103 protein-coding genes and 2 pseudogenes (2 of these 105 cut by a window edge) are annotated in these 115,343 nt (G+C 44.7%); 59 read left to right on the top strand and 46 right to left on the bottom strand.

Annotation, left to right across the window (positions count from 1 at the left end; all coding sequences use genetic code 11):
- A protein-coding gene (locus tag ABEF84_RS13555; protein ID WP_034587917.1) for an Rne/Rng family ribonuclease crosses the window boundary here: on the bottom strand, positions 1–577 show its 5' end (the start). Its footprint begins 2,825 nt before the window's first position; only the first 577 of its 3,402 coding nucleotides appear in the window; its start codon is at positions 575–577; the stop codon falls past the left edge of the window.
- A 775-nt stretch (positions 578–1,352) separates the two neighbouring features.
- Here ABEF84_RS13555 and ABEF84_RS13550 point away from each other — a divergent pair.
- The 7 genes from ABEF84_RS13550 to ABEF84_RS13520 all read left to right on the top strand — a co-directional run bounded on the left by ABEF84_RS13550 (position 1,353) and on the right by ABEF84_RS13520 (position 9,358).
- Positions 1,353–2,291, top strand: coding sequence for an RluA family pseudouridine synthase (locus ABEF84_RS13550; RefSeq protein WP_034587919.1), 939 nt, complete (start codon positions 1,353–1,355; stop codon positions 2,289–2,291).
- A gap of 319 nt (positions 2,292–2,610) precedes the next feature.
- Positions 2,611–3,279, top strand: coding sequence for an HAD-IA family hydrolase (locus ABEF84_RS13545; RefSeq protein ID WP_347454673.1), 669 nt, complete (start codon positions 2,611–2,613; stop codon positions 3,277–3,279).
- A gap of 409 nt (positions 3,280–3,688) precedes the next feature.
- Positions 3,689–4,486 carry a 2-keto-4-pentenoate hydratase gene (locus tag ABEF84_RS13540; protein ID WP_034587924.1) on the top strand — a complete coding sequence of 266 codons (798 nt, stop codon included), beginning with the start codon at positions 3,689–3,691 and terminating at the stop codon, positions 4,484–4,486.
- A 22-nt stretch (positions 4,487–4,508) separates the two neighbouring features.
- Positions 4,509–5,405, top strand: coding sequence for an acetaldehyde dehydrogenase (acetylating) (locus ABEF84_RS13535; protein ID WP_034587926.1), 897 nt, complete (start codon positions 4,509–4,511; stop codon positions 5,403–5,405).
- Between the two features lie 11 nt (positions 5,406–5,416).
- A complete protein-coding gene (gene dmpG, locus ABEF84_RS13530; RefSeq protein ID WP_347473695.1) occupies positions 5,417–6,436 on the top strand; it encodes a 4-hydroxy-2-oxovalerate aldolase in 1,020 nt (339 codons plus the stop codon).
- A gap of 493 nt (positions 6,437–6,929) precedes the next feature.
- Positions 6,930–8,216, top strand: a complete 1,287-nt coding sequence (locus ABEF84_RS13525) for an OprD family outer membrane porin (protein WP_034582870.1) — start codon at positions 6,930–6,932, stop codon at positions 8,214–8,216.
- A gap of 281 nt (positions 8,217–8,497) precedes the next feature.
- A complete protein-coding gene (locus ABEF84_RS13520; protein ID WP_347453216.1) occupies positions 8,498–9,358 on the top strand; it encodes an alpha/beta hydrolase in 861 nt (286 codons plus the stop codon).
- Positions 9,359–9,745: 387 nt separating this feature from the next.
- Here the strand turns inward: ABEF84_RS13520 and hcaR are convergent, their stop codons facing one another.
- On the bottom strand, positions 9,746–10,654 hold the full coding sequence (hcaR, locus tag ABEF84_RS13515) for a DNA-binding transcriptional regulator HcaR (protein WP_347454674.1): 909 nt from the start codon (positions 10,652–10,654) through the stop codon (positions 9,746–9,748).
- A gap of 279 nt (positions 10,655–10,933) precedes the next feature.
- On the opposite strand from hcaR, the gene hcaE reads away from it, so the two are divergent.
- The 7 genes from hcaE to ABEF84_RS13480 all read left to right on the top strand — a co-directional run bounded on the left by hcaE (position 10,934) and on the right by ABEF84_RS13480 (position 17,423).
- On the top strand, positions 10,934–12,301 hold the full coding sequence (gene hcaE / locus ABEF84_RS13510; RefSeq protein ID WP_347453214.1) for a 3-phenylpropionate/cinnamic acid dioxygenase subunit alpha: 1,368 nt from the start codon (positions 10,934–10,936) through the stop codon (positions 12,299–12,301).
- On the top strand, positions 12,298–12,816 hold the full coding sequence (gene hcaF, locus ABEF84_RS13505) for a 3-phenylpropionate/cinnamic acid dioxygenase subunit beta (protein WP_004781816.1): 519 nt from the start codon (positions 12,298–12,300) through the stop codon (positions 12,814–12,816). Before hcaE ends, hcaF begins: the two co-directional genes overlap by 4 nt.
- Entirely contained in the window at positions 12,816–13,142 is a 327-nt protein-coding gene (gene hcaC / locus ABEF84_RS13500) for a 3-phenylpropionate/cinnamic acid dioxygenase ferredoxin subunit (protein WP_034582862.1), read from the top strand. Before hcaF ends, hcaC begins: the two co-directional genes overlap by 1 nt.
- A 2-nt stretch (positions 13,143–13,144) precedes the next feature.
- A complete protein-coding gene (hcaB, locus tag ABEF84_RS13495) occupies positions 13,145–13,960 on the top strand; it encodes a 3-phenylpropionate-dihydrodiol/cinnamic acid-dihydrodiol dehydrogenase (protein WP_034582859.1) in 816 nt (271 codons plus the stop codon).
- 66 nt (positions 13,961–14,026) lie between these two features.
- Positions 14,027–14,992: a 3-carboxyethylcatechol 2,3-dioxygenase gene (locus ABEF84_RS13490; RefSeq protein ID WP_034582855.1), complete on the top strand. Its 966-nt coding sequence runs from the start codon at positions 14,027–14,029 to the stop codon at positions 14,990–14,992.
- Positions 14,993–14,998: 6 nt separating this feature from the next.
- Positions 14,999–16,228: a 3-phenylpropionate/cinnamic acid dioxygenase ferredoxin--NAD(+) reductase subunit gene (hcaD, locus tag ABEF84_RS13485; protein WP_034582851.1), complete on the top strand. Its 1,230-nt coding sequence runs from the start codon at positions 14,999–15,001 to the stop codon at positions 16,226–16,228.
- Between the two features lie 286 nt (positions 16,229–16,514).
- On the top strand, positions 16,515–17,423 hold the full coding sequence (locus tag ABEF84_RS13480) for a DMT family transporter (RefSeq protein ID WP_034582849.1): 909 nt from the start codon (positions 16,515–16,517) through the stop codon (positions 17,421–17,423).
- A 51-nt stretch (positions 17,424–17,474) separates the two neighbouring features.
- On the opposite strand, the gene ABEF84_RS13475 is transcribed toward ABEF84_RS13480, so the two are convergent.
- Entirely contained in the window at positions 17,475–17,912 is a 438-nt protein-coding gene (locus ABEF84_RS13475) for a GNAT family N-acetyltransferase (protein WP_034582846.1), read from the bottom strand.
- Between the two features lie 134 nt (positions 17,913–18,046).
- Here ABEF84_RS13475 and ABEF84_RS13470 point away from each other — a divergent pair, with 134 nt between their 5' ends.
- From ABEF84_RS13470 to ABEF84_RS13455, 4 genes are all read left to right on the top strand, one after another.
- On the top strand, positions 18,047–18,985 hold the full coding sequence (locus tag ABEF84_RS13470; protein ID WP_034582843.1) for a cation diffusion facilitator family transporter: 939 nt from the start codon (positions 18,047–18,049) through the stop codon (positions 18,983–18,985).
- A 457-nt stretch (positions 18,986–19,442) separates the two neighbouring features.
- Positions 19,443–21,644: a catalase/peroxidase HPI gene (gene katG / locus ABEF84_RS13465; RefSeq protein ID WP_347454677.1), complete on the top strand. Its 2,202-nt coding sequence runs from the start codon at positions 19,443–19,445 to the stop codon at positions 21,642–21,644.
- Positions 21,645–21,841: 197 nt separating this feature from the next.
- Positions 21,842–23,497: an acyl-CoA dehydrogenase family protein gene (locus tag ABEF84_RS13460; RefSeq protein ID WP_347453211.1), complete on the top strand. Its 1,656-nt coding sequence runs from the start codon at positions 21,842–21,844 to the stop codon at positions 23,495–23,497.
- 168 nt (positions 23,498–23,665) lie between these two features.
- Positions 23,666–23,851: a hypothetical protein gene (locus tag ABEF84_RS13455; protein ID WP_347453210.1), complete on the top strand. Its 186-nt coding sequence runs from the start codon at positions 23,666–23,668 to the stop codon at positions 23,849–23,851.
- A gap of 11 nt (positions 23,852–23,862) precedes the next feature.
- Here ABEF84_RS13455 and ptsP read toward each other — a convergent pair whose 3' ends face one another.
- Together ptsP and ABEF84_RS13445 are read right to left on the bottom strand one after the other, a co-directional pair.
- Complete coding sequence (gene ptsP, locus ABEF84_RS13450; protein ID WP_347453209.1) at positions 23,863–26,157, bottom strand: phosphoenolpyruvate--protein phosphotransferase; 2,295 nt, start codon at positions 26,155–26,157, stop codon at positions 23,863–23,865.
- A 105-nt stretch (positions 26,158–26,262) separates the two neighbouring features.
- Positions 26,263–26,745, bottom strand: coding sequence for an RNA pyrophosphohydrolase (locus ABEF84_RS13445; protein ID WP_034582832.1), 483 nt, complete (start codon positions 26,743–26,745; stop codon positions 26,263–26,265).
- A gap of 180 nt (positions 26,746–26,925) precedes the next feature.
- Here ABEF84_RS13445 and ABEF84_RS13440 point away from each other — a divergent pair, with 180 nt between their 5' ends.
- Both ABEF84_RS13440 and ABEF84_RS13435 read left to right on the top strand, forming a co-directional pair.
- Positions 26,926–27,576 (top strand): HAD family phosphatase, encoded by a 651-nt coding sequence (locus ABEF84_RS13440; protein ID WP_034582828.1) that lies wholly within the window; start codon positions 26,926–26,928, stop codon positions 27,574–27,576.
- A gap of 162 nt (positions 27,577–27,738) precedes the next feature.
- Complete coding sequence (locus ABEF84_RS13435; RefSeq protein WP_034582825.1) at positions 27,739–27,999, top strand: DUF2789 family protein; 261 nt, start codon at positions 27,739–27,741, stop codon at positions 27,997–27,999.
- Positions 28,000–28,124: 125 nt separating this feature from the next.
- On the opposite strand, the gene ABEF84_RS13430 is transcribed toward ABEF84_RS13435, so the two are convergent.
- Both ABEF84_RS13430 and ABEF84_RS13425 read right to left on the bottom strand, forming a co-directional pair.
- Entirely contained in the window at positions 28,125–28,994 is an 870-nt protein-coding gene (locus tag ABEF84_RS13430) for a LysR family transcriptional regulator (protein ID WP_034582823.1), read from the bottom strand.
- A gap of 238 nt (positions 28,995–29,232) precedes the next feature.
- Positions 29,233–29,472 carry a DUF2061 domain-containing protein gene (locus ABEF84_RS13425; protein WP_034582821.1) on the bottom strand — a complete coding sequence of 80 codons (240 nt, stop codon included), beginning with the start codon at positions 29,470–29,472 and terminating at the stop codon, positions 29,233–29,235.
- A gap of 264 nt (positions 29,473–29,736) precedes the next feature.
- On the opposite strand from ABEF84_RS13425, the gene leuC reads away from it, so the two are divergent.
- The 4 genes from leuC to leuB all read left to right on the top strand — a co-directional run bounded on the left by leuC (position 29,737) and on the right by leuB (position 33,611).
- Positions 29,737–31,170 carry a 3-isopropylmalate dehydratase large subunit gene (gene leuC, locus ABEF84_RS13420; RefSeq protein ID WP_034582819.1) on the top strand — a complete coding sequence of 478 codons (1,434 nt, stop codon included), beginning with the start codon at positions 29,737–29,739 and terminating at the stop codon, positions 31,168–31,170.
- Positions 31,171–31,191: 21 nt separating this feature from the next.
- Positions 31,192–31,842, top strand: coding sequence for a 3-isopropylmalate dehydratase small subunit (leuD, locus tag ABEF84_RS13415; protein WP_034582817.1), 651 nt, complete (start codon positions 31,192–31,194; stop codon positions 31,840–31,842).
- 86 nt (positions 31,843–31,928) lie between these two features.
- Positions 31,929–32,492 (top strand): hypothetical protein, encoded by a 564-nt coding sequence (locus tag ABEF84_RS13410; RefSeq protein WP_347453207.1) that lies wholly within the window; start codon positions 31,929–31,931, stop codon positions 32,490–32,492.
- A gap of 39 nt (positions 32,493–32,531) precedes the next feature.
- Positions 32,532–33,611, top strand: coding sequence for a 3-isopropylmalate dehydrogenase (gene leuB / locus ABEF84_RS13405; protein WP_034582814.1), 1,080 nt, complete (start codon positions 32,532–32,534; stop codon positions 33,609–33,611).
- 57 nt (positions 33,612–33,668) lie between these two features.
- On the opposite strand, the gene ABEF84_RS13400 is transcribed toward leuB, so the two are convergent.
- A complete protein-coding gene (locus ABEF84_RS13400; protein ID WP_347454678.1) occupies positions 33,669–34,079 on the bottom strand; it encodes a hypothetical protein in 411 nt (136 codons plus the stop codon).
- Between the two features lie 155 nt (positions 34,080–34,234).
- On the bottom strand, positions 34,235–34,456 hold the full coding sequence (infA, locus tag ABEF84_RS13395) for a translation initiation factor IF-1 (RefSeq protein WP_001284370.1): 222 nt from the start codon (positions 34,454–34,456) through the stop codon (positions 34,235–34,237).
- Between the two features lie 232 nt (positions 34,457–34,688).
- Between infA and ABEF84_RS13390 the strand changes: the two genes are divergently transcribed.
- Entirely contained in the window at positions 34,689–35,696 is a 1,008-nt protein-coding gene (locus ABEF84_RS13390) for an AraC family transcriptional regulator (RefSeq protein ID WP_347454679.1), read from the top strand.
- Positions 35,697–35,783: 87 nt separating this feature from the next.
- Here ABEF84_RS13390 and truA read toward each other — a convergent pair whose 3' ends face one another.
- The 5 genes from truA to asd all read right to left on the bottom strand — a co-directional run bounded on the left by truA (position 35,784) and on the right by asd (position 41,949).
- Positions 35,784–36,581 (bottom strand): tRNA pseudouridine(38-40) synthase TruA, encoded by a 798-nt coding sequence (gene truA, locus ABEF84_RS13385; protein ID WP_034582806.1) that lies wholly within the window; start codon positions 36,579–36,581, stop codon positions 35,784–35,786.
- 18 nt (positions 36,582–36,599) lie between these two features.
- Entirely contained in the window at positions 36,600–37,568 is a 969-nt protein-coding gene (locus ABEF84_RS13380; protein WP_034582872.1) for an asparaginase domain-containing protein, read from the bottom strand.
- A 46-nt stretch (positions 37,569–37,614) separates the two neighbouring features.
- The gene (locus ABEF84_RS13375) at positions 37,615–38,991 is read right to left on the bottom strand and encodes a hypothetical protein (RefSeq protein ID WP_034582804.1); all 1,377 of its coding nucleotides are present in this window, start codon (positions 38,989–38,991) and stop codon (positions 37,615–37,617) included.
- Positions 38,992–39,063: 72 nt separating this feature from the next.
- Entirely contained in the window at positions 39,064–40,707 is a 1,644-nt protein-coding gene (locus tag ABEF84_RS13370; RefSeq protein ID WP_081403442.1) for a FimV family protein, read from the bottom strand.
- Positions 40,708–40,830: 123 nt separating this feature from the next.
- Positions 40,831–41,949 carry an aspartate-semialdehyde dehydrogenase gene (asd, locus tag ABEF84_RS13365; protein WP_034582800.1) on the bottom strand — a complete coding sequence of 373 codons (1,119 nt, stop codon included), beginning with the start codon at positions 41,947–41,949 and terminating at the stop codon, positions 40,831–40,833.
- 187 nt (positions 41,950–42,136) lie between these two features.
- Between asd and ABEF84_RS13360 the strand changes: the two genes are divergently transcribed.
- Positions 42,137–43,252, top strand: coding sequence for an endonuclease/exonuclease/phosphatase family protein (locus ABEF84_RS13360; protein ID WP_034582799.1), 1,116 nt, complete (start codon positions 42,137–42,139; stop codon positions 43,250–43,252).
- A 403-nt stretch (positions 43,253–43,655) separates the two neighbouring features.
- Here ABEF84_RS13360 and ABEF84_RS13355 read toward each other — a convergent pair whose 3' ends face one another.
- From ABEF84_RS13355 to ABEF84_RS13345, 3 genes are all read right to left on the bottom strand, one after another.
- Positions 43,656–44,765, bottom strand: a complete 1,110-nt coding sequence (locus ABEF84_RS13355) for a glycosyltransferase family 4 protein (RefSeq protein ID WP_347454680.1) — start codon at positions 44,763–44,765, stop codon at positions 43,656–43,658.
- Positions 44,766–44,788: 23 nt separating this feature from the next.
- On the bottom strand, positions 44,789–45,724 hold the full coding sequence (gene lpxL / locus ABEF84_RS13350) for an LpxL/LpxP family Kdo(2)-lipid IV(A) lauroyl/palmitoleoyl acyltransferase (RefSeq protein ID WP_034585088.1): 936 nt from the start codon (positions 45,722–45,724) through the stop codon (positions 44,789–44,791).
- A 122-nt stretch (positions 45,725–45,846) separates the two neighbouring features.
- Positions 45,847–47,754, bottom strand: a complete 1,908-nt coding sequence (locus tag ABEF84_RS13345) for an ATP-binding cassette domain-containing protein (protein ID WP_034585090.1) — start codon at positions 47,752–47,754, stop codon at positions 45,847–45,849.
- Between the two features lie 34 nt (positions 47,755–47,788).
- Between ABEF84_RS13345 and ABEF84_RS13340 the strand changes: the two genes are divergently transcribed.
- From ABEF84_RS13340 to ABEF84_RS13280, 13 genes are all read left to right on the top strand, one after another.
- Positions 47,789–48,034: a SlyX family protein gene (locus ABEF84_RS13340; protein ID WP_347453205.1), complete on the top strand. Its 246-nt coding sequence runs from the start codon at positions 47,789–47,791 to the stop codon at positions 48,032–48,034.
- A gap of 181 nt (positions 48,035–48,215) precedes the next feature.
- Positions 48,216–49,214: a hypothetical protein gene (locus ABEF84_RS13335; protein ID WP_347454681.1), complete on the top strand. Its 999-nt coding sequence runs from the start codon at positions 48,216–48,218 to the stop codon at positions 49,212–49,214.
- Positions 49,215–49,233: 19 nt separating this feature from the next.
- Positions 49,234–49,887 (top strand): PIN domain-containing protein, encoded by a 654-nt coding sequence (locus tag ABEF84_RS13330; RefSeq protein ID WP_347453204.1) that lies wholly within the window; start codon positions 49,234–49,236, stop codon positions 49,885–49,887.
- A 112-nt stretch (positions 49,888–49,999) separates the two neighbouring features.
- Positions 50,000–50,449, top strand: coding sequence for an ammonium transporter (locus ABEF84_RS13325; RefSeq protein WP_034585101.1), 450 nt, complete (start codon positions 50,000–50,002; stop codon positions 50,447–50,449).
- A 32-nt stretch (positions 50,450–50,481) separates the two neighbouring features.
- Positions 50,482–53,124: a type I DNA topoisomerase gene (gene topA / locus ABEF84_RS13320; protein ID WP_347453203.1), complete on the top strand. Its 2,643-nt coding sequence runs from the start codon at positions 50,482–50,484 to the stop codon at positions 53,122–53,124.
- A gap of 90 nt (positions 53,125–53,214) precedes the next feature.
- Positions 53,215–53,973, top strand: a complete 759-nt coding sequence (locus tag ABEF84_RS13315) for a hypothetical protein (RefSeq protein WP_347453202.1) — start codon at positions 53,215–53,217, stop codon at positions 53,971–53,973.
- 125 nt (positions 53,974–54,098) lie between these two features.
- The gene (locus ABEF84_RS13310; protein ID WP_034584067.1) at positions 54,099–54,671 is read left to right on the top strand and encodes an HdeD family acid-resistance protein; all 573 of its coding nucleotides are present in this window, start codon (positions 54,099–54,101) and stop codon (positions 54,669–54,671) included.
- Positions 54,672–54,792: 121 nt separating this feature from the next.
- Complete coding sequence (locus tag ABEF84_RS13305) at positions 54,793–55,926, top strand: glycerate kinase (protein WP_347454682.1); 1,134 nt, start codon at positions 54,793–54,795, stop codon at positions 55,924–55,926.
- A gap of 270 nt (positions 55,927–56,196) precedes the next feature.
- Positions 56,197–58,185: an ATP-dependent helicase gene (locus ABEF84_RS13300; protein ID WP_347454683.1), complete on the top strand. Its 1,989-nt coding sequence runs from the start codon at positions 56,197–56,199 to the stop codon at positions 58,183–58,185.
- Between the two features lie 84 nt (positions 58,186–58,269).
- A complete protein-coding gene (locus tag ABEF84_RS13295; protein ID WP_034584075.1) occupies positions 58,270–58,521 on the top strand; it encodes an RNA-binding protein in 252 nt (83 codons plus the stop codon).
- 230 nt (positions 58,522–58,751) lie between these two features.
- Complete coding sequence (locus ABEF84_RS13290) at positions 58,752–59,255, top strand: DUF6586 family protein (protein ID WP_034584077.1); 504 nt, start codon at positions 58,752–58,754, stop codon at positions 59,253–59,255.
- 102 nt (positions 59,256–59,357) lie between these two features.
- A complete protein-coding gene (locus tag ABEF84_RS13285; RefSeq protein ID WP_034584080.1) occupies positions 59,358–59,636 on the top strand; it encodes a hypothetical protein in 279 nt (92 codons plus the stop codon).
- Between the two features lie 103 nt (positions 59,637–59,739).
- Positions 59,740–60,962 (top strand): IS3 family transposase gene (locus ABEF84_RS13280; RefSeq protein ID WP_347452885.1). Its coding sequence is split into 2 segments (ribosomal slippage): positions 59,740–60,076 and positions 60,076–60,962, totalling 1,224 coding nucleotides; the frame shifts between segments, so codons are not numbered across the junction.
- A 56-nt stretch (positions 60,963–61,018) separates the two neighbouring features.
- On the opposite strand, the gene ABEF84_RS13275 is transcribed toward ABEF84_RS13280, so the two are convergent.
- The 4 genes from ABEF84_RS13275 to ABEF84_RS13260 form a co-directional block, all read right to left on the bottom strand.
- On the bottom strand, positions 61,019–62,734 hold the full coding sequence (locus ABEF84_RS13275) for a cation:proton antiporter (RefSeq protein WP_347454684.1): 1,716 nt from the start codon (positions 62,732–62,734) through the stop codon (positions 61,019–61,021).
- Positions 62,735–62,898: 164 nt separating this feature from the next.
- Positions 62,899–63,054, bottom strand: a complete 156-nt coding sequence (rpmG, locus tag ABEF84_RS13270; protein ID WP_001205031.1) for a 50S ribosomal protein L33 — start codon at positions 63,052–63,054, stop codon at positions 62,899–62,901.
- A 16-nt stretch (positions 63,055–63,070) separates the two neighbouring features.
- Entirely contained in the window at positions 63,071–63,307 is a 237-nt protein-coding gene (rpmB, locus tag ABEF84_RS13265; RefSeq protein ID WP_004813275.1) for a 50S ribosomal protein L28, read from the bottom strand.
- Between the two features lie 165 nt (positions 63,308–63,472).
- Entirely contained in the window at positions 63,473–64,921 is a 1,449-nt protein-coding gene (locus ABEF84_RS13260) for a coniferyl aldehyde dehydrogenase (RefSeq protein ID WP_347453200.1), read from the bottom strand.
- Between the two features lie 135 nt (positions 64,922–65,056).
- On the opposite strand from ABEF84_RS13260, the gene ABEF84_RS13255 reads away from it, so the two are divergent.
- The 5 genes from ABEF84_RS13255 to ABEF84_RS13235 all read left to right on the top strand — a co-directional run bounded on the left by ABEF84_RS13255 (position 65,057) and on the right by ABEF84_RS13235 (position 68,742).
- Positions 65,057–65,788 carry a TetR/AcrR family transcriptional regulator gene (locus ABEF84_RS13255; RefSeq protein WP_034584089.1) on the top strand — a complete coding sequence of 244 codons (732 nt, stop codon included), beginning with the start codon at positions 65,057–65,059 and terminating at the stop codon, positions 65,786–65,788.
- A 49-nt stretch (positions 65,789–65,837) separates the two neighbouring features.
- Complete coding sequence (gene purU, locus ABEF84_RS13250; protein ID WP_347453199.1) at positions 65,838–66,704, top strand: formyltetrahydrofolate deformylase; 867 nt, start codon at positions 65,838–65,840, stop codon at positions 66,702–66,704.
- Between the two features lie 208 nt (positions 66,705–66,912).
- Positions 66,913–67,692 (top strand): TonB family protein, encoded by a 780-nt coding sequence (locus tag ABEF84_RS13245; protein ID WP_347454685.1) that lies wholly within the window; start codon positions 66,913–66,915, stop codon positions 67,690–67,692.
- Positions 67,693–67,717: 25 nt separating this feature from the next.
- Positions 67,718–68,338 (top strand): MotA/TolQ/ExbB proton channel family protein, encoded by a 621-nt coding sequence (locus ABEF84_RS13240; protein ID WP_347454686.1) that lies wholly within the window; start codon positions 67,718–67,720, stop codon positions 68,336–68,338.
- Entirely contained in the window at positions 68,338–68,742 is a 405-nt protein-coding gene (locus ABEF84_RS13235; protein ID WP_347454687.1) for a biopolymer transporter ExbD, read from the top strand. The genes ABEF84_RS13240 and ABEF84_RS13235 overlap by 1 nt, the downstream gene beginning before the upstream one ends.
- Positions 68,743–68,799: 57 nt before the next feature.
- Here the strand turns inward: ABEF84_RS13235 and msrA are convergent, their stop codons facing one another.
- The 7 genes from msrA to ABEF84_RS13200 all read right to left on the bottom strand — a co-directional run bounded on the left by msrA (position 68,800) and on the right by ABEF84_RS13200 (position 74,774).
- Complete coding sequence (msrA, locus tag ABEF84_RS13230) at positions 68,800–69,318, bottom strand: peptide-methionine (S)-S-oxide reductase MsrA (RefSeq protein WP_347454688.1); 519 nt, start codon at positions 69,316–69,318, stop codon at positions 68,800–68,802.
- A gap of 92 nt (positions 69,319–69,410) precedes the next feature.
- A complete protein-coding gene (locus ABEF84_RS13225; RefSeq protein ID WP_347454689.1) occupies positions 69,411–69,872 on the bottom strand; it encodes an META domain-containing protein in 462 nt (153 codons plus the stop codon).
- Positions 69,873–69,971: 99 nt separating this feature from the next.
- A complete protein-coding gene (locus tag ABEF84_RS13220; RefSeq protein ID WP_347454961.1) occupies positions 69,972–71,018 on the bottom strand; it encodes a DUF4105 domain-containing protein in 1,047 nt (348 codons plus the stop codon).
- 29 nt (positions 71,019–71,047) lie between these two features.
- Positions 71,048–71,560, bottom strand: a complete 513-nt coding sequence (locus tag ABEF84_RS13215; protein ID WP_034588405.1) for a dihydrofolate reductase — start codon at positions 71,558–71,560, stop codon at positions 71,048–71,050.
- A gap of 272 nt (positions 71,561–71,832) precedes the next feature.
- Positions 71,833–72,675 (bottom strand): thymidylate synthase, encoded by an 843-nt coding sequence (gene thyA / locus ABEF84_RS13210; RefSeq protein ID WP_347454690.1) that lies wholly within the window; start codon positions 72,673–72,675, stop codon positions 71,833–71,835.
- A 197-nt stretch (positions 72,676–72,872) separates the two neighbouring features.
- Positions 72,873–74,177: an IS4 family transposase gene (locus ABEF84_RS13205; RefSeq protein ID WP_347453003.1), complete on the bottom strand. Its 1,305-nt coding sequence runs from the start codon at positions 74,175–74,177 to the stop codon at positions 72,873–72,875.
- A gap of 105 nt (positions 74,178–74,282) precedes the next feature.
- On the bottom strand, positions 74,283–74,774 hold the full coding sequence (locus ABEF84_RS13200; protein WP_034588401.1) for a lipocalin family protein: 492 nt from the start codon (positions 74,772–74,774) through the stop codon (positions 74,283–74,285).
- A 417-nt stretch (positions 74,775–75,191) separates the two neighbouring features.
- Between ABEF84_RS13200 and ABEF84_RS13195 the strand changes: the two genes are divergently transcribed.
- Entirely contained in the window at positions 75,192–75,734 is a 543-nt protein-coding gene (locus tag ABEF84_RS13195; RefSeq protein ID WP_034588400.1) for a hypothetical protein, read from the top strand.
- Between the two features lie 31 nt (positions 75,735–75,765).
- On the opposite strand, the pseudogene ABEF84_RS13190 reads toward ABEF84_RS13195, so the two are convergent.
- The 3 genes and pseudogenes from ABEF84_RS13190 to lgt all read right to left on the bottom strand — a co-directional run bounded on the left by ABEF84_RS13190 (position 75,766) and on the right by lgt (position 77,409).
- A pseudogene (locus ABEF84_RS13190) lies at positions 75,766–76,141 on the bottom strand (hypothetical protein).
- Complete coding sequence (locus ABEF84_RS13185) at positions 76,134–76,505, bottom strand: hypothetical protein (RefSeq protein WP_347454691.1); 372 nt, start codon at positions 76,503–76,505, stop codon at positions 76,134–76,136. The pseudogene ABEF84_RS13190 and the gene ABEF84_RS13185 overlap by 8 nt, the downstream one beginning before the upstream one ends.
- 94 nt (positions 76,506–76,599) lie before the next feature.
- Positions 76,600–77,409: a prolipoprotein diacylglyceryl transferase gene (gene lgt, locus ABEF84_RS13180; RefSeq protein ID WP_034588394.1), complete on the bottom strand. Its 810-nt coding sequence runs from the start codon at positions 77,407–77,409 to the stop codon at positions 76,600–76,602.
- 94 nt (positions 77,410–77,503) lie between these two features.
- Here lgt and ABEF84_RS13175 point away from each other — a divergent pair, with 94 nt between their 5' ends.
- Together ABEF84_RS13175 and ABEF84_RS13170 are read left to right on the top strand one after the other, a co-directional pair.
- Entirely contained in the window at positions 77,504–78,286 is a 783-nt protein-coding gene (locus ABEF84_RS13175; RefSeq protein ID WP_347454692.1) for an NRDE family protein, read from the top strand.
- A gap of 110 nt (positions 78,287–78,396) precedes the next feature.
- Complete coding sequence (locus ABEF84_RS13170) at positions 78,397–79,278, top strand: permease (RefSeq protein WP_347454693.1); 882 nt, start codon at positions 78,397–78,399, stop codon at positions 79,276–79,278.
- A 239-nt stretch (positions 79,279–79,517) separates the two neighbouring features.
- On the opposite strand, the gene rdgB is transcribed toward ABEF84_RS13170, so the two are convergent.
- From rdgB to ABEF84_RS13130, 8 genes are all read right to left on the bottom strand, one after another.
- Positions 79,518–80,144, bottom strand: a complete 627-nt coding sequence (gene rdgB, locus ABEF84_RS13165) for an RdgB/HAM1 family non-canonical purine NTP pyrophosphatase (RefSeq protein ID WP_347454694.1) — start codon at positions 80,142–80,144, stop codon at positions 79,518–79,520.
- A 100-nt stretch (positions 80,145–80,244) separates the two neighbouring features.
- Positions 80,245–80,835: a tetratricopeptide repeat protein gene (locus ABEF84_RS13160; RefSeq protein WP_034584368.1), complete on the bottom strand. Its 591-nt coding sequence runs from the start codon at positions 80,833–80,835 to the stop codon at positions 80,245–80,247.
- Positions 80,832–81,425, bottom strand: a complete 594-nt coding sequence (gene metW / locus ABEF84_RS13155) for a methionine biosynthesis protein MetW (protein ID WP_347454695.1) — start codon at positions 81,423–81,425, stop codon at positions 80,832–80,834. Before metW ends, ABEF84_RS13160 begins: the two co-directional genes overlap by 4 nt.
- Positions 81,425–82,585: a homoserine O-acetyltransferase gene (locus tag ABEF84_RS13150; RefSeq protein ID WP_034584364.1), complete on the bottom strand. Its 1,161-nt coding sequence runs from the start codon at positions 82,583–82,585 to the stop codon at positions 81,425–81,427. Before ABEF84_RS13150 ends, metW begins: the two co-directional genes overlap by 1 nt.
- A 112-nt stretch (positions 82,586–82,697) precedes the next feature.
- Entirely contained in the window at positions 82,698–84,395 is a 1,698-nt protein-coding gene (gene leuA / locus ABEF84_RS13145; protein ID WP_034584361.1) for a 2-isopropylmalate synthase, read from the bottom strand.
- Positions 84,396–84,895: 500 nt separating this feature from the next.
- Complete coding sequence (locus ABEF84_RS13140) at positions 84,896–86,005, bottom strand: alpha-hydroxy acid oxidase (protein ID WP_034584359.1); 1,110 nt, start codon at positions 86,003–86,005, stop codon at positions 84,896–84,898.
- A 36-nt stretch (positions 86,006–86,041) separates the two neighbouring features.
- The gene (locus tag ABEF84_RS13135; protein ID WP_034584358.1) at positions 86,042–86,725 is read right to left on the bottom strand and encodes a Fe2+-dependent dioxygenase; all 684 of its coding nucleotides are present in this window, start codon (positions 86,723–86,725) and stop codon (positions 86,042–86,044) included.
- A 115-nt stretch (positions 86,726–86,840) separates the two neighbouring features.
- Positions 86,841–89,102 (bottom strand): TonB-dependent receptor domain-containing protein, encoded by a 2,262-nt coding sequence (locus tag ABEF84_RS13130; RefSeq protein WP_347454696.1) that lies wholly within the window; start codon positions 89,100–89,102, stop codon positions 86,841–86,843.
- A gap of 494 nt (positions 89,103–89,596) precedes the next feature.
- On the opposite strand from ABEF84_RS13130, the gene tig reads away from it, so the two are divergent.
- From tig to ABEF84_RS13110, 4 genes are all read left to right on the top strand, one after another.
- On the top strand, positions 89,597–90,928 hold the full coding sequence (gene tig, locus ABEF84_RS13125; protein ID WP_034584354.1) for a trigger factor: 1,332 nt from the start codon (positions 89,597–89,599) through the stop codon (positions 90,926–90,928).
- Positions 90,929–91,122: 194 nt separating this feature from the next.
- On the top strand, positions 91,123–91,728 hold the full coding sequence (gene clpP / locus ABEF84_RS13120) for an ATP-dependent Clp endopeptidase proteolytic subunit ClpP (protein ID WP_034584353.1): 606 nt from the start codon (positions 91,123–91,125) through the stop codon (positions 91,726–91,728).
- 29 nt (positions 91,729–91,757) lie between these two features.
- Complete coding sequence (clpX, locus tag ABEF84_RS13115; protein ID WP_034584351.1) at positions 91,758–93,068, top strand: ATP-dependent protease ATP-binding subunit ClpX; 1,311 nt, start codon at positions 91,758–91,760, stop codon at positions 93,066–93,068.
- Positions 93,069–93,238: 170 nt separating this feature from the next.
- Entirely contained in the window at positions 93,239–93,952 is a 714-nt protein-coding gene (locus ABEF84_RS13110) for a DUF2846 domain-containing protein (protein ID WP_347456001.1), read from the top strand.
- 64 nt (positions 93,953–94,016) lie between these two features.
- Here ABEF84_RS13110 and ABEF84_RS13105 read toward each other — a convergent pair whose 3' ends face one another.
- Positions 94,017–95,543, bottom strand: coding sequence for a fumarate hydratase (locus tag ABEF84_RS13105; RefSeq protein ID WP_034586772.1), 1,527 nt, complete (start codon positions 95,541–95,543; stop codon positions 94,017–94,019).
- A 665-nt stretch (positions 95,544–96,208) separates the two neighbouring features.
- Between ABEF84_RS13105 and ABEF84_RS13100 the strand changes: the two are divergent.
- Positions 96,209–96,447 (top strand): annotated as a pseudogene (locus tag ABEF84_RS13100) (DUF2171 domain-containing protein).
- Positions 96,448–96,631: 184 nt separating this feature from the next.
- Here ABEF84_RS13100 and pta read toward each other — a convergent pair.
- From pta to ABEF84_RS13085, 3 genes are all read right to left on the bottom strand, one after another.
- The gene (pta, locus tag ABEF84_RS13095) at positions 96,632–98,773 is read right to left on the bottom strand and encodes a phosphate acetyltransferase (RefSeq protein WP_347456000.1); all 2,142 of its coding nucleotides are present in this window, start codon (positions 98,771–98,773) and stop codon (positions 96,632–96,634) included.
- A gap of 55 nt (positions 98,774–98,828) precedes the next feature.
- The gene (locus ABEF84_RS13090) at positions 98,829–100,052 is read right to left on the bottom strand and encodes an acetate kinase (protein WP_347455999.1); all 1,224 of its coding nucleotides are present in this window, start codon (positions 100,050–100,052) and stop codon (positions 98,829–98,831) included.
- A gap of 451 nt (positions 100,053–100,503) precedes the next feature.
- Positions 100,504–101,769, bottom strand: a complete 1,266-nt coding sequence (locus tag ABEF84_RS13085) for a glutamate-5-semialdehyde dehydrogenase (RefSeq protein WP_347453173.1) — start codon at positions 101,767–101,769, stop codon at positions 100,504–100,506.
- Between the two features lie 326 nt (positions 101,770–102,095).
- Between ABEF84_RS13085 and ABEF84_RS13080 the strand changes: the two genes are divergently transcribed.
- Positions 102,096–103,433 carry an alpha/beta fold hydrolase gene (locus ABEF84_RS13080; RefSeq protein ID WP_034586757.1) on the top strand — a complete coding sequence of 446 codons (1,338 nt, stop codon included), beginning with the start codon at positions 102,096–102,098 and terminating at the stop codon, positions 103,431–103,433.
- 36 nt (positions 103,434–103,469) lie between these two features.
- Here the strand turns inward: ABEF84_RS13080 and ABEF84_RS13075 are convergent, their stop codons facing one another.
- Positions 103,470–104,333, bottom strand: a complete 864-nt coding sequence (locus ABEF84_RS13075) for a class I SAM-dependent methyltransferase (protein ID WP_034586754.1) — start codon at positions 104,331–104,333, stop codon at positions 103,470–103,472.
- Between the two features lie 117 nt (positions 104,334–104,450).
- Positions 104,451–105,473 carry a beta-N-acetylhexosaminidase gene (gene nagZ, locus ABEF84_RS13070; protein ID WP_034586752.1) on the bottom strand — a complete coding sequence of 341 codons (1,023 nt, stop codon included), beginning with the start codon at positions 105,471–105,473 and terminating at the stop codon, positions 104,451–104,453.
- A gap of 200 nt (positions 105,474–105,673) precedes the next feature.
- Between nagZ and ABEF84_RS13065 the strand changes: the two genes are divergently transcribed.
- Entirely contained in the window at positions 105,674–107,863 is a 2,190-nt protein-coding gene (locus tag ABEF84_RS13065) for a carboxy terminal-processing peptidase (RefSeq protein ID WP_347454698.1), read from the top strand.
- Positions 107,864–108,302: 439 nt separating this feature from the next.
- Positions 108,303–110,369: an EAL domain-containing protein gene (locus ABEF84_RS13060; protein ID WP_347464106.1), complete on the top strand. Its 2,067-nt coding sequence runs from the start codon at positions 108,303–108,305 to the stop codon at positions 110,367–110,369.
- A 26-nt stretch (positions 110,370–110,395) separates the two neighbouring features.
- On the opposite strand, the gene ABEF84_RS13055 is transcribed toward ABEF84_RS13060, so the two are convergent.
- Positions 110,396–110,872, bottom strand: coding sequence for a PaaI family thioesterase (locus tag ABEF84_RS13055; protein ID WP_034586747.1), 477 nt, complete (start codon positions 110,870–110,872; stop codon positions 110,396–110,398).
- A gap of 280 nt (positions 110,873–111,152) precedes the next feature.
- Between ABEF84_RS13055 and ABEF84_RS13050 the strand changes: the two genes are divergently transcribed.
- The 4 genes from ABEF84_RS13050 to ABEF84_RS13035 all read left to right on the top strand — a co-directional run.
- Positions 111,153–112,745: a peptide chain release factor 3 gene (locus ABEF84_RS13050; protein WP_034586745.1), complete on the top strand. Its 1,593-nt coding sequence runs from the start codon at positions 111,153–111,155 to the stop codon at positions 112,743–112,745.
- Between the two features lie 90 nt (positions 112,746–112,835).
- A complete protein-coding gene (locus tag ABEF84_RS13045; RefSeq protein WP_347455997.1) occupies positions 112,836–113,669 on the top strand; it encodes a hypothetical protein in 834 nt (277 codons plus the stop codon).
- A gap of 50 nt (positions 113,670–113,719) precedes the next feature.
- Complete coding sequence (locus ABEF84_RS13040; RefSeq protein ID WP_347455996.1) at positions 113,720–114,676, top strand: RsiV family protein; 957 nt, start codon at positions 113,720–113,722, stop codon at positions 114,674–114,676.
- On the top strand, positions 114,673–115,343 hold the 5' portion of the coding sequence (locus ABEF84_RS13035) for a TatD family hydrolase (RefSeq protein WP_034586738.1). Its footprint extends 148 nt past the window's final position; the window shows 671 of its 819 coding nt (coding positions 1–671); its start codon is at positions 114,673–114,675; the stop codon falls past the right edge of the window. Before ABEF84_RS13040 ends, ABEF84_RS13035 begins: the two co-directional genes overlap by 4 nt.

Below are 115,343 nucleotides of genomic sequence, written 5' to 3'. Positions count from 1 at the left end.
GGATTTGCGCCCAAAGGTCTAGCAGATGTTGCAAGTCAAGTTGCAATTCTTCTTGCGTACGGCCAATACCTGCAGTACGTACGATCACGCTCATACCACGTGGTACGTTTAAAGACGCCAGCATTTCTTTCAGTTCTTCACGCACTGAACCGGAAATCTGACGGCTGATACCACCACCTTTCGGGTTGTTTGGCATCAAGACCAGATAACGACCAGCAAGTGAGATGAAAGTAGAAAGAGCAGCACCTTTGTTGCCACGTTCTTCTTTTTCAACCTGAACCAGAAGTTCTGTGCCTTCAGTAATCAGTTCACGGATATTTGAAGTCTGGCGAGGATCTGCCTTGAAATAAGAGCTTGCGATTTCTCGCATTGAAAGGAAGCCTTGGCGGCCTGCACCGTATTCAACGAATACTGCTTCCAAAGAAGGTTCTACGCGAGTGACGTGACCTTTATAGATATTCGATTTTTTTTGTTCACGGGTACGATTTTCTAAATCGAAATCGTAAAGACGCTGACCAGTGACAAGTGCAACGCGAATTTCTTCGGCATGTGTTGCATTAATCAACATACGTTTCATGGGTGTAACACCTTATAGTGATACACACCAAAAAATCGCTATTCACGTAGCGAACATCAAACATCACGGATCAATGGCTCAGATCGCAAATGTTTTGGCATCGTGGTCTGAGTCTTTTATTCCCGGCGTCTATTTTGATATAGATCAGCTTCGGTTTTTTGATTCACGTATTGATGATGGCAATACGGCTTCAATCTTTAAACGATTAAAGTCACCTGAACGCTTCACTGGCGGACGAGCGGTGCATTGGATGTGAGTAACTTTCACTGTCACATTGCTCGAAGAGCATCTCTTCTTTGTAGATAGAGTGTCTTGATACGGAATTATCGTCGTATCTTTACAAACTGTGCAGATCCAATGCATCAGACGCTGTAGCCTGAAGTCGTTTTCCAGGGTGCGACTAATCTGATGTGTATCAGTTTACGTTTAAAAGCCAACAAAGTTGGCAGCATATTTTTTCCGGCAAACTGATTTATGTACCCGAGGTACAATTAAACGCAACAGTTTGCTTTTTTGCCGATATAATAAGCCTTCGGCGTCGGCATAATTCTTTTGGGACCTTCCCGTATTATGTGAGGCTTTAATTGAATGATCATGCACAGAATTAGACCTGGCAGTCACTCACTTTCACTCACAAACGATGGTTTCCGTGCGCTGACTATATCAAACCTTGCATCATCTGCCTATGGGCTAAGCTTATGTTTCTTGTGTAAAGCATAGCCTAAGTGATCAATATTTAATCAATTTCAATCAATTTTTAGGTCATAGTAACTGTATGAATTCTACGCAACAATGGCAAAACGTCACGTGGTTTGAGGTGGATGAACACCAAGACGGACAGCGAATCGATAATTTCCTGTTTAGTCGTCTGAAAGGTGTACCCAAAAGCCGCATCTATCGTTTGATCCGTGAAGGCCAGGTTCGCGTTAACAAAAAACGGATTAAGGCAGAAACCAAACTGAATATTGGTGACCAGATTCGTGTTGCCCCCATCCGTTATGAACAAAAAGATGAGTCTGCTGCGCCAGTGTCTGACAAAGTGGCACAAGGCCTTTTGGCGCGTGTGGTGTATGAAGATGAAGGTTTGATGGTGGTGAATAAGCCATCGGGAATTGCCGTTCATGGTGGTAGCGGTGTGGCTTATGGTCTGATCGAAGGCCTGCGTGCAGCAACTGGTAAAAAATATCTGGAGTTGATTCACCGCATTGACCGTGATACTTCCGGTCTGGTGATGATCTCGAAAAAGCGTAGTACCTTAAAAACGCTACAAGATATGCTACGTGAACACAAAATCCGTAAAACCTATGCTGCCATTGTCAAAGGTCAGGTGACGCTGGACAAGCAACTGATTGATGCACCTTTACACCGTTACGAATTGTCTAATGGTGAACGTCGTGTCCGTGTCTCTAAAGAAGGCAAAGAGTCTAAAACCCAGTGGAATGTGGCAGAGCGGTTTATGCATGCGACACTGGTGTATGCCTCTCCGCTGTCTGGTCGTACCCACCAGATTCGTGTGCATGGTTTGAGTATTGGTCACCCGTTAGTTGGGGATGAAAAATACGGTCACCAGACTGAATACAATGGACCGAAACCACGTCGTTTGTGTCTGCATGCAATGCGTCTGGAAATTCCGGGTTATCCAGTGATTGAAGCACCATTGCCGGAAGATATGCAGAGTCTGGTGGCGCAGTTAAGAGCGCAGAAGCCGGATTAAAAAACTCTCTCCTTGAGTCGCACTGCTGTGCAAGTCTCCTCTCAGGAGAGGAAAAGTTGCGGTAGTAAATGATATCTGCATTTGAAATGCGTGAAAGGCGACAGGGATGTCGCCGTTACGCTGTGGTATAGGGATGTACCATCAGCGTAACAAAGGATTTTTTGCTACTTTTCATCCTTGAAAAGTAGATAATACCTATGCAGAAACAGCTGCTCACTGACGTTAATTGTGGTAGTGAATTAAGTTAACTCACCTCTCCTAAACCCTCTCCTAGAAGAAGAGGGCTTACAGACACTGAATCAAATACTAGGAACCTTATATGAATTCACCTATAAAACTGGTCATTTTTGATTGGGATGGCACTTTATTTGATTCAGTGGGTCAGATCGTGTCGAGCCTACAGTTTGCTGCGCAGCAGTTTCAGCAACCGCTGACCGATGCAGATGCGAAGAGCATTATCGGGCTGGGTCTGCCTGAAGTGGCACAGCGTTTGTTTCCAACTGTGCCAGAATTACATGCGGATATTCTGCAAGCCTATTCAGAACACTATGTGGCAAACTCGGTGAATGATGCCTGGTTCGATGGCGTGTCAGACATGCTATATAGCTTAAAAGGTGAAGGGATTAAGCTGGCGGTGGCAACGGGGAAAAGCCGTAAAGGTTTAGACCGAGTGCTAAAGCAGACAAATAGTTTAGAGCTATTTCATGCCACCCGTGCAGCCAGTGAAACCCGTTCCAAACCGCATCCACTAATGCTGGAAGAAATTCTGGCTGAAACTGGAGTAAATGCGCATGAAGCGATTATGGTGGGGGATACCTCTTATGACCTGGAAATGGCCATGAATATTGCCATGCCAAGTGTTGGTGTGGCTTATGGCGTGCATACGCCAGAGACTTTGGCGCAGTTTAATCCGCTGTCGATTGTGAATGATGTCAGCAGTTTGCATGAGTTTTTATTGGCTAAAGTCCAATGGAAGGAAGCGATTTAATCTGGTATTCTGCTTTTCATTAAGAAACAGGTATTCTAGTAACCGGGAATGCCTGTAACTGGGTTAAATTCGTGCTTTTAGTCTCATCTTTTAGTCTAATGCTGCAAACTTGACCAAATTAAACCAAGAATATTGTTGATGATTTCACTCGGAATTTTTCTGGAGAAAATAAATAAATCACTGTTTTTATTCAATTAATATAATAAATATTTATAGTTAATAGCTATAGCAAAAAATAAAATAACTATTGGCATTCGTTTCCTAATTTTCCCATTCTTAGACTGTTTATTTTTATGCTCTTTTCAGGATAGGTCTATTTCCCAAATTGCAGATGCTCGTATCGCGGTTTGTTGAGGTCTATTTCTGGATTTCAGCATAAGCCTCATTTTTGCAGTTTAAGGAAACATTGATGTCGAATTCTGCTGTTGTTGAATCAGTTGCACAAGCATTACGTAGCGCTGAATTATCAAAAACTGCGATCGCACCGATCCGTCCACAACTTGGTGGTGAAAGTGCTGACGTGGATATCGCATACGCCGTTCAGGAAGTAAATACAGAGCGTGCATTGTCTGAAGGTCGCCGTTTGGTCGGTCGTAAAATCGGTTTGACATCTAAAGTTGTTCAAGCGCAACTCGGTGTAGACCAACCTGACTTCGGTATGTTATTTGCCGATATGGCCTATGGTGATGGTGAAGCGATTCCTGCAGGTCTATTGATTCAACCGAAAGTTGAAGCAGAAATTGCATTGGTGATCAAAGAAGACTTAACCAAAGCAAAACACACGTATGCAGACATTATCAGTGCAACTGATTATGCATTGCCTGCGGTAGAAGTGGTCGATAGCCGTATCGAAAACTGGAAAATCAGCTTGATCGATACTGTGGCTGATAATGCATCTTCTGCTGCATTCGTTCTGGGCTCTAAGCCTGTCAAACTGAAAAACCTTGATCTTGTGAACTGCAAGATGGTCATGACACGTGGCGACGAAGTGGTTTCTCAAGGCGTGGGTAAAGCATGTCTGGCAAACCCATTAAACGCTGCTGTGTGGCTGGCAGACGAAATGGTACGTCGTGGCCGTCCATTGCTGAAAGGCGACATCATCCTGACTGGTGCTTTGGGTCCAATGGTTGTCGCACAACCAGGCGACGAATTTAAAGTTGAAATTGAAGGCTTCGGTTCTGTAACAGCTGCTTTTGCTGCTGAATAAGGGAATATAAGAGAGTACATTCATGAAAAAGATTAAATGTGCATTGATCGGTCCAGGTAACATTGGTACTGACTTGCTTTATAAACTGCAACGTAGCGAATGGTTAGAACCAGTATGGATGGTGGGTATTGACCCAACTTCTGAAGGTCTGGCGCGTGCAGCGAAAATGGGCCTAAAAACCACTGCTGAAGGTGTAGATGGTCTGCTTCCTCACGTAGTTGAAGATGACATCAAAATCGCATTTGATGCAACTTCCGCTTATGTACACGCTGAAAACAGCCGTAAGCTGAACGAGCTTGGCGTGTTAATGATCGACTTGACTCCAGCTGCAATCGGTCCTTACTGCGTACCGCCAGTGAACCTTGAAGCATTGCTTGAACAAGGCGAAGTGCCAAACGTAAACATGGTGACTTGTGGTGGTCAGGCAACAATTCCTATGGTTGCAGCAATTTCTCGCGTTCAGCCTGTGAACTATGGCGAAATCATCGCGACTGTATCGACTAAGTCTGTAGGTCCAGGTACGCGTAAAAATATCGATGAATTCACTCGTACGACTGCAGGTGCGATTGAGAAAGTCGGCGGTGCGAAACAAGGTAAAGCGATCATCATCATTAACCCGGCTGAGCCACCACTGATGATGCGTGACACTGTTCACTGTCTAGTAGAAGGTGAGCCAGATCAGGCAGCGATCACTGAATCTGTATACGCGATGATCAAAGAAGTTCAAAAATACGTACCAGGTTACAAGCTGGTCAATGGTCCAGTATTTGATGGCAACCGCGTATCGATCTTCCTTGAAGTTGAAGGTCTGGGTGACTTCCTGCCGAAATATGCAGGTAACCTCGACATTATGACTGCAGCAGCTGCACGTACCGCAGAAATGTTTGCAGAACGTGTTTTAAATGCAGTTGAAGCTTAAGGAGCACCTTCATGTCTAAGATTATTATTAATGATATGACTTTACGTGATGGTATGCATCCAATGCGCCATCAAACTACACCTGAGCAAATGGTTGCAATCGCAACTGCTTTGGATGATGCCGGTGTGCCTTTAATTGAGGTCACTCACGGTGACGGTCTTGGCGGTAACTCTGTGAACTATGGTTTCGCAGCAGCGACTGACGAAGAATATTTAAAAGCGGTGATTCCAAACCTTAAACAAGCCAAAGTGTCTGCACTTTTACTTCCTGGTATTGGTACTGTTGATCACCTGAAAATGGCACATGATGTAGGTGTAGCAACCATCCGTGTTGCGACTCACTCTACTGAAGCGGATGTTTCTGAACAACATATTACTGCTGCTCGTAAACTGGGTATGGACACTGTGGGCTTTCTGATGATGGCGCACATGGCTTCTCCAGAAAAACTGCTTGAAGAAGCACAAAAAATGGTGTCTTACGGCGCTAACTGTATCTATGTGACTGACTCTGCAGGTTATATGCTGCCTCAAGACGTAACTGACCGTGTTGGTATCTTGCGTGGCAACCTAGGTTCAGACATCGAAATCGGTTTCCACGGTCACCATAACTTAGGTATGGGTGTTGCCAACTCTGTTGCTGCAGTTCAAGCCGGTGCAACACGTGTTGACTTGGCATCTGCTGGCCTGGGGGCTGGTGCAGGTAACACTCCACTTGAGTTGTTTGTGGCAGTTGCAAACCGTATGCAAATCGAAACTGGCGTGGACCTGTTCAAAGTTCAAGACGTTGCAGAAGATCTGATCATCCCAATGATAACTCACCAGATCCGTGCGGACCGTGATGCAGCAACTTTAGGTTATGCTGGTGTTTACTCTTCATTCCTGCTATTTGCTAAACGTGCTGAAGCAAAATATGGCGTATCTGCTCGTGAAATTCTGCTTGAGCTTGGTCGTCGTGGCACCGTTGGTGGTCAGGAAGATATGATTGAAGACTTGGCACTAACTATGGCAAAAGCTAAAGAGCTGCAAGCTTAATAGTTAAAAGCTAAGTTTAAAAAAGCGTCCGAAAGGGCGCTTTTTTTTATGCTTTAAATTTAAAAATATTTAAACAACAAAATAAGAGCTCAAGTTATTTATTGCACATTTATGCTGTTAAAAATAAATATTTGAATTGCACAATAAATCTCCTGTATTAAATACTTATAATATTTTTTATAAATACAAATTATAGTTTTTTAGTATCATAGAAAGTCTTAAACATGAAAACGATTAAAAATTGGTATTTTGATGAAGAAATTGCATTTTTATAAAGAATTTGAAATACAGAACAAAGGGTTATTTTCGTTAATCAGTCAAATCTGAAAAAATCTCTAAGATTTCAAAAATATTAAAAAAATGAAAAAAATATCTCTTTAAATTTAGAAGCTTAATTTGTACAAAAATCGTAATACTGTGGTCGGATTTTAAAGCAAGTCATTGTTTAGCATGATGCTGCCATCACTTCTTATGTTGGTTAAGGACAAAGAAAATGCGTCGTCATAATTTATGGATAGCAATCATTGCTGCAACAGCGACTTTAGGAACAACAGCTGCTCAGGCTGATTTGATTGACGACAGTAATGTTCAGCTGAAATTACGTAATTTCTATTTAGATCGTCAAATTGATCAATCAGACAAAACTAAAACTCAGGACTTTGGTAGCTGGTCACAAGGTGTAACTTTAGACGCTAAATCGGGTTATGCAGATATCGGTCCGGTGAAGGTAGGCGTAGATGTACTGGTTCAACATGCAGTACGTTTAAGTGGTGATCGTGGTGATGATGATTACATTCTGCCATTTGAAAATGGTAAACAGGCACGTGACTTCGGTCGAGTAGGCGCTACGTTAAAAGCGAAAGTTTCTGAAACTGAACTGCGTGTTGGTGAAATTCTACCGGCTACACCAGTCGTGCACTTTGACCCGTCACGTCAACTGCTAACCACTTATAATGGTGTTTGGTTAGAATCTAAAGATATTGATAAAACTAAAATCACATTGGGTTATCTGGATAGTATTAATGCCCGTTATGAAAATCAGGCACATGATTTTAAATTATGGCCAAATGCTTTAAATACAGAAACCAAACAGCTTAAATCTGGTGATAGCGATGGTATGTATGTCGCAGGTATTGATTACCAAGCTACACCTGAGTTGGGCTTAAGCTACTTTTATGGTGATGTGACCAATATCTACCGTCAAAACTATCTTGGTGTGGCATACAATAAAAAGTTAGATGACAGCAACAAGATTGCGACTCATGTGCGTTATTTTGATAACCGCGAGTCAGGTGATGCCCTGTACGGAGATATCGATAGCCAAGCACTTTCATTAAAAGGTGCGTGGACACACGGTAATCATACTGTAGATGCTGGCTATCAACAGATGTTTGGTGAGCATGGAGATCAGGCTCCGTTTTTCCCAACTTTATCGGGTTGGGTTCCACAGCCTTATTTAGCCAACTGGTCTGTAGCAAGCTTTATCCGTCAGGATGAAAAATCTTGGAGCTTGGGCTATACCTATGACTTTAAGGATGTAGGTGCGCCGGGTCTGACTGCAACTGTACGTCATTATGATGGCTGGAATATCAAAAATGGTAATGGTACACGTGGCAAAGAAGACGAGAACAACCTGATCGTAAATTATGTGGTACCTGAAGGTAAGCTGAAAGGTTTAGGCTTCCAGTACATGTTTATCGATGTGGATTATCGCAATGTACCGGGTTTTGCGGATTTACAAGAACATCGTGTTGCAACAACCTATACCTATAAATTCTAAAATTTAGAATGCGAAAAAGGCGGGGCGTAAGCTCCGCTCTTTTTTGTTGTATTTTTGCTGTCTAAATCCTGAGTTTTTATAAGGTTTTATTTGTTAAATATTCATATAAAACAATAATTTAAATTATAAGTTTTTTATAGTATGCAATCGTAATTTTGTATCAGTTGACTCGCCCTGAGCGGTTAATATAAGGGCGTAAAAAGTTATTTTTTAATGAGTCAACTTGACGTCGACCTCTGAATAGATGGACACGCAAGCTAAAGACTGTACGAGGAATCAACATGAGTACTGTTCAAATCCCTGATTATAAAACAGATCCATTCTTTGGCTTAGAAGATAAATGGATTGAAACTGCAGAAGGTGAGTTGACTCACTACCACGAAGTGGGCGAGGGTACACCTATTCTATTCCTGCACGGTTCTGGTACTGGCGTATCTGCTGCTGCAAACTGGTGGTTAAACCTGCCTTCAATCGGTGAGCAAGCGCGTTGTATCGCGATTGATACCATCGGTTATGGTCAAACTGTTGTTGCACCTGGCACCAAATACGGTATCCGTGCTTGGGTTGACCATGCAGTGCGTACGCTGGACGCACTGGGTATCGAGAAAACCTGGTTAGTGGGTAACTCACTGGGTGGCTGGTTAGCATTCCAGATGGCACTGGATTATCCTGAACGTGTTCTGGGTATTGTGTCTATGGGTACTGGTGGTGCAAAACAGACTGCGGCACTGAAAGCACACGCAAACCCTGTTCTGACTGAAGAAGGCATCAAGAAAACCCTGTCTATGTTCGTGGTGAACAAAGACCTGATCACTGATGAGTTGGTAAAAGTACGTTTTGACTCTGCGAAAAACGATTATGCTTCTGACCGTCTGATGGACGTAGTTGGCGCACGTGACCGTGACCGTTTCGAATTCCCACTCGACTTCGAAAAAATGAAAGACATCACTGTACCTGTACTGCTGATCCACGGTACTCAGGACGTGGTCATTCCGGTTTCTCGTACATGGGATATCCTGAACATCGTACCAAATGCTGATGCACACATTTTCAGCCAATGTGGTCACTGGTCTCAGGTTGAGAAAGCAGAAGAATTCAACACTGTGATCAAAGATTACCTGGCGGCTCGCGGCGTAAAATAAGTCGTATCTCGTCTAAAAAGGATGGCTTCGGTCATCCTTTTTTTATATCTAAAAGATGTCATTCCGGAGGTAAAATGCGGACGATTTTCATTCAATCCTGATTTAGATTTAAACCTAATTTACACAATATTTTTAGCGTCTAAATCCTTTATTTCAGTCCAAAAAACCGTATTAGACTTAAGTTGTAAATGGTAGGGGTATTTGGGTGATAATTGATCAATTTTGTCAGATTAATAGTTTTTTTTGATGTCGCGATTGCTGCGAGAAGCATGGCAGATAGGAAATCCGAGTAAATATTTGTGATTAAAAAATGATCAATTAAATCATGAAAAATAAAAAACGCGCTTCTGAATGGTTCAGAAAGCGCGCTGGTCTTCGCCTAAAGGCTTAGGCCTGTTCGTTGCGGTTAATATCCAGATAGAACACACGTGTCAGTAATTCAAGGAATTTTTGTACACCGACAGACTTGCTGTCTTTGCGGTAACTGACATAAAGGTCCAGATAAGGCAGCTCTACATCCAAAGGTCGAATAACGGTGTTATTCATGGTCAGTGGTACGATATAGCCTGGCAGGATGGTACAACCCAAACCAATGCCGATCGAGTTGATGTTAAACAGAATATTGTCTGCTTTTTGCACAATATTGAATTCGATGCCATGGGCTTTGGCAAAGTCGAGGATAGCATTGTGCAGGGTTAGCGACTGTTCTGCAGAAGGAATAATAAAATCAATGCCATTCAGCGCTTTTACCGGAATACGGTCATATTTCGCCAGCGGATGATCTTTAGGTAGAATGAAAATCAGCGGTTCGCGCAGCACAAACTGGCTTTCGATCTCATCGCTATTGAAGTTATGACGGGTAAAGGTCAGATCCAGCTCACCTTTTTTCAGTAATTTCATCTGCTCAGTGTTGTTTAAGCTGAGTAGCTCAATTTTCAGATCCGGATTCTGGACACGCAGATTTGGCAGTACATAAGGGAAAATCTTCATTTCTGCCACAGGTACAAAGCCGATCCGCAGCATCTGCTGCTTGGCCTGAGAGACCTGACGGGCCATGGCAATGGCTTTATCCGCTTGTGCCAGCGTTAGACGTGCCTGCTCAAGGAAAACGGCACCTTCTTCGGTGAGTTCAACTTTACGTTTGGTGCGGTGCAGCAGTTTTACACCGACATCTTCTTCCAAATCCTTGATTTGCTGACTGAGAGAAGGTTGCGCCGTATAAAGTTTGAGAGCCGCCTTACTGAAGTTCAATTCTTCAGCAACGGTAATAAAGTAACGAAGATGTCGTAATTCCATATAACTAGCCCGCCGAGTAATCCAAAAAATGTATTACTATAATTTTCTTGCAGTATAGTCTATAAACAACTATATGGTGAAGATTATTTTGATATTCAGAAAGTAAATGTATGTGTCGTGAAAAAAGTGCTTAAATAGAAAATAGTGCAGCCCAAATAATTGATGAAATCTATTAGTTAAAACAAAAAAAATATTTCCTCAAATCCCCTCAAAAATCCATCATCGTTGAAAAGTTGAGTCTATTACTTTGTGCCACGATTGGTCACAGGAGAGCTTTTCATGAGTGGAAAAATTGATGTGCGCGAAATCGACGCTTTAGTCGATGCACAAAATGGACGTATCACGCCATCTATCTATACAGATCCTGACATTTACGAATTAGAACTTGAACGTGTCTTCGGTCGTACATGGTTATTCCTTTGCCATGAAAGCCAAATTCCTAAGGCCGGTGACTTCTTCAACACCTATATGGGCGAAGATCCAATCATCGTGGCTCGTCAAAAAGACGGCTCAATCAAAGCATTCTTAAACCAATGCCGTCACCGCTCTATGCGTGTGAGCTTCGCAGACTGTGGTAATACCCGTGCATTCACTTGCCCATACCACGGCTGGTCTTACGGTATTGACGGTTCTCTGAAAGACATTCCGCTTGAAGATCGTGCTTACCCACATGGTGCATGTAAAGAGCAATGGGGTCTGGTAGAAGTTAACCGTGTTAAATCTTATAAAGGCCTGATCTTCGGATGCTGGGATGAAACGACTCCAGATCTAGAAGAATACATGGGCGATATCGCTTGGTACTTGGACGGTGTTCTTGATCGTCGTCCTGGCGGTACAGTGATCGTCGGTGGTGTACACAAATGGGAAATCGACTGTAACTGGAAATTCGCAGCTGAACAGTTCGCATCTGACCAATATCACGCATTGTTCTCTCACGCATCTGCGATTCAAGTTCTTGGTGCAAAACCAGACGACGAATCATCTAAGAAATTAGGTGCTGCACAAACTGCTCGTCCAGTTTGGGAAACTGCAAAAGACGCAATCCAATACGGTTCACGCGGTCATGGTTCAGGCTTCTTTTTCACTGAAAAACCAGATGCAAACGTATGGGTAGACGGTGAAGTAGCGAACTACTTCCGTGAAACTTACGAAGAAGTGAAAGAACGTTTAGGTGAAATCCGTGCACTGCGTCTTGCTGGTCACAACACCATGTTCCCAACACTGTCTTGGTTGAACGGTACTGCAACACTTCGTGTATGGCACCCACGTGGTCCTAACAAAACTGAAGTTTGGGCATTTTGTATCTGTGATGCGGACGCACCAGAAGACGTTCAAGCAGCATTTGAACGTTCTGCAACACGTGCTTTCGGTCCTGCTGGTTTCCTGGAGCAAGATGACTCTGAGAACTGGATCGAAATCCAAAAAGTATTACGTGGTTACAAAGCTCGCCAAAACCGTTTGATCATGGAAATGGGTAAAGGCAACGAGAAAGTACGTGAAGATGGTATCCCTGGTATCACCAACTACATTTTCTCTGAGACTGCAGCACGTGGTATGTACCGCCGTTGGGCAGACCTGCTGATTCATGAAAAATGGGAAGACGTTGAAAAAGCGGCTGACGAATATGAGAAGGAGCTTATGAAATGAGTCAAATCAGCTTAGAACTTCATCACCAAATTAGTCAGTTCCTGTATCAAGAAGCCAAGCTTCTTGATGACTGGAAATTCCGTGAATGGTTAGACACGCTGGCTGAAGATATTTCTTACACCCTGCGTACTACACCAAACGCTCAAACCCGTGACCGTCGTCGTTCAGTTGAACCACCTACAACTTGGGTATTCAACGATACGAAAGATCTTTTGGAACGTCGTGTTGCACGTCTGGAAACTGGTATGGCTTGGGCTGAAGAGCCTCCATCACGTACTACTCACATGGTGAGCAACGTGATTGTTGAGCCAACTGAAGTGGAAGGCGAATACGATGTGTACGTGACATATCTTCTGTACCGTACTCAAAAAGAGAAAGACGTTACGATTTACTGTGGTAAACGTCATGACAAGATCCGCAAAGTTGAAGGCGGTCTGGGCTTCCAGATCTTCAACCGTAAGATCACCCTTGACCAAGTTACCTATAACTCACATAACCTGAGTGTGTTCTTCTAATGAATAAGATTTTTGTTTGCCAAGTTGACGAATTGGACGAAGGCGAAGCGTTGAAAGTGGACTGCGGTGTAAACGGTATCGATGCACTGGCAGTATTCAACAACGGTGGTGAATTCTTTGCAATGAACGACCGCTGCTCACACGGTAATGCTTCTATGTCTGAAGGCTACCTGGAAGACGATGGTACAGTGGAATGCCCACTTCATTCGGCTCGCTTCTGCTTGAAAACCGGTCAGGCACTTTGCTTACCAGCAACTGACCCAATTCAAACATTCCCAGTTGTAGTTGAAGACGGCGCATTATATGTAGAGATGGCAGGAGAGTAATCATGGGTTGGCTACAAGGCGAAGTTGCACTGATCACAGGTGGTGGTTCAGGTCTCGGTTGGGCACTGGTAGAACGTTTCCTGGAAGAGGGTGCACAAGTGGCCGTTCTTCAGCGTTCACAGTCTAAAGTCGATGCACTGAAAGCACATTTCGGTGACCGCGTGCTTGCGATTGCCGGTGATGTGGCCAACTATGAAGACAACGTCCGTGCTGTCCAAGCTACTGTAGAGCGTTACGGTAAACTCGACTGTTTCGTAGGTAATGCCGGTATCTGGGATCACTATGCAGATATCGTCAATACTTCTGGTGAGCAGCTGGAAAAAGCCTTTGATGAGATTATGGGCATCAATACCAAATCTCTGATCCTAGGCGCGAAAGCTGCACTGGATGCATTGATCGCTTCTGAAGGTTCTATCATATTTACTTTGTCTAATTCGGCACTGTACTCCGCTGGCGGAGGCCCTGTATACACTGCATCTAAGCATGCGGGTGTGGGCATTATGAAAGAATTGGCCTACGAGCTTGCGCCTAAAGTACGAGTGAATGCGGTTGCTCCGTCAGGTATGAATGTGAATATCAAAGGTGCTGCGTCACTGGGCCAGGAAAATCTTGGCCTGCTGGATGCACGTGATCCTGAGAAAATCGCACGTGGCATGCCACTGAACTTCTTACCTGAACCTGAAGACATGACTGGTTCCTACGTGCTCTTGGCATCTCGTCAAAATAACCGTCCGCTGACTGGCGTTCTGATCAATGCAGAATGTGGTCTGGGAATTCGTGGTTTACGTCAACCACGTGCAGGTTTCTTTGACGAATAAAAATCTAGTCTGAAATGGACTTTTCGGCAGCCTGTTCTTGGCTGCCTTCCTTTTAAGGAGTCTCTCATGGCCGTTAAACTCATTTGTGCTTCGCACAGTCCTTTAATGGAATTTGCTTCACCACAGGAAAAGCGTAAAGAACAAGTTGTTCGTGACGCCTTTGCCAAACTGGCGGCTGAAGTAAAAGCTTACGACCCAACCCTGATCATTACTTTTGGTCCTGACCATTTCAATGGCTTCTTCTATGACCTGATGCCAAGCTTCTGTGTGGGAATCCGCGCCAAAGCTGCAGGGGACTGGGACTACGGTAAAGACAATGACCACATTGATGTACCAGAAGACAAAGCACTGGCTTTGGTTCGCCGTGTACTCGATGAAGGTGTGGACGTTGCATATTCTTATCGCATGCAAGCCGACCATGGTGTGACTCAGCCATTGCACTTCCTGTGCGACGGCAAACTTGATCGTTATCCAACGATCCCAGTTTTCATTAATGGTGCTGCAGCACCAATGCCGACCACCAAGCGTACCATCGCTTTAGGTCGTGCTGTAGGCCAGTTCATTAAATCTCTGAACCTTGAAAATGAGCGTGTACTTGTCCTGGGTACAGGCGGTCTTTCTCATGATCCACCAACACCACAAATGGGTTCTGTACCACCAGAAGTGGAAGAATTCCTGATTGCGGGTCGTAACCCGACTTCTGAAGCACGTAACGCGCGTCAGTCCAAAATCATCGCAGTGGGCCAAAAACTGGCAGCAGGGGATACTTCTGTTGCAGTACCACTAAACCGTGACTGGGATATCGCATTGCTTGAAAAATTCAAGAATGCCGATTTCGCTGCACTGGAAGCGATGACTGAGGCTGAAATTCGCCGTGACGGTGGTCGTGGTGGTCAGGAAGTTCGTTCGTGGATGGCTGCTTTTGCTGCTTTAAGCGAAATGGGCGAATACGAAATGACAACGCACTGTTATGAAGATATCAGTGAATGGATTGCGGGCTTCGGCATCGTATCTGCAGAGTTAAAAGGTTAATTTCAAATGAGCAACATCGAAACCATCGTAATTGTAGGTGCTGGCCAGGCAGGTGCAAGCGCGATTTTAGAACTTCGTGGCAACAAGTATGAAGGCAAGATCATCCTGATTGGTGATGAAAAACATCTGCCTTATGAACGTCCACCACTGTCAAAAGACGTGATTCTAAAACCTGAAGAAACCAAGATTGAAATCCTGTCAGAAGAAAAACTGGCGGAACTTGGTGTGGAAACCATCCGTGGCAATGGCGTGAAAAAAATCAACGCCGAAGCACATACGGTTGAACTTCAAAATGGTGACGTTGTTGCTTATGACAAGCTGTTGCTTGCCACAGGTGGTGCAGCACGTCGTCTGCCAAACTTCGATGCGCTGGGCAAACACGTTTACACCCTGCGTAACCTGGAAGATTCACAAGCGCTGGTGCCAGTACTGCAACCAGGTCAACGTATCATCTTAATCGGTGGTGGCGTGATTGGTCTTGAGCTGGCTTCATCTGCACGTTACAAAGAATGTGAAGTGACTGTGATCGAAATGGGTCCGATGGTCATGGGTCGTTGTTCTCCACGTGTTCTAAGCGAGTTCCTGTTGGAACAGCAACGTTTGGCAGGCATTGATATCCGCCTGAGCACCAAAATTGCGGGTTGTGCGCTGGACGGTGAAGAAGTTGTGGTGACTCTTGAGGGTGGCGAAGAGCTGCGTGGCGATGCGGTGATTTACGGTATCGGTATCGTGCCAAATGCGCAACTAGCGGTAGAAGCTGGTCTGGATGTGGATTTCGCGATTAAAGTGAACGAAAACTGCCAGACTTCAAATGCAGACATCTATGCGGCTGGTGACGTAGCAACTCAGCTTCGCGCAGATGGTGAATTCCGTCGTGTTGAAACTTGGGAAAATGCCAACCTGCAAGCAGGTATCTTTGCGCGTCACGTGATGGGCGTTGAGCATCCGACACCTAACCCAGCATGGTTCTGGACAGATCAGCTCGACATCAACTACCAGTTCGTAGGTGATATGGCTGCTGCTGAATGGCAGGTTCGTGGTGAAATCAATCCGGAATTGCGTGCTGAATCATCATTTGTGCTGTTCGGTGTAACTGATGGCGTGATCGTTGGCGGTATTACCGTAAATGCTGCCAAAGAAATGCGTCACCTGAAAAAACTGATCAGCAAGCAAGCAGCTTTTGAAGCAGATAAATATTTAGATCTTAGCCAGGATCTTCGTAAACTTGTGAAATAATCTCAGTTTACAAAAGGGCAGACCTTAGGCAACTTGGGTCTGCTTTTTTATGTCTGTTAGATTGTGCTGTCATGACCTCACATTCCATTGGGATTTGAAATGGCTTTGTGTCGGTTTGGCTTACTTTTCAAAGATGAAAAGTAACAAAAATCTTTTGCTAAACTGAGGATATATCCCTATATCCCAGTTTAGCGGCGGCATCCTTGCCGCCATCAGTATTGTTGATTGTGGATTTGAGCGAGAAGTCAGTTCAATTCTTTCTGATTAAAATTTAATTGAGTCCTTTATGAATTCAAATTCATCTCCCATGCTGGTGACGGCAAGTATTTATGCCTTGCTGGTGCTGATCTGGGCGGCAACGCCACTGGCGATTGTCTGGAGTATTGCCGAAGTGCATCCAATGTGGGTGCTGATCATCCGTTACTTCGGTGCTTCGGTGCTGGCACTGGCGATTCTTATTGCGATGCGCAATCCTTTGCCTTTTGACCGCACTTCCATGAAGAGTTATGTGGCCGGGAGTTTGAACCTGATCGGTGCGCAGCTATTCATCTATCTGGCGGCGAACTATTTAACCTCAGGCTTAATGGCGCTAATCTTTGGTTTCTCACCGCTGGTTGCCGGTCTGATTGGGCATGTCATTCTGAAAACCAACCGTTTGATCTGGCTACAATGGGTGGGTATGTTTGTAGCAGTCGCAGGTTTGAGCTTTGTATTTGCCGACTCAGCCGAAAGTAAAATTAATCCATGGGGCGTGGTGCTGATGTTTATCAGCATGGTGTCCTATATCAGCTCAATCTTCTGGGTGAAAAAGATCAATGCGCCCTTGAAACCGATGTCACAAGCAACGGGTTCTTTGATCGTTTCTTCATTGGGATCTTTGTTGATCATTCCATTTATCTGGCAATCCTTCCCAACCCAAATGCCAAGTATGCAGGCGCTATTTGGTTTTGGCTTTACCATGATCCTGTCTTCTATCGTAGCGATGCTGTGCTATTTCTGGCTGATTCGCCGTCTGGCGGCTTCGACAGTGTCTTTAAGTAATGTAATGACTCCAATCATTGCCCTGATTCTTGGTGCAACCTTGAATAATGAAATCATCAGCAGTCATGCCTTTGCCGGTATTGCCGTGGTGATGTTAGGGATTGTGATGTACTTTTGGAAAGAATGGCGCGAACAGTATTTTTCTAAAGTTTAAGTAGTACCGAATCATTGAACTTATCTCTAAAAGGAAGCTACGGCTTCCTTTTTATTTTTTTAGTCTCAGATGCAGAATCGGGTAAGGATTGCCCACGCTATCCGTTTCGGAACGGCTGACCACTTTGAAACCATGTTTCAGATAAAAAGTCACAGCATTAGGATTCTGTTCATTGACATCGACTTCGGTCACGCCCAGCTCAAGCGCATGTTGCAATAACTGACTGCCAATGCCTTGCCGGAATGCAGCGGGAGAGATAAACAGCATTTCTAATTTATGGCCGGCAATGCCTATAAAACCCAGAATCTGCTGCTGATGTTCCACATGAAACAGTTGCACCTGATCAAAATAGCCAAACTCGATGATCTGCTGGCGAATCTGCAGGATCTGTTCTTCCGTTAGGAAATGATGGGTCGCACGCACAGACTGTTCCCACAGTTCGAGCAGGGCAGCATGCTGGTCAGCAGAAGTTGAAACAATTTCAGGCATGAGGATTCCGATTAAAAATGAGAACAACAAAACAATAAACAATTTATGCCAGCAGTTTATTAAGATGCAAAGAGATAAAATGAAAAATCAAATAGATCATCTATTTGGGAACAAAAAAATTAGGACAAATCTGAATGTCGTCTGAATCCAATAAAATCGTGGTCTATGCTGCACTAGCTGGGAATTTGGCGATTGCTCTGGTCAAGTTTATTGCAGCTTATATCACCAACAGTTCTGCCATGCTTAGTGAGGCGATTCACTCAGTGGTGGATACGCTAAATGAAATCCTGCTGCTCTATGGCATGAAAAAAGCTGATCAACGACCGGATGCCAAACATCCTTTTGGTTATGGACGTGAGCTGTATTTCTGGGCCTTTATTGTGGCTTTGATGGTATTTGCTCTGGGTGCCATTGTCTCAATTTATCAGGGTATCCTGCATATTCTTCATCCTGAAGAAATGCAGGACCCGATGATCAACTATATCGTGCTTGGTATTGCGATCCTGTGTGAAGGATTTTCCTGGACTGTGGCCTTAAAAACCTTCCGCAAAATGAAAGGGAAAATGGGGTATTTTGAGGCCTTCCGCCGCAGTAAGGATCCCACCACCTTTACCGTATTATTTGAAGACACTGCGGCTTTAATCGGTCTGATGATTGCTCTGGTCGGTATTTTCCTGGCGCATCAGCTGAATATTCCAGAGCTGGATGGTGCAGCTTCGATTCTGATTGGGGTAGTGCTGGCGGTGTCGGCATGGCTATTGGCACGTGAAACCAAAGGCCTGCTCCTTGGTGAAACTGCTGACCCGAAACTGCGGGAAAATGTACTGCTGATTGCCCAGGAAGATATCGCGGTATTTAGTGCCAATGGGGTGCTGACTGAACAGATCGGGGCACATCAGGTGATTGCCTCTTTAAGTCTGGAGTTTATGGATAATCTGACTTCAGATGAAATTGAAGCCTGTGTCAACCGGATCGAAGCGCAGATCAAGCAGATTCATCCAGAAATTATTACTCTGTTTGTCAAACCGCAAACCCAGAAAGTCTGGCTGGAACGAACCCATGGGCGGGTATAAAGGAAGGGAATTCTTAGTCATCTGCTGATCTCATCCGAACATTTTTAAATAGGCGCTGCGGCGTCTATTTTTATGCTCACCTATCAATCACAACGATCTGGATTAAATTTATTTACTAAAATCGATAATCAAATAGATTTTGTTAACATTTGCTAGCTTCGTATTACGACTGTAAATCTGTGTTGAATGAAATCCTGATCTAGAACTTTAGTCGAATGTTATTTGCCTCTGTCAAAACAAGCGGATTCTCGCGAAACTGCATGTTCTCTGCTATTTCCCCGAAAATACAGCCGAAAATACATAACTAATGAATTTACAGGCAATTAGATAGAAGAATTCGATTGTTTCCATTCGTAAAACTCGTTTGGGCAGTCCTCAAAAACGGGTTATGTTGAATCACATAAGCGGTTTAAACGGTTCAGATCAAACAGACTTTTTGAAGTCTAGGAGCTACAAAATGACACAAGATTCGCAAGTATCCGGCTGCCCATTTCACCAAAAGCAAAGAGCAGAAGGGGCACTCACCAACGCAGCCAGCAGTAAAAATACCGACTGGTGGCCAAATGCGCTTAACTTGGACATCCTTTCCCAACACGATTCTAAAACCAATCCATTCGATCCTAACTTTAACTATAAAGAAGCTTTTAAATCTCTCGACCTTGAAGCGGTCAAACAGGACCTGCGTGAATTGATCAACAGCAGCCAGGACTGGTGGCCATCTGATTATGGTAGCTATATTGGCATGTTCGTGCGTACAGCATGGCACTTGGCAGGTTCTTACCGTAAGCAGGACGGTCGTGGTGGTGCCAATACCGGTAACCAACGTTTTGCACCATTGAACAGCTGGCCTGATAACGTCAACACGGACAAGGGCCGCCGTCTGTTATGGCCGATCAAGAAAAAATACGGCAACAAGATTTCCTGGGGTGACCTGATCATCCTGGCAGGTACTGTCGCTTATGAAGAAGCTGGCCTGAAAACCTTCGGTTTTGGCGGTGGCCGTGAAGATATCTGGCACCCGGAAAAAGATGTGTACTGGGGTGATGAACGTGAATGGCTAGCGCCGACCAAAAACCGTTATGGCAGCGATGAAGACCGCTCGACGCTGTCTAATCCACTCGCTGCAGTGCAAATGGGTCTGATCTACGTCAATCCAGAAGGTGTAGATGGTGTTCAGGATCCATTACGTACTGCTCAGGACATGCGTGTCACGTTTGACCGTATGGGTATGAATGACGAAGAAACTGTTGCTTTGACTGCTGGTGGTCACACCGTTGGTAAGGCACACGGTAATGGTAAAGCGGAATTGCTCGGTGCTGACGTTGAAAGTGCTGATGTTGAATTCCAGGGCTTAGGCTGGCATAACCCTGAAGGTACTGGTAATGGTGCAAATACCATGGTCAGTGGTCTGGAAGGGGCCTGGACAACGCATCCAACCAAATGGGATAACGAATTCTTCTACCTGTTATTTACCTATGACTGGGAAAAAACAGTCAGCCCAGCGGGGGGTAAACAATGGGAACCAGTCAACATCAAGGAAGAAGACAAACCAGTTGATGCGCACAACCCGAATGTACGTCGTAATCCAATGATGACAGATGCCGACATGGCACTGAAAGTCGATCCGGAATACCGTAAGATTGCTGAACGTTTCTGGCGTGATCCAGAATACTTCTCTGAAGTGTTCGCACGTGCATGGTTCAAGCTGACGCATCGTGACATGGGACCTAAATCCCGTTACCTCGGTCCAGACGTACCGGCTGAAGACCTGATCTGGCAAGATCCAATTTCTAAAGTGAATTACACCCTGTCAGAAACTGAAATTGAAGAGCTGAAAGCGAAATTGTTGAACAGTGGTTTAGCGCCAGTTGAACTGATCAATACCGCTTGGGACAGCGCACGTACTTTCCGTAGTTCAGACTACCGTGGTGGTGCTAACGGTGCCCGTATCCGTTTGACTCCGCAACGTGAATGGATCGGTAACGAACCTGAACGTCTGAACAAAGTCTTGAGCAAACTTGAAGAAATTCAGGCTGGTCTTGAGAAGAAAGTCAGCATTGCCGACCTGATCGTTTTGGGTGGTGCTGCAGCAGTGGAACAAGCAGCTAAAGCCGCAGGTGTGGACATCAAGGTTCCATTTACCCCAGGCCGCGGTGATGCTACTCAGGAACAGACGGATGTTTACTCATTTGAAGACCTGTTACCGAAATACGATGGTTTCCGTAACTGGGTCAAAGACGAGTATGCAGTTAAACCTGAAGAGTTGTTACTGGATCGCGCACAACTGTTAGGTCTGACTGCACCTGAAATGACAGCGCTGATCGGTGGTATGCGTGTACTGGGTACTAATTATGCTGGCGCACCAGAAGGCGTATTCACAGACAACGTCGGCGTTCTGTCTAATGACTTCTTCGTGAACCTGACTGACATGAACTTCAAGTGGAATCCAGTTGGCGAAAACAAATATGAAATTGTTGAACGTCGTACTGGCGAGAAGAAATGGACAGCAACTCGTGTAGACTTGGTGTTCGGGTCTAACTCGATTCTTCGTGCTTATGCAGAAGTCTATGCACAGGATGACAATAAAGAAAAATTTGTACGTGACTTTGTTAAAGCATGGACCAAAGTGATGGATGCAGACCGTTTTGATGTGAAGTAATCATTTCGACACACTGAAAAGAAAAACCGGCTTTAAGGCCGGTTTTTTATTGCTTTAAATTTGGAAAATGATTTGGTAATGAAATACCCAGTCACGGAATAGGGGTGGATTTACTGAAATCAAAAATTCTATGCCTTTCTTTTTCTTTATACTGATTCAAAAATCGCAAAATAAAAATGAATATTAAGGAAGCAAAGATGAACACATGGACGACCCATCAGATCAGCAACCAGTTTGATGAAAAGCAGGACTATAACCTGTTTGCCACTGACACCATTTTGCAGGAAATTCTGCAGCGCTATGGCAGTTCAGATCAGGCTATTTTGACTGAAATGGGGCAGGTGGTCGGTTCATCGCAATATTATGAATATGCAGATCTGGCAAACCGACATCCCCCAATCCTGCATGCCTTTGATGCTCGCGGTCGCCGTCGGGATTATCTTGAATTTCATCCAGCCTGGCATCAGTGGATGCGTCTAAACCGCCAGTTTGATGCACATGCCCATCCATTTAACCATCTGGAATCGACTTCCAAATGGGTCGACTGGGCAGCACGTTTTTACCTGAGCGGGCAGGTGGAATGTGGCAGCCTGTGCCCAACCTCAATGACCCTTGGCAGTATTCCCTTAATCCAGCGTGAACCTGAACTCTGGGCCAAGATCGGAGATAAACTGCTTTCCACTGAATATGACGAACGTGACCTGCCAATCAGTCAGAAAAAATCGATCTGGCTGGGTATGGGGATGACAGAAAAGCAGGGTGGTTCTGATGTCCGCGCCAATGAAACCATTGCTGTACCAATTGGCGAATCAGGCCGCGGACAGGCTTATCTGCTTACCGGACATAAATGGTTCTTCTCCGCCCCGATGTGTGATGCGCATCTGGTGGTGGCAAAAACTGAACAGGATGGACTGGCCTGTTTCTTTGTCCCACGTTGGTGTGAAGATGGCAGCAAGAATGCGATTCATGTACAGCGACTCAAAGATAAAGTCGGCAACCGTAGCAATTCCAGTTCCGAAGTTGAATTTCAGGAAGCTTGGGGCATCATGATCGGCGAAGCCGGGAGGGGCATTCCGACTATTATTGAAATGGCGAATTACACCCGTCTGACCTGCTCAGTCGGCAGTACTGCGATGTTGCGGCAGGCACTGGTGCAATGTCTGGCCTATACCCGCCAGCGTAAAGCCTTTGGCAAGCATCTGGCTGAACAGCCTTTAATGCAGGCGGTATTGGTTGATCTGGCACTGGAAGCTGAAGCCGCAATGCAACTCAGTTTTCATTTAGCGCATTGCTATGAAAATGACGACGCTCTGTCCCTGGCCTGGAAACGCATCATGACCCCGGCTTCCAAGTTCTGGATCTGTAAGCGCGCTGTCGAGTTGACTGGAGAAACCATGGAAGTCTTTGGTGGCAATGGTTATGTGGATAATGGCATCATGGCGCGGATCTTCCGTGAGGCACCAGTCAATACGATTTGGGAAGGTTCAGGCAATGTCATGTGTCTGGATGTCATACGTGCGATTGGTCGTGAACCGGAATCGATTGAAGTGCTGTTCCAGGATCTAGCAGCCACTGCTATGCAGGATGAAACACTTAAAGAAGAACTACAAGAACTGTTTAAACTGTTTCAGCAATCAGCGGATAATTTGCAGTTTATCGGACGCAGTCTGGTTAGTCGTTTAACTATTTTAGCTCAAGGTGTATTGTTGAAACGTAATGCGCCTGAGTTTATTTCAAATGCTTTTATCCAGACTCGTTATAGTGAGTTTCATGGCCGGGTGGTGGGTATGATCAGTCCTAAACAGGTGGATATTGAGCGAATCCTGGAACGGGCATTAGCAAAAAACCAATAACCATTTCAATTTAGATTAGAGAAGGGAAGAGCAGCGTGAATTTAAAGGCAGCATTCCCTTTTCTTATCTCTTAAAACAAATATTCAAAAGCCGCTTGAAATTTACCCTAAACAGTACAATATATGCACAGCATCTTCCTGATGCTGAGTAACTTGAAAAGGTAGGAATATGGCAAAGAAAAAGCAGCTGCAACAGGTTGTACCGCATAACTTTGTGGCCAAACATATGCATGAGGTCAACAGAAGCCAAGTTTTTGTAGACCGCAAGAAAGACGCCAAACGCGGCTACAGCAAACATAAGAAAGGGAGATACTCAAATGATTATCTCCCTTTTTGTTTATGGCAGTTTTGCTAAGTTTTCAGCTTTTAAGTCACCAGACGTGACGCACCTTTGACCATATCCGCCAGTCCATGCTTGCGGAAATAATGTTCCAGCCAACTTTTCACCATCAGCGGATTATCCAGCTTCAGTACATGTTCCAATAAGTCCTGTGCATCGGTCATCGGCACATGACAAATCGTTTTACGTACCCGCAGAATATTACTTGAGCTCATTGACAGGGTATTAAAGCCCATCGCCATCAACAGCACAGCTGACAGCGGATCTCCCGCCATTTCCCCACAGATGCTGACCGGCTTTTCATTGCGATGACAGTCTGCGACCAGACGAGTCAAGGCACGCAAGACTGCCGGATGCAGATGCGAATAGACGTTGGCGACACGCGGATTATTCCGATCCACGGCCAGTAAATACTGGGTCAAGTCATTGGAACCGACCGAGAAGAAATCGACAAATTCCGAAAATTCATCAATCTGATGCAGCACACTTGGCACTTCCACCATGATGCCGATTTTTGGCTTGGTGATCTTGACCTGTTCTTCTTCCTGCACCGCGATCCAGTCACGTTCCAGTAAATACAGTGCTTCCTCAACCTCACTGACACTGGTCACCATTGGCAGTAGAATATGCAGGTTATTCAGGCCAATACTGGCTTTAAGCATGGCGCGAATCTGTGAAGAGAAAATTTCAGGATGATCCAATGTAAAACGGATACCACGCCAGCCGAGTGCCGAGTTTTCTTCTTCGATTGAGAAATATGGCAGATCTTTGTCCGCACCGATATCCAAGGTACGCATCACCACTGGCTTGTTGGCAAAGTGGCTCAGCTGTTGACGGTAAATCGAACGCTGTTCTTCCTCGCCGGGGAAGCGGTCACGCAACATAAATGGAATTTCAGAACGGTACAGGCCGACACCTTTGGCACCACGCTGCACACCACGTACCACATCAATCATCAGACCGGTATTCACGAACAGGCGAACAGCAACACCATCCGGGGTAATCGCATCTTTGGTTTCGTATTGGCGCAGGTCTTTGGCGATCTGTTCTTCTTCTTTCTGAATCTCTTTATAGCGGGTACGCAAACGCCGTGGCGGATTGATAAACACACGGCCCTGATGTGCATCGACAATCATTTCGACGTCATCAAGAGTGTTAATTGGTAGTTCAGTGACACCGACTACGGTTGGAATACCGAGTGCGCGTGCCACAATCACCATATGCGAGTTCATGGCACCTTCGGTGGTGACAATTGCTGCAATTTTGTCGACCGGCAATTCCACCAATGCTGCAGTTGAGATTTCCTCACCAATCAGGATGCTTTCATCGGTCAGCTCACGATGACTTTCATCAGCTTCCTGTAACTTGGCCAGAATACGCCGGCCGAGGTCTTTCAGATCGGATACCCGTTCACGCAGGTATTCATCTTCCATCTGCGCGAACTGGGCCACATGGTTTTCGATGACAATGCGGACTGCACCTTGGGCCCAGTGACCTTCACGGATTAGTTCCTTGATTTCAGCGGGCAGGGCATTTTCATCCAGCATACGCAAGAACACGCTAAACAGGGCACGTTCCTCAGCCATCAAGGCATCTTGCATCTTGTCATCTAAGGACTGGATTTCCTCGCGGACTGCAGTGAGGGCATTGTCGAGCAAGGCCAGCTCTTCACTGATGTCATCTGCTTCACGGTCTGGCACGGCAGACAGATCTGCTGGCGGATAGAGAATCACGGCACGGCCAATGGCAATTCCGCCAGAACCAGAAACGCCCTGGAAGGTCTTGTAAGCAGGTAAATTGCTTGGCTTACGGAAGACGTCAATATTTCCCACCGCATGGGCATGAGCAATTACGCCAGACAACTGCGCGCACAGTGTCACTAGGAAAGATTCTGCTGCTTCAGAGAAATCTTGAGATTCCTTGTTCTGAACTACCAGCACGCCCATCACCTTACGGCGGTACATTACTGGCACGCCAAGGAAGGAGTTATAAATTTCCTCACCGGTTTCCGGCAGGTATATAAAGCGTTCATGCTTCGGCGCATTGTCGAGGTTAACGATTTCTTCACGCTGACCGACCAGACCCACTAGACCTTCACCGGTTTGTAGTGAAACATGGCCCACTGCTTCCGGTTTCAGACCTTTAGATGCCATCAGCAGATAACGCTGGTTGCGTTCATCCAGCAGATAAATGGAGCAGACATCGACATGCATCGCTTCAGCCACCTGGTTGACCATGATGTCGAGCGATTCGTGCAAACTGGTAGACGCATTGATTTCCTGCACAATGCGTCTTAAGGTTTCCAGTTGCATATTCGACATTCGCGCTGCTCCTTATTTGTAGGTATAAGTTCCGGTATCTGCTTTATTTATAACAATAACTGCCCAAAAAATCTGCATTAATCTTCAGATTTTTAGGCACTTCTTTTAACTTTCTTCCTGAGGTAACTGCTGGCACAGTTCCACCATGGCTTTGCGGTACACATCGCGTTTAAAATTCACGACCTGACCGAGCGGATACCAGTAACTTACCCACTGCCATTGGTCAAACTCGGGCGGATCAGACAGATTTAACTGAATATGATGCGCTGACGCCGTCAATTTGAGTAAAAACCACTTCTGTTTTTGACCGATACATACGGGATTGGATTCCGTACGGATGTACCGGTGCGGCAAACGATAACGCAGCCAGCCTTTGGTTTGCGCTACAATCTGGACGTGTTCGGGCAATAAGCCGACTTCTTCCCTTAGCTCACGGTAGAGCGCCTGCTCAGGGGTTTCGCCATGTTGGATACCTCCTTGTGGAAATTGCCATGCATTGTGACCAATGCGCTTTGCCCATAAAACTTGTCCAGCATCGTTTGCCAAGATGATCCCGACATTCGGTCGGAAACCTTCGGAGTCGATCATTTGGCACCTAAATCTTGTGTATTTATGCCTTTGCTATCGGGGATTTTTATTTCTTTATCCAACTCGAAAAAAGCAAAGTTTAAAAATGTTAAAATTGATATGATCTTAACGAATTTCTATCGACTAGCGGAGATAGATTTACAATTTTTTTCTTAAATTTCAGTTTTTACGAGTATTTTCATGAAATTGGCGCTATTTGATCTCGATCACACCCTGTTAAACACCGATTCGGATCATTCCTGGGGGGAATTTTTGGTCAATGAAGGCCTGGTTGACCCGGTTCATCACCGCGCCATGAACGACAAGTTTTATGAAGACTATAAAAAGGGCCAACTGGACCCGTATGCTTATAATGAATTTGTGTTTGAATTTTTAACTAAACATGACAATGATTATTTGACTAAACTTCATCAACTGTTCATGAAAAAAGTCATACGTCCACAAATGCGTCCGGAAGGTTTCAAGGCGATTGAACGTCATCGTGAAGCTGGACATGAACTGGTGGGGATCACCGCAACTTCAGACTTTATTACGGCGCCGATTTTCCGTGAGTTTGGCATTACTGAAATTATTGCCACCAATGCCGAGATCGTGGATGGTAAATATACCGGTAAGGTGATTAACACCGCCTGCTATCAGAAAGGCAAACTGGAGCGTCTGGAACAATGGCTGGAAGGCCGTAACGTGACTGAATCCTGGGCCTATTCAGATTCGATCAATGACCGCTTTCTGCTGGAATATGCTGATCATGCTATTGCGGTCAATCCAGACGATCGACTGGAAGCGTTGGCCAAAGAGCAGGGTTGGGAAATTCAGGACTGGTCGATTTAATCGATCAGGCTGGCTAAAATTGTGAAGCACAACTCCGGTTGTGCTTTTTTATGTGCGCTGGATCAATTGGCAAAGTAAAGTATTGTCACAGAATCTTGCAGCGCTTCGTGCTAAGCTCAATCTGAATAATATGAGAATAAGGGAAACTCAGAGGTAGTTGAAATGAATAAAGTAAGACCACGTATGACGCATTTGTTCGAACAGTTGGGTTTAGATGCCAGCGAACAGGGTATTGCCAAATTTATTGAAGAGCATCAGCTGCATAAGGACTTTAACTTGATGGATGCGCCGTACTGGAGTGATGCACAGCGTCAGTTCCTTGCGGAAAAAATAGCGTCAGATGGCGAATGGGCCATCGTGGTAGATCAGCTGAATGAATCCCTGCATGAGGATGCAACCCGAGATGCGCAAGCTTCTCTTTAATTAGACCTCTGCACATGATAAAAAAAGCCAGTCAGATGACTGGCTTTTTTTATCGCTTGAACATGGCTGTTCAACATATTCCTGGCTAGGTCATTTACAGGATCTAGGGTGGATATATGAATGACTTAGAATTTAGGTTGTTGCATCAATTCAACCAGTGCCTGTGCCGCTTTAGATTGCGTACGGCCTGGATGCCACACCATGCCGAGCTGACGGTTCATTTCCAGATGCAGGTCCAGTTCCTGCAAGTCGTGATTGACTAGTGTTTTTGGCAGTACTGACCAGCCCAAGCCAATCGATACCAGCATACGAATAGATTCCAGCGGATTGTTGCTCATGGTGGTTTTTGGCTTGATGCCCTGTTTCTCAAATTCGGCCATAGTGATCTGGGTGGTATAAGTCTGCGCCGATGGTAACAAGCTTGGATAATTCACCAGATCTTCGAGTTTTAAATTTTTTTGCTGCGCCAGCGGATGGAAGGGCGCAACCACAAACACCAGCGGATCATTCCAGATGGTGACATAATTCAGGCGTTCATCGCCATGCGGTGGAAGGGTTAAGAAAGCAAGTTCCAGATCGCCAGCAATCACCTGTTCATGCGCCTGTTCGGAATCCACAAAGTGTACATCTAAAGTGACATCCGGATATTGCTGCACGTACTGACGTAAATAAGAAGGAAGATGATGCAAGCCAATATGGTGACTGGTACCAATTTTCAGTTTGCCCTGAATCTGGCCCTGTTCATGACTCAAGGTGTGGTGGATATCGCCCAGTTCATTCAGCCAGTTTTTTACTTTAGGCAACAGTGAATGGGCTGCATGAGTCGCCTGCACACCACGGCCTGCGGATTCAAACAGCTTGACCCCGAAATATTCTTCAAGACTATGGATGCGCTTGGTCACTGCTGGCTGGGTAATAAAAAGCTGATCTGCCGCCAGAGAAATTGATCCTGTTTCCATGACTTTTACAAAGGCTTCAAAGGCTGCGAGATTCATCTTAATCACCTATAAAGAATTTTTATGCGTATATCTATTGTTGTAATATTTTAAGAATAAATCAAAGGGAAAGTTGTATCTATTGCTGTAAAATCCGACATTCATATGGCGAAGTGAGATAATTGGTTAAAAAATAAAAATAGTATGAATAAATAGGAAGCGATAAGGGTTGGATATTTATCAATAAAAAAGCCACCGGGGTACGGTGGCCAAACGAGGAATATCGACAGAAAAGAATTTAAGCGGTGATTTCCTCGTTATTGTCCTGTTCAGCTTTGCCTTCCCAGATTTTTTCGTGGAAGAAGAAAGCCACAGCCTGTACAGTGGGTTCAAGCAGGCTTAATGCTGCTGCCATTGCAAGGCTTCTAGTCACCAAATAGCCCACAATCATGGCAACGCTAATGTGCATAATGTAGTAGCTCAAGGTTTTCTTGAACATGCGCTGGTTATCAACAACGAATTTCTGAACATGTGCCATATCAATATTCCTCTAAAAAATTAATGACGTTTGTTGTATGAGGAAATAATAATAATTCTCATTTAATTTGTAAAAGCGAATATTTTGAAAAAAATGATCGAAAAATTAGATTAAATAAAAAGCAATATCTGCCTGTTTAAACTATGGTTTAAGGAATTCCAAAAAGTTTATTAACTAATAAAAATGATAAATTAGATTTATGTGAACGCAGCGATATAATCAAATGAGAGATAGAATTTACCCAGTCCAGTGGAGTACATCGACATGGCAGGCGAGACCCAAACACCAAAAACATTATACGATAAGTTATGGGATGACCATTTAGTGAAACAACGTGATGATGGTTCATCATTGTTGTATATCGACCGTCATTTATTACATGAAGTTACCTCTCCACAGGCATTTGAAGGTTTGCAACTGGCTGGCCGTAAACCATGGCGTTTAAGCGCAAACGTGGCAACCCCAGACCATAACGTTCCAACCTCTAAAAAAGAGCGTGAACAGGGCGTTGCCGGTATCGAAGATGATACTTCACGTATCCAGGTACAAACTTTGGATGACAACTGTAAAACCTTTGATGTGGTGCAGTTTGACATCAATGACGTACGTCAAGGTATTGCGCACGTGGTTGGCCCAGAGCAAGGTTTGACTTTGCCAGGTATGACTGTGGTATGTGGTGACTCACATACCGCAACTCACGGTGCATTTGGCTGTTTGGCACACGGGATTGGTACTTCTGAAGTAGAACACGTGTTAGCGACACAGTGTTTGGTTCAGAAGAAAATGAAAAACATGCTGGTTCGCGTCGATGGCAAGTTAGGCAAAGGTGTCACTCCGAAAGACGTAGTATTGGCAATCATCGGTAAAATCGGTACTGCAGGCGGTACAGGTCACGCGATTGAATTTGGCGGCCAGGTGTTTCGTGATATGTCCATCGAAGGCCGTATGACGGTGTGTAATATGGCGATTGAAGCTGGTGCTCGTGTCGGTATGGTGGCTGTTGATGAAAAAACGATTGAATACGTGAAAGGCCGTCCATATGCACCGAAAGGTGAGCAATGGGATCAGGCAGTCGCGTATTGGAATACTTTGCATTCTGACGAAGGTGCGCACTTTGATACCGTTGTGGTATTGCAAGGCGAAGAGATCGAGCCACAAGTGTCTTGGGGTACTTCTCCAGAGATGGTGATTCCGGTATCTCAAGCAGTTCCTACTTTGGAACAGGCGAAAGATGACGTACAGCGTAAAGACTGGACTCGTGCTTATCAGTACATGGGCTTAGAAGCGGGACAATCTTTGGCGGACATCAAGTTAGACCGCGTATTTATCGGTTCCTGTACCAACTCACGTATTGAAGATATTCGTGCCGCAGCTGAAGTTGCCAAAGGCAAAAAAGTGGCTCCAAGTATCAAACAGGCGATGGTGGTTCCAGGCTCTGGTTTGGTCAAAGCGCAAGCAGAAGCAGAAGGTCTGGACAAGATCCTGATCGAAGCGGGCTTTGAATGGCGCGAACCAGGTTGCTCTATGTGCTTGGCAATGAATGCTGACAAATTGCAGCCAGGTGAACACTGTGCTTCAACTTCGAACCGCAACTTCGAAGGTCGTCAGGGTAATGGCGGTCGTACTCACTTGGTCAGCCCAGCAATGGCAGCGGCAGCAGCGATAGCCGGTCACTTCGTTGACGTACGTTCATTCTAATCGGCTAATAGGAGCAAAGACATGAAAGCTTATACCGTTGAACAGGGTATCGTTGCACCATTAGACCGTGCCAATGTGGATACCGACTTAATCATTCCAAAACAGTTCCTGAAATCGATCAAACGTACCGGTTTCGGTGAGAACCTGTTTGATGAATTGCGTTACCTGGACGAAGGCTATCCTGGTCAGGACAACTCGAAACGTCCGATCAATCCGGATTTCGTCTTGAACCAGCCACGTTACCAAGGCGCGACAGTATTGTTGTCACGCGCGAACTTCGGTTGTGGTTCAAGCCGTGAACACGCGCCATGGGCATTGAATGAATACGGTTTCCGTACTGTGATTGCACCAAGCTATGCAGACATTTTCTTCAATAATAGTTTCAAAAACGGCATGTTGCCAGTGATCTTGTCTGAAGAAATCGTCGACCAGTTATTCAAGGAATGTGCGGCAACTGAAGGTTATCAGTTAACGATTGACCTTGAAGCACAGGAAGTGCGTACGCCGTCTGGCGAAAGCTTCAAGTTTGAAGTGGATCCATTCCGTAAGCACTGCTTGTTAAATGGTCTGGATGATATTGGTTTGACTTTGCAGGATGCGGATGCAATTCGTGCCTATGAAGAAAAAACCAAAGCGGTTCGTCCTTGGGTGTTCGCAGAAATTCGCGGCTAAATCCAGTTAAAATGTCATAGCGAGAAAGTCTAACCCTTGCTAATATCGTGAAATTATGGATATTTCGATTGGGTTAGACATTCAGCATGGCCAGCTATTGGAAACAGTTATTTGCATTAAGTGCTGTATCGATGTTGATGACCGCGTGTCAGACCATTGATACGATGCAGCTAAAAAGGCTGACAGAATCAGCTGCAACAGGATCAGATGCGCTGATCTATTGCTCTGGCACACAGGATTGCAACTTCGAGCGTCTTGATGATGTTGCGATTATGGATGCAGCAAACCGACGTATAGATAGCCATGCCATGCGCCTGAAGCTGGTACGCTTGCAAAGTGAAAGTTTGGCTGATCCTAATCCGATCTATTTGTCGGTACCGCCGGGTCAACATGAACTGGTGGTACGTTTTTATCCGATTAGCCCGGAAAAAGCGGAAGTCCTGCATGTATTCCAGGAATTTAAGGCGCAGCATAAATACACCTTCAAGATGTATCGTCAGCGCTCCACCCGCAATACCAGTTTATTGCAGGCTTCTGCACCTGACCCGCTTTGCGTAGACCTGATGCAGGACACCAAAACAATTCGACGTTTCTGCAGACCTTACAATGTTGAAACCGGCATTGCTGAGTTTGTAGAACAAAAAATTTAACCCAGTCAGTGAATGCTGACCCTATAAATGGAAAATCTCATGTCTAAACAAATTTTGATTTTAGCTGGTGACGGCATTGGTCCTGAAATTGTGAAAGCAGCAGAGCAAGTGCTGACTCGCGTAAATGAAAAATTTAATTTAGATCTAAGCTGGGAACACGGTCTGTTAGGTGGTGCTGCAATTGATGCACACGGTTCACCTTATCCAGATGTAACTTCTGAACAGGCGAAAAAAGCCGATGCGATTCTGCTCGGTGCAGTGGGTGGTCCTAAATGGGATACCATTGAACGCTCGATCCGTCCAGAACGCGGTCTGCTCAAACTGCGTAGTGAACTGAACCTTTTCGCTAATTTGCGTCCAGCCATCCTGTATCCACAACTTGCGGATGCATCTAGCCTAAAACCAGAAATCGTTTCTGGTCTGGATATCCTGATCGTTCGTGAATTGACTGGCGGTATCTATTTCGGTCAACCACGCGGTATCCGTGAACTGGAAAATGGTGAAAAACAAGGTTTCAACACTGACGTTTACTCAGAATCTGAAATCAAACGTATTGCCAAAGTCGCATTCGAACTTGCTGGCCTGCGTGGTGGCAAAGTATGTTCAGTAGACAAGGCCAACGTACTTGAAGTCACTGAACTTTGGAAACAAACCGTGACTGCACTGAAAGAAGCGCAATACCCAGACATCAACCTGTCTCACATGTATGTCGACAATGCGGCCATGCAACTGGTACGTGCGCCTAAACAGTTTGACGTGATCGTGACTTCTAACCTGTTCGGTGACATCCTGTCTGACGAAGCCGCAATGCTAACCGGTTCTATCGGTATGCTGCCATCTGCATCTCTGGATGAAAATGGTAAAGGTATGTACGAGCCATGTCATGGTTCTGCACCAGATATCGCAGGTCAAAACCTGGCAAACCCACTGGCAACAATTCTGTCTGTTGCCATGATGCTGCGTTACACTTTCCGTGAAGAAGCTGCTGCGAAAGCGATTGAAGATGCAGTCGGTAATGTACTGGATCAAGGTCTGCGTACTGCGGACATCATGTCTGAAGGCATGAACAAAGTAGGTACAGTGGAAATGGGCCAGGCAGTGGTTGCTGCATTGGGCTAATTCTCTAGATCAACAAAAAACGCAGTCAAGGCTGCGTTTTTTTATGCCTGTAATTGATTAGCAGGTTCGTCCAGTCGAGCTGACCGACTGAGCAATATTGTCTTTCAGTTCAAATACGATCTTGCATTGCAAATTCACATCATAACCTTGTGATGGGCTATGCGTGACTGGAATTGGGACAGTTCCGGTACCTGCCACTGGGTGCTGTGCTACAGACAGGGGTATAGTTACAGGACGTTGTACAATATAAACCAGTTGCTGGGCAAAAAGTTCAGGTTCATAGACCTGCTGATAGCCCAGTTTGCTTAAATCCAGATTGGCATAAATGGTTTCACTGGATTGTCCAATAAACTGCTTTAAATAAGCCTCACGTTCGGCTTGAGAAAGGGTGGGAGTAGTTGCGCAGGCAGTCAGCAGAAGAAGCATGCCTGGCAGGAAAAGCGTGTTGAGGCGAAATGCAGACCACATATTCTGACTCCTACAAAGAACGCCATGCTTTTATTGTAGAGGCAGAAATATGTTCTTATTGTTGTAATTTGACATATGGTTACAGCATTGCTGTATAAACCAAATAGAGACAAAAAAAGCCACCGACTGGGTGGCTTTTTTGCTTGCGCTAAAACTTAGCGTGCACGGTAAGTGATACGACCCTTAGTCAAATCATAAGGAGTCATTTCCACTTTAACACTGTCGCCAGTCAAAATGCGGATATAGTGTTTACGCATTTTACCTGAGATGTGTGCAATCACTTCGTGACCGTTTTCTAAACGTACACGGAACATAGTGTTAGGAAGCGTCTCGGTGACAACGCCTTCGAACTCGATGAGTTCCTCTTTATTGGCCATAGCCTACCTAAAAGAATAAATTAAGAAAGGCGCAAATTATAGTCAATTTTTTTCTAAAACACAAGCTATATAAGGCGTCAGACTGACCAGATACACAGAAAAAATGCGAAGCATCAGTACAAATATTTTCATGAAAAAAGTGCCTAAGCATGTTGTCAGTTTGGTCAATCGCAGTTAATCTAAAAAATGTCTTTTTGAGTATAAATGAAGCACATACAAGGAAGGTTTTTGAGTGGGTCAGCTAACAGATGCATCGGTTGTACTGCGTTTAGGTTACCAGGCGATACGTCGTGCAGGTTTACCAACCGAGGAATTGCTTGCTAAAGCAGGAGTCGCCTTAAACCAGGTCGAAGCCAATGACCGTACCCCGTTAAGTGCGCAGTATGCGTTCTGGGTCGCGGCAGAAGAAGTCAGTAAGGACCCGGATATCGGGCTACACTTAGGCGAACACTTGCCACTATATCGTGGTCAGGTGATTGAACATCTGTTCATTTCATCGGAAAATTTCGGTGAGGGGTTAAAGCGTGCCTTGGCTTATCAGCGCCTGATCAGTGATGCCTTCCATGCTCAGCTGGTCATTGAAGATGACCGCTGTTATCTCACCAATGGTGAGCAGCCGTATGCAGAGAATATTGTCAATCGTCACTTTACCGAGTGTGCAATGTCAGGAGTATTACGCTTCTTTAAATTCATTACTGAAGGCCGTTTTGAACCGATCTATATCGATTTCAACTTCTCTAAAGGTGCGGCCGATGATGAATACTTCCGAGTCTATGGCTGTCCAGTCAGTTTAGGACAAAAAGAAACCCGTCTGTATTTCGACCCAAGCATTTTGGATTATCCATTGTGGCAGGCGGAGCCTGAATTGTTGCAATTGCATGAACAACTGGCTATAGAAAAACTGCAAGAGCTGGCACGTTATGACCTGGTTGGCGAAGTACGCCGTGCGATTGGTTCAACCCTGGAAAGTGGTGAAACTACATTGGAAACGGTGGCAGCACAGCTGAATATCACACCACGCCGTCTGCGTACTCAGCTCAGTGAAGCCAATACCAGCTTCCAGCAGATTCTTTCAGACTATCGCTGCCGTCTGGCAAAACGCTTATTAGCAGGAACCAATGAGAGTGTGGAACGGATTGTCTATCTGACCGGTTTCTCTGAACCAAGTACCTTCTATCGTGCTTTTAAACGCTGGACCAATGAAACGCCAGTGGAGTATAGAAAGCGGAAGCAGCGCTGAATCCCTCCTAACCTTCCTTTGAAAAAAGGAGGAAGTTCCCCTCCTTGCAGGAGGGTCTAGGGGAGGTGAATAAAAAAGGGAATGAATTTATTCCGGCATATTTAACCAGTGCGGTCCTAAGGGTACTTTTGGCAATTTAAACTGCTTAGGATAATGCGCCTGAATGAAATACAGGCCATCGGGTGGGGCGGTGATTCCTGCTGCTTTACGGTCTTCTGCAGCAAAAATCTCGTCAATATGGTCAATCTCATACATGCCCTGACCAATCTCCAGCAGACAGCCCATGATGTTACGTACCATGTGATGCAGGAAGCCATCGGCCTGAATATCCAGAACCAGATAATTGCCATGACGGATCAGGCGACAATGGTGTACATGACGCACTGGCTGATTGGACTGACAGGCTGCGGCACGGAAGCTTTCAAAGTTATGGGTGCCCTCAAACTTGCTCGCTGCCTGAATCATCTTGTCGACATCTAGCTCATAGTAGATATGCGTCACCTGCTTATGCAGCAGGGCAGAACGGACGGGATGGTTATATACCACATAGCGATAGCGGCGAGCATTAGCTTTGAAGCGAGCATGGAAATCCATGTCCATTTCCTGAATCCATTGGATAGAAATGTCTTTGGGCAACTGGCTATTGCAACCACGCAGCCAGCCATATTCGGAACGGATTGCTTCGGTATCGAAATGCGCGACCATATTGGTGGCATGGACACCGGCATCGGTACGACCGGCACCATGCAGGATGATCGGCTCATTGGCAACTTTAGACAGTACTTTCTCAATGGTTTCCTGTACGCTTGCGACGCCGGGCTGCTGGGTTTGCCAACCTCTGTAGTGTGCTCCACTAAACTCAATACCGACCGCAAAACGCTGCATACTAACCTCAAGATTCAACTAATCGTACCAATGACGGTGCCATTGTTCTATGCTGTCGTATTGTAAATACATTTTTAGTGCTTTTGCATAAAGATCGGCATGACCATAGCCATCATTGAGCAAAATCTTGGAGTTTTGTACCCAGTCGGCAATGGCATAACGCTGATCTGTAGCCCCAAAAGGTACCTGAGTCGTCAGCACCAGTGCACAACCCACTGCATAAAACTGATCAAAAAGTTGGACGATTTCCGGATTTACAGCAAGGTTGCCTGTGCCGAAGCCTTGCAGAATCAGAAAATGCGGTGGTGCTGCTAATAATTGTTTGAGGTTATACCATTGTTGCTCCAGCTCAATCGGCTGCATCATGAGGCTGATACAGTTAAATTGTGCAGCTTTAGTTAAATCCTGTGCCTGTACAGTATATGCTTCAGGTTGAGGTGGTATTTTCACAGAGGCATCTACACCAGCAAAAGCTTTTAGCTCAGTGGTATGTTGTTTTAAGGCCGTTCTGCCATGTACCAGTTCCAGGTTAAAGGCCAGATAAACACCTTTTTCGACCTGAAGTGCTGAATCTAGGGCAAAGCACAGGTTTTCTAAAGCATCACTAAATTCCCGTGGTTTGTTGCCAGTAGCATTTAATAGAGGATATTGGCTACCTGTCAGTACCACATGGGCAGACTGTCCCAGAAAATGTGCCAGTACTGCACTGGCATAACTCATAGTATCTGTGCCATGGATAATGACAAAGCGCTGGTAACCCTTCGTTTGTAGTTGCTGAATCTGCTGAATTAAAGCTAGCCAGTCTTGTGCTGTGCAGGCACTACTGTCCTTGATTGCTGGTGCACAGAAGCATTCCACCGGATGAATATCTTGCTGTAAAAGTTCTTTTAATTTTGAAAAAAATAATTCGGCAGGCATGGGGGCGAGTGGATCGCCAACGCATCCAAAGGTTCCGCCCATATAGATCAGTGCAATGTTTTTCATCATAAAAAAAGCAGCCAAACGTGACTGCTTTAGTGTAAAACGAATTTGCTTAGGAAGCGATTTGATTCAGTAACTGATCGACTTGGGTACGTTGCTGAGGGGTGTAATCCACTTCTTTTTCTGCCAGGATTTCACGGGCAGCATCGTAAGCGCCTAATTGAATATACTGCTGGGCCAGATCAAGATTCAGTACGATCTCATCAACTTCGCTTAATTCGGGGAAAGATTGAACCAGCGGATCATCCTGGTTGGCTGAAGCAGTTGGAGCAGAAGGAATATCAAAGCTGATTGCAGAACTTGCTGGTTTTTCTGGCGCTGTATCCAGTTTGAATTCTGGTGTTGCAATTTCAGCCGGTGTCGTTGCTGATTCTGCTGTAGTTAAACTTGATAAATCAAACGCTGGAGCAGCAGAGGCTGCTTCTGGAGTTTGTGTGGCGATATTACTATCAATAGTAAAGGAGAAATCAAGTGGTTCAACTGCTTCAGATACTGGAGCTGGTTCAGCCTGTTCTGTAGTTCCCAGATCAAGATTAAACTCCATTGCCGGTGCAGCAGGTTCAACTTCAGTTTTTTCTGCTGTATCCAGATCAAAGCTAAAGTCTAGTGTTGGAGCTGTTGGTTCAGGTGCTGCAACAGGAGCAGGCTCTGATGCTGCTGGAGTTTCAGAAAAATTAAACTCTAAACCTGTTGATGCAGGCTGTTCTTCTTTTGCTTCCTTGGTAGATGAAGTCAGCGTTGGCTCAAAATTAAATTCCAGTGGCTGGATTTCATTTTGAACTGGGGCTGGTTCAACAACTGGTTTTTGCGTTTGGCTTTCTAGCTGAAGTTCATCGAAACTTAAGTCACTGCTTGGTGTATGAGTAGGTGATAGTTCTTCAAATGCTGTAGTATTGCTCGCTGGCGGAACTTCAGTAGAAGGAGTAGTTGAGCTTGGTTGAGCACTCGGGAAATCAATGACATCATCTTTAAGTGTAAGCGATTTTTCAAACGCTTCTTTTTTTGCTTCAGCCTGAGCAAGGATTTCATCTAGGCCCAATGAGCGAACATGATTGAGCAACTGGGAAATCGCAAACTCATCTTTTTGCTGGATATGAATATCAAGGAGCAATAAATAGAGTTCATGCTGACGATTATCTTTTTTAAGCGCCTGGTTGATTTGTGCTTCTGCCGCAAAGAAATTTGCTTCAGAGATCAGGCGCTCAATTTTCTTGCGTAGATCTGCAGAGAGTGGAACCACTTCCTGTGGTTTTGGCGCGACTTCTTCAACCACGCGGGTTTTCGGCGGAGTAGTACGTGCTGAACTTGCAGTTTTTTTGCTTTTTGCCGCAGTTGCTTTGGGTTTATCTGACCCTTGAGCATCCTGACGTTTTTTGACCACCAGCAAAACGACGATCAAAAGAATTAATGGAATCACATAAATCAGCATGTTAATACCCCTTGGAGATAGAGTGCTCCATATATCCACTCATCCCTGTAAATCAATTTCTGTAACGACTAGTTAATTGGCTTTTTTCGCTGCCTGATGTGCTTTGAGCTGTTGTTGCAGCTGGGCCAGGCGAGCATTTAATAATTGAATTTTCTGATCCTTTTGATTGAGTGCCAATTCTAATTCAGTTACGTTTCTCTGTAATTTAACGGTTTTTTCCCGAGCTGTCATAACTTTTAATGACAATTCTTTCGAAGTTTTACGGTCAACTGTGTTCTGATTAGCAGAAAGCTGTGTAGATTCTTTCTGGTTCTCAGCAATCAGGCTCATTTCGGCTTGATTGAGGCGATATTTAGTCGGACCCTTTGGTTTAGCTTGGGCCTGCGCAAGTTCTGCTGCATTCACTTTTACAGGCTGTTTTTGTGCTAGTGTAGTATCCAGATTCAATGCTGCACCTCGACGCAAACGGTTGGCATCACCCCCAATAAAGGCATGTTCATTATTTTTCTTGATTTGCTGCATCACTTCGCCAACGCCACGATTTTGTTGCTGGGCGATGCGTGCCGCAATTTTCCAAAGTGACTCATTCGATTGCACCACATAAGTGGCTTTTGCTGTAGAAGGGCTGGCTACAGGGCGTGGAGTCGCTGGTTTTGCCTGATGCATAGGCGTTTCAGCCTGCGCAGGTTTTGTAGATAGCATCTCTTGCTTGGCCGCTGCCAGTTGCTCTTGATACTTCTTCACCAGCGGATCACTAGATTGGCTTTGCGGCGCAACAGCGAGTTGAGTTGCTGCTGGTTTTGTAGTAGTACTTTGAGCAGTTGGTGCCGGTATCTCAGCTTTAGTTGGCGTCGCTGTAGGAGCTTGTGTTTCAGTAACTGTTTTCGGGGCAGCTTGTGCAGTAGCTGCAGTCTCAGCTTGTGCCATCATTTTATCTGCTGGTTTAACCGGTAGAGATGGTGCTACTGAGACTTGAGGTGCTGGAGTTACTGGTGCTGCTACAAAAGCTGCTGTCGGGGCAGGTTGAGCTACAGACAGCGGTGCTACAGTTGTTGGTGCTTTTTGCGGACTTATGTTAAGCGGTTTTTCAGCAGTGACGGGTGCTGCAGTAATTTTTTGTGGGATTGAACTTAGAGACAGTGGCGGTGGTGACTGACGTTGCACAGCCAATGGTTTCTCTACGGTCTTGCTATTATTTGAAACTTGATATTGGGTACTGACAGGTAGATTCAGATCAATTTCTTTTTCATTCACTACGACAACTGGGGTTAATGGACGCTCATTCGCGCCTAGAGCAGCTTTCAGTAGATCAGTTTTAGGTCTGAGAGAAGTTTTAACATGCTGTAAGCGTGCAGCATTACCTTGTTTGATCTTAACTACAAAATTGAGGTCACGATCGGTAATAGGTCGGGAGGAGGTGATGGTAATCACACCAGTCCCATTACTGCTACGACGGGTGAAAAAGTTCAGGTGTCCCGGTGGCTGATGGGTCGTCCCCATCGACAGTAAATCTTCAGGTGTGGCTAGGCTGACTTCAATCGGTATATTGATGTCTGCCTGACGGAAATTGATTTCCGCATAGAGGAGTTCCCCAGGGGCCGATTGAACCTGAACGGGCTCAACCGTGATTGCAAAAGCAGGCTGTGCAATCATGATCGCTAAAATCGTAATTTTAAATTTGTTATATACAGTCATCTTAATTCTAGGCTCAGGCATCGTTCATATTAGGCCAATATGAATCGATGAGGATGTCTATGTTTGTTTAACTATTTTCATGATACTGACACAAAAAAGCCGATCAATAAAGATCGGCTTTTAGTTTGACTACAAGATGCTTAATTAAGCATTTTTGTAATCAATCAGGATGCGTAACATACGACGTAGTGGTTCAGCTGCACCCCAAAGTAATTGGTCCCCAACAGTGAATGCACCCAGGTATTCTTTACCCATGTTCATTTTACGTAGACGACCAACTGGAACAGTCAAAGTACCAGTCACTGCAACAGGAGTCAGGTCAGTCATGGATGCTTCGCGGGTATTTGGTACCACTTTCGCCCATTGGCTAGACTGACGGATCATATCTTCGATTTCATTCAATGGTACGTCACGTTTCAGTTTTAGAGTGATTGCCTGAGAGTGGCAGCGCATAGCACCGATACGTACACAGTGGCCATCAATCGGAACAATCTGAGAATTACCTAAGATCTTGTTGGTTTCAACCTGACCTTTCCATTCTTCTTTAGACTGACCGCTTTCTAATTGCTTGTCGATATAAGGGATCAGCGAGCCAGCGAGTGGTACACCAAAGTGTTCAGAAGGGAAGCCTTCTCCACGTTGCAGCGCAGCGATTTTAGAATCGATTTCCAGAATTGGAGATTTAGGGTCATCCAGTAGGTCTTTGGTGTTGTTATACAGGTAGCCCATGCCAGTGATCAGCTCACGCATGTTCTGTGCACCGGCACCAGACGCTGCCTGATAAGTCATGGAAGTCGCCCATTCCACCAGATTATTCTGGAACAATGAACCCAGACCCATCAGCATCAGGGAAACAGTACAGTTACCACCCACGAAAGTTTTGGTGCCTTTTACCAGCCCGTCTTTGATCACGTTCAGGTTGACTGGATCCAGCACGATGATCGCTTCATCGTCCATACGTAGGGTAGATGCAGCATCAATCCAGTAGCCATCCCAGCCTTCAGCTTTCAGTTTAGGGAAAACTGCAGTGGTATAGTCACCACCTTGGCAGGTAATAATGACATCCATTTGCTTCAGACTGTTAATGTCTGTTGCATCCATAAGTGCTGGGGCAGTCTTTCCACCAAACGCAGGTGCTTTGCCACCCGCATTACTGGTAGAGAAATAGAATGGCTCAAAATGAGCAAAATCATTCTCTTCAACCATACGTTGCATAAGGACGGAACCAACCATCCCGCGCCAACCGACCAGACCTACTTTCATGTCACTTTGCCTCGGTGCGTTAAAAAATTAAAGGGGGTTCGAGTGTACCAAAAAGGCAATCAACTGCAATAGCTACACAATCGAAACATCAATATTATTGAGCGAAATATCTTGTTTATGATACATAAAAAATTGATAACGATGATTTTCTTTCAGAAAAAATAATGACATAGCAAAGAGCCACTTTATGATTTTGTTTATTCAGCTATTGGCAGTACTGGTCATCTGGCTCAGTTTCTGGTCCCTGATTCCCCGTGATGAATGGTGGATTCGCGGCGCCGATTTTCCCAGACTGCAAATTCTGATGATCGGATTTATAGCGCTGGCTCTATATATTTTCTGGGAACATCCCTGGACCATTGTTGACCAGATTATTTTTGTTGGACTACTAGCTGCACAGGCTTATCAGCTGAAGATGGTGCTACCTTATACCTTTATCTGGAAGAAACAGGTCAAGCATGTCCGAAAAGAACAACTGGATTCGAATAGACAAATATCCTTGTTAGTTTCCAATGTGCTGATGACCAACCAGAAATACCATCTGCTGATTGATCAAGTCCAGAAATTGCAACCAGATCTGCTACTGACCCTAGAAACCAACAAAGAATGGCAAAAACAACTGTCAGTTATTGAGCCGGATTATCCTTATAGGGTCGCTGTACCGCTCGAAAACCTGTACGGGATGCATTTATATAGCAAGCTGAAACTCAGCAACACCGAAATCAAGTTTATCCTCAGTGATGAAATTCCTTCGATTCATACCACGGTGACGTTACGTTCAGGACATTCGGTGCAGCTGTACTGTCTGCACCCCAAGCCACCGAGTCCGACGGAAGCTGAAGACTCCAAGCTACGTGATGCTGAACTACTGATGGTAGGGGATCAGATCAAGGATCTGGATGAAAGCTGTATCGTCATGGGTGACTTGAATGATGTGGCCTGGTCACGGACCACACGTTTGTTTCAGCGCATCAGTGGCTTGCTCGATCCCCGAGTTGGGCGGCGCTATGTGAATACCTTTCATGCCGATTATCCGTTCTTCCGCTGGTCGCTCGACCATGTGTTTCATAGCACCGATTTCGCCTTAGTACACATGGAACGTCTCCCACATGTTGGCTCTGATCATTTTCCAGTTTATGTGGTACTGCAAACTGGACGTGTCTTTGACCAGGTGCAGGAGGAACTTGAGCAGACGGATGCAGATGAACAGGAGGCCCAGGAAGCAATACAGGAAGGTATTGAAAAGGCAGAAAAAGAAGAAAAGATCGTGACCGATGAACTGGCTCAAGCTTATAAAAAATAGCTCAAAATTGTGATGGATTTATCGGAAAAGTGTACGAAATTGCTTACGTAGATTGCGGTTGATAGCGAATATTCATGCTTGGGAATTTTCAGTATTCTGATCACATCAGCACAGGGAGTCGAGAAGGGAATTTCTCATAAGGAAGACGAAGCTGAATGAAGACATCATGGACATGATGATGACAGGGAAATCACAATAAGAGCAAGAATAACAACATTGAAAGCACAACCTCATTAGCCCGGGTTTTACAGGATGTAGAACCCGGGTTATATATTTTATGCAGCAATGAAATTTAATTTATATTTAACTGATAATTAAAATAAATTATCTAATAATTATGAGTTTTGTGAGGCTTTAGGCTTCTCATGTATAGGGAAGCCCTCTGGGTTTATATAGGAACAGTTCATTTAGCCTGTTGGGCAACTTGTTGATATAGGTCCAATGTCTGATTACACATATCTTCCAGACTGAACATGGTTACAGGTGCAACTTCTTGTGGTGAGTCGATATGCGTTTGTACAGTTTTATATAGGCTTTCCTGATCATCGACTTTAATCAAGCCTTGTGGATACAGATGTGACAGGATTTCTGCGACACCACCACGGTTCCAGCCGATTACGGGTGTGCCGACTGAAAGAGCCTCAAGGGCAGTCCGTCCAAAGGTTTCAGCTTGGTTCGACAAAGACAGAACCACATCACTGAAAGCCAGCCATTCCCGGATGTCAGAACGGTGGCCGACAAAAGTGATATGTTCACGTAAACCTTTATTCTGAATGGTTTCTTCCAGCTCTTTCAGATAGGTGGCTTTTTTCGGATCTGCACCACCAACTACGACGGCATGCGCCTGCGGATATTTAGCAAGCAATTTTTCAATCAAGTTAATCAGGGTTTCATGGCCTTTTAGCCGGGTAATACGCCCAGGCAAGCAAATCAGGAATTTGTTTTCCAGTTCAGGAAAATCTTTAAAGGACTGGTTGATCCACTGGGCAGAAGGCTGGTAGCCATGCGGAAAAGCCTGCGGGTCAATGCCGCGGTAAATACGCATAATATCTTGTGGGGGACAGTTTTTATAATTATCCGTAATGTATTTCACCACACTGTCGGAAACGGCAATGACTTTTTCTGCCTGAGTCATGATCTGGCTATAACGGTTAATCGAATAGAAACCATGCACCGTACTAATCAGATGGGGACGTTTGTGTGCTGGTATGCCTTTGAGGGCGAAATGGGTCAGCCAGGCAGGTACACGGGAACGTACATGCACAATGTCTGGCTGATGTTGTTCGATCAGTCGACGTAGTGGACGAATCTGCCAAAGACTGGATAATGCTTTTTTATGGATCGGCAAAGTTAAATGGGTCGAACCTTCAGCTTCCAGCTGAGCCACCAGTCGGCCTCCATTGGAGATAACTAGCGACTCATGTCCAGCAGCCACCAGTGCCCGGGCAATTTCTAGTGTTCCACGTTCCACACCACCGCTATTCAGTTCAGGCAAAAGCTGCATCACTTTCATGTTTATTTCCTTGTGTTTGTGGATCAGTAAATAGATTCATAACCCTCTGGGCGGGTCTTAAAGCGGCGGTGGAACCACATATATTGGGTTGGTGCGATTCGTAATTGACGCTCAATAATCTGATTCACGCGAGTTGCATCATCCAGTTCATCTTCGCTTGGCAGGTTTTCCACAGGTGGCTCAATCAACACATGGTATTTCGGATCTTTGATATCCCCATGACGGTAGAAATACAGTGGAATCGCAGCGGCTTTGGTCATTTTCAGTAAACGACGGTGTGCAGTTACCGTCGCAGCCGGAACACCAAAGAAGGGCGCCATGATCCCTTGCTTGAGACCAAAATCCTGATCCGGACTGTACCAGATCGCATGCCCATTTTTTAGGTTACGCACCAGACCACGCATATCATCATGATCAATTTGATTTGCATAAATCGTGGCACGGCAGCGATAAATCAGCATATCTAGTAGGGGATTATTCTGCGGACGATAGACCACGTCTGGTTCAAAATATTGTGAACAGAGATAACCACCAGCATCTAATAGGGTGGAGTGCGTTCCAAGCAATAAAACACCTTTACCCTCAGCTTGTGCTTGCTGGATATATTGTAAACCTTCAATCGTGACACGACCTTTAAACCATTTTGGGGTGTACCAGGCATTCAGGGTTTCAAAAATCCCCGTCATCTGATCAATAAACACCTGACGGGCATTTTCCTGAACCTCCTGTTCAGACCATTCCGGAAAGCAGACTTCCAGATTACGTACAGTAGTTTTACGACGGGATTTTAAATATTTAAAACACAGGTTACCGATGATCTGTGCCAGTCGGTACTGGATTGCCCACGGTAAAATAGCCAGAATCATCAGGAATACAATGCCAATCCAGATACCCCAATACTGTGGAGACAGGAAAGACCATTGAAATTCACCGGGTTGGTAATCTGGCTTTTTACTCATAATATGCTGTTTAAACCTAAAGATAGCTGCAGTGTAGCAGAAGACGATTTTGAAATAAAAAAGCGAAAATAAAAAAGCACCTGTACGGATACAGATGCTTAAGTAGAGGGCGGTTGAAAAAACTAACCGGTGGTCATATTTTCCAGCTCATCCCAGCGCTCCAGTTTTTCCAGTAATAGCTCTTCAATTTCAGCCAGACGCTGGGACGCTTTGGTTGCTGCATCAGCATCAGTGACAAACCATGAACCATCCGCCAGTTTATCAGAAAGTTTAGCCTGTTCATTTTCCAGCGCTTCGATTTCTGCAGGCAGCTGTTCCAGTTCACGTTGATCTTTGTAGCTGAGTTTTTTCTTTGGTGTTGCTGGCGCGGGTGCAGCAGCGGCTTCCGCTTTGGCTTGGGCTTTTTTCACCGCTGCTTTCTGGTCGACGACGGTCTGATCGGGGCGTTGCAATAGATAATCCTGATAGCCGCCTACATATTCATCAATATGGCCTTTACCGTCAAAGACCCAAGTTGAAGTCACCACATTGTCCATAAAGGCACGGTCATGCGAGATCAGCAGCAGGGTGCCTTTGTATTCAGACAGCATTTCTTCGAGCAGCTCAAGGGTCACCATATCCAGATCGTTGGTCGGTTCGTCCATCACGATCAGATTCGATGGTTTCAGCAACAGTTTTGCCAGCAGGATACGGTTACGTTCACCACCCGATAAAGCCTTAACCGGGGTACGGGCACGCTCTGGCGAGAACAGGAAGTCCTGTAAATAGCTATAGATGTGACGACGCTGACCGTTAATATCAACATGGTCTGAACCTTCAGCCACGTTATCTTTCACGGATTTTTCCAGATCAAGCACATTGCGTAGCTGGTCAAAGTAGGCAATTTCTAATTGGGTACCGGTTTTTACCTTGCCACCATGCTCGATTTCTCCCAGAATGGCTTTAATCAGTGTAGTTTTACCCACACCATTATCGCCAACTAGACCGATACGATCGCCACGCATCACCAGTGCAGAGAAATCTTTAATGATAGGCGGATTGTCACCAAACTTGACACTGAGATGTTCAATTTCAAACACTAATTTACCGGAACGCTGTGCTTCCTGAGTGGCCATGCTGACTTTGCCTTGCTGGAAGCGACGGGCTTTGGATTCTTCACGCAGCGCTTTTAACGCGCGGACACGGCCTTCATTACGGGTACGACGTGCCTTGATGCCTTGGCGAATCCAGGCTTCTTCTTCAGCCAGTTTCTTGTCAAACAAGGCATTCTGCTTTTCTTCTGCTTCCATCTGCTGCTGTTTCAGTTTCAGATAGCGTGAATAGTTGCCTTCATAACTACGCAGAATACCGCGATCGAGTTCCACGATACGGGTGGCGATGCTATCCACAAAGGCACGGTCATGCGAAATAAATAGCAGGGTCAGGTTATTTTGGTCGAGCAGAAATTTTTCCAGCCATTCGATACTTTCCACATCCAGATGGTTGGTTGGTTCATCCAGCAGCAGTACATCTGGCTGGCTGAGCAGGGCACGTGCCAATAACACACGACGCTTACGACCACCGGATAAATCAGCCAGATCCGCTTCTGGATCCAGTCCCATTTTACTGAGGATAGAATTCACTTTGGTTTCTAAAGCCCAGCCATCCAGTTGGTCCATTTGATGTTGCAAATGTCCCATGCGGTCACAGGCTTCCATATCACCGAGTACACAGGCATCACTCGCGGCATGGTAATCTCGAAGTACCTGAGCGGCCTCACCGGCACCTTCTGCGACAATGTCCGCCACTTTGCCCGAATCCATCGGCACATCTTGGGCTAACATTGAGATTGTGATGCCATTTTGTAAAGAAACTTCACCGCTGTCAGGGAGGAGACTTCCTTCGATCAATTTAAGTAGGGTAGACTTACCTTCACCATTACGGCCAATTAAACACACTCGTTCACCGCGTTCCAAACTGAAGTTTGCGCCGTCGAGCAGTGCGGGGCCGCCAAATGCAAGGTGGACATCCCGTAGGGTAATATATGCCATAATGGTTTCCTGGAATCCTAGATGAGGACTTAAAATGACTAAACAACAAAATCGAAATGATCAGGCGTCATTTTCCGCACCCATTGAAGATTTGCAAGTCCGAATTGCATTTTTGGATGATTTAGTTGAACAGCTCAACCAGCAAGTATCTAGGCAGAACCTGGAAATTGCAGATCTTCATAAGCAGATGAAGCTGCTGTATCAACGCATCGAAGAGGCAGATTTGTCTGAAGGGATTGCGGCATTCGACCCGGTTGAAAATCGTCCACCTCATTATTAATGAAAGACTTAGTTTGCTGAAAACCCTCCTCGTGAGGGTTTTCGCTTTTATAGGACATAATTTAGTCAATTCGGCAAGATGCATCCGATGAAGCCGCGTACATTTAAAATTATTTGACCTTTAGGATTCATGCTAATCTAATAGCGTTCTCTCCCGTTTTTGACTTCAGATTGTTTTTCCCATGTCTCCGAAAGTTGTTTTACTCGACCTTGAAAATAATTTCCCGACAGCCAGTCTGTTGCGAGATATCACCAAGCATTTTTCTACCCTGTATCTGTTCAGTTGTGCCGGTAAGTTTGAATTTGAACTGACCGATCTGACCGAGTTTGCAGAATGGATTGCCACCGGGCAAATCGTGATTCTGGATACGCCAAAGGCAGAGCAGCGTGAATATGAATATGCGGTGGTAGTGGGCCAGTTGATGGCGCTGCTGGAAGATGGAACGCATGTTGAACTGATTTCAGCCATGGACAGCAGTGAAATGCTGATGCAGATGCTGATCGGTTCCAATATCAGTTGCAGTCTGATTCAGGTACAGGCCGAAGCAGAATCTGAAAATAAGCCAGCGAGCAAATTCAAGCTGCCAAGTATCGAAACCATTCAGAAAAAACCGGCTTTGCAGTTAGTGAAAAAATACTGTGATGCCTTGGCGAAAATGACAGGCAAACCAACCACGCTGGAAACCCTGAAAAATTCGATGATGAATATCTTGCAGGTGGTGCCGGAAAAGGCGCAGCATCTGGTGGGTATGCTGATTAATCTCAAGATCGTCAAGCGTTATGAAGATCAGATTGCCTTCCGTAAAAAAATCCTTAAACAGTGGTCGCAACTGGATCTCAACGCTGGTAAAAATACACCAGGTGATCTGAGTCAGGCGATTGCAGAGCTGAGTTTTAACCAGCCTGAAACTGAGGAAGAGCAGAAACCAACAGTTCAGTCAGCACAGCAAGCCTTGTTCCGCAATTTTTCCCGGATTGATCATGTGCAGTTGGAAGTGGCACGTAAGTTACGTGAACTGCAGGCGGACAAGCCAAAAGACATTTATGAATTGCGTGATCTGCTGGAAGAGCTGTTCCCGAAATCCGATGTACGTCTGCTGCTCAAGGAACTGATTGAAAAAGGTTATATTTATTGGAATGGCCACGAAGTGTTATATAGTCATGAAATGTCTTTGAATTAGAAGAATTTCATGAGGGGCTATGAAGAAAATTTTATTACTGGATATTGAGAACGTACATAAAAACGGTGAGGAAATCAGTCAGTATCTACAGCAGTATGCCAAAATTTATATTGCTTATGCCAATCCTCAGATCAAGTTCAACTTGGATGAACTGAATGCTTTGGCCCCATTTGTGGTTGAAAAGCGTTTAAAACTATTAAAAATGCCAAAAAGTGGACCGAACTCAGCCGATTTCGGTCTTTCTTTTTTGGCGGGTCAATTGTCAATCAAAGAACAGAAGAAAAAGGCTTTTTTTGATGTCATGTCGAATGACCGTTCGATGGAATATATTGTCGATTTGCTGAGCTTAAATGGTTTTCAGGCCCGAGTGGTGAAGCAGAAAAAAGTGGAAGTTGCTACGACTGAGCCGGCTTTATCTGCAGTAAATGAACCAGTCCAAAACCTCCAGCCTTTTACCTTGAAATATTGTGAAAATTTACTCAAAGCTAATTTTAGCCGGCCAGCGAAAGTCGATTCATTGCTGAATTCGATTAAGGCGAGTCTGAAGCTAGAAGATCAGGAAGCCAGCATTGTGATCGAAAGTATGCGCCGCTCCAAAATCATCCAGATTGAAAATAAGAAAGTGATTTATGAAAATAATTTGATCGAAAAGTACCTTAAAATTTCCGCCTAATATTCTGCTGTTTTTACTTGAGCTGATCGGCATTTACTTGAATTTATAAGCGGACACTTGCCTTTTATATTGTGCTTATGCAACTCTAATAATAGAACATAAAGGTTGAGCTATGGAAAATACAGGAATCTGGGTCGCCGTCGTTATCATCGTATTTGTACTGGGGTCTATTTTTGGTCTGCGTGTCAGTCCGCGAGAAAAGGCTTTGGGCATCATGCGTGAGAAAGCACGTAAGATGGGGCTGCATCCACGTCTGGTGGCTGCGCCTGACTGGACCAAAGTGCCGATGGCAACGGAAAAACGTGCCAGCATGGTGGCCTATTACAGTGTGCTGATTCCAGAAGCTCGTCTGCCATTGATGCGTGCCTGTGTGGTCGAACAGAAATTGCAGGTTGTCGAAGGGGATGAGAAATTTAAAGATTTTCCCATTGCATTAAAGGGCATTTATGCTATTGATATGCAGGCAAACTGTGTTGGACTGTATTGGGATGAAGAATCTGACTTAAAAGCAACCCAGCTCGACGACATCAAGGCACTTTTACACACCTTGGCTGAACTTTAATTTTTTAGAATATACAGGATTAACGGTTAATTATGGCGAATGCTCCTCGGTCCACATCAAAAAGCAGCACAGCGAAGTCTTCTGAGGCTGGAAGTAAGCGTGCCTTGGTGATTGTGGAGTCGCCTGCAAAAGCGAAAACAATCAACAAATATCTCGGTCCGAATTACATCGTGAAATCATCGGTGGGTCACGTCCGTGACTTGCCGACAGGTGGTTCTGCTAAAACGGCCGAGAAAAAGCCAGCGACGCGAACCAAGCTGACTGAAGCGGAAAAAGCGGAAAAATCACAGCAGGCGTTGATTAACCGTATGGGCGTCGACCCGGAACATGGCTGGAAAGCCAAATACGAAGTGCTTCCGGGCAAAGAAAACGTTGTTTCTGAACTGAAAAAACTGGCATCGCAGGTCGATGAAGTCTACCTGGCAACGGATTTGGACCGTGAAGGGGAAGCAATTGCCTGGCACTTAAAAGAAGTGATTGGCGGCGATGATTCACGTTACCAGCGTGTAGTCTTTAACGAAATTACCAAAAATGCCATTCAGGAAGCGTTCAAGCATCCAACCCGTCTGGATACCAACAAGGTCAACGCGCAGCAGGCACGCCGCTTCCTGGACCGTGTTGTTGGCTTCATGATCTCGCCATTGCTGTGGGAAAAAATTGCGCGTGGTCTGTCTGCTGGTCGTGTGCAGTCGGTTGCAGTGAAACTGGTAGTGGAACGTGAACGTGAAATCCGCAAGTTTATTCCTGAAGAATACTGGCAGGTGTTTGCTGATACCAAAGCCAAAAAAGATGATATTCGCTTAGAAGCGGTTAAGCAGAATGGCAAGACTTTAAAACTGCACAACAAAGCGGAAACGGATGCTTTACTGGATGTGCTGAAAGCTGCGGAATATAAAGTCATCAGCCGTGAGGACAAACCCACTAAGGTCAATCCAAGCGCGCCGTATATCACTTCGACTCTGCAACAAGCCGCAAGTACGCGTCTTGGTTTCTCGGTGAAGAAAACCATGATGCTGGCACAGCGTCTGTATGAAGCAGGTTTCATTACCTATATGCGTACCGACTCGACCTTCCTGAGCGATGATGCAGTCAATATGGTGCGTGGCCATATTGAAATGGAATATGGCGAGAAATATTTACCAGCCAAGCCTAACCGTTATGGCAATAAGGCCGGTGCACAGGAAGCCCACGAAGCGATACGTCCGTCTAATGTGGCATTGAAAGGGGATAGCCTACAGGGTGTAGAACGTGATGCACAGCGTCTGTATGACCTGATCTGGCGCCAGTTTGTGGCCTGTCAGATGACACCAGCAGAATACCTGTCATCCACTATTCTGGTCGATGCCAATGGTGTTGAGCTGAAAGCCAAAGGCCGTATCCTGGTATTTGATGGCTTTACTAAAGTTCGTGGCCAAAACAAATCTGATGATGATGTGCTGTTGCCTGCGGTAAAAGTCGGTGAAGTACTGAAACTGGAAAAACTGGATCCATCTCAGCACTTCACTAAACCACCGGCTCGTTTTACTGAAGCATCATTAGTGAAAGAACTCGAGAAAAAGGGTATTGGTCGTCCTTCGACTTATGCTGCCATTATCTCAACCATTCAGGATCGTGGTTATGTAAAACTGGAAAACCGTCGTCTCTTTGCTGAGAAGATGGGCGAGATCGTCACAGATCGTCTCGATGAAAGCTTTAATAACCTGATGAATTATGACTTTACCGCCGATCTTGAAGGCCAGCTGGATAAAGTGGCAGATGGTGAGCGTAACTGGAAAGAGCTGCTGGACAGCTTCTACGGTGATTTCAAACATCGTCTGACTACGGCACAGGGTGAGAACGGCATGCGCCGTAACCAGCCGGTAGAAGTCGATGCAGTGCACTGTAAAGAATGTGACCGCCCAATGCAGATCCGTACCGGCACCACCGGGGTGTTCTTGGGCTGTTCAGGCTATAACCTGCCACCAAAAGAACGCTGTAAAGGGACACTGAACCTGACTCCGGTAGAGTCATTGGCAGCATTGTCAGATGATGATGCCGCTGAAACTGCTGACCTGATGTCGAAAAAACGTTGTCCAGTTTGCGGAACTGCTATGGACAGCTATGTGATTGATGGTGGCCGTAAACTGCATATCTGTGGGAATAACCCGGACTGTGCCGGTTATGAGCTGGAAGAAGGCGAGTTCAAGATTAAGGGTTACGATGGTCCAACCATTCCATGTGATAAATGTGATGGGGAAATGCAGCTGAAAACTGGCCGTTTTGGTCCATACTTTGCCTGCACCAGCTGTGACAATACCCGTAAAGTCTTGAAAAATGGTCAGCCTGCGCCTCCGCGTGTGGATCCAATCAGGATGGAACACCTGCGCTCAACCAAGCATGATGATTACTTTGTCCTGCGTGATGGTGCTGCCGGTCTATTCTTGGCAGCCAGTAAGTTCCCGAAAGTACGTGAAACCCGTGCGCCGAAAGTTGCTGAATTGCGTACTGTAGCCGATCAGCTGGATCCAAAATATCAGTTCCTGTTACAGGCGCCAGATACTGATCCAGATGGAAACCCGACTTTGGTGAAATTCAGCCGTAAGAACCAGGCACAATATATCGGTTCGGAAACGTCTGAAGGTAAGCAAACCAAATGGTCCATGATCTATAAAGATGGAAAATGGGTGGAAGCCTAAGTTTTAAAATCAAAAAATGTCGACTCCGGTCGGCATTTTTTATGGATAATACAAATGAATAAAAACAACAAGTCAAGTTGATCTGAACGTATGTGGAAAAAAATCCGAATCCTGATTCTGCTGCTGATTTTATTTGTAGTCGCCGTGAATGCTTATCGGGATCAAAATCAGGACTGGTCCAAACCGGTCTTTGTGCTCTTGCATCCAATTAATGCCGATGGTTCAGCAATAACCCAGCAATATATCCAGCAGCTGTCTGCTGAAGACTTGAATGGGGCACGAGAATACTTGGAAAAAGCAGCACAGCAATACCGTGGACAGCCGACCTATTTTTATTTCAATCTTGGCCGTGAACTAAAACAATTACCACCGAAAGTGCCGGAGCAGGCTTCGATTTTAGATACTATTTTCTGGAGTCTAAAATTCCGCTTCTATGCCTGGCAACAGCAGCAAAGTTCAGACCCATCAGCCAATGTCACGTTATACCTAAATTATTACGATCCAGCCCGGAACAAGGTGTTGAAGCATTCCACGGCTTTGCAAAAAGGCCGGATTGGTTCGGTCAATCTGTTTGCATCGAAAAAACAGACTGAACAGAACAAGATTGTGCTGGTGCATGAATTGCTGCATGCCTTTGGTGCCAGTGATAAATATGATTTGAGTACAGGACAGCCGATCTATCCAGCAGGTTATGCTTTCCCGAATCAGCAGCCTTTATTTCCACAAGCCAAAGCCGAGTTAATGGCCGGCTATATCCCAACTTCACAAACCAGCAGCAAAATGCCAGAGTCTTTAAATCAGACTCTGATTAATGAAATCACGGCGATTGAGCTGGGCTGGAAACGCTAATGTGGATAACACTGAATTTATCCACAGTTTTTAAACTTCTTGTGGATAAATTAAGCGAATATCTCACAAATTTATCTATCATTTAGATGCATAATCAAAGTCATAACCAATAACTTGAGAACAATATGAAGACTGTTGGAAATGATTTAGTTCGTCATCAATTGCATGAAAATCGCAAGTGGTATCTAGGTTTGGGTACTTTGCTAGTGCTGTTTGGTATTGTGCTATTGGCATCCTTACCATTTGCCACACTGTCAGTGGTATTCCTGTTTGGTGTGCTGATGATGATTGGGGGCATGGTTCACCTGATTGCAGGAATTAAAATCTTTGATGGGGCATTCCGTTGGTTGTGGCTACTATTCGGGATTTTATATTTTGTCGCGGGTTATTATGCCTTTGGTACTCCAGTCAAAACTGCGATTGTGCTGACTAATCTGTTGGCGATTGTCCTGATCATTGCAGGTGTAATTCGTGTCTTAAATGCTTTTATCTTTAAAGCGTTTCGTGGTTGGGGCTGGACCTTGTTCTCCGGCATTCTGACCTTAGCTACTGGAATCATCATTTTGCTGTCACCAGATGCGCCGTTCTGGGTATTGGGTGCCTTCCTGGCGATCGATATATTATTTCAGGGCATCAATTATCTAAGCTTGGCTTCCTATATCAAACATCGTGTGCCAAAAAGTTCAGCAGATATTTAAAGAATCATTGTAAGAAAGAGCACAAATCGGCGCTCTTTTTTATTGGTATGTTTTGCTTTACCTGTAAGATGGAAAAGCATTTATAAGTGATGAAAACCATATAAAGCGGTCACACTACTTGATGAAAACTTTTGTTCTAGCTCCAGATTCCTTTAAAGAAAGTATGACTGCTGAGCAGGCTTGTCAGGCTATGCAACGTGGTATTTTGCAGGTTTTTCCTGATGCGCGTTGTATTGCTGTGCCTATGGCGGATGGTGGTGAAGGAACCGTATATGCCTTGTTACACTCATTAGAAGGGCAGCGTATTGCCTGTACCGTTACTGGTCCTTTAGCAAGCCAGCAGGTTGAAACTTATTTTGCTGTAGTCGATCAGGGGCAAACTGCTGTCATTGAAATGGCCAAAGCCAACGGTATTCATCTGCTGGAAAGTTCCCACCGTAATCCAATGCTGACCTCAACTTTTGGTACGGGTGAGATGATCAAGCAAGCACTGGATCTTGGTGTAAAGAAAATCATTATTGGACTTGGTGGCAGTGTCACTAATGATGGTGGTGCCGGGATGGCGCAGGCACTGGGTGTGCAGTTTTTCAATGCTGTAGGTGAGCAGATCCAGGTTTGTGGTGGCAACCTGGATCAGGTTGAGCGAATTGATTTTTCAAACTTGGATCATCGTTTAAAAAATACGGAAATTCTGATTGCTTCAGATGTAAATAATCTGCTGTGTGGACCGAATGGGGCTTCGGTCATCTTTGGGCCACAGAAGGGAGCAACGCCGGACATGGTGCAGCAGCTGGATAGAAATCTCAGTCATTTTGCTGATCGGGTAGAAACTGGTTTAGGTATTTCCAAAAGAAATATTCCGGGTGCGGGTGCAGCCGGTGGTTTGAGTTTTGGCCTGATGGCTTTTGCTGAAGCTAAGCTGCAATCCGGTGTGGAATTAATTATTCAACAAAGCCGGTTGGCCGAAAAAATCGCGCAGGCAGATGTTGTGCTAACTGGTGAAGGTAAGATTGATTACCAAACAGCTTTAGGAAAAACCCCGTTTGGCGTAGCTCAGGTCGCCCAGCAATTGAATAAACCGGTAATTGCGTTCGCAGGTTTGGTCGGTGAAGGGGTTGAGTCACTGTATGAGAGTGGATTTAGTCAAATTATCGGGATTAATCCTCCGGATTTTTTATTGGAAGAAGTATTAAAAAATGCGGAAACCAATTTAGAAAAAGCGGTTGCTCAAACTGTTCAAAACATTCAGGAATAGGGTGTTTGAGTAAGATGGTCATTGCTGCAAAAGCTTTATAAAAAGACAAATATAAACGCGTAAGCAGATTTTACTTTTCAAGGATGAGAAACACTACTTCGCAAGCTAACAAAAATCCTTTACTGGATTGAGGGTATATCCCTATACCACAATCCAGCGGACGGCATCCATGCTGCCTGGCTGGATTCAAATGGTTTCTAGAATATTGATGATACGTTTTCTAGGGACAGCTCTGTTAAACTACACCTATCCACAAAAAGATGAGTGACCATGAGTTTAGCCGCCCTGATTGATGAACTGAATCCCCAACAAAAGCAAGCTGCGACGACGGATGCCAAGCATAGTCTGGTGTTAGCTGGGGCGGGCTGTGGTAAGACCAAAACTATCGTGGCACGTGCAGCTTATCTGATTGATCAAGGTGTACCTGCAAATCAGATCCAGATTTTGACTTTTACCCGACGTGCCGCGAGTGAAATTGTAGCGCGTGTGGAACTGGCACTCGGTGAACAGGCCAAAGGCTTGCGAGCATCAACCTTCCATACTTTTTGTATGTATCTGCTGCGTCGTATTCCCAAAGCATTTGGATTAGAGCAGTTTTCTATTATCGATCGTGATGATCAGCTGATGATGTTCCGCCTGATCCGTGGTCGCGATGACAAGAAAAATCCGAATTATTTGCCGAAGCCACAGGAACTCTGTGATTTATATTCTTTTGCACGTAATACCCGGCAGAAACTGAGTCTGGCTTTGGAAAAACAGATGCCGGAATATCTGGCGCTGAAAGACCAGATTGCCGACATCATGAAGGAATATGAAGCCCGTAAAAAGGCACGTAGCTTTCTAGATTATGACGATATTCTGGCAGTGGTCGCGGCTGCACTGGCCCAGTCTGAAGGGCTGGTGGAATATGTGTCCTCAATTTGTCGCCACATGCTGGTCGATGAAATGCAGGATACCAATCCGCTGCAATGGGCATTGCTGGAACCGCTGAAAGAACATATCAGCCTGTTCTGTGTCGGGGATGATGCCCAATCCATTTATGGTTTTCGTGGTGCAGACTTTGAAAATATTCACCATTTCAAGGAGCGGGTTCCAGACGCACAAATCTTTAAGCTAGAAAAAAATTACCGTTCAACTCAGGAAATTCTGGATCTATCCAACTGGCTACTGGATCAGTCCGAAATCAAATATGACAAAAGACTAGATGCGCATCGCGGCGAAGGCATCAAACCGAAGATGCATATTTTCCCGAACGAGTTTGATGAAGCCAAATGGATCGCGATTGATATTAAAGAACGCCATTACCTGAACGGGAATAAATGGTCGGATCATATGGTGCTGGTGCGTTCCAGTTTTGCTGCGCGGCATATTGAAGCGGCCTGTATTGCAGCCAATGTGCCTTATCGGTTTATTGGTGGCATGAAACTACTGGAAACTGCGCATGTAAAGGATCTACTTAGTCTGCTGCGAGTCGTGGCCAATCCGCTGGATGATATTGCCTGGATGCGTTTTTTGACCCTATGGAATGGTGTCGGTGATGTCGGGGCTAGCAAGTTATCCCAACAGCTGCTGGCTGAACCAGAGATGGAAAAAATTGCCGATAAGCTGGAAAAATTTGGCAAGATTCCATTGGAAACCATTCTGATCATGAAACAGATGGCCGTGCTGAAAACTGAAGTTCAGGCCTGTGTGACGCTAGCGATTCAAGCGATTGAAAACCAGCTGGCAGAAAACTATAAAAAAGACTGGAACCGTCGTCAGGGCGATTTTGAACTGGTCAAACAGCTGGCTTCCAAGCATGCACAGGTCAGTGAATTTCTGGAAGAGTATGTACTTGATCCAGTCTCCATTTCCGAAATTGAGCGTCAGTCAGATATCGATGTCGTTACCCTCATCACGATTCACTCGGCTAAAGGTACAGAGCAGAAGGTCTGCTATGTGGCGAATGTCACCCCGGGACAATATCCACATGCGCGTGCGCAAGGCAGCTTCGATGATGTCGAGGAAGAGCGCCGGGTGCTGTATGTAGCATTGACCCGTGCGCAGGATGAGTTAATCCTGACCAAACATAATCTAAATCATTGGGCGCGTGAAACCGTGGATGAGCAGGGACGTAAGGTAGAAAGTTATTTTATGAATGACCTGACCCGCAATTTGTGTACGATGGAAACCCATTACAAGACCCGGCAGCAGACGGTAAAAAGTGCCCTGATCGAGCGCCAGTCGATTAATTTAGATTTTGGCATTGATCTCGATTAAACTAGGATCAGTGTTATTACATGCAAAAAGTAGAGTAGGCGAGTGCTTTTTGATATTTCCTGCCTATCTTCTTAAGGTTATCAGATGAAAATTTTAGTTCGTAACTTGGAACGTACCGTGACCGAAGCCGAGTTACTGGAATTGTTTAAACAATACGGTACTGTAGAGTCTTGTGACTTGGTGCTGGATGCAGAAACCGGTAAATCCAAAGGTTTTGCCTTTGTGGAAATGCCGAATGGTCGTGAAGCAGTCAAAGCGATTAAAGGTTTAAATACCTTGCGCTTACATGGCACAGGTATTCGCGTCAAAGCAGCGGAAGACAAACCAAAAGCTTAAAATCAAAAGGGGAGCAAATGATGCTCCTTTTTTTATAAAAATAATTTTTAAGTCTGAATATTCATCCAAGAAAATCATTTTCCCAGATCAAAACAAATGAGTTTCATGAGCGAGTTTTGTTTTTATATTCCTTGAAAAGCGCAATAAATAAAATAAATTGCATTGTAAAAATCATGATCTGGTTTTAAGTTATAAAAGCCAAAATTTGTTTTAACTCTTAGGAAAATTCCATGACTCGTGTTGCTCGCTATCATGCGGACCGTACCAATCAGAAACTTTATTTCGCCCGCCTCGCTTGCCAGCAGGCAGAGCAAACCGATCATGTGCAACAGGCCCAAGCCCATCGTGAAGCCGCGGTATTTCACCTGCATGGCGCAGTGCTGGCGTTCTTGCAGGAACTGGTGCGTTACTACCGACTCAATGACCTGACCCCAACTTTAAAATCCATTGAAGAGCTGATGGCGGCTAAAGGGCAGGTGTCTCCAGAAGTCACCGTGATGCAGCAGCTGTCAAAAAACGGTTTTATTGCTGAACTGAAACGTGCCTACCGTTCATGCCAGTACGCACCGGAGCCAAGCGTACCAGAACCAGAAGATGAAACATCTTCCAAACTGATCATCAAAGTGACCCAAACCCCACAAGCCTGGTTGCCAGATACCAAAATCCTGCGTGAATGGCATCGTGACTTGACCCAGCTAATTGATGGCTTCAGGAATGAAATGGTTGAATTTTAATCCGACCAAATGACTTGAAATTGTCAGCATCATCCCTATATCCATAACAATAAGCAATGCAAAGTGTTTCTGCTTTGCCACCATGTTGAACATGGAGGACATATGTCTATAGAACAATTGAAAGAACTATTTGGTAATCAAGAAGCGATTTTAGAACTCGTTCAACTTGAAAGTGGTGAGTTAGCATTACGCAATGCAGGCTCTGAAAAACAACCATTGGTCACTATCCAGTTTAATGACGAAGTCAAAGCACTTCTTGGTGATCAAACACCTTTGGTTGCTCAACAGATGATTCAGGTGGCTTTATTTGGTCTGCTCGAAAAACAGGTCAATGAATGGCAAGCTGAAATTGTGGATGAAAAACCAAAATATTTAAGCTGATTTCCTATCACAATTACAAAAAAAGCGCACTGAGAAGTGCGCTTTTTTGATTTTGAATCGTGTCCCGTCCTGAAATAAGTTTACACCTTAAGAGACTTATTTTATGGAACATAAACGAGAACAACGAGTTAAACGTACACAACGTGACTATAGCTTTGCCTTTAAAATGATGGTGGTACATGAAGTAGAAAAAGGGCAAATTACTTATAAGCAAGCTCAGGCAAAATATGGTATTCAAGGAAGATCAACTGTGCTGGTATGGTTACGCAAGCACGGACAACAGGACTGGACTTCGAATATGCCGACTTCTTCTAAACGCCAATTGACACCCCAACAACGAATCCGCCAATTAGAAAAGCAGTTAGCCGCAGAAAAGCTTAAAACTGAATTTATTCAGGATGTGATTTATCACATTGATAAAGAATGTGGGACTGATCTTGGAAAAAAGTATACCGAGCACGTTTCAAAGATTGGCAAAGCCAAAGAAGACTAAGTGTTTCACGTTATTGTCAGTGGTTGGGAATCACCCGACAAGCTTATTATCAAGCAGAAAAACGTGCTCAAATGACTGCACAAGCAACTGAACAAATACTTGAGTTGGTTATGGAATATCGCTGTCTCATGCCAAGTATCGGAACACGTAAGCTGTATTGGCTTATTAAAGGCAAATTGTTGCAACGTGGTTTAAAGTGTGGACGGGATCAGTTATTTAAAATATTGAAAGAAAATAACTTATTGATTCGCCCTAAGCGTCGCTATACAAAAACTACGGATAGCAAGCATTGGATGAAGAAGCATCCAAATTTATTAAAGGATTATGCAGCAGTGCAAGCCAATGAAGTCTTTGTTAGTGATATTACCTATGTTGAGAGTGCTGAAGGTGTGCATTATTTATCCTTGGTGACAGATGCTTATACCCGACAGATTAAAGGTTATAAGTTATCGAATGATATGCGTGCGGAGAATGTTGTGCAGGCTCTACATATGGCGATGCAGCAAGCGACAGATCGAGCGACTAGGATGATTCATCATTCAGATAGAGGTGCTCAATATTGCTCTGAGCTATATCAATCGGCATTGCGCCATTATGGGATATGTCCTTCCATGACAGATGGCAAGGACTGTTATCAGAATGCATTAGCAGAGCGAATTAATGGAATATTAAAGCAGGAGTTTTTAACCACGCGATGTCAAACCATGAAGGAGTTAGATCACTTAATTGCGGAATCTATCATGATTTACAATTGTTATAGACCGCATTTAAGTTTAAATATGAACACCCCGAATCAGATGTATGAGCAAACAAAAACCGAGCTAATTGCTTAACTCGGTTTGAAGTGGAATACTGTCAATCTATTTCAGGACAAGACATCGATAGAAATTTAGTGTCCATTTTCGTGCTGATGCGCAATCTGGATCTGATGCAGGATATGACGGCTCATGTTTTTCGCCATCTCTTCCTTTGCATAGTACACCGCACCAATGTTGTCGCGACGGATGACTTCGGCTTCTTCCTTGCTTTCGGCACAGACCAGAATCTGAATCGCAGGGTTTAAGGTTTTGGCAATATCAACAATCTTATGAATGTCGATAATGTCCATCGGCGAGATCACCAGCAGACGTGCATGCTGGATATGAGCTTGAATCAGCACGCTCGGTTCAGTCGCGACACCCGATACCGCCGCGATACCTTTTTCACGCAGCTTTTCTACGATCTCACGGTTTTCTTCGGCAATCACGACCTTGATGTTTTGTTCCATCAGTGACAGGGTGATACGACGTCCCACTTCACCATGACCCACAATCACCACCTGATCACGCAGGTAGTCCTGTGACACTTCATCTGGCAGCATCGCCAATGGGTCACCACTACGCTCCAGCAAACGCGCCAGAGAGGAGCGCTCACGAATCCAATTTTGTACCGGTTCTACCGCTGAGAAGATAAACGAGTTCAGGGTAATCGAAATCAGTGCGCCTGCCAGAATCAGGTTTTGTCCTTCCAGGGACAGTAAATTCAGCGATACACCGAGTGCTGCTAGAATGAAAGAGAATTCACCGATTTGTGCTAGTGATGCACCGACGGTTAAAGCTGTATTGATCGGATAGCGGAAGAACAGTACCAGTGCCATTGCCGCAATGGTTTTACCAATCATGATGATGGCAATGACTGCGAGTACATGCAGCGGCTGTTCAATCATGATGCGCGGATCAAACAGCATACCGACCGAAACGAAGAACAGGATCGAGAAGATCTCGCGTAGCGGCAAAGTTTCCTCTTCCGCCCGGTGACTGAAATCTGATTCTTTGACCACCATCCCGGCAAAGAAAGCCCCCAGTGCCATGGATACGCCAAAGACTTTATAAGCACCAAAAGCAATTGAAACCGCAGCGGCTACCACCGTCAGGGTAAACAGCTCGCGCGAACCGAGACGCGCCACCACTTGCATGATCATCGGAACCAGACGTTTACCGATAATCAGCATAAAGGCGATAAAGCCAGCCACTTTCAGTAGAGTAATCCCTAGGGTTGCCCAGATATTCTCATCAGAATGGCCTTCCAGTACCTGCCCCCCAAGCAGAACAGCAGTTGCAGGTAACAGCACCAGCGCCAAGACCATGACCAGATCTTCAACCAGCAGCCAGCCAACGGCAATTTTCCCGTTGATCGAATCTAGCAGACCACGGTCACCTAAGGCTTTAAGCAAGACTACGGTACTCGCACAGGACAGACTCAGGCCAAAGATCAGCGCTGTGCCAAAGCTCCAGCCCCACAGCATCGATACACCGATGCCGAGCAGGGTTGCTACCGCAATCTGTAAAACCGCGCCTGGCAGGGCAATACGGCGCACCTGCATCAGGTCATGCAGAGAGAAGTGCATCCCGACACCAAACATCAGGAACATGACGCCTAATTCTGCCAACTGGTTGGCGAGCTGGATATCACCGACTACCCCGGGCGTGTTTGGACTGATCAGGATCCCGGCAATCAGGTAACCGATCAGTGGGGGAAAGCGCAGGCGTGCGGCGATATAGCCAAATGCCAGTGCCAGCCCAAAGCCTACAGCCAGTAATATGATGAGATCTACGTCATGCGGCACTAAACGCTCCTTAGAGTAAAAATTAGTAAAATTTATGAAATTTCAGTTTTTTATGGGAAATAAGCACAAAAAGTGCCAAAACATGCAGAAAGTTTATCAAGCTGTAGAAAAAAAGTGCAAAAAAAAACGACCTGAACAGGCCGTTTTTTTTCAGAAAGCTAAAATTATTTGATTTTAGCTTCTTTGAAGATCACGTGTTGACGGATTTTTGGATCAAATTTTTTGATTTCCATTTTTTCCGGCATAGTACGTTTGTTCTTAGTAGTGGTATAGAAATAACCTGTACCAGCTGAAGAAACTAAGCGAATCTTATCACGCATTGTCCTGACTCCTTACTTAGATCTTTTGACCTTGAGCACGTAGGTCAGCTACAACCTTCTCGATGCCCAATTTGTCGATAATACGCATACCTTTAGTAGTAAGACGAAGACGTACGAAACGTTTTTCGCTTTCTAACCAGAAGCGGTGTTGGTGCAGGTTCGGCTCGAACCGGCGCTTAGTTTTGTTGTTGGCGTGTGAGACGTTGTTACCAACGACTGGACGCTTGCCGGTAACTTGGCAAACCTTAGACATGGTGTAACTCCATTGATTTAGCCAACAGCAAATCTGTTTGGCCAGTCAAAAATAAACGGATTGAATTCATTCAAGGGGCGTTTTATACCAAAAATGCGCTTAAAAGACAAGCGATTTTGTCTAAAACGAGGCATGAGCCTGTGCAATAGCTCATGCCTTGATCATTTATCGAAGAAGAGTCTTCGAAATCAGTTTATGAATCGGCTTATTAAACGGTGGGAGAATGTATTTCAAGCTATACAGCTTAGGATTCGACATTACAGACCGTTCATGCGACAAACTGAAGAAGCCCTCTGGTCCATGATATTTACCCATTCCGGAGGCGCCAACGCCGCCAAATGGCAGGTCATCCTGCGCAACATGGGTCAATACCGTGTTCTGACCAAAGTGACCCGAATGGGTACGCTGTGCGACATAATCGGCACGCGCCTGATCAAAGTCGAAATAGTATAATGCAAGTGGACGCGGACGGCTATTAATAAAGTCGATAACGTCGTCAATTTGATCATATTCCATGATCGGCAACAGCGGACCGAAGATTTCATTCTTCATCACATCCATGTCTGGGGTGACATTGGTTAGAATCGTCGGTGCAATTTTGCGTAGATCCGCTGGCCTTTCATTACGCGGATTGATCTCGATCACCTGTGCACCACGCACACGGGCATCTTCTAAATAACCTTGCAGGCGGTTGTACTGCTTGTCATTAATGATAGAAGTGTAGTCTTGATTGTGGGTGATGTCCGGGTACATACTTTCCACGCAGGCCTTGAAGTGATCAATAAACTCTGCGGTCTTGCCACGCGGCAGGAACATATAGTCTGGTGCTACACAGGTCTGTCCGGCATTCCAGAGCTTACCCACAGCCACACGCTGCGCTACATCTTTCAGGTCAATAGAAGGGTGAACTAGAACAGGTGACTTGCCGCCGAGTTCCAGAATCACTGGGACCAGATTTTCTGCAGCTGTAGCCATGACAGTTTTACCGACTGCAGTTGAACCAGTGAAAATCAGCTTGTCAAAAGCCAGTCGGCAGAACGCATCCGATACCCGACCGCCACCATTGATCACAGCCACCAGTTCTTTCGGGAAAGCTTCGGCTAGTGCTTTTTCCAATACTTCACCAAAAGCGGCTGATGAACTGGAAATCTTGATCATGGCATGGTTACCGGCTGCTAAAGCACAGATCAGCGGCCCAATCGACAGTAATAAAGGATAGTTCCAGGGTGCAATGATACCGACCACGCCCAAAGGCTGGTACTGTACCCAAGCTTTGGCTGGCTGGTGAATAATGCTGACATGGCGTTTGGATGGTTTCATCCACGTAGTCAGGTTCTTGCTGTAATACTTGATATGTTCTAAACAGGTCAGCAGCTCACCAATTTTGGTTTCCCCGATGGAGCGGTTGCCATAGTCCTGATTAATTGCTTCAGCAAATTGATCTTGATACTTAACTAAGATACGCTTAAGTCGAGCTAAACGATCGATACGTTCCTTTGCAGTCGGCAATGGGTAACGTAAGTAGGCATGTTTTTGTAAGGCCAAAATGTCATTAAGGCATTGGCTATCAAAAAAATGTGGTGTCATTGATGTCGTTTTTGTATGACTGTTCATGCCGCACTACCATTTTTAAGAAAATCGATGCATCATTTTTAGAGTAAATACTCTAATTAGTCAAGTTACTTTGTGTACTCGTCCGTCAGCCTGCTGCTGGCGTGAGCGTTATACGAACTGAATGGTTATTTTAGGATGTCCCAAACCAAAACGTTGAAAACGAAAGAACGTATTTTGCAGATCAGTTTGCAGTTGTTTAACGAGCGTGGCGAACGTTCAGTGACAACTAACCATATTGCTGCTGAGCTGGGTATGAGCCCGGGTAACCTGTACTATCATTTCCGTAATAAGAATGAAATTATCAAGGAGCTGATGGAGCAGTACCAGAAGGAAACGCTGGAAATGCTGGCGCTGCCTGAAGACCGTCCACTTGATGCCAATGACAAGATTCATTATTTCCAGGTGTTGAGCAGCCAACTCTGGGCTTACCGCTTCCTGCACCGTGATGTCTACCATCTGGTGGAAAACAATGAAGACTTTCACAAGATGTATCCACGCTTTGCTGGTGAGGTAATGAAACAGGGGCAGAAGATCTACAAGGCCTTCGTGAATGCCGGCCTGATGGAAATGACCGATTCCGAAATTGAAGCGCTGATCATCAACCTATGGATCGTACTGACCAACTGGACCAACTTCCTGTATATGTCTGGCCACATTACCGATTCCAACCATCTGGAAGAAAAATGGGTATGGCAGGCATTGCGTCAGATGGTATTCCTAGAAGGTGCCTATCTGCGTGGCGAAAGCCGTCAGACTTATGAAAGCCTGTTGAACTCCTTTGGTTCATCCGAACTGTTTGCCAGCCTGTCATCTGCTAAAGATCGGGAAACTGAACAAACTATTCAGAATAATTCAGAAACGCGCTAGAATACTCGGCTTACTTTTTTAATTTACCTGATTAGTGACATATACCAACATGAATATGACGACTGCTAACACCGCGCGTTTATTGATTACTTGTGAAGACAAGCCAGGCATCGTGCAGGCTGTGTCTAGCTTCTTGTATCATCAGGGTGCCAACATTACAGCCCTTGATCAATACGCGACAGAAGCGCAGGGCGGGCGTTACTTCATGCGTGTAGAGTTTGAACTGGACAACCTGCAAAGCCGTAAAGAAAGCCTGCTACAGACTTTCTCTGCCAATGTCGCAGAACGCTATGACATGAAATGGCGTCTGGCACTGGTGAGTGATGTGAAAAAAGTCGGTATTCTGGTGTCTAAAGTGGATCACGCTCTGCTGGAGCTGTTATGGCGTCATGCCCGTGGTGCACTGCCATGTGAAATTACCAAAGTGGTTTCAAACCATGACACCCTGCGTGAATCGGTAGAAAACTTCGGTATTCCGTTTGAAGTTGTGCCGGTGAATAAGGAAAATAAACGCGAGGCTTATGCCAAAATTGACGAGCTGATGCAGGGCAATGATCTGCTGGTATTGGCGCGTTATATGCAGATTCTGGATGAAGAATTTGTATCGAAATGGGAAATGAAAATTATCAACATTCACCATTCCTTCCTGCCAGCGTTCGTTGGGGCCAATCCATATAAACAGGCTTATGACAAAGGCGTGAAACTGATTGGTGCAACTGCACACTATGTCACTGCAGATCTGGACCAAGGTCCAATCATCGAGCAGGACGTGGAACGCGTGAGCCATGACTTTACTGTAGACCAGTTACGTGAACTGGGTCAGGACGTGGAACGTAATGTGCTGGCACGTGCGGTGAAATGGCATCTGGAAGACCGTATCATTGTTGATGGCAATAAAACTGTGGTGTTCCAATAACACTTGCATTGCAATTCAAAAAAGGCATACTTTAAGTATGCCTTTTTTATTTGAGTAGATTTCATCAGCTTATAAAAAAAGTTGGAGAAAGTTTGGGATTGTTATTGCAAATGAAAACCCTTCTCATTTATTATTGGCGTACTTTAATTGTGCTAACCGATGAGTTTGATTGGTTGTTTCGCATCATCTCCTCAAGGTAAAAGATTTAATGAGCCAAGTTGCTTCTCCTAAGATGCCTACTCCTCCCAACCAGATGAAAAAGAAAGTCGCAACTGTGATGGCGGCGGTACTGGTCGGGCACGTTGGCCTGTTGTGGGCGGTCAGCCAGATGAAAGCACCTGAACTCAAACCTGTAGACAAGGAACCTTTGAAGGTGCGTTTTGTCAAACTGCAGGAAGCACCGAAACCATTACCTCCGAAGCCAAAACCACCTGAGCCGAAGAAAGAGCTACTAAAACCGAAAGAAGTGAAGGTTGTCGACAAACCGTTACCACCGCCACCGAAAAAGGTTGAAAAAATCCAGCCAGTGAAAAAGGCGGAAGCACCGAAAGTGGTTGCTCCACCTCCAGTTGAAACCAAACCAACACCGCCAGCTCCGGTTACACCTGCTGTGGTGACTGAAAAGGTGGTACCAAAACCTGCACCAGCGCCTGTTGCACCGCCGGCACCGGTCACTCCACCGGCACCGCCTGCGCCTCCAGCGCCGAAGAGTGTGTCTTTGGGCGGTGGTGTCAGCTGGTTGCGTGCGCCAAAAGTTTCTATGACCGCAGGCGAGTTAAAAGATTCCTGCTCACTGGTGGTGGATATTTCGGCGAATGAACAAGGTAAGGTGGTTTCAGCGACTGTACGTAATTCCAGCTGTAGTCCTTCGATTAACCGTAAGGTCGAGTCAGCAGTACGTCGTGCACAGTTAACCAAATATGTTGAAAATGGTGTTGCTTATCCAACGCGCGTCCAGCAACCCTTTGACTTCCAGATTACCAGATAACGGCTAACCCATTAGGAGTTCGAGTATGAACTTTTCAGTTTATTGGCAACATGCTGATGCAGTCAGTAAAACACTGTATTTTGTGTTGCTGGCAATGTCGATTGCGACATGGACTATTTTCGTACTGCGCTTGCTCGGTACACGTCAACTCAAGCAATTGGCTTATGTTCAGTTGTCTGCAGCGCTTGATAAATTGAAAGTAAAAATGGCTCCTCTGGGCTTTGAACAGCGTAAGGCTGTAGCTGAACAGGCTTTACTGCGTCAAATTGCAGCAGAGAAAGCCAATGCTGAAAAAGGCGTTTCCGTTCTGGGTACCATAGCATCTATCGCGCCTTTCGTGGGTCTGTTCGGTACAGTATGGGGCATCTTCCATGCGCTGGTTGCCGTGGGTAAGAGCGGTCAGGCAGGTCTGGCTCAAGTGGCGACACCAGTCGGTGAGGCACTGATCATGACCGGTTTAGGTCTGGCAGTGGCGATTCCTGCAGTATTGGCTTATAACATTGCCGTACGTTTCAACCGTACTTTAAGCAATGAACTGCAAGATCATGCGCATAGCCTGCTGATCGATACTATGCTGCAACAGGAATCTGCCAAGAAAGCAGATACCAAAGTGGCTCAAGAGAATTTAGTTGGAGGTCAAGCTTAATGGCTTTTCAATTGGGTGAAGACAACGATACAGGCATGAATGAGATGAACCTCATTCCCCTGATCGACATTATGTTGGTATTGATGATCATCTTTCTGGTGACAGCGACCGTTGCGAACCCATCAATTCCATTAACCTTGCCACAAACCACAGCAGAAATTATTGATCTGCCGCCTGAAAATGTCACCATCAGCATTAATGCTGCCGGTGATGTGGCATGGAATGGCAAGGTTGTTTCGCTGGATGAGCTGGAAACCCGTTTCAATCAGGCAGGTCAGGCACAGCGTCAGCCAACCATTGTTCTTAAGGCAGACAAAGCATCCCGTTATGACACCGTTGCTCAGGTGATGTCACGCGCGAGTGGAGCCGGACTCACAGATATTGCCTTTGCAACCGATAACTGATTTTCCAGAATCAAAAAAAGCGACCTAAGTGGTCGCTTTTTTTTATTGCCGCTGACTTTATTTCAGCAGATCGACAAACTTCGAACGCAGCTTGTTGAGTTTTGGTGGAATGGCAAAGTTACAGTAGCCTTGAGTTGGGTTCTTGGCAAAGAAATTCTGATGATAGTCTTCTGCCGGATAGAAGGTTGGGGCAGGGCTGAGTTCTGTTACGACATTTACGCCGTCAACTTTCAGTGCATCAATGACTTCTTGGGCTTGCTGTTGTTGTTCCTCGTTAAAGTAATAAATTACCGAACGGTATTGAGTGCCGACATCATTACCTTGACGGTTTAGGGTTGTAGGGTCATGAGTGGCAAAGAACACATCCAGCAATTGCTTGAAGCTGATCTGGCTATTATCAAAATCAATCAGGATCACTTCGGCATGGTTGGTATTACCATCACACACTTGTTCATAGCTTGGGTTTTCGATATGCCCACCAGCATAGCCGCTCACGACTTTCTCCACACCGCGAATTTGCAGGAATACCGCTTCGGTACACCAAAAGCATCCTCCACCGAAAAGTGCTTGTTGCATGATCTTGTCCTTTTTCAAATATCTATTTCTATTCTACGCTCTAAATACTGAATAAAAAAAAGCCTGTATAAACAGGCTCTTTTGAAAATAGTTTAGCGAGGCTGTGCTGCACTGGTCAGCTGAATGACCGGATTGCCATAGCTATCTAGTAGTTTCAGGGTTTTACCGAAGACCTGGTAATGAGTCACTTTTGTAAGCGCTTCATTAAATTTTTGATCCAGATCATCGTTATTCATACAAGCCATTTTGGTGCCTGCCATCTGGCTTAAAGTCAGGGTATCTTTACCAGCCGTATAACTGCCCATAATGCGGTTACAGCCATCAGCGCCCGTTACACGTTGGGTTGCTGCATCAAACTGCAGGCTTGGGATATTACGTGCAGTAGGTACAGTCTTGATTTCTTCACTGCCAATGTGGGTGACGATCCAGGTGCGGTTTTGCAGCTGTTGCAAGTTTTCAACAGCCTGAGAAGAGGTCTGGTCTGGTGTAGTTTGGCAGCCGGTAAAAACCAGTGCTGAAGCTAACATAGCAATAGCGGTCACTTTCTTTAACATTGGACTTACTCTTTTTCTTTGATACATCACTGTATATAAACAAAAAAATTCAATAGATACCAATACAATTTGTATCTTTTGCTTTACTTGAAAGTGCTCTTATTCTGTTTGCGCTGTCGGCAAGCCTTCGCGGATTAAAGCGGAATATTGTTCGCTGCTGACCTGAACAAATTCTTTGACACGTGGATTGACATGCGCCTTGGCATACCAGGTGCGTAAGTCCCAGTTCTGATCCAGCGCCTGCAGGTCATACATATAATTTGGTAGATAACCGGAAGCAAATAGGCGGTAATCGGTTGGCAATGGTTTTTGTGAAACTGCTTGGACCATGTCAAATACCAGTGTGGTGCAGTTACTAGTCAGGGTGTTGTACCACTTCGGCTGTTGTGCCAGATCATCGGCTTTGGCTAGGTATTCCTTAAACAGTGCCTGGGCTTGTGCCTGTGGCATGTTCACTGGAAAGAAATAGACCTGCTCACCACGGGTATTAGTGCGGGTATAGATAATGTCGCGTTCATCAGCAGCGACCAGACTCAGTTCATACTTGCGGAAAAAGCCACCAATTGCTGAGAACTCCTCATTTTTTTCCTTACGGATTTCAATGGAAAAAGTCAGCGGTTTTTGATCAGCAAAATCAAAACTCACCAAAGTATGTGCGATGTGCGGACCCATCCAGTAGGACGTGATGACATTCACACCAGTAATTTTATTCAGGTCATAACTACGGCTTTCCCAGCGTTCGACATAACTGCCGTCCGGTCGCCAGTTAAAGTTGCGCACATTATGTAGAGTAACCAGATCACCTTGCTGCTCATAACTGAGAATACGGGAAACTTCAGGATTCCAGTCCCGGTCCTGACGGGCATCCAGACTGAAATACCAGAGCAGGCTAAACAGGAAAGCTAAAATATAGAGAATAGTATCTGCGCCACGCGAAATCAGATGACGGCTAAAATAGATGCCTAAAGCCCCGCAGGCGAGAAGCAGCCATAGCGTAATCAGCACATAACTGCCAATCACTCCCAAAGGCTGCTGCACCCAGATTGCCAGGCACAGCCACAAGCTGGAACCAAGAACAAACAGGGTAAATACTGCATTCAGTAACCAGAACAGCCGGTGGGGTGCAGGATTTCCCTGTGCAGGCATCATTGAATCTTCAAGTTAAAATTATTCTTTTATTTTCTATACGTTGCGAACTCAAAAACAATCCCGGTTTTGTCGTCGGTGTGTGACTCGGAAGAAACTTTTTTAAACTCAGCCGGAATTTCAGGATAGTAGGCATCACCTTGAACATCCAGCTCGACATGAGTTAGTTCCAGGCGGTCAGCAATATCCATGGTCTGTTTGAAGATTTCACCACCCCCGATGACAAAAATGCTGTCTGGTTTTTCAGAGGCTTTGACATCGGCAACCGCTTGGGCTAGGGCTTCTTCAATGCTGTGTGCAACACGCGTGCCTGCAAAATTCCAGTTGGGATCACGAGTGATCACCCAGTTCACGCGTTTAGGCAAGGCACGGCCCATAGATTCCAACGTTTTACGGCCCATGACCACTACACCGCCTTGGGTAATTTCCTTGAAATGTTTCAGGTCGGCAGAAATATGCCAAGGTAGGTCATTGCCCTTACCGATACAGCGTTGCTGATCCATAGCCACCACGTGAACCACTTCTAAATCTTGAAATGCCATAGCTTAAATCCTTGTCTACACCTGGATTTCCTGTATCTGTTACAGCACAGGAAAGGGAATAGCCAAAATATCTGAAATGCTGAGGCTTAGGCAACAGTCAGAGCACAATTTTTTAAATAAAGAATGAGATGCTTTAAGAAAAGAACAAAAATGATCAGAAGGTAGAAATGAAATTAATGAATAGTGGAAGTGTAAGAAAAAGGGAATTTGATGAAATAGGATTTGGAAGTTATAACGGATGCGATGACTCGATCCGTTACATATTTGAATACTTAAACTGCGACAGGTGCTTTAATGCCGGGATGTGATTCATAGCCAACGATTTCGATATCTTCAAATTTAAAGTCGAAAATGTCTTTGATTTCAGGATTAAGTTTGAGCTGGCACAGGCCCATTGGTTCACGGCTGAGTTGCAGTTTCGCCTGTTCAAAATGGTTGGCATACAGGTGGGTATCGCCACCAGTCCAGACAAAATCACCAACGTCCAAATTACAAACCTGCGCGATCATATGGGTCAGCAGGGCATAGCTGGCAATATTAAATGGTACGCCAAGGAATACGTCAGCACTACGCTGATACAGCTGACAAGAAAGTTTGCCGTTATGCACAAAGAACTGGAACAGGGTATGGCAAGGCGGTAGAGCAACTTGCCCAGCTTCATTTGGGTTCCAGCCCGATACGATCAGGCGGCGTGAATTTGGATTGGTCTTGATCTCATTGATCAGCCATTTGATCTGGTCAAAACCGTCCTGATTGTAGCTGCCATCTTCTTTTTTTGTTGCGCCAAAATTACGCCATTGGTGACCATACACAGGACCAAGCTCACCTTCCGGACGGCCAAAACGTGCAGTCTGTTCTGCAGTGGCCCATTCATCCCAAATGGTAACTTTATTATCTTGTAAATATTTGACGTTGGTATCGCCTTTTAGGAACCACAACAACTCAATCACGATGGAACGAAAGTGAACTTTTTTAGTGGTCAGTAAAGGAAAACCTTTAGAAAGATCAAAGCGCATCTGATGACCAAATACTGAACGTGTACCCGTACCAGTACGGTCGCCCTTATCACCGCCGTTGTTGAGGATATGTTGTAAAAGGTCAAGATATTGGCGCATAGGTTTCTCTTAAAATCTGTTGAATATTGCCTCTCAAATGAATGGCAAAAATGTCCCTGTCTTATCTCCATTCTGGGGAGATATGCAGGATCAGTAATTTGAAAAATCGCTTAGAATAGCATTTTTACCATAATTCAGCATCAGCAGACACTCTTTTCATCTAATAAAAAACACCCATTTAGGGTAATGCCAGTCAGTTAAGAGATTGACTGGCATTTTTTTGGGTATTTCTGTGGTTTCCCTTTCACAACTCGTGGGTAGTTTCTACTTCTTTTTTTCGGTAAAACATACCTTTTAGATTTTTCCATTAAACTTTCTAGATGTTTAGGCAAATTGCCTGCGGAAGCCAAAGAATCAAACTTCAATAGGTTAAGGATAGCAATAGAGGTAATATGAAAGCTCATTCTCAAAGGACTGACTTTTGCACGTTGAGCCATATATTTCATTTGTCTTCTTAGAATATTATAGGCAATAAAGACTCCCCATAACTCTTGATAAATCAAGGTAGGTTGTTTACTCCTTAAATGCTTCCCTTCCTGTAAGTTACTCTTGATTTCTCGGTAACACATTTCTATTTCCCAACGCTGGGCATAGAGTTTTGCTAAAGCTAATAATGGATATCTCTTTGAATCTATTAGTGAAGTGATATAACGTCTAATCTTACCTGCCTGCTCAACCTCAATGAGACGTGCTTCCCAATAATCTCCTAAGGCTGGATTAAGTTTTTTAGCTCTTGTTGATATCGGCATTCTAATATGAAAGTCATGTTGCGAATTACGCTCCACAATCTCATACCGTAAATTATCTTTTGCACGCATAAGCCAATGACTTTCTTCTGCACGTTTTTGCCACCCGATGAGAAAATCTGCAGAGAAATAGGCTCGATCAAATAGGGTAATACTGTGTGAACAAGGAGATAATTGGCTTGCCAGTGTGAGTTCACCTTGATCCATACTGCCTATTTGAGCATCTATAATTTCATGGGTCGCGGTATTTACTAAGCAGGTTGCTCTCACTTGTGGATAAGGAGCATCAGCAGTTTTTCCTTTAGATGAACCAAAGTGTGCAAAATTCTCATCTGTATAAGGCATAGACCAAACAACACCATCAACAGCGCACACACTCAGACCGTGAAAGTTTGAGTATTGCTGCTGAGATTCTTCAAACCAGGCTTGGCTAAGTAAAGAAAATAGCGCATTTAAAGGTTCTGATCCTAAACGTTGTCGTGCTTGTACTACTGCGCTAGGAACACAATATTCTGTTGTACCAAATACAAGTTTTAGTTGTTCTACGACATATCCGATAGGTTGATTTCGAAATAAAGCGAGTCCAATGACAAGCCATACCACATGTTCAGCGGGTAACTTCCTTCTTCTAATTGATGCCTTACCTGTTTGATTCAGACTTTCCTCAATCCAGTTGAAATCAATAAATTCACTAAAATGGCTAAGTGAAGGTAAAGAATGTTGAAGGGTGCAATCTAAATTTTCAGATAAAGTCATAAAAAAAAATGAGCGTATTTACATACACTCATTTTTACTACATTTTACTAATATTTGCTTAACTGACTGGCATTACCCATTTAGGGTGCTTTTTTACAGACCTTTTTAGGCGGTTGGTTTGCCGGTATGTACTGTATCAATCAGATCCGACAGGTCATAACCCAGTGATTGTGCATAAGCCAGATATTCTCGTTTGGTCGCTTCATCAATGGTTGGAGTGCGGTGCAATAACCATAAATATTTCATATTTGGTTCACCCACTAGAGCAGTCTGATAGCCAGCATCCAGTTTCAGTACCCAATAATCCCCTTTGGTAAATGGTACCCAACGCAAACCTTCTGGCAGAAAGCTGACTTCTAGCTTGCCATTGGCTGCATCAACAATGGTCGCTTCACCAATCGATTCATCTAGCTTGCCGTCAGCATCCAGACAACGGTTTTGGACACGAACTGTACCATCTTCATTCAAGCTATAAGCTGCTGAAATATCAGTACTATCTTCAGGCTGGTGTTTCATTGGGAGACGGGCAATTTCATACCAGATGCCCAGATATTTGGCGAGATCAAAATTGGAAACGGTCGGAATATCATGACTCATTCTTTTTCTCCATTTTATGTCAGTCAATGAATTGGTGTCCCACAGTCTAAACAGTTCAATCGCACTGCAATGCTGTAATCCTGTAGTGAAATGTTGTGTTTATTTTCAAATAGATATGATTTGGTAGAGCCTGTGCAGGAAATTTTAATTAGAGATGATTTGAGTTAAATCCATAAATTTTATTTTGCTGAATTGAGATAACTATTAATTTATTTTTCACAAAAACTTAATAATTTAATTTTTTGTAAACAAATGAGGTAAAATAATTACATAAAAAATAAGTGTTTAAATTTGACTGGTTAAATATTGATAAATTTATTTACATTTAGAACGTGAAAAATAACATTAATAGGGCTAGTATTTGGGCCTCTTGAAAGATATGAACGCCTGCAAACGGCGAGGAGTACCTGGTCTAATATGATTTATGATCATCAAGCGAATATGAGTGCAGTTCATGCTCCTGTTCAAGCGAATGTCATAATTCGTTCTCAATCGGGACAAAATGCTAAACGTCAGTCCCAGCGCAACACATCTGCTTCAGCCCGTAAAAATCAATCTGAATCTTACAAGAACTTTGGTTCTAAAGGTCAGCGTATTGATATCGAAAAATTTACTAGCTATCTGCAAGGTATTACCCGTAATACTAGTACCAAGATGTGCGCACGCAGTATCCGGATTGGCCTGCAATCTTCAGGCGCGAAAATCGTTAATCACCCTGTCGCAGCAGCGGACTGGGGTACGACACTGCAACAGTTAGGTTATCGTAAAATTAACCTGTCATTTGACCGTCCGAAAAAAGGTGATATCTATATCATCGACCGGACTTCAGAGCACAAGTATGGGCACATTGCAGCCTACTCAGGTACAGCTTGGGTGTCTGACTTCAGACAGACCGGCTACGCAGTCTATCGTAGCCCGAATGTGAAATACACTTACTACCGTCTGGATTCTTATCTATAAGCGGTACGTCAATCGAACTCTGCGAAAGGTTTTAGTCCTCGAAGCGTTTCGCACGGTTTGCATAAATGGACACAATAAACAGTCCAAGCATACTAAAGCCCACACATTGAACCCCTAAGGCAATTTTGTGCTGCTGCGGCAGCACGCCAATCAGGGTGATCAGGGCAATCAGTGGAATAAACAGATTCAGTCGGGTGAAGCCTTCCTTATAAGAATTCTGCTTTGGAAGTTTTAATGCGACCGTATGCAGCACATGACTGAGCATGCCGATTGCCAGACTGATTCCCACATAAATTCTACCCAGCTCGGAAAAAGTCGAAGGCAGAATAAATGATTGCACAGGTGGCAATGCAGACTATCAGTTTGATCTGCCGCGTGCAGCGTTCCGAATACCAGAAATCAAGCATGCGTATTTTTGTGCATTAATGACAATGGTGAAAACAGGCAGATCGACAGTGCCATAAAGCCAATGCCTTGTGCACCGCTTAGTAGAATCTCACCACCTTTCATATTCATAAAAATCAGCGCCAGTAACAGGGCAATTGGAATCCAGATGAGCAGTCGATAGGCCAGCCCAGTAGGATTTTTCACAAAATGAATTTTGCAGTAGCGGCAGATCAGGAAAATAATTCCGGTGCCGGCAAACATCAGAATTGAATCCAGCGGCAAAGGTTCCATCCAGTACAGGCCTGCGGTGACTGCTGCAATCACGATAAAAATCAGAAATTTTTTCAGGACAGAAATTTGCGGATTAAACCAGTATTCAAGCATGACAACCGGGAATTAGGATAAGAGATAAGCTGCACTTTAGCATATTTCAGAAATAAAAAAGCGAGGCAAATGCCTCGCAATAATTTCAGCTGATTTAGCTGTTTTTCTGTGGACCCCAGTCATAAATTTTCTTCTGGTAGGCATACCACATCATCCAGATACCAATCAGGATCATTGGCAGGCTGAGGAATTGGCCCTTACTCATCCAGGCAATAAATAGTTGACCATTGTCCGGTTCACGGAAAAATTCCACCACGAAACGTGCCAAACCATAGCCGATCAGGAACAAGGCAGACACGGCCATACGCGGGCGTGGCTTGGAACTGAACCACCATAGCACGATAAACAGGATCAGACCTTCACACAGTGCCTGATACAGTTGGGATGGGTGACGTACCAGTTGCAGCGGATCGGTTGGGAAAATCATGCCGAAAGCAAAGTTTGGATCAGTCACCTGACGGCCATACAACTCGCCGCCGATAAAGTTACCAATACGGCCGAACATCAGACCGGTGGGTACACATGGCGCGATAAAGTCCAAGGTTTGGAACCAGGTCATCTTGTATTTCTTGCACCAAAGCAGCATTGCCAGGATCACACCGAGGAAACCGCCGTGGAAGCTCATACCACCAGTCCAGATTTTAAAGAGCCAGATCGGATCGGCCAGAAACTGGGAAAAACCATAGAACAGTACGTAGCCAACACGACCACCCAGAATCACCCCAAGAGCACCATAGAAAATCAGATCTGAGACCATATCCGGTGTCCAGCCACGCTGTTTGGAACGATAAGTGGCGAGTCCCCAAGCAAATAAAAATGCCATCAGATACATTAGTCCATACCAGTGGACCTGCAAAGGCCCGAGCGAAATCGCTACGGGATCAATATTGGGATAGGTGAGCATGCATCTTCCTTTGTCATTCTGTTTTGTCCTGATTTTAGCCTAAACTCCGGAAAAATGTTGTACATTCAATGTGTAAAGATCTAGAGCAGCAAATATGTGTATTGTCGCCTTGGCCTGGCGTGTATTGGATAACACGCCTTTATGTCTGATTTCCAATCGGGACGAATTCTATCAGCGTCCCACAGCAGCCTTACATGAATGGGAGAATAGTCCAATTATTGCAGGACAAGATTTGCAGTCTGGCGGTACCTGGATGGGTATCACTCCATCAGGAAGATGGGCAGTGATTACCAATTTCCGTGATGGCAATGACAAGAATAATTATCCGACTTCACGTGGGCATATCATTCAGAATTTTCTGGAATCGGATCTAACACCGATCCGTTTTGCCCGGGAACTGGAAAAGAAACAGTGTGACTATGCCGGCTTTAACCTGTTTGTGGGTGATCGTGAGCAGGCGGTGTATATGAGTAACCGGGGCGAGGCACCGCAGGTGCTGGCACATGGTGTGTATGTAGTTTCCAATGGCTTGCTGACGGAACACTGGGAAAAGACCCGGCATCTGCGCAAGCGCTTTACCCAAGAATTCTTGCCGATGCTGCAGCATCCAGATACACCTGAATCCGATCTATATTACGCTGTCTGGGATATTCTGGAGGATGAACGAAAGATTATTCCAGAGCTCTTACCTAAGACCGGGATTACGCCGGAAATGGAACAGTTACTGTCTTCGACCTTTATTCAAAGTCCGGTCTATGGCACACGCTGTTCCAATTTTCTGAGAATGAAAACCGATGAATGGCAGTGGCTAGAAAAATCCCAGCAGGGGGGAACAGTAGGACAGATTGTCAAAAAAGTTATTCCAATCACTGCATAAGCAGTATTGGTGATGAGATTTATAAAAAGATCAGTTTAAACATCAAGTTCGTAGCATAGGCAGGTATGCTAGGATGAAGCCTATCGATTACCATTGAATCTATTTTCCCTATGGCACTGCTCCTACCATTAATTTCATTTTTGATTGGATTCTGGGGCGTCCAAAATTTAAAGCCAGTTCGTCCATTCATGGCGGCTTTGTTAGCCCGCCTGCTGATTCCCCTGATTGTGATTTACAACATGGTGTTCTATAAGCAGGGCAGTCTGTGGCTAATTGGCTTTAGTATTTTTAGTTCGATCTTCCTGTTTGGACTGTTCTATCTTTTTTCCAAAGATAAATTGCGGGCATTATGTTTTAGTTATCTCAATGGAGTCTGGCTCGGTTTTCCTTTTGCCTTAGCTGTATTTGGTCCTGAAGCTTTAAATATCATAGTGGCTCTCTATATCGGTGGTTCTTTATTTGGAAATGTGAGCGCCGTAGTGGCTGTCAGTCCTGATAAGCAGGATCCCAAATTTATTATTAAAAATATGCTGAAATCTCCACCGGTGATTGCGCTCACTGTTGCAGCGATTTTGTCATTTTGGGATTTCACTGCTTATGAATCGCATCCGATGATTCAATGGGGTTATGCTGCGAATAAGTTTCTGGTGACTTTCGCTGGCATGTGCATTTTGGGGATGTGGTTGAGTAAAGTTCGGATTCAGCTCAGTGATTTAAAACGCAGCTTAATATTGATCAGCGGTCGTTTTGTTATTGCTCTTGGTTTAGCAGCTGGAGCTTATTTCTTGTTACCAATTCCGCATCAAGTCCTGACGTATGCAGTAATGATGATGTATTTCCTGCTTCCACCCGCAGCTAATATTGTGGCCTTGGAAACCCATTATCAGGGGACGGGTTATTCTGCAAAATATATCGCATCAGGAACGCTTGCCAGTGCGATATTGATTGGGGTGTATGGGACGGTGGTGCATGTGGTGGTGCCGGGATTATAAATTAAAAAGTTCTCTCTCCCTCTGGGAGAGAGTTAGAGAGAGGGTATAAAAGTTTTTGAAAGTCCCTCTTTTACAAAGGGGGATTCTTGATAAGAGATAAATTTAAATCCCTCCCGACTCTCTTTAATAAAGGGAGGAGTTTTTCTCTCTTTCCTATGGGAGATGAGCAGCATCATGAGGGTTGTTTTTATAATGACCTCCCTCTTAAAAGGAGGGAAGACTCCTTTTACAAATTAGATTTATTTTTCCAAACTCGCTTTAAACAGCTGCATCGCCTGACCACGGTGACTGATTTTATTCTTCTCTTCCTTGCTCATTTCAGCACTCGCAATACCCAGTTCAGGTAACCAGAACAATGGGTCATAACCAAAACCATTTTCACCGCGTGGTGCTTCCAGAATTTCACCTTTCCAGATGCCCTGGAAAATTTGTGGCAATGGATCTTCTGCATGTTGTACCAGTACCAGTACACACACGAACATACCCTCAATCGCTTCGCCGTCTTTGCGGAGTGGTTTTAGGTCAGCCAGTAATTTTTCATTGTTCGCAGCATCATTGCCATGTTCACCTGCATAACGTGCTGAATAGATGCCCGGTGCACCACCAAGAACAGGCACGCAGATACCAGAGTCATCTGCAATCGCTGGTTTGCCAGAAATCTTAGAGGCATGACGTGCTTTGATAATGGCATTTTCAACAAAGCTCAAACCATCCTCAACGGCATCTTCAATATTTAGTTTGCCTTGAGGAACCACTTCAACCGGTAATTTTAGCTCGGCAAACATCTTTTCAAACTCGGCAATTTTGCCCTTGTTGTTACTTGCTAGTACCAGTGTGCCTTGGGATAGCCAGTCAGTTGAAGCCATATCAATTACTCTGAATTTAAAAAACGGGCTTATTTTAACAACCCCTAGACCCAAACAGCCAATAAAAAAGCACCCGAAGGTGCCTTTTAATAAATTCAGTTTATTGTGCCTGAATCCATTTATCTGCACGGTCACGCGCCTGACGGATCTGTTCTTGAGTTAAGTTGGCTGCTAGAGCAGTTTTCTTACCCTCAGAAAGCGTAATCACTTTATTGTCCAGCATGCCATCACGGGTAGAGAGTTCATACCACTGGTAAGCACCCATATAGTTTTTCTTCTTCTCTTCCATCATCGCCAGGTTAAAGCTGGCACGGTTGTCGCCACGGCTGGCTGCCTTCTCAAAATATTGGCGTGCTAAAGCTTCATCTTTCTTGGTGCCAATACCATCTGCCAGCATACGTCCCACATTCAGCTGAGCCACTGCCAGGCCCTGGTCTGCAGCTGCTTTGTACCAGGCAAATGCCTGTTTTTCATCTTTCTGAATGTCTTTGCCATACTGGTAACGGGTCGCCAGATAGAACTGTGCAGCAGGCTGACCTGCTTTGGCAGACTTAATCAGACTGTTAATGTCCATCACGGAATACTGTGCGGCCTGACTTGCCACAGAAGGAGCTGGAGCAACATAATCTGCATGGGTTTGAATACTAAAAAGTCCAGCCAGTAGCGTCGTACTTAGTAATAATTTTTTCATAGAGCGCTCACTCGATAAATTGCGACTTCACCAAACAGATTAGGGAGGTGCTTGCTGAGCATACTGCCTTGTTGATCCCCATTTACAGCGAGTCGATTAATAATTTTGATGTTATTTTCCGCGCAAAGTGCTTCAAAGTCACGGAAGGTACAGAGGTGAATGTTCGGCGTGTTATACCACATATACGGCAACGCTTCCGAAACAGGCATTTTTCCTTTGAGTGCCAGGAAAGAACGGGTCTTCCAATGGGCAAAGTTTGGGAAAGTAATAATCGCCTGTTTACCCACCCGCACCATATCACGCAATAAAACGTCAGGTGCATCTACAGCTTGCAAAGCCTGTGCCATGACAACATAGTCAAAAGACTGGTCTGCAAAACGACTTAATCCCAGATTTAAGTCCTGCTGAATAATATTTAACCCGCGACTGATCGCAATTGCAATCTTTTCCTGATCAATTTCTAGCCCATATGCACGAATATTGTGCTTTTTGCTCATATGAGCCAGCAATTCACCATCACCACAACCTAAGTCAAGGACGCGTGAACCCGGTTTAATCCAACGTTCAGCAAGTTGTTGATCAATGCGCATTACACAGCCTCCTTCGGTGTTGATTTTAATAGTTCTTCACCACCCAGGAAGGCACGCAGTGACTTCACATATAGCGGAATAGGGAACAGGAAGGAGTCATGGCCCTGCTCAGCATCAATATCTACGTAGCTGACAGGCTTATGATTAGTAATGAGGGCATCCACGATTTCAACAGAACGTGAAGGTGAGAAACGCCAGTCAGTTGTGAAAGAGACTACCAGGAATTTACATTTGGTTTGGGCCATCGCTTTTACCAGTGACTGCTGATATTCACGTGATGGATCAAAGTAATCCAATGCCTTTGTCATGATCAGGTAGGTATTGGCATCGAAATTACGGCTAAATTGCTCGCCTTGATAGCGCAAATAGCTTTCCACCTGGAATTCCACATCGAAACCATACATAAATTTGCCGGACTTCAGGTCACGACCAAATTTCTGTTTCATGGCTTCTTCAGACAGGTAGGTAATATGACCGACCATACGCGCCAGAATCAGACCACGTTTTGGATAGCTGTCATGTTCTAAGTAACGGCCATGATAGAAATCCGGATCAGACAGAATGGACTGACGAGCCACTTCGTTAAAGGCAATATTCTGTGCAGACAGTTTCGGCGCACTGGCAATAATCACGCATTTTTGCAGACGGTCTGGATAATCCACTGACCATTGCAGCGCCTGCATGCCACCGAGTGAACCTCCGACAATGGCATACCAGATATCAATACCAAGACGATCAGATAGCATTGCCTGTGTTTTGACCCAGTCGCGTACTGTCACTAATGGAAAGTCTGGACCATAGGGGCGATTGTCATTTTCAGGGTTGGGTGAAGTTGGGCCAGTTGAGCCGTGACAGCCCCCAATATTATTGATCGCGACAACAAAGAACTTGGACGTATCAATGGCTTTACCCGGGCCAATACAGGAATCCCACCAGCCGGGTTTGCGGTCATCTTCGTGATGATAGCCGGCCGCATGGTGATGGCCTGACAAGGCATGGCAAATCAAAATGGCATTGGACTTATCTGCATTCAGTTCGCCATAAGTTTCTACCATCAGTTCGAAACGGGGGAGGATGCGTCCGCATTCAAGCTCTAGCGGCTCTTCAAATTGGAACTTTTGTGGGGTTACAAGGCCCACGGAGTCTGCAGGAAAAGACACGGGAATAATTCGCCTTAAATCTTTAGTATGAATAATAAAAGGATACCACTTGCGGGTATCCTTCTAAAGTCATTTTCGTACTATGGATGATTGTAAATTTTGATGCCGGGGTTTAGACGGCAGCAGCAATCACCTGTTCAGTGCTCAACACACCTTGCTCAATCAGACGGTTGGTGCATGCGATGATCGCTTCGATTGAAGAGGTCACGATATTGTCATGCACACCTGCACCGAAAGCAGATTTACCTGTACCTTTCACTTGAAGTTCCACCAATGCCAAGGCTTTAGCATGTGCACCGGCACTGACACTGCGTTCTTCGTAGTTCACTACGTCGATTGGCAATTGCAATGCATCCATGATTGCAGAGATTGGACCATTACCTTCACCACGCAAGTGCTGGGTTTCGCCATTCACTTCGATATCCAGTTCAACCACTTGTCTGCCATTTTCATCAGCTAACTTGTAGTTTTTCGCAGAGTAATGTGCATCTTTCGCTGCAACATAAGTTTCTTTGAACAATTTCCAGATTTCAGTTGCACTGATTTCAGTACCGTCTTCATCAGTACGTTTCTGTACCACTTGCGAGAATTCGATTTGCAAGCGACGTGGCAAGATCACATTATAGTTAGATTCCAACAAGTAGGCGATACCACCTTTACCAGACTGTGAATTCACGCGAATTACTGCGTCATAGTCGCGACCCAAGTCTTTTGGATCGATTGGCAAGTATGGCATATCCCAGATTTCTTCGTCTTTCTGGAACTCGAAACCTTTTTTGATCGCATCCTGATGCGAGCCTGAGAAAGCGGTGAACACCAAGTCACCTGCATATGGGTGGCGAGGGTGGACTGGCAAGCCTGTGCATTCTTCAACGGTGGCAATGATTTCGTTGATATTCGAGAAATCCAAGTTTGGTGCCACACCTTGGGTGTACATGTTCAAGGCAATCGCTGCCACGTCCACGTTACCAGTACGTTCACCATTACCGAATACACAACCTTCAACACGGTCAGCACCAGCCATGATTGCCAATTCAGATGCTGCGATACCACAACCACGGTCGTTATGGCAGTGTACAGAGATAATCACACCATCACGACGCTTGATGTTGCGGTGCATCCATTCCACCTGATCCGCGTAAACGTTTGGTGTAGACACTTCGACAGTCGCTGGCAAGTTCAAGATCACTTTATTGTCTGGAGATGCTTCCCAGATTTCAGTTACAGCATCACAAACGTCTTTTGCCACTTCCAATTCAGTTGCGGTGAAGCATTCTGGTGAATATTGGAATACCCATTCAGTTTCAGGACGAGTTGCTGCATATTCTTTTACTTTTTGTGCAGCATTGATTGCTAATTGTTTGGCACCTTCAACGTCCACATTCAATACTTTTTTACGGAATGTTGGAGAGTTAGAGTTATAGATGTGCACGATTGCGCGTTTTGCACCTTCTAACGCTTCGAATGTACGTTGAATCAAGTGGTCACGTGCTTGTACCAAAACTTCGATATACACGTCATCAGGAATATGACCTTCTTCGATCAACTTACGGGTAAAGTCGAAGTCGATTTGAGATGCAGACGGGAAACCGATTTCAATGTGTTTGAAACCGATTTTCACCAACATCTGGAACATTTTGAACTTCTGCTCGATGTTCATTGGCTCAAAGATCGCCTGGTTACCATCACGCAGGTCAGTACTCATCCAGATCGGCGCTTTAGTGATTTCATTGTTCGGCCATTGACGGTCTGGTAAGTCCACACGTTGATACATGCGACGGTATTTTTTACTTGGATCAGCCAACATCATGAGAGAGCTCCTTAAAGTAGCCTGGCATACCCTCTTGATTGAAGCGGTTGCTGGGTCTACATATAGATTTTGTCTATAAATCATTTACTGGCAGGTGAGGGTAACTTCGATCAATCCTTGGCTTTTAAGTCTTGATCATCGGGATCGACCGATGCACCTGTCTATACTTAAATTCTAGTCCAGAATACGTGAAAAGTTTTTGCTTTTTCTATGGATTTTAGTCTTATCTTTAAAAAGATTTTCTTATATTGATTTAAATTAGAAAATAATTTCTTTCAACTGCATATATGGTGTTTAATTTTCCTTGGATTATCCAATATAGCTAAATTTTTTCTTTTATATATTAGTGTTGCAATCCATATTTCACAATAACAGTTTTTCTCGGTTCAAACAGGACATAAGAAGGGTTAACCCAGATAAGTGAATAAGTTAAATTCCAAACATCTTCTTAGGTTTAGGCTACTATAAAAAACTATAAATAAAGGGCTGAATAAAATGAATCATTCCATCCCGCTAAATAGGCACTCCGGTTGAATATCCTTGATAGTTGCTGTGCCCATCAATGCCATGGTGATTTCAAATTCTTCTTTTAAAATTTTAATCACATGCGCTACGCCCAGTGCACCTGCCGTTGCCAGACCATAAATATAAGGACGGCCAATCAGCACTGCAGAAGCGCCTAAAGCAATGGCTTTGAATACATCCGAGCCACGACGGATGCCACCGTCATAAAGTAGTGGAAAATCCGTAGGCACCACCTTTTTAATCAGCTGCAAAGCAAGCAGTGGGGAAATGCAGGTGTCCAGCACACGACCGCCATGATTGGAAATAATTAGGCCTTTTACACCATGTTGAATCGCTAGCTGGGCATCGTGTGGATGCACAATCCCTTTCAGAATCACAGGTAAGTGAGTCTGCTGGACAATCCAGGCAATATCGTCCCAGGTTGGCGCAATTTTCATCAGACCATGAAAAACCGGATGATCACTCTCTTTTAATTCGGGCAGGGGAATATGCGTTGGCGTATGTGGATGTTGCATGCCTTCCGGTAAATGGAAAAAGGTACGACGTTCCCGGTCACGAATACCGGTATGTGGTGAATCTACCGTAATCACCAGCGCTGTATAATGGTGTGCTTCAGCCATTTTTACCAAGGCTAAAGATTTTTCCCGATCACCTTGCCAGTACAGCTGGAACCATTTGAGTGGATTGTCCTGTTTTAGTGCCCGCATATCGGTATTGGTGAAAGTACTGAGAATGATATTGCTGCCCATGACTTCTGCGGCAAGGGCAGAGGCGGCTTCGGCTTCAGGGTGAAACTGCTGCTGGTGTCCAATCGGTGCCAGGAAAATCGGATGCGGAAATTTCTGTCCGCAAATTTCAATTTCAGTGTTGCCTTGGGTTAGATCTTTCAGCATACGCGGCAGAAGCTGAATATTCTGAAACTGCTGTAAATTATCCCGGACACTGACTTCATCCATGGAGCCGCCTTGCAGATAATCCCAGACCATACTGGACAGATGTTTCTCTGCTTCAATTTCATAGTCTGCAATAGTTTGCAGATGGGCTGGAATCTGGTTCAGGGGCGGCAGGATATTTTTTTCAGTCATAGATGGCTCAGCTTTTATAAATGATCAGTGCGTAATTTAAATCTCAGCCCATTTGCGGATCAGGTTATGGTACAGACTGGTGAGTTTCACCACTTCTGCATGCGTGTCACCGAGTTCTATTCTAAGATTCTGAATGCTCTGATCCAGATTAAACAGCATATATCGATTGGCATCATCACGAATCATGCTTTGCAGCCAGAAAAATGAAGCAATCCGGCATCCCTTTGTTACAGGTGTTACTTCATGCACGCTGGTCGAAGGATAGAGAATCATATCTCCTGCGGGCAGCTTGACTTCATGATAGCCATAAGTGTCTTCAACCACGAGTTCACCACCTTCATATTCTTCCGGTTCGCTTAGAAAAATGGTACAGGATAAATCGGTACGGATACGTTGATTAGTGCCTTGAATCCAGCGGATGGCATTATCGACATGAAAACCGAAAGTTTCGCCATTTTCATAGCGATTAAAATAAGGTGGCAAAATTTGTAGTGGAAGGGCAGCAGAAGTAAATAAGGGATTTTGCCCTAATGCTGCCAGAATAATGTCACCTAAATGTTGGGTTAAAGGGTGATCTTCTTGGAGCTGCTGGTTCTGTTTTACATTTGCGGAAAGTGATCCTGTGGTTTTCTTGCCATCGATCCATTCGACTTTCGCCATTTCATTGCGAAAATACTGAACCTGTTCTTTGCTTAGTACATTTGGAATATGGTGAATCACAGCAAGACCTTCCAGAAATATAATGAATTTTTATAATGACAGCATATACAAAAATAGCCTCTATGCAGAGGCTATTTTAGATAAATCCCTTATTAATATAAGGGATTTGTTTTACTTAGTATTTAAAGTTCAGAGAAAGGACTGCGTTACGGCCTTCTGCCTCAGTTGCATAGTGCGATGCATAAGCTTTAGTGAAATAACGTTCATCGGTCAGGTTGTTGACATTCAGTTGTAAATCAACATTTTTGTTCACGTTATAACGTGCCATAGCATCGTAGCGGACATAGCCTGGTACATATTTAGTATTAGCTGCATCACCATAGACTTTATCCATTGCCACTGCACCTGCACCAATTGTGAAAGCTGGTGTTAAGTCATAAGTTGTCCAAAGTGTTGCTGAGTTTTTCGCAACGTTTTGAACCTGGTTACCATCATTCGTACCAGCACCATCATCGACAATTTCGCTGTCTAGATAAGTATAACCTGCAGATACAGCCCATTTATCTGTGATATTACCATTTGCTCCTAGTTCAAGGCCGTCTACACGTGTTTCACCGATATTACGTGTAAAACCATCGGTATCAGCCGCACGGGTATTGGTTTTTTTAGTACGGAAAATAGCCGCGGTCAGATTTAATCTATCATCAAATAAATCCCACTTAGTGCCCAGTTCCATAGTACGAACTTCCTCAGGTTTAAGGTTGTTCATAGCTTGAGCTTGTTCTTCAGTTGTATTACGTCCAGGTACAGAAATTCCTTCTGAACCATCAGCAGCATCTACGCCTACTGGATTGGCGGAAGTTGCATAGCTTGCATAGATAGAACCATTCGGAAGTGGTTTATAAGTTACGCCCGCTTGGTAGTTAAAGAAGTCACTGTCACTCGCATACTTAGTATTTGAGGCGTGAATCGTTTGTTCGGTTTCAAACTTATCCCAACGTACACCTAAGTCTAGTAACCACTGTGGATTTAATTCAATATTATCTAATAGATAGATACCAGTGCTTTCTGTTTCTGTTGTACTTGCTTTTGGTGAGGCGGCGATTGAGCCTAACCAAGGATCTCTTGAATTAGGTTGGTAGGCATTGGTACACCAGAAGTTAGAAGTGGAGCCAGTAAGGCCTGAACAACCCTTAGAAGCACTTATGTTTGGTGTGCCATTTGGAAGTGTGGTCGTTGTTACGCCGAGATCGGTTAGATTATAGCTACCTTTATCAGACTCTTGACGAGAATACTCCACACCTGTGTTAAAGCTGTGTTTTAAAGCACCTGTATTAAACTTACCGGCTAAAGATAATTGATCACTAAATGTATCTGTGTCCGTAATACGTGTATTTGCACGACGAACCACTTGGCCATTGACGATATTTAGTTTTGAGTCATCTGGTTGTGTCCAGACATAGTCATTCTTAGATTTGCCATACACAGCAGTATTGCTGATGGTGAGATCATCAGTTAAATCATGCTCTAACTTTAATGTCCCAATTTGATTTTCCTGTTTTTGGAAATCACGATCTTCCCAACCATAATAAATGCCTTGTTTGGCGTTGAGTGGTTTGCCAGTAGCTGTTTGAGTAGCTGAATCCCAGTAAGGCACACCAGAATCAGGTGTATCGTCAGATTTTAAATAGTAATAGCTTAAAGTCGCACGGGTAGGGGTATCCAGGCCAAAAGTAATACTTGGCGCAATACCTGCACGTGAATATTCAGCACCGTCTTTTTGGCCGGCTTTTTCATTATGGTGACCCATTAATGCCACACGTGCTGCGATGCCATTACCAAAGTCTTTGTTACCATCTAAGGTAATACGTTGGTAATTATCTGTACCGCCTGCAACAGAACCTTCTAAAGAGTCACCTGCTTTAGCCACTTTAGAAATCATGTTGATGCTGCCGCCAGTCGTACCAGCACCACCCATGGCAGATGCGGAACCTTTAGTTACTTCAACCTGTTCTACTGCAAACATTTCACGGTTTTGTGAAGTCGCGCTACGCACGCCATCGACATACATCGAGCTTTCAGAGTTATAGCCACGAATAAACGGACGGTCACCATTCGGGTTGCCACCTTCACCAGCACCGAGGGTAATACCTGGGACATTACGCAAAGCATCAGCCAGTGTAGTGACCTGAGTATCTTCAATCAGCTGTTTGGAAATGACGGATACCGATTTAGGCGTATCCAATAAAGGTGCAACAAATTTCTTATTGGCTGAATTGTCTACTTTTAAGCTTGGTTCTTTTTCAGCAGCAACTTCTTGATGGATCGTTTCAAGTTGAATAACTTGCTCTTCCGCAACAGCGTTCACTGCGATCATAGAAAGAGAGGAGGCGATCGCAGAAGAAACGATTTTTTTACGTGACTTGATGAATGACATGTTAAACCCGAAGGATGCTTATTTGTGTATGCAAATAATAATGATTCTTATTTAAATTAAGAACTCTTTTTTCATAGCAAATAACTATCAATGATTTGAATTTAAATGGTTTAATAGATTAAAAACAGTGGTTTTCTTAATTTAAGTTTTTGTTTTTAATATAGATCTGATTATTGGATTGATATTGGTTTTTTTATTGGGAATTTATCCATTTTATTTCTGAAACCGAAAAGCAACGAAATCTTCTTAAAAACTCTATAAATGTTGTCATGGCTTTTCATCATGTCAGCTTTATTTGAAGAATTTTTAGCCTGAATTAAAATAATTTGGCTAAAAATCCGATTTGAACCAAAAAGGGCAGACTTTTAAGAAAAATTGCTATTTAAAGCAGCAAAAACGCGGTTTATGACGTTGTGTTTTGTATATCTGGAAATGTTGTCATATAATGTGGCACATTTTTATAAACCTGTTATTACCAAAATATAGAGGAAGCCATGCAAGTAACTTCTGAAGCGGTTTCGGGCGTTGCCCGTCGTTTAAACGTATCTGTACCGACGAGCCGTATTAATGAGCAATTTGAAGCTCGCTTGAAACGCACAGCTAAGACTGCGAAAATCAACGGCTTCCGTCCAGGTAAAGTGCCTCTAAACGTAATTCGTCGTGAATACGGTGCTGGTATCTACCAAGAAGTTGTGAACGACATCATCCGTGACACAGTTTTCGAAGCAATCCAACAAGAGAAAATCAACGCTGTTGGTATGCCAAACATCGAAAAAACTGAAATGAAAGATGATGCTTTAGTTTATGAAGCAACTGTAGAAGTTTACCCAGAAGTTGAAGTGAAATTCGACGGTCTGGAAATCGAACGCAACGCTGCTGAAGTAAACGACAAAGACGTTGAGAAGATGATTGAAAATCTTCAAAAACAACGTGCTTCTTGGGTTGAAACTAAAGGCATGGCGAAAAAAGACATGCAAGTCACTTTCGACTTTGAAGGTTCTATCGACGGCGAAAAATTCGAAGGCGGTTCAGCTCAAGACTTTAAACTAGTACTTGGTTCTGGTCGTATGATCCCTGGCTTCGAAGATGGCATCATCGGTATGAAGAAAGGCGAAGAGAAAGTTATCGACGTAACTTTCCCAGAAGATTACCAAGCTGAAAACCTGGCTGGTAAACAAGCTCAATTCAAAATCACTGTGAAGCTTGTTGAAAAACAAAAACTTCCAGAAGTTGATGCTGAATTCCTGCAAATCTTCGGTATCTCTGAAGAAGACGGCGTTGAAAAACTGAAAGCTGACGTTCGCAAAAACATGGAACGTGAAGTGAAAAACGGTCTTCGCAATCAAGTGAAAGCAGCAACTTTCGATGCGCTTGTAGCAGCGAACGAAGTTGAAATTCCAGCAGCTATGCTGACTCAAGAAATTGACCGTCAACGTCAACAAATGATCCAGCAGTTCACTCAACAGTTCGGTGCTCAAGGTGCGAAAGCATTTGATTCAAGCATGCTTCCAGATGAGCTGTTCAAAGAACAAGCTGAAAAATCTGTGAAACTTGGCGTACTGGTAAGCAAAGTACTTGCTGATGCGAAAATCGAAGTAGATCAAGCACGTGTAGAAGCTTATATCGAAGACATGGCTTCTTCTTACGAAGATCCAAATGAAGTGATTGAATACTTCAAAAATGACAAGCAACAACGTGCTCAAATCGAAGCTGTTGTTCTTGAAGACCAAGTTGTTGATCACATCCTAGCTGCTGCTAAAGTGACTGACAAACAGGTTAGCTATGAAGACCTATTGAAAGCTCAGCAAGCTCGCCAGCAAGGCTAAGTTCAGCTGAACTGAAAAAGGCGCTTTATGCGCCTTTTTTTAATACTTTAGCTTTCATTGACCTAATCAGTTTTTCACAAAACTAATGCAAAAAATATCATGGAATTTGTGGCGAATATTTTGCAATTTAGCCAATTATCCCTCATATTGTAATTATGGGTTAAGTCACAAAAAATTTAGGAATAAATAAACGTATGTATGTTCCAGCGATTGAAAACGCTTTAGTTCCAGTGGTGGTAGAACAGTCATCTCGTGGTGAACGTTCTTTTGATATTTATTCACGTCTTTTACGTGAGCGGGTAATTTTCTTATCTGGTGAAGTTGAAGATCACATGGCCAACCTGATCGTTGCGCAAATGCTGTTCTTGGAAGCGGAGAATCCTGACAAGGATATCCACCTCTACATTAACTCACCAGGTGGTTCGGTGACTGCGGGTATGGCAATTTACGATACCATGCAATTCATCAAACCGGATGTTGTGACTTACTGTATGGGTCAGGCAGCATCAATGGGTGCATTCCTGCTGAACGCGGGCGCGAAAGGCAAACGTTATTGTCTTGAGAATGCTCGTGTCATGATTCACCAGCCATTGGGCGGTTTTAAAGGCCAAGCCTCTGATATCGAAATCCATGCTCGTGAAATTCTGTTCATCAAGGAACGCTTAAACCGTTTGATGGCAGAACATAGTGGTCAGGACTTTGAAAAAGTCGCACGTGATACTGACCGTGATAACTTCATGACTGCTCAGCAAGCGAAAGAATATGGTCTCGTGGACGAAGTTCTCACGAAACGTCCATAAGTGTTAAAGATTGAGATATTGGAGAGACTATGTCCGAACATACTCAAGGACAAAAGCATTGTTCATTCTGCGGTAAAACGCAGTCTGAAGTCGGCAAACTGATTGCTGGCGAAGACGCCTACATTTGTAATGAATGTGTGGACGTATGCTTGGATTTGGTTCAAACCAGTCAGCAGGTCGAATCTGGTGATTGGGCGAATCGTCCTTTGCCGAAACCGCATGAAATCCGTGCGGCGCTGGATCAATATGTAATTGGTCAGGACGTAGCGAAAAAGACCCTGTCTGTTGCGGTATATAACCATTACAAGCGTCTGAAAGTGCAGACCAATGGTAAAAAACCGGATGATAGCGTTGAAATTGCCAAAAGTAATATTTTGCTGGTCGGTCCAACTGGTTCGGGTAAAACCCTACTGGCACAGACCCTTGCACGTTTGCTCGATGTACCATTTGCCATGGCAGATGCCACCACATTAACCGAAGCCGGTTATGTCGGTGAAGATGTGGAAAACATCGTACAGAAGCTGCTGCAAAAAGCTGACTACGATGTTGAGAAGGCGCAGAAGGGCATTATCTATATCGATGAAATCGACAAGATTACCCGTAAGTCTGAAAACCCATCCATCACCCGTGACGTATCGGGTGAGGGTGTACAGCAAGCCTTGCTGAAGATGATTGAAGGCACGGTTGCTTCTATTCCACCACAAGGTGGCCGTAAGCATCCGCAGCAAGAATTTATCCAGATTGATACCTCAAACATCCTGTTTATCTGTGGCGGTGCGTTCTCAGGTCTTGAGAAAATCGTGCAGCAGCGTCAGGAAAAAGGCGGTATTGGCTTTACTGCTGAAGTCCGTAACAAAGACGAAAGCAAGAAGCTGTCTGAACTGTTCCGTCAGGTAGAAGCAACTGACTTAGTGAAATTTGGTCTGATTCCAGAATTCATTGGTCGTTTGCCAGTCATTGCAACACTGGATGAACTGGATGAAGACGCATTGATGCAGATTCTGACCGAACCGAAGAATGCCTTGACCCGTCAGTACCAGCATCTGTTCGAGATGGAAGATGTAGACCTGGTATTTGAAGAATCTGCTTTACGTGCCGTGGCGAAAAAAGCGCTGGAACGTAATACGGGTGCACGTGGTCTGCGTTCGATTCTGGAAAATGCGTTGCTGGAAACCATGTATGACCTGCCAAGCCGTAAAGATGTCGGTACGGTAGTGATTACGGAAGCCGTGATTAATGGTGAAGCAGCACCGACTTTCCTGCCGGAACGTCAGCCAACTGAGGAACAGGCTGCGACACCCAAGGTCGACCTGAAAGTGGTGAATAGCAAGTCTGCTTAACTGCTATTCGTCAGAAACGTGCGAAAATGAACGGTTTTCGCACGTTTTTTTATTTGCAAAAAATAAACCCGATGTTACTCTCATCCCTTAGGACGTGGATGCCTGATTAATAAGATGAAGATTGGATTAAATACCTGCATAAAATAATAAAGACGCAGTGAGGGAAAAGCATGCGTGGAGCTGCACTTGTACTCATCAGTTGTATGACCTTGATGGGCTGTCATTCAAAGCACGCTGTTCAGGAACAGCAACTCACATCAACACTGAAAAATATCGATCTGAGCGAAGAACCTGGTTTTATAGAGCAGCATCGAGTGGGTATGTTTACCATTGGTGGTTGGGTCAATCAAAAACTGGGTCAACGTTTTACACCAGTGAAGCCACAACATGAACAGGCAGCGGTGGTCTATTTATACCGTCCGGATTCGAAATGGAACCGTCAGGAAATTGTGGCCGCCAGCCTGTTTATTAATCAGGAACGCATTCCAAGCCTGCTGCATAACCATTATTACTGGCTTGAATTGCCACCGGGTAGCTATCGTCTGAGTACCAGTCGTCCACTCGGTGCAATGCATTTCCAGAAGCCGAAATATTTAGATTTCACCGTAGAGGAAGGGCAGTCGTATTTTATTAAATATGATGAGGAAAATATTTCCACACGCCGTACCCAGACCGGCCCATTGATGTTGATGCCTGAAAATATTGGTCTGAATGAAATTGCCTATACCCAGTTGAAATCTGATAGTTATAACTTTGTCGCAGAAGATCAGAATACTGGAAAAATACGTAAAAAAGCCCAGAAAATTAAAGCCGTGGAATATGATCCTTCCGAGGATGTACAGCTGACCACGCCATTTAAATTGTGGAATCCTTTGACCTGGTAACCATTGATTTAACATTAGGCAAAAAAAAAGCACCCTGAATGGGTGCTTTTTTATGAAGCTCAAATTAGCCTGCAGCAGCGTCAACTACTGGAATCTTGCCAATTTTTGCTTGCCAGATTTTCGGCGCAGTTGCGTGTACAGAAGTACCATTCACGTCAACAGCAACAGAAACAGGCATGTCTTTTACAACAAATTTATAGATTGCTTCCATACCTAAGTCTTCAAAAGCAACCACTTCAGCTTCGCGGATCGCTTTGGATACCAGATAAGCAGCACCACCAACCGCCATCAGGTAAGTCGCTTGGTTGTCTTTGATTGCTTCAACCGCAGCAGGACCACGGTCTGCTTTCCCGATCATGCCGTAAAGACCAGTTGTTTCCAGAATCTGGCGAGTGAATTTGTCCATACGAGTCGCAGTTGTCGGACCAGCAGGACCAACCACTTCATCACCAACTGGATCGACAGGACCTACGTAGTAGATGAATTTGCCTTTCAGATCTACAGGCAGCTCTTCACCACGGTTCAGCATGTCGACCATACGTTTGTGCGCAGCGTCACGGCCAGTGTAAATAGTACCGTTCAGAAGCAGTGTGTCACCTGGTTTCCAAGAGTTCATTTCTTCTTGAGTGATGTTGTCTAGGTCAACACGTTTAGAAGAGGATGAATCCCAAGTTACAGCAGGGTAGTCTTCAAGGCTTGGTGCTTGAATGTGTGCAACGCCTGAACCATCCAGTGTGAAGTGTGCGTGACGAGTTGCAGCACAGTTAGGAATCATACCGACTGGTTTACCAGCAGCGTGACATGGGTAGTCTTTGATCTTGATGTCGAGAACTGTAGTTAAACCGCCCAGACCTTGAGCACCGATACCCAATGCATTTACTTTTTCAAAGATTTCGATACGAAGTTCTTCGATTTTGTTTTCTGGACCACGACGAAGCAGTTCGTCCATGTTGATCTCTTCCATTAATGCTTCTTTTGCAAGCATCATGGCTTTTTCAGCAGTACCACCGATACCGATACCCAGCATACCAGGAGGACACCAGCCAGCGCCCATAGTTGGAACAGTTTTCAGTACCCAATCCACGATTGAGTCAGATGGGTTCAACATCGCAAGTTTAGATTTGTTTTCTGAACCGCCACCTTTCGCAGCTACAGTGATGTCTACTTTGTTGCCTGGAACGAGTTTGTAGTGAATGACAGCTGGCGTATTGTCTTTGGTATTTTTACGACCGAAAGCAGGATCCGCCAGTACAGAAGCACGTAGTACGTTGGTATTTTCCAAGTAACCTTGACGTACACCTTCGTTAATCGCATCGTCCAAGCTCATGGTTAAATCAAATTTAACGTCCAAGCCCACTTCAACGAATACGTTTACGATACCGGTATCCTGGCAGATCGGGCGGTGGCCTTCTGCACACATACGAGAGTTAATTAAGATTTGTGCGATCGCATCTTTTGCAGCTTTGTTTTCTTCACGGTCATACGCACGACTCATCGCCTGGATGAAGTCCTGCGGGTGATAGTATGAAATGAACTGAAGCGCATCTTTAACCGATGTGATCAAGTCATCTTGCTTGATAATAGTTGTCATACAAAAATCTCTTGAGCGGGCTGATAGCTAGCGGGCTAAATTATATGACAAAACATAAAACTTGTGGGGTGTTTTAGGCTGCTTTTGGGCGAAAGTTTAATGTAGAAGCTGGTTCATAACAGTGGATTACTGGATGTCATATTTCAGTAAAAAAGTGTCATATTGGCTGTCATATTTCATGTTATAAACGCTTTAAAAGGCTTTAAAAATCTATTAAATATTTGAAATTTATATAAATTATAAAAAATACAATACAATTGTTTTTGTCATATAACTGTCATAATTCTTTTGCATAATGCCTGCATCAACACTAGAGACTTAATAATATGTCAGCTTCAGTTGTTCTTATGGTTCTTGCTTTCAGTGCATATATCGCAGCGACCTGGTTCTACGGTCAGAAAGAAGATCAAGCCTAAGCTTTATCTTCTTTTTTTATGCCTGAAATTTAATAAAAATTCCTTCTTATATAAACTCTAAAAAATCCTTCTATCTTTCCTTTCTTCAAGTTTTTAATACTCTATTCACCTGCTGAAACACGCTGTATTTTTCCTATTACATAATTAACCCAGAAATACGCAAAGCTAGCTAAACCCTTACACACCGCCGATTTTTTATTGCCTAGACTGATTTCTCTAAGCTTCTATCAAATAAAAAGGGCAATTGTTATGGCTACTATAAATCCAAGTGACATCCGGGAACATGCCTCAGTAATGGCTTCAGATGGCACCCAAGTGGAAAAGTCGACCATTTAGAAGGTCAGGATTCGATTAAATTAACCCGCAGTGATGACGAAAATAATGAGCACCATCTGATTCCACTGCGTTGGGTCAGTGAAGTCAAAGGCGATCAGGTGGTTCTAAATAAAACTGTTGATGAAGTCCACAGTCAATGGACAACGCTATAGGTTGAAGGACTTATTGTGACCATTATTTTTTCTCGGAAAATGATGATTGGAAAGATAAAAATGCCAGTTTAGAAACTGGCATTTTTATTGAAAGGGTGGAATTTTAAATAAAGTATGTAAAGCAAAAAAGCCACTCAATACGTTGATTGAGTGGCGAAAGCACAGATCGGGGGAATCCGTGAAATTAGCGATTTGCTTGCTGATCAGCCTGAATCGCCGTCAGGGCAATGGTAAACACGATGTCATCCACCAAAGCGCCACGTGACAGGTCATTCACTGGTTTATTAAGACCTTGCAGCATTGGGCCAACGCTAACCACGTTCGCAGCACGCTGTACCGCTTTATAGGTGGTATTACCTGTATTCAGATCCGGGAAAATGAATACATTAGCACGGCCAGCCACCTGCGAATCTGGTGCTTTTTGACGACCAACACTTTCCACCGATGCCGCATCATATTGTAATGGGCCGTCGATGAGCAGATCAGGACGACGCTCTTTGGCAATACGGGTTGCTTCAGCCACTTTTTCGACATCAGCACCAGCACCTGATGTTCCTGTGGAGTAGGAAATCATGGCAATACGCGGGTCAATACCAAAAGCTTTAGCTGAGTCAGCAGACTGGATCGCAATTTCAGCCAGTTGGGCAGCATCAGGATCCGGGTTAATCGCACAGTCGCCATAAACATAAACTTCATCTGGTAACAGCATGAAGAATACCGAAGACACCAGTGAATATTCAGGCGCTGTTTTGATCAGCTGGAAAGCCGGACGTACGGTATTGGCTGTCGTATGTACTGCACCAGACACCAGGCCATCAACCTGATCCAGCGCCAGCATCATGGTGCCCAGTACAACCGTATCTTGTAATTGCTCACGTGCTTGAAGTTCGTTGAGTTTGCCTTTGCGCAGTTCAACCATTTTCTCCACATAATTTTCGCGAATCAGGTCGGGATCAATAATTTCCAGATCGATTGGCAATTCAATATTACGGGCTTTGGCAACTTCGAACACTGCTTCCGGTTTGGCTAACAGGATACAGTGCGCTATACCGCGAGATTGGCAGATTGCAGCGGCTTGAATAGTACGCGGCTCATCACCCTCAGGCAGGACAATGCGTTTTTTCGCGGCAATCGATTTCTGCACCAGTTCATGGCGGAATGCAGAAGGGGACAGGCGTGGTTTGTAAGAACCATTGATCAACTGCGCAATCCATTCTTCATTCAGATGGCTGGACACAAAACGGGTCACCTGTTCCGCGCGTTCGGTATCATCACATGGAATTTCATTGCTTAAATTCGCCAGGTTTTGCGCTGTTTCAAAAGTGCTGAGTGGCGTATGTAGAATAGGCAGACCATGTTTGATCGCGGTCTGGCAGAACTCCAGTACCGCTGCATTTGGCTCATAATGTTCAGTCAGTACTAGACCGGCCAAAGGAATACCATTGCTGCTGGCCAAGCTACTTGCCAGCAACACATCAATACGGTCTGATGCGCTGATGATCAGTTCACCTGCGACGAATTTATGCAATTCATGTTCAATATTGGATGCAATTAAACTGCTATGTAACACACGGCGCTGTTTGGCTTCACCCTGGTTGATCCATTCTGCTGAAATATGGGCGGCCAGATCGGAAATACGTGGCACACTTAAAGTATTGCTGAATGGCACCAAGCCAATTACTGGAATCTTTTCAGAACCAATGTGTGGATAGGATTTTTGAATATCGGCGGTAAATTTATTGGTATCGCTGATCAGGCGTAAGCCTGGATCAATGGTGACTGGAATCTGTGCTGAATCTTCTGGTAGGCCTTTGGTGCGCATAAACAGGACACCCGCGATCCGGCTCAAAGATGAACCACCCAAGTAACGCAATTGGCTTTCCACTTTTTCAGCTGCGATTTCAGGCTGGTTAATATCCGCGTTGCTAACGATCACCACTTTGGCATCCAGTGCCTGAGCCAGTGCTGCATTCAAGCTGGGTGCAAAGGTATCACGGCTATTCGGCACCAGTCCTTCAACAATAATCAGGTCATGGTTCTTGGCAACCTGACGATGCAGCCGTACCGCATCTTCAAGTAATTCGTCGGTTTCACCCAAATTGAAACGCTGGATCAGGCTCTCATAAGCAAGTGGTTCAACCGTCTCGCTTTGGGTTAAATGACGATATAATGTCGTAGTGCGATCATTTTCCTGAGTCTTTTCCTGTGAAAAGGGTTTAACAAAACCGGCTTTTACACCTTGGCATTCCAGTGCATAAATCAGGCCTAAGCATGCGGAGGTTAAACCAACACCTTCCCCTGTTGGAACTAATAGAATGGTCTTCATAGCGTATTCAAATATCTAAAATTAAAAATAGAAGGTATAGGAATCCTACGCCTGCTTAAGCAAGCGCAGCCTCAGGTTCAGACTTTTTTACAGTCGTGTTCTCCACTTCCTGCTCAACCACGTGCTGGGTTTCTTTAGCAATACGGCCTTCTTCATCGGTAGGCACGACCCAGATTTGTGGGCCTGTGCCGTTGTCGATACGGCCTTCAGTACCGCGCTTTAATGCATTGTTGGCTTCTTTATCCAGATTAAAGCCGAAGTGTGGCAGGTAAACCATGGTTTTTTCACGAATATATGCTGAGTTTTCACCAATACCACCAGTGAAGAACAGGCCATCCACACGTGGCAGGCCACAGCTCAATGCAGCTAGTGATTTTGCTAGGCGGTAGCAGAATACTTCAATCGCCAGCGTTGCATCTTCATTGCCATTTTCAGACGCTTCAATCAGGGTACGCATGTCATTTGACAAGTTGTCGGATAAACCGAGCAGGCCACTTTCTTTGTTCAGCATACGGTCGATTTTATAAACGTCCCAGCCCAGGTTAGCTGCCAGGAAGCTGTGCAGGCTTGGATCAACATCACCACTACGGGTACCCATGACCAGACCTTCCAGTGGTGTGAGACCCATTGAGGTATCCATACTTTGGCCATTCCAGATCGCACAGGTCGAGCTACCATTGCCCAAGTGTGCGGTTAACCAGCCGCCTTGCTTGAAGCTACCTGCCAGTTCAGAACCACGTTCAGAAACATAAGCATGGCTGGTACCATGGAAGCCGTAACGACGTACGCCAAAGTCTGTATACAGGAATTTTGGCAGGGCATAGCGGTAAGCGTGTGCTGGCATGGTTTGGTGGAACGCGGTATCAAATACCGCAACCTGTGGCAGATCCGGGAACAGACGCTGGGTTGCTTCAATCCCGATCAGGTGAGCCGGGTTGTGTAAAGGTGCAAGAGGCGTTGCCTCACGAATTTTTTCAATGATTTCGTCAGTAATTAGTTCAGCTTTGGTCAGGCTGCCGCCGTGTACCACACGGTGACCAATCGCATCCGGTTTGTAGTTCGCAAGACGTTCCAGACCAACTTCCAGCGCTTTTTTGTGATCTGCAAAAGGAATATGAATATCGACTGGTTGGTCGCCGACAGTCACACCTTTAATACGGGCATTTTCAGTGCCTAAGTTTTCAGCTAAGCCGTGAATACGGAAGTTCTGTTCTTCAAGTAATAAAGCAAACTTGATCGAAGAAGAGCCACAATTAATAACTAATACTGATTTAGACACGATTGTTTACCCGATATTCTAATTAAAATTCTCATCCATTAAGTTGACCTGCTTGCGAGCAAAAAAGCGATGCAATTTAGATCAGTGATGATGTTTTAACATGCGGATTTTTTCTGTCCTAGATAGACTTTAGGTGATTAGACTTAAGCACTATCGATCATTCAAACAATTATAATTAAAATTTATCAGTTCATCGTTTTCATTTATGAATAAAATAGTACCTCATCCCGCGTAGTTTCATCTTGATCCAAATCTGAGAATTCTCCAAGTTTTTGCCAACTGAATACTTTGTTATAGTTTATACAAAGAATTGGTGAAAATATAAACAGACTACAAATGAATAAAGATAATCCTTATAAAATGTGACCCATGGGGTCAGTTATTGCGAGCTATCAATTTTCTTGCATTGATAAAAACAGCCCATTGAAAGGGCTGTTTTTCATTTGCTGAATTATTGGCGAATCTGACCGTCACCAAACACCACCCATTTCTGGGAAGTCAGGCCTTCCAGTCCGACTGGACCACGGGCATGAATTTTGTCGGTGGAAATACCAATCTCTGCGCCAAGACCATATTCAAAGCCATCGGCAAAACGGGTAGAGGCATTGATCATCACGGAGCTGGAATCCACACCTGCCATGAATTCACGGGCAATACTGTAGTTTTCCGTGATGATGGCATCGGTATGATGTGAACCATACTTGTTGATATGTTCAATCGCTTCTTCCACGCCAGAAACGACCTTGACTGCCAGAATCGGGCCAAGATATTCGGTATACCAGTCTTCTTCTGAAGCAGTTACAACCTGATCCCCCAGAATACGGCGAGTTTCGGCACAGCCACGCAGTTCGACCTGTTTTCCCTGATACAGTTCAGCGACACGTGGCAGGAATTCGGCAGCTACTTTCTCATCGACCAGCAGGGTTTCCATGGCATTACAGACACCATAGCGATGGGTCTTGGCATTTAGTGCAATTGGTAATGCCTTGAGTAAGTCCGCTTGTGCTTCGACATAGACATGGCAGTTACCATCCAGATGCTTGATCACCGGTACACGTGCTTCATTGGTAATACGTTCGATTAGCCCTTTACCGCCACGTGGCACGATCACATCAACGTATTCTGACATGGTAATCAAATGGCCGACTGCAGCACGGTCTGAAGTCTTGATGACCTGTACTGCAGCTTCTGGTAAGCCAGCGACCTGCAAGCCATGCTGAATCGCAGTGGCAATCGCTTGATTGGATTCCAGTGCTTCTGAACCACCACGTAGGATAATTGCATTCCCGGATTTCAGTGCCAGCGATGCAGCTTCTAAAGTTACGTTCGGGCGTGATTCGTAGATCATGCCGACCACACCGAGCGGCACACGCATTTTACCCAGCTGAATGCCGGATGGACGGTAAGCCATATCGGTGATTTCACCAATCGGATCGACCAGACTGATCACGTCATTCAGGCCTTGCAGCATACCTTTGAAACGTGCGGGAGTCAGTTCTAAGCGATCCAGCAGGGCACTGTCAAGATTGTTCTGGTGCGCTTTCGCCATATCAATCTGATTGGCAGCCAGAATTGCAGCTTCGCTATTTTTTAAAGCCGTATAAATTGCTGACAGGGCATTGTTTTTGGTTTGGGTGGACGCACGCGCCAAGACACGTGAAGCCTGACGAGCCTGCTGTCCTACCGTTTGCATATATTGTTCAATAGACTCTTGCATAGCGGTTTGATCACTTAGAAATATCTACCCGATATTAACAGTCTGTGGCGGGACAATGAAGTCCACTGTCAAAATTTCATGTGGATTTACAATAGCTAAACATTTTGAAATTGTTTTTATGGACAAAAGCAGACAAGCGGTTGCCAGATCAGTTGCTTGTGAAAAGCCGCTCTGTATAGAATGATTGCCAGCGACATTGATGTCAAATTACATAATAAATAAAGAGAAAGGCAGATTTTCAGGATTTTTTAAGCTGATCCTGAAAACATGACATCTCTCGATAATTGCTTGCACAATAAAAATAAGCAAGGACGGAGGAAAGGAATATGAATTCCATTATCCAGATGGATCACCCGAGCACTGATCAACCGAGCCATTATGACTTTTTTGATCTTTACGATAAAAACAGTTTCAAACAGCCACCACGTACTACCTGGATGGATGGCTGGAAAATTGAATATATGGCAATTGCCCGTCCAGACACGCTGCACATGACCCCAATGGTCATTATTGGGGGTGCATTCCAGAATTTTAATTCCTATAAATACTGTGTTGAGCAGCTGTTCGATGCGGGTCCGATTATCCTGATTGACCTGCCTTCAATGGGTGCCAATAAGCAGATTACCAATGTCGACACAGGTGTCTCTGCTGGAACGCTGGAATTAGAAGAATTGGCTGGCATGTTGGGGCGTTGGCTGGAACAGATGCATTTACCTAAAGTGGCGGTGCTGGGGATGTCACTCGGCTCTGTGGTTGCTTCCTGTCTGGCAAATCAACGTCCGGAACTGGTCGATCGCATGATCCTGATGGGTGTAATGCAGAAGACCCGTAAGAGCTGGCGTATGCTGCTGGAGGAGTCTCTACACCTGATGAAAGAAGGTCGGATGGATGAATTTGGTCAGGCAGTGATTCTGTATCTGGTCAATCATGCCCGCCTGACGGAAACCAAAATGTCACCAACAGCAAAACGCCTGTTCTTTAGACAGATGGCAGAATTTACCGAGACAGAGCAGGATCGTTATGACATCAACTGTAACCGTCTGCTGCGTCTAACCAATGTACCTATTCCACAATGCAAGGTGCTGGTCGCGTGTGGTCAGTATGACAGCTTTACCTTGCCACATGAAAATGCCAACTTTGCCCTGCAGTGTCCAGATATGCAGTACGCCCAAATTGCGGGGGCGGATCATGTGCCACAGTTGCAACGCCGTAAGGAAACCATGCATTTATTTGCCACATTCCTGCGAGATGAACCGATTGATCAGCTGGAAGGCATTATTCCATTTACCCGTGAACAGATGCAGCAAATTGAACGCCGTGGCGAAGAACGAATTCCAGTACAAACTCCGGAACGTTTTTTGAGTCACCGTCATTCTGATTTACGCCTAGATGCAACCATTGTGGATTTGAGTTTCTTTGGCGTATTGCTGGAACTGGATGCAGCTCAGGTTCAGCAGGCAATTCAGTATCCACGAGATTTAGCGCTGCATTTGGAAGATGAAGAAGGAGAGTTCAAAATTGAATGCCTGATCTTTGAACATACTGAGAATCAGATCCGTGCCCTGTTCAAGCATGGCAGTTTTGATGTGGCAGATCGTTTGTTGCGTTTTGTACGTCATCAGAAAGCGATGCTAGAAGCGCCATCCTTTGATGCCGTGGTTTAATCAAGGCTCCAAATAATAGAAATAAAAAACAGCGGATTAACCGCTGTTTTTTTTAGTCGCATGAATCATCCAGACCAGATCACCGAGATGTTCATCTTGCTCGATAATCGGGTTTGGCTGACGAGGTTTAGCAAAATAACGCTGTGGCTGTTGAATCTCTACGTTAGCAAAACCTGCCTGCTGGCAGAACTGCTGCAATTCCTGCGGTGACTTAAAATGAAAGGTAAAGGCACTGCGGGACATAAACTTCAGTAAACGGCTGCAGGCCCAGATAAAACTGGCCAGACGGTTTTTGACCGGTTCAGGATAAATATCACTGAGGTAATGAATCTCCGGGAAGCGTTGCCCATATTCTGCAATACCTTTTAATAAAGTCTGCAATAGGTCTTTATCAAAGTAGTTAATCAGGCCTTCACTAATCACCACCAATGGCTGTTCGGGATCAAAGACCTGAAAAATATTAGCCAGTTCTTCACTAAAAATATCGGCGGTCAGTACTTCGGGTGCATCCTGATCTAGTGCTTTTAGCGCCTGGGTTTTGATCTTGGCCATATCGGGGAGATCTAGTTCACGATAATTGATCTCCGGGAATTTCTGTCTGAAATTCCAGCTACGCGGTGACAGGCCACAGGCAATTTCTAGCACTTGTAGTTTTGGGTGTTGCTGAATCAGTTGACACAGATGTTCGTCAATCATCTGATGGCGCTGACGCAGGGTAGTCCGCATACTACCACCGACGTGCTTTTCAGCCCAGGTTTCCAAAGGGTGAACCAGCGCGGCAAGAAATTTTCCCCGGCCTGTGGCAAAAACTGGATGTGAGATGCCCATCTGGTACCAGATATAACCGGTGTAATGCGCGGTAAAAGAAATATGGCGATGCTGTGAAAGTTGTGCTGACATGTCATCCTGACCTTGTTGTTATTGTATTGATTTTTATACAAAGACATCATAAACAAAAAGGAACACCTTGTGGTGTTCCTTTTGTCGTATTTTCAGCAATTCGTTGGATAAGAAAACTTAAGCAAACTGGTTTTTAAATGCAGTGATTTCGTCACGCACCTGACACCATTCATCACCTAGGTCTAATACTTCACCGACCTCTATCTCAGGAATGCGGCCACGCATGCGTTCCAGGCGTTCCTGATTGGGCAAAGGTAGGTCGACAATACCTTCTAATGCCACACATTGTGCCACACGGTCATTACAGACCAAGCCCATATCACAACCTGCATTCAGCGCGGCTTGAATACGGGCATCAGCGCCACCAGCCACACAAGCGGCTTGCATGCTCAGGTCATCCGAGAACAGGACGCCGTCGAAACCAAGCTCCTGACGTAAGACTTTCTGAATCCAGAATTCCGAGAAACCAGCCGGATTTGGATCGACTTGGCTATAGATGACATGCGCTGGCATGAGGGCATCTAGTTGAGGTTGTAGCTGGATAAAGGTCTGCATGTCTTTTTGCTGGATTTCTTCATAACTACGGGTGTCCACGGCAGCAGCCACGTGCGAATCAGCCTTAACAGAGCCATGACCCGGGAAATGTTTACCGGTGGAGGCCATGCCGGCGCGTTTCATACCTTTGAGGAAAGCACTTGCAAGTGGAATAATGTCCTGGATACTCTTAGCAAAGCTGCGGTCACCGATCACATCACTGATATCATTCAGATCCAGTACCGGAGCAAAACTGAAATCGATACCAACCGCCAGTACTTCGGTTGCCATCAACCAGCCACATTTTTCAGCAAGCTCTAAAGCACGTTCTGGTTCAGCCTGATACAGCTCACCAAAACAGCCCATGGCAGGAAGTAGGGTAAAGCCTTGTTTGAGGCGCTGAACGCGGCCACCTTCCTGATCCACAGCAATCAGAATATCTGGACGAATCTGGCGCATATGATCGGTCAAAGCACGAACCTGAGCCGGGGATTCAATATTGCGACCAAACAGAATTACCCCGCCAACCTGCGGAGCCTGCAGCAATTCAATATCTTCCTGGGTAAGTTGAGTGCCAGCGATGTCGAGCATCAATGCGCCAATCATATGCAGTGTCCATATTCGTATTTTTCAGCGGAAACAATACCTGATTTCTGCAATCTTTTGCTACACTTTAGCTGTACAGAATATGATAAAACTACACAACATAAACTTATTAAGTTGTTTAAGATCGCGAATACCTTCATTTTTGATCGGAAAACGACACAGTTAAATTGGTCAGGCGACCAAGGAAGTACGAACTATTTATGAAACTTCAAACAGTAGCTTGCGCAGTTGCGATTGCGACAGGCGGATTCTTTTTTACCCATGTGGTAAGCGATGCGATTGCTGCTGAAAAATCAGAAGTCACCAGCAAAGCCATACAACCTACTCAAGAACAAGCGCTTGTATCCAGACAGTTGGCTACATTGGTCGACCGTCAGCATTATTTGAATTTGCGTCTGGATGCGCAAACCTCACAGCGTATTTTTGATTTCTATATTGATAGTTTAGATGCGGAACACAGCTTGTTCCTGGCATCAGAAGTTGAAGATTATAAAAAACGTTATGGCGCCAATTTTGGTGCCAACCTAAAAGCCGGCAATTTGACAGGCCCATTTGAAATTCATGCGCATTATCGCGATCGTCTGAAACAGTTCTATACCTTCATGCTAGAAGAGCTGAAAAAGCCACAAAACCTGCATCAGACCAATGTGTATATCGATACCGATCGTGAGAAGGCGCCTTTCTTTAAGACTCAAGCCGAGCAGCGTGCCTACTGGTCAAAAATGCTGGTATCGCAGCTGATCAATCTGACCATTAGCAAAGAAGAAGAACTGGCGAAGCAGAAAGCATTGAAAGCCAATCCGGAACTGGCCAATGGCCAGGATCTGGCAGGCCCTGAAGACTTGACTCCGGTACAGACCCTCACTAAGCGTTATACTCGTCAGTTAGAACGTCTCAGCCGGATCAAGAGTGATGATGTGTTGGACAAGACACTGAATGCGATGATGCTGACTTATGATCCACACAGTAATTACTTCCCGCCTGTGGATGCGATGGAGCTGAACCGTCAGACTACTTTACAGCTTGAAGGCATTGGGGTGTCGATTCGTCCGGAACGGGGTAATGAAGACTACACCAAGATTGAAACCATCGTTGAAGGTGGCCCAGCCAGCAAATCTGGTCAGGTAAAATCTGGTGACCGCATCATTGGTGTTGCGCAAGATGGCGAAGCTATGGTGGATGTCATCGGTTGGCCAAGTAATGAGATCGTCGGCCTAATCCGGGGTAAACGTGGTACGAAAGTGACTTTACGTTTGCTGGGTCCAGGTGCCAGCCTGAGCCAGGCGCGTAATGTGACCATTACCCGTGACGTGATTCAGGAAGAAGATGCTGGTGTTCGTACCCGTGTGGTTGAGGTCCAGCGTGATGGTAAGAAACATCAGTTTGGTGTGATTGAAATACCATCTTTCTATCTGAACTACCGTGCCCGTCGTGCCGGTACGGACTATCGTTCAGTATCTGAAGATACCAATAATGCACTGAAAGAACTGTCTGCTAAGAATGTAGAAGGAATTCTGATCGACCTGCGTAATAACCCGGGTGGTTCACTTGAAGAAGTGGCACGTATGTTGGGACAGGTGATCAAGTCCGGTCCTGTGGTACAGATTCGGGATGGCAACGGTAATGTCAGCGTCTTTGAAGATGATGATGGCGGTGCACAAACGTATGCCGGTCCATTAGCCGTATTGGTAAACCTGGCTTCTGCGTCAGCAAGTGAAATTTACTCGGCAGCGATTCAGGACTATGAACGCGGGATTGTGATTGGCAGTACCACCACAGGAAAGGGAACTGCACAGGTTCAGTTAGACAGCTTGGCCTATGGCCAGGCCACGCTGACCCAGCGTAAGTTCTACCGGATTACTGGGGGAAGTACCCAGAATAAGGGTGTGATTCCAGATATTAAGCTGGTGGATATCTATAACGAAGAGTTTGGTGAGCGTAAGGCTAAAAATGCGCTGCAATGGGATACCATTCCAACGGCACCATTCAAGCGCGAAGGCGAGGTGCAGAAATATGTCCCTGATTTGGTGAAGAGCTCACAAGTTCGCGTCAATCTGGATCCGCAGTTTAAATATCTGGAACAGCGTAAAGCCATTCAGAAAAAGACTGATGATCAGAAACGCCTGGTGCTGGATCTGAATCAGCGTAAGGCTGAGCTGGCTGAATTGGAACGCAGAACCCTGGAAGCTGAAAATGCCCGTCGTGCAGCAACAGGTTTAAAACCTTATGCCAACTGGGAAAGCTATCAGGCTTCTCTGGATGCAATGATCGAGGCACGTGCCAAGATGAAGGCGAAAGAGCGTCCACAATTGCCAGAAGAGGAAGCATTCATCACTGAAGCGGCACATGTATTGCTGGACTATGCGCGTTTGCAAGGAAAAGCAAAGTAATTTTTTACTTTCACTCATGACTTTAAAACAGCCTGCAATTGCAGGCTGTTTTTCTAGGTTTTGTTGAAAATTGGTAAATTAAAAAATATTTATTTTGATTAAGAATATGATTTATTTAGTTGAAATTTATAATATTGTGATAAAGATCTATGATTTTATAGACAGTAGATGGTTTTAACCATTTGCTAAAATATGAAACACTTTTAATATATATTCAATTTTCGATTTTATCTTTACCACACAAGGTTAGTAAAACGACGGTTTTGTTGTGCTTTAAATTATTGTAGTTTTAAGTGTTTATAAATTAAAAATCTTAACGGTTAATTCTGACCCAGGGTATATGGGGTAAACAACGTTTTTTGGATACCCTTACATTAGGCTGATAAAAATGCAGGTAGGCTTAAACAGGTTGGTAAAGGAAGCCTATACGGAATGATATATGATTCATGTGCATTATGACATTAATCTGGTAATAGGCTCGATTTTCGTCGCGCTATTGACCTGTTACTTTGCGATTTCCATTGAACAACTGCTTTTCCGTAACGCGCCTCCCAGATTTGAAAAGTTAGTGCTGGCTGCAAGTGGTGCCATTCTTGGTCTATCGATCTGGGCCATGCATTTTGTTGGCATGAGTGCCAGCCATATGCCCGCAAATGCTTATTTCAGTACTGGCTTGACGGTTGCCTCATATGTGATTGCCTTTATTGCTTCAATCTTTGCCATTTGGCTGACAACGCGACCAACCTTACCTTTCGCACGCTTGATTCTGGGGGCTGTGTTGATGGGGCTGGGCATTGCCGGCATGCACTATACCGGGATGATGAGTATGGTCGTGCAAGGACATATCATCCGCTATGATTCTTTACTGGTCATCTGTTCAATTCTGATTGCGATCAGTGGTTCAGGTCTGGCTTTCTGGATGCTATTTAAGAACCGTGAGCTAGCTCGCCGTAGTATCTGGGTCAAGGCCAGTGTGGCACTGATGCTAACCCTGACGATTGTTGGCATGCATTATACAGGGATGGCAGCCAGCAGTTTTCATTCAATCGGGGGGCATGACATGGTCGAAATGACCATGCTGGAACGAGAATTACTGATTACTGTAGTATTCACCACCTGTCTGGTTCTGGTGGCAGGCTTCAGTGTCGCGATGCTGGAACAACGTCTGGAACAACGCAGCCGCCAGTTAGCACAAGCCAACAAAGAGCTGGCCAACCAGGCAGTATTGGACAATCTGACCAAACTGCCAAACCGGCTCTATTTATCGGAATATGCCCATTTCCTGTTTAACGATCATCAATATCGTAATGCGCAATTTGCCTTTCTCTATATTGATCTAGACCGCTTTAAAGCGGTGAATGATGTATTTGGTCACCATGTCGGAGACCAGTTACTGATTCAGCTAGCCAACCGGATTCATACACTCCTCAATGATCAATCGAAATTGTTACGTATTGGCGGCGATGAGTTCCTGTTGATTATGGAAAATGTGATGCCTGAGGAAGCGGCCAAACTTGCCGAAGATATTCTGCATACCATTCAGGAAAGTTTCTTGATCATTGGTAAATCGATCAATATCTCAGGCAGTATCGGAATTTCACTCTTTCCTGAGCATGGAGAAAATGTTCAGGACTTATTGATTAATGCCGATGCAGCCATGTTGGCTTCTAAAAATCAGGGACGGAATACCTATTCTTTCTTTAATTTTAGTGAGGAAGAGAAGGAATCTAGAAGCCAGAGTGAACTGATTAATGACTTGTATAAAGCGGTCGACGCGCATCAATTTGAACTCTATTACCAGCCTAAGTTTCGTGCTGATAACTTGGAGATTTGTGGAGTTGAAGCCTTAATCCGCTGGCAGCATCCGACCTTGGGTTTATTGTCTCCAATTATGTTTATTAAGGGTGCGGAAAAAACCGGTCTGATTATTCCGATGGGTTATTGGGCATTAGAAGAAGCCTGCAGACAAATTCAGGAATGGGAACAGCAAGGCAAGAATTATTTCCCGATTGCGGTGAATCTATCAGCAGTGCAATTTGAGCATAAGAACCTGTTTAAAAACTTAGAAGAACTGCTGGCACGTTATCAGATTAATCCTAAGCATCTGATGATTGAAATTACAGAATCGACCGCGATGCATCACATTGATTCTACGATCCGCACTCTAGAGCATTTGCGTGATATGGGCATTCAGCTGGCGATTGATGACTTTGGTACCGGACATTCCAGCTTCCTGTATCTGAAAAATTTACCTGTGAATGAATTAAAAATTGATAAGGAATTCATTCAGGGACTGATCGCAGATTCCAAAGAAGAAATGATTCTAGAAAGTATTATTCATCTCGCGATCAAACTCGGATTAAAGGTGACGGCAGAAGGGGTAGAAACCCAGTCTCAGGCAGATATTCTGGCGCGTTTAGGTTGTGAACAGTTACAAGGTTATCTGCTCAGTCGACCAGTGCATGTTCAGGAGTTGCGCGCAACCGCAACTGCTATAGCACCCTAATCTGATAGAAAATTTCAAACAGCCCCTTAATCCAGGGGCTGTTTCATTTGGATTGCCAGCATTTCCGCTTTGGCACATTTGATCTCATTTGCAGACAAAGATAGAGCTACCCAGATTTTACGGTCTTCAATTTTCATCAGTTCACCTGTGAGTGTAATTTCGGTATTAACCAGGACCGGTCGAATAAACTGAATATTCAAATTACCAGTCACACAGCGAACCAAATTCTCGTTTCCATCAAATTTAATCCCAAGCGCATGACTTTTAAAAGCAGCGGCAGTAGCTGTACCATGACAGTCGAGTAGGGAAGCAATCAGACCGCCGTAGAGATGATCGGGAACGCCCCCAGTATAGTGTGCAGCTGGCTGAATATGGGAGATCGTACGTACCGGAAATTCTTCCCAATAACTTTTTAGTTGATAACCATGTAGATTGTTACGGCCACAGCCATAACAATGAGTATAGGGTTCTGCATACAAGTTCTGAAAGGCGATCTTTTCCATTTTGATCCTAAATTGAATGAATCCGCTTCTTTAAATATTGGATATATTAATCTCTGAAATTAAAAATGATTTCTGTCTATTTGCCTATTCTCTAAAAGTCCAACCTCCTTATTTCATATTGTTTTTAGATTTTTATTTCCTGCGTGTGAAGTTTTTGATTGTATAAAGTCCTGTTACTGCGGAATAAGCACGGCATTTAGAAATTCTGCTACAATATCGCCAATTTTTCATATTGATCGAACTTGATCTTTTGCACTGCGGTCTGCAGTAGGTATTTTCCATGAGCTTTAAACAAGAGTTGGCGGCGCAGGTCGCGCAGCGACGTACATTCGCGATTATTTCCCACCCCGATGCCGGTAAAACTACCATGACAGAAAAATTGCTGTTATGGGGCCAGGCGATCCAGGTTGCCGGTATGGTAAAAAGCCGTAAATCTGATCGTGCGGCAACTTCGGACTGGATGGAAATGGAAAAGGAACGTGGGATTTCGATTACCACTTCGGTCATGCAGTTTCCGTACAAGGACAAGATGATCAACCTGCTGGACACTCCAGGGCACGAAGACTTCTCGGAAGATACTTACCGTACCCTGACTGCGGTGGACTCTGCATTGATGGTGATCGATGGTGCAAAAGGTGTCGAAGAACGTACCATCAAATTGATGGAAGTGTGTCGTATGCGTGACACACCAATCATTTCTTTCGTCAACAAAATGGACCGTGAAATCCGTGAGCCTTTAGAGCTGCTGGATGAGATCGAAAATGTCCTGAAAATTAAATGTGTGCCAATTACCTGGCCGTTAGGTACTGGTCGTGATTTCGCGGGTGTATATAACCTGCTGGAAGAAAAATTCTACGTGTACAAGCCAGGTTTTGGTTCAGTGATCACCGATATCGAAGTGCGTGATGGTTATGACCATGCCGACCTGCGTGAAAAAGTTGGTGAGCTGGCTTGGGCGGCTTTTGAAGAATCGCTAGAGCTAGTACAGATGGCGAATGAGCCACTGGATCGTGAAGAATTCCTGGCAGGCCGTCAGACCCCAGTACTATTTGGTACGGCATTGGGTAACTTTGGGGTGGACCATGTGCTGAATGCGTTTAGTGAATATGCGCCAGCACCAAAAGCGCACCCTACTCAAAACCGTAAAGTTGAAGCGACTGAGGAAGGATTTAGCGGTTTTGTTTTCAAGATTCAGGCCAATATGGATCCGAAACACCGTGACCGTATTGCCTTTATGCGGATCTGTTCAGGTAAATATGAAAAAGGCCTGAAAATGAAGCATGTGCGTTTGGGTAAAGATATACGTATCAGCGATGCACTGACTTTCCTGGCGGGTGACCGTCAGCATCTGGAAGAAGCATGGCCGGGTGATATTATCGGTTTGCATAACCACGGTACTATCCAGATCGGTGATACTTTTACTTCAGGTGAAGATCTGCACTTCACGGGTATTCCTCACTTCGCACCGGAAATGTTCCGCCGTGTACGTCTGAAAGATCCTCTAAAATCCAAGCAGCTGCAAAAAGGCCTGAAAGAGCTTTCTGAAGAAGGTGCGACTCAGGTGTTTATGCCACAAAACAGTAACGACCTGATCGTCGGTGCCGTGGGTGTGCTGCAGTTCGAAGTGGTGGCATACCGCCTGAAAGAAGAATACAAGGTGGATTGTATTTACGAACCGGTGAGCATCAACACGGTTCGTTGGGTGTCTTGTCCAGATGAGAAGAAATTTAACGAATTCAAGAAAAAAGCCCATGACCAGCTCTCTGTCGATGGTGGTGGTCATTTGACTTATCTGGCACCAAGCCGCGTCAATCTGCAGTTGATGCAGGAACGTTATCCAGACATCATTTTCCGTAATACACGTGAACACTAAGTTTTAAAATCTTGTAAATCTAAAACAGCTTCTTCGGAAGCTGTTTTAATTTGTGCTACATTCACTTATCTCTTCAAATTTTATTGTCTTATGAAACGGAGTCATGCAGTTCTACTGGGTTCAGCGATCAGTTTAAGTCTGTTGCTGAGTGCCTGTGATCAGAAAAAAACAGAACCAGAAAATAAACCACAGCAACAGGCAGAAGTGGTGCCGAAAGTAGAAACAGAAGATGTGCTGCCTTATTTGAATATTCAGGAGCAGCCAGCCACAATAGCAGTGCCATTTTGTGAAACTAAGAACTGTATTGATCTGGATATTCAGACCTTAAACACGGTTGATCCCTGGATTAACCAGTGGATTGAGCGCAAGCAGGCGCTTGTGATTCAGGATCAGATTGAGGTCAAAGAAAAACAGGACCTGAGCCTGCAGCAAGCGGTGAATGTCTATGTGAAAAAATCGGATGCCTGGCAGGAACAGCTGAAACTGAACAAGGCCTACCAACTGGCGATGTATACCCGGATTCCGTATCAGCGGAATCAGTATGTGCTGATGCAGATTGGTGTAGATACCGATCAGGAAAATATCAAAGTGAAGGAACGCTATTACTTCTTTGTCGCAGATCGCCGTAGCCAGAAAAATCTCACAGCCTTAGATATTATTAATCCGCAGCAACGTGTGGCGATGGATAAAATTGTTCAAGAGGCTTATGCCAAATGGCTGAAAGACAATGAGAAAGAAGTACAGCAAAATGCTCCCAAAAAATTGTATTGGGGACAGGCGGACTGGTTCTTTGATCAGGAAGGTATCGGCCTGCATTATCGTGGTGGCGAGATTGTCAAGGAGGCGAAACAACTTGATATTTACCTAACCCAAGAACAAACACAACAGGTCTTGAAAGCTGATGTATATCAGCATATGTTCTAGGACGAATGCCCAATTTGGGTGAAATGTGATGTACAAAAAAAGGTTATGTAATGCCAAAATATAACAAGATATTCGGCCTCTCTTTGCTAGCGACAGCAATCTTACTGAGTGCCTGTCAGCCGCGGGAAAAGGAAGCTAAGGAAGTGACTCCACCTGAAACGGTACAAACACAGCCTGAAATTGCCCAGCTTAAGGGGCAAACAGAAAAACTGAATCTGGACATCCCGGAATGTGATGGCAAGAACTGCCCGGAAATTAGCATTGAACGCCTGAACAGTAATCAGGCCTTTATCGATCAGTTTATTGATCAGCAAATTCTGGCAAGGCTGCAAGGTGTATTGAATGCTGATGCGATTGCTCCTGCCAAGGTTGAAGTCGCCAGTGAACCCGAAGCTGATGAAACTCCGGCTTCAGATGCTGCACCGAAACCACAATTAAGTGCACGCCAGAAACTAGAGAAACAGTCACAACCGTATATGCAGACTTTCCTGAATCTGGATAAAGAGCTGAAAGACCTCAGTGCCAATCACAGTATCAGCCTGATGATCAAGCCGAAAATTCTCAATCCAGGTGCACCATTGGCCACGGTGGTGTTGAACAGTACCCATTATCTGGGCGGGGCACATGGTTCAACTGCACAGAACTATTACAACTTTGATCTGGACAGAAAAAAGCTGGTCAAACTGGACGATATTATTCTGCCAAATAAGAAAGCCCAGCTCGAAGCTAAAGCCCATGAGGTCTTTAAAACCTGGGTGATTGATTCGCAACTGGCGACTGATATCAAAGAATATGAACAGGCCTGGAAATTTAAGCTCACAGATAATTTTTTCCTGACTCGAGATGGTCTGGCATTGCAATATGCTGAATATGAAATCGGGCCATATGTCGTTGGCCTACCGCGCCTGAATATCCCGTTTAGTGAGCTGGAGGGAATTATTAAACCGGAATATCTGCCGAAAAGTGAACAGGCAGCAGCTTCGGAAGCCAAAGCGAACGCAAAATGACGTTGAAACTGTTTGATACCCATACCCACTTTGATGTTCCCGATTTTGACCATGATCGGGAGCAGCTAGCTTATGCAGCGAAAAAAGCCGGGGTAGAGGGGCTGGTTCTGATCGGCTTTTTACAGCGACGTTTTCAGGACCTGATTCAAACTCAGCATTTTGTGAATAGTTTAGAAAATGCACCACATAGCTATCTAGCACCGGGACTACATCCTTTTTATATTGAAGAACATCAACAGCAACATTTGCAGGCTCTGGAACAGATTTTAAAAACCGAAGACTGTATTGCGATCGGTGAAATTGGTTTGGATACCTTTCTGAAACAGTATAAACAACCGGAAATTTTCCAGAAACAGAAAGACTTTTTTGCTGCACAGCTTGAACTCGCACAGCAATATGACAAGCCGGTTTTGCTGCATATCCGTAAATCGCATGCTGATGTGCTAAAGATATTGAAAGAACATCAATTCCAGCAGGGTGGGATTGCTCATGCCTTTGGTGGTGGAATTGAAGAAGCCAAAGCTTTCATCAAGTTAGGTTTTAAACTGGGAATTACGGGGCAGATTACTAATCCAAATGCCAAGAAATTGCATCAGGTGGTACAAACCGTTGGGGCAGAGCATCTGGTATTGGAAACTGATTGTCCAGACATGACGCCATTATGCTG

Source organism: Acinetobacter sp. ANC 7912 (assembly GCF_039862785.1).
GTDB classification, from domain to species: Bacteria; Pseudomonadota; Gammaproteobacteria; order Pseudomonadales; family Moraxellaceae; genus Acinetobacter; species Acinetobacter thermotolerans.
Note: the sequence above shows the minus strand (reverse complement) of the source record. Positions and strands in the feature narration are given on the sequence as shown.

Excerpts from the sequence above, each read along its gene's own strand:
- ABEF84_RS13525 (WP_034582870.1), top strand. The coding sequence starts at position 6,930 with ATGCGTCGTCATAATTTATGGATAGCAATCATTGCTGCAACAGCGACT.
- clpX (WP_034584351.1), top strand. The coding sequence starts at position 91,758 with ATGTCCGAACATACTCAAGGACAAAAGCATTGTTCATTCTGCGGTAAA.
- ABEF84_RS13045 (WP_347455997.1), top strand. The coding sequence starts at position 112,836 with ATGAAACGGAGTCATGCAGTTCTACTGGGTTCAGCGATCAGTTTAAGT.
- ABEF84_RS13430 (WP_034582823.1), bottom strand. The coding sequence starts at position 28,994 with ATGAATCTCGCAGCCTTTGAAGCCTTTGTAAAAGTCATGGAAACAGGA.
- ABEF84_RS13440 (WP_034582828.1), top strand. The coding sequence starts at position 26,926 with ATGAAATTGGCGCTATTTGATCTCGATCACACCCTGTTAAACACCGAT.
- ABEF84_RS13340 (WP_347453205.1), top strand. The coding sequence starts at position 47,789 with ATGACTAAACAACAAAATCGAAATGATCAGGCGTCATTTTCCGCACCC.
- ABEF84_RS13255 (WP_034584089.1), top strand. The coding sequence starts at position 65,057 with ATGTCCCAAACCAAAACGTTGAAAACGAAAGAACGTATTTTGCAGATC.
- ABEF84_RS13460 (WP_347453211.1), top strand. The coding sequence starts at position 21,842 with ATGAACACATGGACGACCCATCAGATCAGCAACCAGTTTGATGAAAAG.
- ptsP (WP_347453209.1), bottom strand. The coding sequence starts at position 26,157 with ATGTCGAATATGCAACTGGAAACCTTAAGACGCATTGTGCAGGAAATC.
- ABEF84_RS13375 (WP_034582804.1), bottom strand. The coding sequence starts at position 38,991 with ATGCTGATTTATGTGATTCCATTAATTCTTTTGATCGTCGTTTTGCTG.
- ABEF84_RS13200 (WP_034588401.1), bottom strand. The coding sequence starts at position 74,774 with ATGAGTCATGATATTCCGACCGTTTCCAATTTTGATCTCGCCAAATAT.
- ABEF84_RS13475 (WP_034582846.1), bottom strand. The coding sequence starts at position 17,912 with ATGCCTGAAATTGTTTCAACTTCTGCTGACCAGCATGCTGCCCTGCTC.
- topA (WP_347453203.1), top strand. The coding sequence starts at position 50,482 with ATGGCGAATGCTCCTCGGTCCACATCAAAAAGCAGCACAGCGAAGTCT.
- ABEF84_RS13075 (WP_034586754.1), bottom strand. The coding sequence starts at position 104,333 with ATGTCAGCACAACTTTCACAGCATCGCCATATTTCTTTTACCGCGCAT.
- clpP (WP_034584353.1), top strand. The coding sequence starts at position 91,123 with ATGTATGTTCCAGCGATTGAAAACGCTTTAGTTCCAGTGGTGGTAGAA.
- leuB (WP_034582814.1), top strand. The coding sequence starts at position 32,532 with ATGTCTAAACAAATTTTGATTTTAGCTGGTGACGGCATTGGTCCTGAA.
- lpxL (WP_034585088.1), bottom strand. The coding sequence starts at position 45,724 with ATGAGTAAAAAGCCAGATTACCAACCCGGTGAATTTCAATGGTCTTTC.
- ABEF84_RS13260 (WP_347453200.1), bottom strand. The coding sequence starts at position 64,921 with ATGAACAGTCATACAAAAACGACATCAATGACACCACATTTTTTTGAT.
- ABEF84_RS13110 (WP_347456001.1), top strand. The coding sequence starts at position 93,239 with ATGCGTGGAGCTGCACTTGTACTCATCAGTTGTATGACCTTGATGGGC.
- ABEF84_RS13520 (WP_347453216.1), top strand. The coding sequence starts at position 8,498 with ATGAGTACTGTTCAAATCCCTGATTATAAAACAGATCCATTCTTTGGC.
- ABEF84_RS13245 (WP_347454685.1), top strand. The coding sequence starts at position 66,913 with ATGAGCCAAGTTGCTTCTCCTAAGATGCCTACTCCTCCCAACCAGATG.
- leuD (WP_034582817.1), top strand. The coding sequence starts at position 31,192 with ATGAAAGCTTATACCGTTGAACAGGGTATCGTTGCACCATTAGACCGT.
- ABEF84_RS13050 (WP_034586745.1), top strand. The coding sequence starts at position 111,153 with ATGAGCTTTAAACAAGAGTTGGCGGCGCAGGTCGCGCAGCGACGTACA.
- ABEF84_RS13330 (WP_347453204.1), top strand. The coding sequence starts at position 49,234 with ATGAAGAAAATTTTATTACTGGATATTGAGAACGTACATAAAAACGGT.
- ABEF84_RS13310 (WP_034584067.1), top strand. The coding sequence starts at position 54,099 with ATGAAGACTGTTGGAAATGATTTAGTTCGTCATCAATTGCATGAAAAT.
- dmpG (WP_347473695.1), top strand. The coding sequence starts at position 5,417 with ATGTCTAAGATTATTATTAATGATATGACTTTACGTGATGGTATGCAT.
- ABEF84_RS13130 (WP_347454696.1), bottom strand. The coding sequence starts at position 89,102 with ATGTCATTCATCAAGTCACGTAAAAAAATCGTTTCTTCTGCGATCGCC.
- hcaR (WP_347454674.1), bottom strand. The coding sequence starts at position 10,654 with ATGGAATTACGACATCTTCGTTACTTTATTACCGTTGCTGAAGAATTG.
- ABEF84_RS13060 (WP_347464106.1), top strand. The coding sequence starts at position 108,303 with ATGATTCATGTGCATTATGACATTAATCTGGTAATAGGCTCGATTTTC.
- leuC (WP_034582819.1), top strand. The coding sequence starts at position 29,737 with ATGGCAGGCGAGACCCAAACACCAAAAACATTATACGATAAGTTATGG.
- msrA (WP_347454688.1), bottom strand. The coding sequence starts at position 69,318 with ATGCAACAAGCACTTTTCGGTGGAGGATGCTTTTGGTGTACCGAAGCG.
- purU (WP_347453199.1), top strand. The coding sequence starts at position 65,838 with ATGAATATGACGACTGCTAACACCGCGCGTTTATTGATTACTTGTGAA.
- ABEF84_RS13535 (WP_034587926.1), top strand. The coding sequence starts at position 4,509 with ATGAAAAAGATTAAATGTGCATTGATCGGTCCAGGTAACATTGGTACT.
- ABEF84_RS13170 (WP_347454693.1), top strand. The coding sequence starts at position 78,397 with ATGGCACTGCTCCTACCATTAATTTCATTTTTGATTGGATTCTGGGGC.
- ABEF84_RS13205 (WP_347453003.1), bottom strand. The coding sequence starts at position 74,177 with ATGACTTTATCTGAAAATTTAGATTGCACCCTTCAACATTCTTTACCT.
- rpmG (WP_001205031.1), bottom strand. The coding sequence starts at position 63,054 with ATGCGTGATAAGATTCGCTTAGTTTCTTCAGCTGGTACAGGTTATTTC.
- hcaB (WP_034582859.1), top strand. The coding sequence starts at position 13,145 with ATGGGTTGGCTACAAGGCGAAGTTGCACTGATCACAGGTGGTGGTTCA.
- ABEF84_RS13380 (WP_034582872.1), bottom strand. The coding sequence starts at position 37,568 with ATGATGAAAAACATTGCACTGATCTATATGGGCGGAACCTTTGGATGC.
- ABEF84_RS13295 (WP_034584075.1), top strand. The coding sequence starts at position 58,270 with ATGAAAATTTTAGTTCGTAACTTGGAACGTACCGTGACCGAAGCCGAG.
- hcaE (WP_347453214.1), top strand. The coding sequence starts at position 10,934 with ATGAGTGGAAAAATTGATGTGCGCGAAATCGACGCTTTAGTCGATGCA.
- rdgB (WP_347454694.1), bottom strand. The coding sequence starts at position 80,144 with ATGGCTTCAACTGACTGGCTATCCCAAGGCACACTGGTACTAGCAAGT.
- hcaD (WP_034582851.1), top strand. The coding sequence starts at position 14,999 with ATGAGCAACATCGAAACCATCGTAATTGTAGGTGCTGGCCAGGCAGGT.
- ABEF84_RS13540 (WP_034587924.1), top strand. The coding sequence starts at position 3,689 with ATGTCGAATTCTGCTGTTGTTGAATCAGTTGCACAAGCATTACGTAGC.
- rpmB (WP_004813275.1), bottom strand. The coding sequence starts at position 63,307 with ATGTCTAAGGTTTGCCAAGTTACCGGCAAGCGTCCAGTCGTTGGTAAC.
- ABEF84_RS13325 (WP_034585101.1), top strand. The coding sequence starts at position 50,000 with ATGGAAAATACAGGAATCTGGGTCGCCGTCGTTATCATCGTATTTGTA.
- ABEF84_RS13445 (WP_034582832.1), bottom strand. The coding sequence starts at position 26,745 with ATGATCGACTCCGAAGGTTTCCGACCGAATGTCGGGATCATCTTGGCA.
- lgt (WP_034588394.1), bottom strand. The coding sequence starts at position 77,409 with ATGCTCACCTATCCCAATATTGATCCCGTAGCGATTTCGCTCGGGCCT.
- ABEF84_RS13175 (WP_347454692.1), top strand. The coding sequence starts at position 77,504 with ATGTGTATTGTCGCCTTGGCCTGGCGTGTATTGGATAACACGCCTTTA.
- thyA (WP_347454690.1), bottom strand. The coding sequence starts at position 72,675 with ATGCGCCAATATCTTGACCTTTTACAACATATCCTCAACAACGGCGGT.
- ABEF84_RS13185 (WP_347454691.1), bottom strand. The coding sequence starts at position 76,505 with ATGCTTGAATACTGGTTTAATCCGCAAATTTCTGTCCTGAAAAAATTT.
- hcaC (WP_034582862.1), top strand. The coding sequence starts at position 12,816 with ATGAATAAGATTTTTGTTTGCCAAGTTGACGAATTGGACGAAGGCGAA.
- ABEF84_RS13480 (WP_034582849.1), top strand. The coding sequence starts at position 16,515 with ATGAATTCAAATTCATCTCCCATGCTGGTGACGGCAAGTATTTATGCC.
- ABEF84_RS13220 (WP_347454961.1), bottom strand. The coding sequence starts at position 71,018 with ATGCCTGCACAGGGAAATCCTGCACCCCACCGGCTGTTCTGGTTACTG.
- ABEF84_RS13400 (WP_347454678.1), bottom strand. The coding sequence starts at position 34,079 with ATGTGGTCTGCATTTCGCCTCAACACGCTTTTCCTGCCAGGCATGCTT.
- ABEF84_RS13550 (WP_034587919.1), top strand. The coding sequence starts at position 1,353 with ATGAATTCTACGCAACAATGGCAAAACGTCACGTGGTTTGAGGTGGAT.
- ABEF84_RS13315 (WP_347453202.1), top strand. The coding sequence starts at position 53,215 with ATGTGGAAAAAAATCCGAATCCTGATTCTGCTGCTGATTTTATTTGTA.
- ABEF84_RS13410 (WP_347453207.1), top strand. The coding sequence starts at position 31,929 with ATGGCCAGCTATTGGAAACAGTTATTTGCATTAAGTGCTGTATCGATG.
- ABEF84_RS13370 (WP_081403442.1), bottom strand. The coding sequence starts at position 40,707 with ATGCCTGAGCCTAGAATTAAGATGACTGTATATAACAAATTTAAAATT.
- katG (WP_347454677.1), top strand. The coding sequence starts at position 19,443 with ATGACACAAGATTCGCAAGTATCCGGCTGCCCATTTCACCAAAAGCAA.
- ABEF84_RS13290 (WP_034584077.1), top strand. The coding sequence starts at position 58,752 with ATGACTCGTGTTGCTCGCTATCATGCGGACCGTACCAATCAGAAACTT.
- ABEF84_RS13085 (WP_347453173.1), bottom strand. The coding sequence starts at position 101,769 with ATGCAAGAGTCTATTGAACAATATATGCAAACGGTAGGACAGCAGGCT.
- pta (WP_347456000.1), bottom strand. The coding sequence starts at position 98,773 with ATGAAGACCATTCTATTAGTTCCAACAGGGGAAGGTGTTGGTTTAACC.
- ABEF84_RS13470 (WP_034582843.1), top strand. The coding sequence starts at position 18,047 with ATGTCGTCTGAATCCAATAAAATCGTGGTCTATGCTGCACTAGCTGGG.
- truA (WP_034582806.1), bottom strand. The coding sequence starts at position 36,581 with ATGCAGCGTTTTGCGGTCGGTATTGAGTTTAGTGGAGCACACTACAGA.
- nagZ (WP_034586752.1), bottom strand. The coding sequence starts at position 105,473 with ATGATTGGCGCATTGATGCTCGACATCGCTGGCACTCAACTTACCCAG.
- ABEF84_RS13360 (WP_034582799.1), top strand. The coding sequence starts at position 42,137 with ATGATTTTGTTTATTCAGCTATTGGCAGTACTGGTCATCTGGCTCAGT.
- tig (WP_034584354.1), top strand. The coding sequence starts at position 89,597 with ATGCAAGTAACTTCTGAAGCGGTTTCGGGCGTTGCCCGTCGTTTAAAC.
- ABEF84_RS13040 (WP_347455996.1), top strand. The coding sequence starts at position 113,720 with ATGCCAAAATATAACAAGATATTCGGCCTCTCTTTGCTAGCGACAGCA.
- ABEF84_RS13490 (WP_034582855.1), top strand. The coding sequence starts at position 14,027 with ATGGCCGTTAAACTCATTTGTGCTTCGCACAGTCCTTTAATGGAATTT.
- hcaF (WP_004781816.1), top strand. The coding sequence starts at position 12,298 with ATGAGTCAAATCAGCTTAGAACTTCATCACCAAATTAGTCAGTTCCTG.
- metW (WP_347454695.1), bottom strand. The coding sequence starts at position 81,425 with ATGCGCATTGATCAACAACTTGCTGAACGTTGGATTAAACCGGGTTCA.
- ABEF84_RS13065 (WP_347454698.1), top strand. The coding sequence starts at position 105,674 with ATGAAACTTCAAACAGTAGCTTGCGCAGTTGCGATTGCGACAGGCGGA.
- ABEF84_RS13195 (WP_034588400.1), top strand. The coding sequence starts at position 75,192 with ATGATTTATGATCATCAAGCGAATATGAGTGCAGTTCATGCTCCTGTT.
- ABEF84_RS13335 (WP_347454681.1), top strand. The coding sequence starts at position 48,216 with ATGTCTCCGAAAGTTGTTTTACTCGACCTTGAAAATAATTTCCCGACA.
- asd (WP_034582800.1), bottom strand. The coding sequence starts at position 41,949 with ATGAAAGTAGGTCTGGTCGGTTGGCGCGGGATGGTTGGTTCCGTCCTT.
- ABEF84_RS13425 (WP_034582821.1), bottom strand. The coding sequence starts at position 29,472 with ATGGCACATGTTCAGAAATTCGTTGTTGATAACCAGCGCATGTTCAAG.
- ABEF84_RS13080 (WP_034586757.1), top strand. The coding sequence starts at position 102,096 with ATGAATTCCATTATCCAGATGGATCACCCGAGCACTGATCAACCGAGC.
- ABEF84_RS13215 (WP_034588405.1), bottom strand. The coding sequence starts at position 71,560 with ATGGCATTTCAAGATTTAGAAGTGGTTCACGTGGTGGCTATGGATCAG.
- ABEF84_RS13140 (WP_034584359.1), bottom strand. The coding sequence starts at position 86,005 with ATGACTGAAAAAAATATCCTGCCGCCCCTGAACCAGATTCCAGCCCAT.
- ABEF84_RS13235 (WP_347454687.1), top strand. The coding sequence starts at position 68,338 with ATGGCTTTTCAATTGGGTGAAGACAACGATACAGGCATGAATGAGATG.
- ABEF84_RS13455 (WP_347453210.1), top strand. The coding sequence starts at position 23,666 with ATGGCAAAGAAAAAGCAGCTGCAACAGGTTGTACCGCATAACTTTGTG.
- ABEF84_RS13345 (WP_034585090.1), bottom strand. The coding sequence starts at position 47,754 with ATGGCATATATTACCCTACGGGATGTCCACCTTGCATTTGGCGGCCCC.
- ABEF84_RS13305 (WP_347454682.1), top strand. The coding sequence starts at position 54,793 with ATGAAAACTTTTGTTCTAGCTCCAGATTCCTTTAAAGAAAGTATGACT.
- ABEF84_RS13435 (WP_034582825.1), top strand. The coding sequence starts at position 27,739 with ATGAATAAAGTAAGACCACGTATGACGCATTTGTTCGAACAGTTGGGT.
- ABEF84_RS13355 (WP_347454680.1), bottom strand. The coding sequence starts at position 44,765 with ATGAAAGTGATGCAGCTTTTGCCTGAACTGAATAGCGGTGGTGTGGAA.
- ABEF84_RS13105 (WP_034586772.1), bottom strand. The coding sequence starts at position 95,543 with ATGACAACTATTATCAAGCAAGATGACTTGATCACATCGGTTAAAGAT.
- ABEF84_RS13545 (WP_347454673.1), top strand. The coding sequence starts at position 2,611 with ATGAATTCACCTATAAAACTGGTCATTTTTGATTGGGATGGCACTTTA.
- infA (WP_001284370.1), bottom strand. The coding sequence starts at position 34,456 with ATGGCCAATAAAGAGGAACTCATCGAGTTCGAAGGCGTTGTCACCGAG.
- ABEF84_RS13160 (WP_034584368.1), bottom strand. The coding sequence starts at position 80,835 with ATGAAAAAATTATTACTAAGTACGACGCTACTGGCTGGACTTTTTAGT.
- leuA (WP_034584361.1), bottom strand. The coding sequence starts at position 84,395 with ATGATGTTGGCTGATCCAAGTAAAAAATACCGTCGCATGTATCAACGT.
- ABEF84_RS13225 (WP_347454689.1), bottom strand. The coding sequence starts at position 69,872 with ATGTTAAAGAAAGTGACCGCTATTGCTATGTTAGCTTCAGCACTGGTT.
- ABEF84_RS13300 (WP_347454683.1), top strand. The coding sequence starts at position 56,197 with ATGAGTTTAGCCGCCCTGATTGATGAACTGAATCCCCAACAAAAGCAA.
- ABEF84_RS13055 (WP_034586747.1), bottom strand. The coding sequence starts at position 110,872 with ATGGAAAAGATCGCCTTTCAGAACTTGTATGCAGAACCCTATACTCAT.
- ABEF84_RS13240 (WP_347454686.1), top strand. The coding sequence starts at position 67,718 with ATGAACTTTTCAGTTTATTGGCAACATGCTGATGCAGTCAGTAAAACA.
- ABEF84_RS13285 (WP_034584080.1), top strand. The coding sequence starts at position 59,358 with ATGTCTATAGAACAATTGAAAGAACTATTTGGTAATCAAGAAGCGATT.